The 109,012-nt window shown below is 65.9% G+C and carries 112 protein-coding genes (2 of these 112 only partly in view); 42 read left to right on the forward strand and 70 right to left on the reverse strand.

The features are described from left to right. From tenA to nhaA, 3 genes are all read right to left on the reverse strand, one after another. Positions 1-521: the 5' portion of a thiaminase II gene (gene tenA, locus ACZ5YA_RS23795; protein ID WP_118933250.1), read on the reverse strand. The gene continues 142 nt to the left of window position 1, outside the view; 521 of the gene's 663 nt are visible here — the first part of the coding sequence; its start codon is at positions 519-521; the stop codon falls past the left edge of the window. 82 nt (positions 522-603) lie between these two features. Next, positions 604-993: a DUF488 domain-containing protein gene (locus ACZ5YA_RS23800; protein WP_118933249.1), complete on the reverse strand. Its 390-nt coding sequence runs from the start codon at positions 991-993 to the stop codon at positions 604-606. Positions 994-1,059: 66 nt separating this feature from the next. Continuing rightward, a complete protein-coding gene (gene nhaA / locus ACZ5YA_RS23805; RefSeq protein WP_059374145.1) occupies positions 1,060-2,280 on the reverse strand; it encodes a Na+/H+ antiporter NhaA in 1,221 nt (406 codons plus the stop codon). Positions 2,281-2,510: 230 nt separating this feature from the next. Here nhaA and ACZ5YA_RS23810 point away from each other — a divergent pair, with 230 nt between their 5' ends. Together ACZ5YA_RS23810 and ACZ5YA_RS23815 are read left to right on the forward strand one after the other, a co-directional pair. Then, a complete protein-coding gene (locus tag ACZ5YA_RS23810) occupies positions 2,511-2,888 on the forward strand; it encodes a hydrogenase (RefSeq protein ID WP_251878242.1) in 378 nt (125 codons plus the stop codon). A 2-nt stretch (positions 2,889-2,890) separates the two neighbouring features. Further along, entirely contained in the window at positions 2,891-4,048 is a 1,158-nt protein-coding gene (locus ACZ5YA_RS23815) for a glycosyltransferase (RefSeq protein ID WP_059374147.1), read from the forward strand. 13 nt (positions 4,049-4,061) lie between these two features. Here the strand turns inward: ACZ5YA_RS23815 and ACZ5YA_RS23820 are convergent, their stop codons facing one another. From ACZ5YA_RS23820 to ACZ5YA_RS23835, 4 genes are all read right to left on the reverse strand, one after another. Further along, a complete protein-coding gene (locus tag ACZ5YA_RS23820) occupies positions 4,062-4,526 on the reverse strand; it encodes an HIT family protein (protein ID WP_280016606.1) in 465 nt (154 codons plus the stop codon). After that, positions 4,523-4,972, reverse strand: a complete 450-nt coding sequence (locus ACZ5YA_RS23825) for a GNAT family N-acetyltransferase (RefSeq protein ID WP_059374149.1) — start codon at positions 4,970-4,972, stop codon at positions 4,523-4,525. Before ACZ5YA_RS23825 ends, ACZ5YA_RS23820 begins: the two co-directional genes overlap by 4 nt. A 23-nt stretch (positions 4,973-4,995) precedes the next feature. Further along, the gene (gene pap / locus ACZ5YA_RS23830; RefSeq protein ID WP_059374150.1) at positions 4,996-6,462 is read right to left on the reverse strand and encodes a polyphosphate:AMP phosphotransferase; all 1,467 of its coding nucleotides are present in this window, start codon (positions 6,460-6,462) and stop codon (positions 4,996-4,998) included. Positions 6,463-6,547: 85 nt separating this feature from the next. Beyond that, positions 6,548-7,411, reverse strand: a complete 864-nt coding sequence (locus ACZ5YA_RS23835; RefSeq protein ID WP_280016605.1) for an MBL fold metallo-hydrolase — start codon at positions 7,409-7,411, stop codon at positions 6,548-6,550. A 123-nt stretch (positions 7,412-7,534) separates the two neighbouring features. Here ACZ5YA_RS23835 and ACZ5YA_RS23840 point away from each other — a divergent pair, with 123 nt between their 5' ends. Genes ACZ5YA_RS23840 through ACZ5YA_RS23860 form a run of 5 tightly spaced genes read left to right on the forward strand, consistent with a single transcriptional unit; the run spans position 7,535 to position 10,815 of the window. Next, positions 7,535-7,879 (forward strand): ArsR/SmtB family transcription factor, encoded by a 345-nt coding sequence (locus ACZ5YA_RS23840; protein WP_059374152.1) that lies wholly within the window; start codon positions 7,535-7,537, stop codon positions 7,877-7,879. Next, entirely contained in the window at positions 7,876-8,307 is a 432-nt protein-coding gene (locus tag ACZ5YA_RS23845) for a YeeE/YedE family protein (protein WP_059374153.1), read from the forward strand. The genes ACZ5YA_RS23840 and ACZ5YA_RS23845 overlap by 4 nt, the downstream gene beginning before the upstream one ends. A 1-nt stretch (position 8,308) precedes the next feature. Further along, positions 8,309-8,728, forward strand: coding sequence for a DUF6691 family protein (locus ACZ5YA_RS23850; RefSeq protein WP_059374154.1), 420 nt, complete (start codon positions 8,309-8,311; stop codon positions 8,726-8,728). A gap of 18 nt (positions 8,729-8,746) precedes the next feature. Continuing rightward, the gene (locus tag ACZ5YA_RS23855) at positions 8,747-9,982 is read left to right on the forward strand and encodes an NAD(P)/FAD-dependent oxidoreductase (RefSeq protein ID WP_059374155.1); all 1,236 of its coding nucleotides are present in this window, start codon (positions 8,747-8,749) and stop codon (positions 9,980-9,982) included. An 8-nt stretch (positions 9,983-9,990) separates the two neighbouring features. Next, a complete protein-coding gene (locus tag ACZ5YA_RS23860; protein ID WP_059374156.1) occupies positions 9,991-10,815 on the forward strand; it encodes a sulfite exporter TauE/SafE family protein in 825 nt (274 codons plus the stop codon). A 19-nt stretch (positions 10,816-10,834) separates the two neighbouring features. On the opposite strand, the gene ACZ5YA_RS23865 is transcribed toward ACZ5YA_RS23860, so the two are convergent. The 7 genes from ACZ5YA_RS23865 to ACZ5YA_RS23895 all read right to left on the reverse strand — a co-directional run bounded on the left by ACZ5YA_RS23865 (position 10,835) and on the right by ACZ5YA_RS23895 (position 19,313). Beyond that, positions 10,835-12,103, reverse strand: coding sequence for a phenylacetate--CoA ligase family protein (locus ACZ5YA_RS23865; protein ID WP_118933243.1), 1,269 nt, complete (start codon positions 12,101-12,103; stop codon positions 10,835-10,837). Between the two features lie 28 nt (positions 12,104-12,131). Then, positions 12,132-12,974, reverse strand: a complete 843-nt coding sequence (locus ACZ5YA_RS23870) for an ABC transporter ATP-binding protein (protein ID WP_088143324.1) — start codon at positions 12,972-12,974, stop codon at positions 12,132-12,134. Positions 12,975-13,034: 60 nt separating this feature from the next. Continuing rightward, positions 13,035-14,375, reverse strand: a complete 1,341-nt coding sequence (locus ACZ5YA_RS23875) for an ABC transporter substrate-binding protein (protein WP_118933242.1) — start codon at positions 14,373-14,375, stop codon at positions 13,035-13,037. Between the two features lie 126 nt (positions 14,376-14,501). Then, positions 14,502-15,566, reverse strand: a complete 1,065-nt coding sequence (locus tag ACZ5YA_RS23880; protein WP_059374159.1) for a branched-chain amino acid ABC transporter permease — start codon at positions 15,564-15,566, stop codon at positions 14,502-14,504. 26 nt (positions 15,567-15,592) lie between these two features. After that, on the reverse strand, positions 15,593-16,522 hold the full coding sequence (locus ACZ5YA_RS23885; protein WP_464091322.1) for a branched-chain amino acid ABC transporter permease: 930 nt from the start codon (positions 16,520-16,522) through the stop codon (positions 15,593-15,595). 11 nt (positions 16,523-16,533) lie between these two features. Next, positions 16,534-17,331, reverse strand: coding sequence for an ABC transporter ATP-binding protein (locus ACZ5YA_RS23890; protein ID WP_054456930.1), 798 nt, complete (start codon positions 17,329-17,331; stop codon positions 16,534-16,536). A gap of 5 nt (positions 17,332-17,336) precedes the next feature. Then, entirely contained in the window at positions 17,337-19,313 is a 1,977-nt protein-coding gene (locus tag ACZ5YA_RS23895; protein WP_059374160.1) for an AMP-dependent synthetase/ligase, read from the reverse strand. Positions 19,314-19,482: 169 nt separating this feature from the next. On the opposite strand from ACZ5YA_RS23895, the gene ACZ5YA_RS23900 reads away from it, so the two are divergent. The 3 genes from ACZ5YA_RS23900 to ACZ5YA_RS23910 all read left to right on the forward strand — a co-directional run bounded on the left by ACZ5YA_RS23900 (position 19,483) and on the right by ACZ5YA_RS23910 (position 21,281). Then, positions 19,483-20,187 (forward strand): Crp/Fnr family transcriptional regulator, encoded by a 705-nt coding sequence (locus ACZ5YA_RS23900; RefSeq protein ID WP_059374161.1) that lies wholly within the window; start codon positions 19,483-19,485, stop codon positions 20,185-20,187. 63 nt (positions 20,188-20,250) lie between these two features. Then, positions 20,251-20,712 carry a MarR family winged helix-turn-helix transcriptional regulator gene (locus ACZ5YA_RS23905; RefSeq protein WP_054456924.1) on the forward strand — a complete coding sequence of 154 codons (462 nt, stop codon included), beginning with the start codon at positions 20,251-20,253 and terminating at the stop codon, positions 20,710-20,712. Between the two features lie 143 nt (positions 20,713-20,855). Then, positions 20,856-21,281, forward strand: a complete 426-nt coding sequence (locus ACZ5YA_RS23910) for an organic hydroperoxide resistance protein (RefSeq protein WP_013396768.1) — start codon at positions 20,856-20,858, stop codon at positions 21,279-21,281. 887 nt (positions 21,282-22,168) lie between these two features. Here the strand turns inward: ACZ5YA_RS23910 and ACZ5YA_RS23915 are convergent. From ACZ5YA_RS23915 to ACZ5YA_RS23945, 7 genes are all read right to left on the reverse strand, one after another. Continuing rightward, positions 22,169-22,891: an ABC transporter ATP-binding protein gene (locus ACZ5YA_RS23915; RefSeq protein ID WP_013396767.1), complete on the reverse strand. Its 723-nt coding sequence runs from the start codon at positions 22,889-22,891 to the stop codon at positions 22,169-22,171. Positions 22,892-22,909: 18 nt separating this feature from the next. After that, on the reverse strand, positions 22,910-24,832 hold the full coding sequence (locus ACZ5YA_RS23920; protein ID WP_059379992.1) for a branched-chain amino acid ABC transporter ATP-binding protein/permease: 1,923 nt from the start codon (positions 24,830-24,832) through the stop codon (positions 22,910-22,912). 3 nt (positions 24,833-24,835) lie between these two features. Beyond that, positions 24,836-25,708, reverse strand: a complete 873-nt coding sequence (locus ACZ5YA_RS23925; RefSeq protein WP_013396765.1) for a branched-chain amino acid ABC transporter permease — start codon at positions 25,706-25,708, stop codon at positions 24,836-24,838. A 143-nt stretch (positions 25,709-25,851) separates the two neighbouring features. After that, the gene (locus ACZ5YA_RS23930; RefSeq protein ID WP_059379993.1) at positions 25,852-27,015 is read right to left on the reverse strand and encodes an ABC transporter substrate-binding protein; all 1,164 of its coding nucleotides are present in this window, start codon (positions 27,013-27,015) and stop codon (positions 25,852-25,854) included. A 327-nt stretch (positions 27,016-27,342) separates the two neighbouring features. Next, on the reverse strand, positions 27,343-28,284 hold the full coding sequence (locus tag ACZ5YA_RS23935) for a LysR substrate-binding domain-containing protein (protein ID WP_059379994.1): 942 nt from the start codon (positions 28,282-28,284) through the stop codon (positions 27,343-27,345). 52 nt (positions 28,285-28,336) lie between these two features. Next, positions 28,337-28,648 carry an antibiotic biosynthesis monooxygenase family protein gene (locus ACZ5YA_RS23940; protein WP_059379995.1) on the reverse strand — a complete coding sequence of 104 codons (312 nt, stop codon included), beginning with the start codon at positions 28,646-28,648 and terminating at the stop codon, positions 28,337-28,339. Between the two features lie 101 nt (positions 28,649-28,749). Then, a complete protein-coding gene (locus ACZ5YA_RS23945; RefSeq protein WP_054457287.1) occupies positions 28,750-29,382 on the reverse strand; it encodes a LysE/ArgO family amino acid transporter in 633 nt (210 codons plus the stop codon). Positions 29,383-29,528: 146 nt separating this feature from the next. On the opposite strand from ACZ5YA_RS23945, the gene ACZ5YA_RS23950 reads away from it, so the two are divergent. Both ACZ5YA_RS23950 and ACZ5YA_RS23955 read left to right on the forward strand, forming a co-directional pair. Further along, positions 29,529-30,428 carry a LysR family transcriptional regulator ArgP gene (locus ACZ5YA_RS23950; RefSeq protein WP_042796077.1) on the forward strand — a complete coding sequence of 300 codons (900 nt, stop codon included), beginning with the start codon at positions 29,529-29,531 and terminating at the stop codon, positions 30,426-30,428. A 19-nt stretch (positions 30,429-30,447) separates the two neighbouring features. Continuing rightward, a complete protein-coding gene (locus ACZ5YA_RS23955; protein ID WP_059379997.1) occupies positions 30,448-30,948 on the forward strand; it encodes a copper chaperone PCu(A)C in 501 nt (166 codons plus the stop codon). A 242-nt stretch (positions 30,949-31,190) separates the two neighbouring features. Here ACZ5YA_RS23955 and gdhA read toward each other — a convergent pair whose 3' ends face one another. Together gdhA and ACZ5YA_RS23965 are read right to left on the reverse strand one after the other, a co-directional pair. Further along, entirely contained in the window at positions 31,191-32,537 is a 1,347-nt protein-coding gene (gene gdhA / locus ACZ5YA_RS23960) for an NADP-specific glutamate dehydrogenase (RefSeq protein ID WP_464091323.1), read from the reverse strand. 429 nt (positions 32,538-32,966) lie between these two features. Then, entirely contained in the window at positions 32,967-33,578 is a 612-nt protein-coding gene (locus ACZ5YA_RS23965) for a LysE family translocator (protein ID WP_464091324.1), read from the reverse strand. Positions 33,579-33,688: 110 nt separating this feature from the next. Here ACZ5YA_RS23965 and ACZ5YA_RS23970 point away from each other — a divergent pair, with 110 nt between their 5' ends. Beyond that, positions 33,689-34,621 carry a LysR substrate-binding domain-containing protein gene (locus ACZ5YA_RS23970; protein ID WP_464091325.1) on the forward strand — a complete coding sequence of 311 codons (933 nt, stop codon included), beginning with the start codon at positions 33,689-33,691 and terminating at the stop codon, positions 34,619-34,621. Here ACZ5YA_RS23970 and ACZ5YA_RS23975 read toward each other — a convergent pair. Further along, complete coding sequence (locus tag ACZ5YA_RS23975; protein ID WP_054456902.1) at positions 34,603-35,391, reverse strand: exodeoxyribonuclease III; 789 nt, start codon at positions 35,389-35,391, stop codon at positions 34,603-34,605. The genes ACZ5YA_RS23970 and ACZ5YA_RS23975 overlap by 19 nt on opposite strands. A gap of 132 nt (positions 35,392-35,523) precedes the next feature. Between ACZ5YA_RS23975 and pyrE the strand changes: the two genes are divergently transcribed. Beyond that, a complete protein-coding gene (pyrE, locus tag ACZ5YA_RS23980) occupies positions 35,524-36,207 on the forward strand; it encodes an orotate phosphoribosyltransferase (RefSeq protein ID WP_118933236.1) in 684 nt (227 codons plus the stop codon). Positions 36,208-36,256: 49 nt separating this feature from the next. Here the strand turns inward: pyrE and ACZ5YA_RS23985 are convergent, their stop codons facing one another. The 5 genes from ACZ5YA_RS23985 to gatC form a co-directional block, all read right to left on the reverse strand. Continuing rightward, the gene (locus tag ACZ5YA_RS23985) at positions 36,257-36,724 is read right to left on the reverse strand and encodes a type II toxin-antitoxin system VapC family toxin (RefSeq protein WP_251878229.1); all 468 of its coding nucleotides are present in this window, start codon (positions 36,722-36,724) and stop codon (positions 36,257-36,259) included. Then, positions 36,721-36,966, reverse strand: a complete 246-nt coding sequence (locus ACZ5YA_RS23990) for a type II toxin-antitoxin system Phd/YefM family antitoxin (RefSeq protein WP_251878228.1) — start codon at positions 36,964-36,966, stop codon at positions 36,721-36,723. Before ACZ5YA_RS23990 ends, ACZ5YA_RS23985 begins: the two co-directional genes overlap by 4 nt. A 128-nt stretch (positions 36,967-37,094) precedes the next feature. Then, a complete protein-coding gene (gene gatB, locus ACZ5YA_RS23995; protein ID WP_059380003.1) occupies positions 37,095-38,552 on the reverse strand; it encodes an Asp-tRNA(Asn)/Glu-tRNA(Gln) amidotransferase subunit GatB in 1,458 nt (485 codons plus the stop codon). Positions 38,553-38,556: 4 nt separating this feature from the next. Next, the gene (gene gatA / locus ACZ5YA_RS24000) at positions 38,557-40,092 is read right to left on the reverse strand and encodes an Asp-tRNA(Asn)/Glu-tRNA(Gln) amidotransferase subunit GatA (protein WP_464091326.1); all 1,536 of its coding nucleotides are present in this window, start codon (positions 40,090-40,092) and stop codon (positions 38,557-38,559) included. Between the two features lie 3 nt (positions 40,093-40,095). Continuing rightward, the gene (gatC, locus tag ACZ5YA_RS24005) at positions 40,096-40,404 is read right to left on the reverse strand and encodes an Asp-tRNA(Asn)/Glu-tRNA(Gln) amidotransferase subunit GatC (protein WP_054456891.1); all 309 of its coding nucleotides are present in this window, start codon (positions 40,402-40,404) and stop codon (positions 40,096-40,098) included. Positions 40,405-40,631: 227 nt separating this feature from the next. Between gatC and ACZ5YA_RS24010 the strand changes: the two genes are divergently transcribed. The 5 genes from ACZ5YA_RS24010 (at position 40,632) to rodA (ending at position 46,274) form a co-directional block, all read left to right on the forward strand. Continuing rightward, positions 40,632-41,675, forward strand: coding sequence for a rod shape-determining protein (locus ACZ5YA_RS24010; RefSeq protein ID WP_006216320.1), 1,044 nt, complete (start codon positions 40,632-40,634; stop codon positions 41,673-41,675). Between the two features lie 84 nt (positions 41,676-41,759). Further along, positions 41,760-42,644, forward strand: a complete 885-nt coding sequence (gene mreC, locus ACZ5YA_RS24015; RefSeq protein ID WP_042796087.1) for a rod shape-determining protein MreC — start codon at positions 41,760-41,762, stop codon at positions 42,642-42,644. Next, positions 42,631-43,197, forward strand: a complete 567-nt coding sequence (gene mreD, locus ACZ5YA_RS24020; protein WP_059380005.1) for a rod shape-determining protein MreD — start codon at positions 42,631-42,633, stop codon at positions 43,195-43,197. The genes mreC and mreD overlap by 14 nt, the downstream gene beginning before the upstream one ends. 15 nt (positions 43,198-43,212) lie before the next feature. Next, positions 43,213-45,138 carry a penicillin-binding protein 2 gene (gene mrdA / locus ACZ5YA_RS24025; RefSeq protein ID WP_118933233.1) on the forward strand — a complete coding sequence of 642 codons (1,926 nt, stop codon included), beginning with the start codon at positions 43,213-43,215 and terminating at the stop codon, positions 45,136-45,138. Next, positions 45,138-46,274 (forward strand): rod shape-determining protein RodA, encoded by a 1,137-nt coding sequence (gene rodA, locus ACZ5YA_RS24030; protein WP_059380007.1) that lies wholly within the window; start codon positions 45,138-45,140, stop codon positions 46,272-46,274. The genes mrdA and rodA overlap by 1 nt, the downstream gene beginning before the upstream one ends. A 782-nt stretch (positions 46,275-47,056) precedes the next feature. Here the strand turns inward: rodA and ACZ5YA_RS24035 are convergent. The 5 genes from ACZ5YA_RS24035 to argB all read right to left on the reverse strand — a co-directional run bounded on the left by ACZ5YA_RS24035 (position 47,057) and on the right by argB (position 52,210). Then, on the reverse strand, positions 47,057-48,109 hold the full coding sequence (locus ACZ5YA_RS24035; RefSeq protein ID WP_059378320.1) for an Ldh family oxidoreductase: 1,053 nt from the start codon (positions 48,107-48,109) through the stop codon (positions 47,057-47,059). A 12-nt stretch (positions 48,110-48,121) separates the two neighbouring features. After that, entirely contained in the window at positions 48,122-49,615 is a 1,494-nt protein-coding gene (locus tag ACZ5YA_RS24040; RefSeq protein ID WP_059378318.1) for a DASS family sodium-coupled anion symporter, read from the reverse strand. A gap of 314 nt (positions 49,616-49,929) precedes the next feature. After that, complete coding sequence (gene slmA / locus ACZ5YA_RS24045) at positions 49,930-50,505, reverse strand: nucleoid occlusion factor SlmA (protein ID WP_059378316.1); 576 nt, start codon at positions 50,503-50,505, stop codon at positions 49,930-49,932. Between the two features lie 56 nt (positions 50,506-50,561). After that, positions 50,562-51,308 (reverse strand): pyrimidine 5'-nucleotidase, encoded by a 747-nt coding sequence (locus ACZ5YA_RS24050; RefSeq protein WP_059378314.1) that lies wholly within the window; start codon positions 51,306-51,308, stop codon positions 50,562-50,564. Then, positions 51,308-52,210: an acetylglutamate kinase gene (argB, locus tag ACZ5YA_RS24055; RefSeq protein WP_013396740.1), complete on the reverse strand. Its 903-nt coding sequence runs from the start codon at positions 52,208-52,210 to the stop codon at positions 51,308-51,310. The genes ACZ5YA_RS24050 and argB overlap by 1 nt, the downstream gene beginning before the upstream one ends. A gap of 264 nt (positions 52,211-52,474) precedes the next feature. Between argB and ACZ5YA_RS24060 the strand changes: the two genes are divergently transcribed. After that, positions 52,475-53,263: a MetQ/NlpA family ABC transporter substrate-binding protein gene (locus ACZ5YA_RS24060; protein WP_059378311.1), complete on the forward strand. Its 789-nt coding sequence runs from the start codon at positions 52,475-52,477 to the stop codon at positions 53,261-53,263. Between the two features lie 135 nt (positions 53,264-53,398). Here the strand turns inward: ACZ5YA_RS24060 and ACZ5YA_RS24065 are convergent, their stop codons facing one another. The 4 genes from ACZ5YA_RS24065 to ACZ5YA_RS24080 all read right to left on the reverse strand — a co-directional run bounded on the left by ACZ5YA_RS24065 (position 53,399) and on the right by ACZ5YA_RS24080 (position 55,789). Beyond that, complete coding sequence (locus tag ACZ5YA_RS24065; RefSeq protein WP_054457775.1) at positions 53,399-53,893, reverse strand: peroxiredoxin family protein; 495 nt, start codon at positions 53,891-53,893, stop codon at positions 53,399-53,401. Next, positions 53,890-54,630, reverse strand: coding sequence for a BON domain-containing protein (locus ACZ5YA_RS24070; protein WP_059378309.1), 741 nt, complete (start codon positions 54,628-54,630; stop codon positions 53,890-53,892). The genes ACZ5YA_RS24065 and ACZ5YA_RS24070 overlap by 4 nt, the downstream gene beginning before the upstream one ends. Next, complete coding sequence (locus ACZ5YA_RS24075; RefSeq protein WP_054457773.1) at positions 54,627-55,220, reverse strand: phosphoheptose isomerase; 594 nt, start codon at positions 55,218-55,220, stop codon at positions 54,627-54,629. Before ACZ5YA_RS24075 ends, ACZ5YA_RS24070 begins: the two co-directional genes overlap by 4 nt. Before the next feature lie 86 nt (positions 55,221-55,306). Next, on the reverse strand, positions 55,307-55,789 hold the full coding sequence (locus ACZ5YA_RS24080; RefSeq protein ID WP_059378308.1) for a YraN family protein: 483 nt from the start codon (positions 55,787-55,789) through the stop codon (positions 55,307-55,309). Between the two features lie 66 nt (positions 55,790-55,855). On the opposite strand from ACZ5YA_RS24080, the gene rsmI reads away from it, so the two are divergent. Beyond that, entirely contained in the window at positions 55,856-56,791 is a 936-nt protein-coding gene (gene rsmI / locus ACZ5YA_RS24085) for a 16S rRNA (cytidine(1402)-2'-O)-methyltransferase (RefSeq protein ID WP_059378306.1), read from the forward strand. 3 nt (positions 56,792-56,794) lie between these two features. Then, positions 56,795-57,379 (forward strand): methylated-DNA--[protein]-cysteine S-methyltransferase, encoded by a 585-nt coding sequence (locus ACZ5YA_RS24090; protein ID WP_059378304.1) that lies wholly within the window; start codon positions 56,795-56,797, stop codon positions 57,377-57,379. A 16-nt stretch (positions 57,380-57,395) separates the two neighbouring features. Here ACZ5YA_RS24090 and ACZ5YA_RS24095 read toward each other — a convergent pair whose 3' ends face one another. Together ACZ5YA_RS24095 and rapZ are read right to left on the reverse strand one after the other, a co-directional pair. Next, positions 57,396-58,358 (reverse strand): septal ring lytic transglycosylase RlpA family protein, encoded by a 963-nt coding sequence (locus ACZ5YA_RS24095; protein WP_059378302.1) that lies wholly within the window; start codon positions 58,356-58,358, stop codon positions 57,396-57,398. Continuing rightward, entirely contained in the window at positions 58,355-59,227 is an 873-nt protein-coding gene (gene rapZ, locus ACZ5YA_RS24100; protein WP_059378358.1) for an RNase adapter RapZ, read from the reverse strand. The genes ACZ5YA_RS24095 and rapZ overlap by 4 nt, the downstream gene beginning before the upstream one ends. Before the next feature lie 184 nt (positions 59,228-59,411). Between rapZ and ACZ5YA_RS24105 the strand changes: the two genes are divergently transcribed. Together ACZ5YA_RS24105 and ACZ5YA_RS24110 are read left to right on the forward strand one after the other, a co-directional pair. Continuing rightward, positions 59,412-60,164 carry a c-type cytochrome gene (locus tag ACZ5YA_RS24105; RefSeq protein ID WP_118933594.1) on the forward strand — a complete coding sequence of 251 codons (753 nt, stop codon included), beginning with the start codon at positions 59,412-59,414 and terminating at the stop codon, positions 60,162-60,164. Between the two features lie 12 nt (positions 60,165-60,176). After that, entirely contained in the window at positions 60,177-61,460 is a 1,284-nt protein-coding gene (locus tag ACZ5YA_RS24110) for a c-type cytochrome (protein ID WP_464091327.1), read from the forward strand. A 7-nt stretch (positions 61,461-61,467) separates the two neighbouring features. On the opposite strand, the gene ACZ5YA_RS24115 is transcribed toward ACZ5YA_RS24110, so the two are convergent. The 9 genes from ACZ5YA_RS24115 to ACZ5YA_RS24155 form a co-directional block, all read right to left on the reverse strand. Then, positions 61,468-62,901, reverse strand: coding sequence for an aminotransferase-like domain-containing protein (locus ACZ5YA_RS24115; RefSeq protein WP_464091328.1), 1,434 nt, complete (start codon positions 62,899-62,901; stop codon positions 61,468-61,470). A gap of 22 nt (positions 62,902-62,923) precedes the next feature. Continuing rightward, on the reverse strand, positions 62,924-63,850 hold the full coding sequence (hprK, locus tag ACZ5YA_RS24120) for an HPr(Ser) kinase/phosphatase (protein ID WP_013396727.1): 927 nt from the start codon (positions 63,848-63,850) through the stop codon (positions 62,924-62,926). Positions 63,851-63,871: 21 nt separating this feature from the next. Beyond that, positions 63,872-64,327, reverse strand: coding sequence for a PTS sugar transporter subunit IIA (locus ACZ5YA_RS24125; RefSeq protein WP_006389881.1), 456 nt, complete (start codon positions 64,325-64,327; stop codon positions 63,872-63,874). Between the two features lie 362 nt (positions 64,328-64,689). Beyond that, a complete protein-coding gene (gene hpf, locus ACZ5YA_RS24130) occupies positions 64,690-65,028 on the reverse strand; it encodes a ribosome hibernation-promoting factor, HPF/YfiA family (RefSeq protein ID WP_013396726.1) in 339 nt (112 codons plus the stop codon). A gap of 222 nt (positions 65,029-65,250) precedes the next feature. Further along, entirely contained in the window at positions 65,251-66,045 is a 795-nt protein-coding gene (lptB, locus tag ACZ5YA_RS24135; protein ID WP_054457765.1) for an LPS export ABC transporter ATP-binding protein, read from the reverse strand. Positions 66,046-66,077: 32 nt separating this feature from the next. Beyond that, positions 66,078-66,707: a lipopolysaccharide transport periplasmic protein LptA gene (gene lptA / locus ACZ5YA_RS24140; RefSeq protein ID WP_464091329.1), complete on the reverse strand. Its 630-nt coding sequence runs from the start codon at positions 66,705-66,707 to the stop codon at positions 66,078-66,080. Next, the gene (lptC, locus tag ACZ5YA_RS24145; protein ID WP_059378289.1) at positions 66,704-67,336 is read right to left on the reverse strand and encodes an LPS export ABC transporter periplasmic protein LptC; all 633 of its coding nucleotides are present in this window, start codon (positions 67,334-67,336) and stop codon (positions 66,704-66,706) included. Before lptC ends, lptA begins: the two co-directional genes overlap by 4 nt. A gap of 37 nt (positions 67,337-67,373) precedes the next feature. Then, positions 67,374-67,982 (reverse strand): KdsC family phosphatase, encoded by a 609-nt coding sequence (locus ACZ5YA_RS24150; RefSeq protein ID WP_118933591.1) that lies wholly within the window; start codon positions 67,980-67,982, stop codon positions 67,374-67,376. After that, positions 67,979-68,968 carry a KpsF/GutQ family sugar-phosphate isomerase gene (locus ACZ5YA_RS24155; protein WP_280016322.1) on the reverse strand — a complete coding sequence of 330 codons (990 nt, stop codon included), beginning with the start codon at positions 68,966-68,968 and terminating at the stop codon, positions 67,979-67,981. Before ACZ5YA_RS24155 ends, ACZ5YA_RS24150 begins: the two co-directional genes overlap by 4 nt. 103 nt (positions 68,969-69,071) lie before the next feature. Between ACZ5YA_RS24155 and purT the strand changes: the two genes are divergently transcribed. The 8 genes from purT to ACZ5YA_RS24195 all read left to right on the forward strand — a co-directional run bounded on the left by purT (position 69,072) and on the right by ACZ5YA_RS24195 (position 78,198). After that, complete coding sequence (purT, locus tag ACZ5YA_RS24160) at positions 69,072-70,289, forward strand: formate-dependent phosphoribosylglycinamide formyltransferase (protein ID WP_059378356.1); 1,218 nt, start codon at positions 69,072-69,074, stop codon at positions 70,287-70,289. A gap of 267 nt (positions 70,290-70,556) precedes the next feature. Next, entirely contained in the window at positions 70,557-71,102 is a 546-nt protein-coding gene (locus tag ACZ5YA_RS24165; protein ID WP_059378283.1) for a GbsR/MarR family transcriptional regulator, read from the forward strand. Positions 71,103-71,229: 127 nt separating this feature from the next. Continuing rightward, positions 71,230-72,804, forward strand: coding sequence for a cytochrome ubiquinol oxidase subunit I (locus tag ACZ5YA_RS24170; RefSeq protein ID WP_059378281.1), 1,575 nt, complete (start codon positions 71,230-71,232; stop codon positions 72,802-72,804). Between the two features lie 13 nt (positions 72,805-72,817). Beyond that, positions 72,818-73,972: a cytochrome d ubiquinol oxidase subunit II gene (gene cydB, locus ACZ5YA_RS24175; RefSeq protein WP_059378278.1), complete on the forward strand. Its 1,155-nt coding sequence runs from the start codon at positions 72,818-72,820 to the stop codon at positions 73,970-73,972. 16 nt (positions 73,973-73,988) lie between these two features. After that, a complete protein-coding gene (cydX, locus tag ACZ5YA_RS24180) occupies positions 73,989-74,114 on the forward strand; it encodes a cytochrome bd-I oxidase subunit CydX (protein ID WP_043546919.1) in 126 nt (41 codons plus the stop codon). Further along, positions 74,111-75,889, forward strand: coding sequence for a thiol reductant ABC exporter subunit CydD (gene cydD / locus ACZ5YA_RS24185; RefSeq protein ID WP_464091330.1), 1,779 nt, complete (start codon positions 74,111-74,113; stop codon positions 75,887-75,889). The genes cydX and cydD overlap by 4 nt, the downstream gene beginning before the upstream one ends. Further along, positions 75,886-77,589: a thiol reductant ABC exporter subunit CydC gene (gene cydC, locus ACZ5YA_RS24190; RefSeq protein WP_464091331.1), complete on the forward strand. Its 1,704-nt coding sequence runs from the start codon at positions 75,886-75,888 to the stop codon at positions 77,587-77,589. Before cydD ends, cydC begins: the two co-directional genes overlap by 4 nt. Before the next feature lie 54 nt (positions 77,590-77,643). After that, on the forward strand, positions 77,644-78,198 hold the full coding sequence (locus ACZ5YA_RS24195; protein WP_054457754.1) for an adenine phosphoribosyltransferase: 555 nt from the start codon (positions 77,644-77,646) through the stop codon (positions 78,196-78,198). Between the two features lie 18 nt (positions 78,199-78,216). Here ACZ5YA_RS24195 and ACZ5YA_RS24200 read toward each other — a convergent pair whose 3' ends face one another. Next, complete coding sequence (locus tag ACZ5YA_RS24200; protein WP_059378273.1) at positions 78,217-79,107, reverse strand: LysR family transcriptional regulator; 891 nt, start codon at positions 79,105-79,107, stop codon at positions 78,217-78,219. Between the two features lie 382 nt (positions 79,108-79,489). On the opposite strand from ACZ5YA_RS24200, the gene ACZ5YA_RS24205 reads away from it, so the two are divergent. Beyond that, positions 79,490-79,873 carry a DUF4148 domain-containing protein gene (locus ACZ5YA_RS24205; protein WP_059378272.1) on the forward strand — a complete coding sequence of 128 codons (384 nt, stop codon included), beginning with the start codon at positions 79,490-79,492 and terminating at the stop codon, positions 79,871-79,873. A 434-nt stretch (positions 79,874-80,307) separates the two neighbouring features. Beyond that, positions 80,308-81,420, forward strand: a complete 1,113-nt coding sequence (locus tag ACZ5YA_RS24210; RefSeq protein WP_059378270.1) for a porin — start codon at positions 80,308-80,310, stop codon at positions 81,418-81,420. A 172-nt stretch (positions 81,421-81,592) separates the two neighbouring features. Here ACZ5YA_RS24210 and ilvA read toward each other — a convergent pair whose 3' ends face one another. After that, a complete protein-coding gene (gene ilvA / locus ACZ5YA_RS24215) occupies positions 81,593-83,101 on the reverse strand; it encodes a threonine ammonia-lyase, biosynthetic (protein WP_054457791.1) in 1,509 nt (502 codons plus the stop codon). A gap of 73 nt (positions 83,102-83,174) precedes the next feature. On the opposite strand from ilvA, the gene ACZ5YA_RS24220 reads away from it, so the two are divergent. Then, positions 83,175-83,711 (forward strand): YqaA family protein, encoded by a 537-nt coding sequence (locus tag ACZ5YA_RS24220; protein WP_118933587.1) that lies wholly within the window; start codon positions 83,175-83,177, stop codon positions 83,709-83,711. A 133-nt stretch (positions 83,712-83,844) separates the two neighbouring features. Beyond that, positions 83,845-87,804, forward strand: a complete 3,960-nt coding sequence (locus tag ACZ5YA_RS24225; RefSeq protein WP_059378266.1) for a DUF3683 domain-containing protein — start codon at positions 83,845-83,847, stop codon at positions 87,802-87,804. Between the two features lie 90 nt (positions 87,805-87,894). Here ACZ5YA_RS24225 and ACZ5YA_RS24230 read toward each other — a convergent pair whose 3' ends face one another. Together ACZ5YA_RS24230 and ACZ5YA_RS24235 are read right to left on the reverse strand one after the other, a co-directional pair. Then, entirely contained in the window at positions 87,895-88,863 is a 969-nt protein-coding gene (locus tag ACZ5YA_RS24230; RefSeq protein ID WP_280016320.1) for a Bug family tripartite tricarboxylate transporter substrate binding protein, read from the reverse strand. A gap of 129 nt (positions 88,864-88,992) precedes the next feature. Next, on the reverse strand, positions 88,993-89,712 hold the full coding sequence (locus ACZ5YA_RS24235; protein WP_059378261.1) for a YggS family pyridoxal phosphate-dependent enzyme: 720 nt from the start codon (positions 89,710-89,712) through the stop codon (positions 88,993-88,995). A 199-nt stretch (positions 89,713-89,911) separates the two neighbouring features. Here ACZ5YA_RS24235 and ACZ5YA_RS24240 point away from each other — a divergent pair, with 199 nt between their 5' ends. Further along, the gene (locus tag ACZ5YA_RS24240; RefSeq protein ID WP_059378259.1) at positions 89,912-91,153 is read left to right on the forward strand and encodes an aminotransferase-like domain-containing protein; all 1,242 of its coding nucleotides are present in this window, start codon (positions 89,912-89,914) and stop codon (positions 91,151-91,153) included. Between the two features lie 200 nt (positions 91,154-91,353). Beyond that, on the forward strand, positions 91,354-92,370 hold the full coding sequence (locus ACZ5YA_RS24245) for an amino acid ABC transporter substrate-binding protein (RefSeq protein ID WP_059378256.1): 1,017 nt from the start codon (positions 91,354-91,356) through the stop codon (positions 92,368-92,370). A 58-nt stretch (positions 92,371-92,428) separates the two neighbouring features. Here the strand turns inward: ACZ5YA_RS24245 and ACZ5YA_RS24250 are convergent, their stop codons facing one another. The 3 genes from ACZ5YA_RS24250 to dprA form a co-directional block, all read right to left on the reverse strand. Continuing rightward, on the reverse strand, positions 92,429-92,902 hold the full coding sequence (locus tag ACZ5YA_RS24250; protein ID WP_059378355.1) for a hypothetical protein: 474 nt from the start codon (positions 92,900-92,902) through the stop codon (positions 92,429-92,431). Positions 92,903-92,910: 8 nt separating this feature from the next. Further along, on the reverse strand, positions 92,911-93,819 hold the full coding sequence (locus ACZ5YA_RS24255; RefSeq protein ID WP_059378254.1) for a hydroxymethylglutaryl-CoA lyase: 909 nt from the start codon (positions 93,817-93,819) through the stop codon (positions 92,911-92,913). A gap of 112 nt (positions 93,820-93,931) precedes the next feature. Next, complete coding sequence (dprA, locus tag ACZ5YA_RS24260) at positions 93,932-95,044, reverse strand: DNA-processing protein DprA (RefSeq protein ID WP_251878208.1); 1,113 nt, start codon at positions 95,042-95,044, stop codon at positions 93,932-93,934. Between the two features lie 217 nt (positions 95,045-95,261). On the opposite strand from dprA, the gene def reads away from it, so the two are divergent. Beyond that, positions 95,262-95,774, forward strand: coding sequence for a peptide deformylase (gene def, locus ACZ5YA_RS24265; RefSeq protein ID WP_059378250.1), 513 nt, complete (start codon positions 95,262-95,264; stop codon positions 95,772-95,774). A gap of 170 nt (positions 95,775-95,944) precedes the next feature. After that, on the forward strand, positions 95,945-96,886 hold the full coding sequence (gene fmt / locus ACZ5YA_RS24270; RefSeq protein ID WP_059378248.1) for a methionyl-tRNA formyltransferase: 942 nt from the start codon (positions 95,945-95,947) through the stop codon (positions 96,884-96,886). A 34-nt stretch (positions 96,887-96,920) separates the two neighbouring features. Here fmt and ACZ5YA_RS24275 read toward each other — a convergent pair whose 3' ends face one another. Genes ACZ5YA_RS24275 through ACZ5YA_RS24290 form a run of 4 tightly spaced genes read right to left on the reverse strand, consistent with a single transcriptional unit; the run spans position 96,921 to position 99,433 of the window. Next, positions 96,921-97,547 (reverse strand): pyridoxamine 5'-phosphate oxidase family protein, encoded by a 627-nt coding sequence (locus ACZ5YA_RS24275; protein WP_059378245.1) that lies wholly within the window; start codon positions 97,545-97,547, stop codon positions 96,921-96,923. Between the two features lie 18 nt (positions 97,548-97,565). After that, the gene (locus tag ACZ5YA_RS24280; RefSeq protein ID WP_059378241.1) at positions 97,566-98,192 is read right to left on the reverse strand and encodes an HAD hydrolase-like protein; all 627 of its coding nucleotides are present in this window, start codon (positions 98,190-98,192) and stop codon (positions 97,566-97,568) included. A gap of 49 nt (positions 98,193-98,241) precedes the next feature. Beyond that, a complete protein-coding gene (locus tag ACZ5YA_RS24285; protein WP_118933583.1) occupies positions 98,242-98,808 on the reverse strand; it encodes a hypothetical protein in 567 nt (188 codons plus the stop codon). Positions 98,809-98,845: 37 nt separating this feature from the next. Beyond that, positions 98,846-99,433: an LOG family protein gene (locus ACZ5YA_RS24290; RefSeq protein ID WP_059378237.1), complete on the reverse strand. Its 588-nt coding sequence runs from the start codon at positions 99,431-99,433 to the stop codon at positions 98,846-98,848. Positions 99,434-99,653: 220 nt separating this feature from the next. On the opposite strand from ACZ5YA_RS24290, the gene ACZ5YA_RS24295 reads away from it, so the two are divergent. Next, positions 99,654-100,214, forward strand: coding sequence for a ferritin-like domain-containing protein (locus ACZ5YA_RS24295; protein WP_059378234.1), 561 nt, complete (start codon positions 99,654-99,656; stop codon positions 100,212-100,214). Here ACZ5YA_RS24295 and ACZ5YA_RS24300 read toward each other — a convergent pair. Next, positions 100,211-100,606 (reverse strand): winged helix-turn-helix transcriptional regulator, encoded by a 396-nt coding sequence (locus ACZ5YA_RS24300; RefSeq protein WP_059378232.1) that lies wholly within the window; start codon positions 100,604-100,606, stop codon positions 100,211-100,213. The two genes, ACZ5YA_RS24295 and ACZ5YA_RS24300, sit on opposite strands and share 4 nt — an antisense overlap. Before the next feature lie 81 nt (positions 100,607-100,687). Between ACZ5YA_RS24300 and ACZ5YA_RS24305 the strand changes: the two genes are divergently transcribed. Further along, on the forward strand, positions 100,688-101,005 hold the full coding sequence (locus tag ACZ5YA_RS24305; RefSeq protein WP_059378230.1) for a DMT family transporter: 318 nt from the start codon (positions 100,688-100,690) through the stop codon (positions 101,003-101,005). Between the two features lie 37 nt (positions 101,006-101,042). Here the strand turns inward: ACZ5YA_RS24305 and rimO are convergent, their stop codons facing one another. The 9 genes from rimO to ACZ5YA_RS24350 all read right to left on the reverse strand — a co-directional run. Beyond that, entirely contained in the window at positions 101,043-102,380 is a 1,338-nt protein-coding gene (rimO, locus tag ACZ5YA_RS24310; protein WP_059378353.1) for a 30S ribosomal protein S12 methylthiotransferase RimO, read from the reverse strand. Positions 102,381-102,559: 179 nt separating this feature from the next. After that, the gene (locus ACZ5YA_RS24315) at positions 102,560-102,817 is read right to left on the reverse strand and encodes a helix-turn-helix domain-containing protein (protein ID WP_059378228.1); all 258 of its coding nucleotides are present in this window, start codon (positions 102,815-102,817) and stop codon (positions 102,560-102,562) included. Between the two features lie 187 nt (positions 102,818-103,004). Then, a complete protein-coding gene (locus ACZ5YA_RS24320) occupies positions 103,005-103,562 on the reverse strand; it encodes a cob(I)yrinic acid a,c-diamide adenosyltransferase (RefSeq protein ID WP_118933581.1) in 558 nt (185 codons plus the stop codon). Positions 103,563-103,628: 66 nt separating this feature from the next. Further along, complete coding sequence (locus ACZ5YA_RS24325) at positions 103,629-104,381, reverse strand: SDR family oxidoreductase (protein ID WP_118933580.1); 753 nt, start codon at positions 104,379-104,381, stop codon at positions 103,629-103,631. A gap of 11 nt (positions 104,382-104,392) precedes the next feature. After that, positions 104,393-105,826 (reverse strand): aldehyde dehydrogenase family protein, encoded by a 1,434-nt coding sequence (locus ACZ5YA_RS24330; RefSeq protein ID WP_251878202.1) that lies wholly within the window; start codon positions 105,824-105,826, stop codon positions 104,393-104,395. A gap of 68 nt (positions 105,827-105,894) precedes the next feature. Beyond that, positions 105,895-106,971, reverse strand: coding sequence for an isopenicillin N synthase family dioxygenase (locus ACZ5YA_RS24335; protein WP_464091332.1), 1,077 nt, complete (start codon positions 106,969-106,971; stop codon positions 105,895-105,897). A gap of 72 nt (positions 106,972-107,043) precedes the next feature. Then, positions 107,044-108,285, reverse strand: coding sequence for an ABC transporter substrate-binding protein (locus ACZ5YA_RS24340; RefSeq protein WP_464091333.1), 1,242 nt, complete (start codon positions 108,283-108,285; stop codon positions 107,044-107,046). Beyond that, positions 108,282-108,623 (reverse strand): hypothetical protein, encoded by a 342-nt coding sequence (locus tag ACZ5YA_RS24345; RefSeq protein ID WP_464091334.1) that lies wholly within the window; start codon positions 108,621-108,623, stop codon positions 108,282-108,284. The genes ACZ5YA_RS24340 and ACZ5YA_RS24345 overlap by 4 nt, the downstream gene beginning before the upstream one ends. A 3-nt stretch (positions 108,624-108,626) precedes the next feature. Continuing rightward, positions 108,627-109,012, reverse strand: partial view of a Bug family tripartite tricarboxylate transporter substrate binding protein gene (locus ACZ5YA_RS24350; protein WP_464091335.1) — the final stretch only. Its footprint extends 580 nt past the window's final position; only the last 386 of its 966 coding nucleotides appear in the window; its start codon lies beyond the right edge, outside the window — the gene reads right to left on this strand; the stop codon is at positions 108,627-108,629.

The following is a 109,012-nucleotide window of genomic DNA, read 5'->3' on the forward strand; positions in this document are numbered from 1 at the left end:
CGGCGCACCAGGGCGTGGAAGTCCTCGCAGGCATAGGCCTCGATCCAGGCCGAATAGGGATTGGGTTGGGCCGCGCGCGCATGGATTTCGCGGCCGATCTCGGCGTAGATCCAGAAGCACGGCAGCAGGGCCGCCAGCGCCACAGGGTACGGCGCGCTCCAGGCGGTGGCGATCAGGTAGCTGGTGTAGTGGTGGCAGGCCGGGGTCAGCGGCGTCGCTTCGAAGGTGGCGTCATCGATGCCGAACTGCTTCAGGAAGCCTGCGTGCAGCGTGCGTTCGGCCACCACCGCGCCCTTGGCGGCGTCGGCGAACTGCACCACGCCGTCAGCATCGTCGGCCTTGGCAGAGGCGATGGCCAGCGCGCGTCCGAAGGCCACCAGGTAGTGCGCGTCCTGGATCATGTAGTGCTTGAATGCGTTCTCGTCGAGCTGGCCGCTGGCCAGTTCGCGGTTGAACGGCATGTCGCGCGTGGTTTCGTAGAGTGCGGCGTTGCGCGCCCAGGCATCGGAGCTGAAAGACATGGGGTTCCTCAAGACAGACTGTCGGCGTGCGGCTGCGCGCCGGTCGATAAAAGCGGGCTAGGGTAGCAAAACGTGCGGGGCGTCAGGCCTTGCGCTTGCGGTGATGCCGGACATAGTCCTGCAGGACCTCGCGCAGCACCACGGCCTGGTTGTGTTCAGTATTGCGGGCGCCGTAGAGCAGGGTCAGCGGACGGTCGCCGGCCGCGTCCAGCAGGGCAGCCATGCGGGCCTGCTGTTCGGGTTCCGCCAGTTCGGCCTGGTAGCGCTGGCGGAATTCTTCCCAGCGGTCTTCGATGTGGCTGAACCATTTGCATAGTTCCAGGGTGGGCGCGATGTCGCGGGCCCATTCGTCCAGGTGCAGGTCCGCCTTGCGCAGTCCGCGCGGCCACATGCGGTCCACCAGCGCCCGGTAGCTGCCTTCCGGGCCCAAGCCCTCGTAGACGCGTTGCACAGCGATGGCGGACGGTTTCATGGCGGCTCCAGGGAAGGGTGGCGGACCTCGCTACTTTAGCGCCCGCCGTCCCTGCTCAACCGGCGTTCAGGGATTTTCCGCGGCGCCGGCGCGCGTGCCGCAGGTGCGCAGCACCAGGAAGCCGACCACGGCGGACGCCAGCGAGCCCGTCAGCACGCCGATCTTGGTGGCGTCGATGGCGGCCGGGTCGCTGAACGCCAGGGCGCCGATGAACAGGCTCATGGTGAAGCCGATGCCGCACAGCAGCGACACACCGTACAGCTGCATGTAGCTGGCGTGGCGCGGCAGGGTGGCAATGCCGCTCTTGATGGCCAGCCAGGCAAAGCCGAACACGCCCAGCTGCTTGCCCAGGAACAGGCCCAGCGCCACGCCCAGGGGCACGGGCGCCGCCAGGCTGCCCAGGCCCATGCCGGCGAACGACACGCCGGCATTGGCGAAGCCGAAAATCGGCACGATCAGCAGGGCGACCGGCTTATGCAGCGCATGTTCCAGCGCATGCAGGGGCGAATGCGCGCCCGGATGGCCCTGGTTCTGCGGGCGCAGCGGAATGGTCAGCGCCAGCGCCACGCCGGCCAGCGTGGCATGCACGCCGGACTTCAGGACGAAGTACCAGAGCACGGCGCCGATCAGCAGGTACGGCGTCAGGCGCAGCACGCCGGAGCGGTTCAGGCAGAACAGGCAGACCAGCAGGGCGCCCGCCATGCTCAGCGCGAACACGTTGAGTTCGGCGGTATAGAACAAGGCGATGATGACGATGGCGCCCAGGTCGTCCAGGATGGCCAGCGCCGTCAGGAAGATCTTCAGCGAGGTCGGCACGCGGCTGCCCAATAGCGCCAGGATGCCCAGCGCAAAGGCGATGTCGGTCGCGGCCGGAATGGCCCAGCCGCGCAAAGTGCCGGGGCTGCCAAAGTTGATCAGCACGTAGATCAGCGCGGGCAGCGCCATGCCGCCCAGGGCGGCGATGCCGGGCAGCACGATGCGGGCGGCGCCGCGCAACTGGCCGTCCAGGACTTCGCGCTTGATCTCAAGCCCGACCAACAGGAAGAACACCGCCATCAGGCCGTCGTTGATCCAGTGCAGCACGGTTTCCTTGAGCACGACCGGACCTGCCTGGAAGCCAAGCTTGGTCTCCAGCACGCTGAAATAGGCCGGCGCGGCCGGGCTGTTGGCCACCACCAGGGCGACCAGCGCGGCCAGCATCAGGACATAACCGCCCAGCGCTTCGGAGCGGAGAAACGATTGCAGGAACGAGACCGGCTTGTGGGGAGGGACGGTAGGGGCGCTCATGCAGTACCGCCCTTGCTTACGTTTTGATAAGATGCGCGTTTCATTCCTGAATTTTACCTGAATTCAACTTTCGGGATTCCTCTACTTCGTCGAACATCTTTCAATTATTCGAAAAAATAGCTCATCAGCGTCGAATATTTGGCGTTGCTTGTCCGGCGGCCAAACCCCTTTCCCTCGAATCCCGACCAGTCCGTGGCTCGCAACGCCGCCTGGCGACTCATGCTAGCCAAATGCCATTACGCCCTCTTACGGTATTGACCTACACGCCTGGCAAACCCGGCGCCGCGAGCCGTCTGGTGGATGTCGGCGACGCACTGGTCGTGCCTGCGGCGCCGACGCCGCACGGTGTCTATCAAACCCGTCAACTGATTCCCAGCGCGCGTCTGTTGGGCTGGGCCCGCTCGGGTGCGCGCTTTGAACTGTCCCGCACGGGCGCGGCCCGCGTCTGGTCCGAAGGCCGGATGCAGGCTTCGGAGTGCCCGCGCGATCGCGCCAGCGCAGGCGCGGCCGAGTTGAACCAGGAAGACATCGCCTACCTGGAGGCCTACCTGTTGTCGCAGGGCCGCCGCTGGAGCGACGCGCACACCACCCATAGCGGTCATCCCTGATCATGCGCGATCCCATCGAATCGTTCCAGCGCGTGGCCGCCACGGATACGCGCCTGCGCATCCTGCATACCGAAGCCGCCACCTCGTTCGGCGGCCAGGAGTTCTGCATCTACAAGGAAATGATCGCCATGCGCGAGCGCGGCCATCATCTGGAAGCGGTTTGCCAGCCGGATGCAGAGCTGGGCAGGCGTCTGCGCGAGGCCGGTTTCACGGTGCATCTCGTCCCCATGGACGGCCCGCTCAATTTCGTGCGCTGCGTTGCCTTCGTGCGCCGGTTATTGCGCAGCGGCCGTTTCGACGTGGTCAATACGCACAGCCGGCGCGACACCGTCCTGGGCGCCATCGCGGCGCGGCTGGCCGGCACGCCGCTCATCGTGCGTACCCGCCATCTGGCCAAGCCCATCAATTCCCTCTACGCCTACACCTGGCTGGCGCACCGCGTCATCGCCGTCAGCCGCTACGTGCGCGGGCAATTGCTGGACGGCGGCGCCCGCCCGGGCGCTGTCGCCACCATCCATTCGCCGGTGGTGCTGCCGCAGGTGCACCCTGGCGTCTGCGTCAGGCGCGAACTCGGCTTGCCCGAGGACGCGCTGGTGGTCGGTTGCGTGGCCGTCATGCGACCGGACAAGGGCCATTGCGACCTGATCGACGCCTTCCATCGCATCGCCGCCACGTTTCCGAATGCCCATCTGGTGCTGGTGGGCGAAGGCCAGCCCATGGCTGGGCAGCTGCAGGCGCAGGCGGCGCAACTGGGCCTGGCGCCGCGGGTGCATTTCACCGGCCGCCGCGACGATATCGGCAATGTGCTGACGGCCTTCGATGTGTTCGCGTTGCCGACGCGGCGCGAGGCCTTGGGCACCGTTTTCATCGAGGCCGCGGCCATGGGGGTGCCGGTGGTGGGCGCCAACGTGGGCGGGGTGCCGGAAACCATGGAGGCCGGTGTGACCGGATTGCTGGTGCCGCCGAGCGATCCGGCGGCATTGGCCAGCGCGCTGGAAAGTTTGCTGGCCGATCCGGCGCTGCGCCGCCGCATGGGTGATGCGGGCCGTGAGCTGATCCGGGGCCAGGGCCGATTTTCCGCCGAACGCGCGGCTGCGCTGGTGGAACAGGCGTACGCCGGCTGGCTGGCGGAACTGCGGGGGGCTGCGCGCGCCGCCTGAGGCGGGCGGCGGCTCAGTGCCAGAGCAGGGCGTTCATGGCCTCGACCAGCCGGTCCCGGTAGCGCGGCAGCAGCGCCTGCACGCGCGCCTGGCGCTCTTTCCATTCCAACGATTCGGCGCCGGCGGCGATGCGCGGCGGCGCCCAGATCGGGTCGGGAAAATGGCGGTCGCCGCGCCAGCGCGGGATCACGTGCCAGTGCAGGTGCGGCACCATGTTGCCCAGCGAGGCCAGGTTGATCTTGTCCGGTCCCAGGACCGATTGCTGGGCTTCTTCCACCACGTACACGGCCCGCATCAGCAGGTCGCGGCCGTGGGTGGACAGGCTGGTCATTTCGGCCAGATGGCCGTTCCAGATTACCCGCGTGAAGCCCGGATAATCGGCGTCGGCGACCTCGATGATGCGCAGGTGCGGACCGCGCCACAGCAGCGTGCCGCCGTCTTCCTGGCACAGCGGACAGTTGGGGTCGCGTGCGCTCACGGCATCACCTTGCGGTACTGGATGAAGCCCGAGCGGTCGGCGATGCGGTCGTAGAGCTGAATCGCGGTGGCGTTGGTTTCATGGGTCAGCCAGTAAACGCGCGCGCAATTGGCGGCGGCCGCCTGCGCGTACACGTGCTCGATCAGCTTGCGGCCGGCGCCGGTGCCGCGCACGTCCGGGTCCACGTACAGGTCCTGCAGATAGCAATAGTCGCCTGCGGTCCAGGTGGAGCGGTGGAAGATCCAGTGCACCATGCCGACGGCCCGGCCGCTTTCGTACGCCAGCGCCGCGTGCATGGGTTCGGCGGGGTCCAGGAAGCGCGCCCAGGTGTTGCGCGTGACCGCGTCGTCGATGTTGACGCGATAGAACTCCTGGTAGCCCTTCCATAGCGGCAGCCAGGCTTCGAAGTCGGCGGCGACGATGGGACGGATTTCTGCGGTACTCATGGCTTGCGGCCTCCAGGCGGGATTCAGAGTTGATCTTCCATGGCTTCGACGATGTGTCGCAGCACTTGCAATCGAGCGTAGCGCTTGTCGTTGGCCGAAACCAGATGCCACGGCGCGTGCGCGACGTCGGTGCGCGTCAGCATTTCGTTGGTGGCGGCCGCGTAGTCCTTCCATTTGTCGCGGTTGCGCCAGTCGTCGGGCGTGATCTTGAAGTTCTTGAAGGGCGAATTCTCGCGCTCCTTGAAGCGCTCCAGCTGCACGTCGGGCGTGACCGCCAGCCAGAACTTCAGCACCAGCGCGCCGCTGGCGGCCAGTTGGCCCTCGAAGTCGTTGATCTCGGCATAGGCGCGGCGCCAGTTGGCCGGCGCGGTCAGCTTCTCGACGCGCTCGACCAGCACGCGGCCGTACCAGGAGCGATCGAAAATGGCGATGCGTCCATGGCGCGGCACGTGGCGCCAGAAGCGCCACAGATAGGGCCGGGCCAGTTCCTCGGTGGTGGGCGCGGCGATCGGCGTGATGTCGAACTGGCGCGCATCCAGCGCATGCGTCACGCGCCGGATCGCGCCTCCCTTGCCGGCCGCGTCCTGGCCCTCGAACACCAGCACCAGCGAGCGTTCCTGGAATTTCCTGGAACGGGCCGCGCGCGCCAGCCGCCCTTGCAGCAGGCCCAGTTCGGATTCGTAGTCGTCCTTTTCGGTCTTGGCGTTGTAGTCCAGGTCGCCCAGGCGGTCGACGATGCGCGTGGGGCTGGCATGCGCCACGAAGGCGGGCGGGATGCGCGGCACGCCGCGCTGGCGCATGGCAGCCAGCACCGCTTCGGCCGTACGCGCCGCGCGCATGTCCTCGTCGGCGCTGGGGATCACGACCCAGGGGGCGTGGCCGCTGTCCGTATGGTTCAGCACCACCTGGCCGGCGTTGCGGATGCGGTCGTATTTCTTGTAGACCTTGAGATCGACCGGGCTGACCTGCCAGGAGGTTTCAGGGCTGGCCAATAATCGCTCGGCACGCGCTTTCTGGGCCTGGGCCGACAGATGGAACCAGAGCTTGACGATCTGGACGCCCTCGGCCGCAAGCATGGCCTCGAAGCGGCGGATCGCGGCGGCCTGGGCTTCTATGCTGTTCTGGTCAGGCTTCTTGCGCGTGGCTTCGAGCACCAGCGGCGTATACCAGGAACCGAAGACGATGCCGGTGCTGCCCTTGGGCGGCAGATCGTGCCAGTAGCGCCAGAAGGGCGGACGCTCCAGCGCGGGGCCTTCGCGCGGTCCGTAGGCCAGCGTCTTGATATGGCGCGGATCCATCCATTCGTTCAGCAGGTTGACGGTGGCGCCCTTGCCGGCGCCGTCGATGCCGGCGATGACCACCAGCAGCGTCTTGTCCGCGTTCTGCAGGCGCTGGTATTGCGCGTTCAGCAAGGCGACGCGCAGCTTCGCTTCCAGCGGCTTGAATTCTTCCTTGGACAGGCTGGGGTCGGCTTCGGCTTCTGCAAACATGGGGGGATCCATCTGATCGGCAATTCTGCGATCAGCCGATCTTGCGGGATAAGCCCCAGGCGCGCAAGCCCGGATCGCGGCGCGGTCAGAGCGCGTCGACGGGGATCTTCAGGTAGCGCACGCCGTTGTCCTCGGCCGGCGGGAAGTGGCCGGCGCGGATGTTGACCTGGATGGCGGGCAGGATGAGGGTGGGCATGGAGAGCGTGGCGTCGCGCCGGGTGCGCATGTCCACGAATGCGTCTTCGCCTATGCCGTCGCGCACGTGGATGTTGGCGCGGCGCTGTTCGGCCACCGTGGTCTGCCAGGAGGCTTCGCGCCCGGCGGGCGGGTAGTCGTGGCACATGTACAGCCGGGTTTCGGCGGGCAGGCTCAGCAGGCGCTGGATGGAATGGTAGAGCTGATGGGCGTCGCCGCCGGGGAAGTCGCAGCGCGCCGTGCCCACGTCCGGCATGAACAGCGTGTCGCCGACGAAGGCGGCATCGCCGATCAGATAGGCCATGTCGGCCGGCGTGTGGCCGGGCACGTGGATGGCCTGCGCCGTCAGCGCGCCGATGCGGAAGGTCTCGCCGTCCTTGAACAGATGGCCGAACTGCGAGCCGTCCAGCTGGAACTCCGGCTCCAGGTTGAAGATCTTCTTGAAGACGCCCTGCACGGTCTGGATGCTTTGGCCGATAGCGATGACTCCGCCAAGCTGGCGCTGCAGGTAGGGCGCGGCCGACAGGTGGTCGGCATGGGCATGGGTTTCCAGCAGCCATTCCGTCTTCAGGCCGTGCTGGCGCACGTAGTCGGCCACGCGGTCGGCGCTGGCGGTGCTGCTGCGGCCGGACTTGGGATCGTAGTCCAGCACCGAGTCGATGATGGCGCAGGCGCCGCCTGGCGCGGGCTCATGCACCACATAGGTGACGGTGGCGGTGACGGTGTCGAAGAAGGCCTGGATCTGGGGAGACATGGACGCTCGCGTCGCAGCGAGTGGCTGCATCAGGAAACAATATATGTATTTCAATAATATTGTTGAATATTATATTAGTCAATATAATGATCAAATCCTACCCAGCAGATTGATGCGCATCAAATGAATCATGTCCTGACCGAGTGCGAAGCCGCCGCCCTGCGCGAATCCGCCTCCCAAGCTTGCGCCTTGCTCAAGGCGCTGGCCAATGAAGACCGCCTGCTGCTGCTGTGCCAACTGGTCCAGAACGAGCGCAATGTGAGCGAGCTCGAATCGCTGACCGGCATCCGCCAGCCCACCTTGTCCCAGCAGCTGGGCGTACTGCGCGACGAAGGGCTGGTCGCGACCCGGCGCGAGGGCAAGTACGTCTATTACCAGATGGCCAGCTTCGAGGTCAGCCAGGTGATGAAGACCTTATCCAGTTTGTACTGCGGCCGGACCATGGAGTCACTGGAGTCACTGAAATGAGCATTGCCTGGACCTCCTTCACTCCTGTATCCGCCGGCGCGGGCGGCTTGCTCATCGGCGCCGCGGCCGTGCTGCTGATGGCGGGTGCGGGCCGCATCGCCGGCATCAGCGGCATCCTGGGCGGGCTGCTGCCTCCCGAGCGCGGCGGCATGTGGCGCGTGGCCTTCCTGATCGGCCTGTTCGCCGCGCCATGGCTGTACCGCCTGGGCAGCGCCTTGCCGCCCGTCGTGGTCGAAGCCAGCACGACGCGCCTGATCGTGGCGGGCCTGCTGGTGGGCATCGGCACCCGTTACGCCTCGGGCTGCACCAGCGGCCATGGGGTCTGCGGCGTGTCGCGCGGATCGCGCCGCTCGCTGACCGCCACCGCCCTGTTCATGGCTGCCGGCTTTGTCGTGGTCTATGCCACGCGCCATCTGGGAGGACTCTGACATGGTTGCGCTGATCGCTTTCGCGTCAGGCCTGGTATTCGGGCTGGGCCTGATCATTTCCGGCATGGCCAACCCGGCCAAGGTGCTGGGCTTTCTGGATATCGGCGGCGCCTGGGACCCGTCGCTGGCCTTCGTCATGGGCGGCGGCGTGCTGGTCACGGCGGTGGGCTTCGCTTTCCTGCGCCGCCGCCGCGCCAGCCTGTCGGGCGAACCCCTGCGCTGGCCCACGGCCACGCGCGTGGACCTGCGCCTGGCCGCGGGCAGCCTGGCGTTTGGCGCGGGCTGGGGGCTGGCCGGCTTCTGCCCGGGGCCGGCGCTGGTGGCGGCATCCGCCGGCGTGTCCGAGGCCCTGATCTTCGTGGCCGCCATGGTTGCCGGCATGGCAATATTTTCAGTCCTGGAAAAATTCAAAAGCCGGTAGACCGGCAAGGAGACAAGCATGCCGATAGCAGAGGCGCAGCGCGATTTCGATGTGGTGGTGGTGGGCGGCGGATCGGCGGGCATAGGCGTCACCGCCAGCCTGCTGCGCCGCCGCCCGGACCTGCGCATCGGCGTGATCGAACCCAGCGACAAGCACTACTACCAGCCGGCCTGGACGCTGGTAGGCGGAGGCGCCTTCGACGTCGCCAAGACCGTGCGCCCGACCCGCGAAGTCATGCCCAGGCGCGCCACCTGGCTGCAGGCGGCCGCGGCTGGCTTCGAACCCGAGGCCAACCGCGTGCTGCTGTCCGACGGCCGGGCGGTGAGCTACCAGCAGCTGATCGTCTGCCCCGGCCTGCGCCTGGCCTGGGACAAGATCGAGGGCCTGGCCGACACGCTGGGCAAGAATGGCGTCAGTTCCAACTACCGCTACGACCTGGCGCCCTATACCTGGGAACTGGTGCGCGGGTTGAAGGGCGGGCAGGCGCTGTTCACGCAGCCGGCCATGCCCATCAAATGCGCCGGCGCGCCGCAAAAGGCCATGTACCTGGCCTGCGACCACTGGAAGCGCACCGGCGTGCTGGACCGCATCGACGTGGAGTTCGACCTGGCCGGCGCGGCGCTGTTCGGCGTCCCCACGTTTGTTCCGCCGCTGATGCGCTATGTCGAAAGCTACGGCATCGCGCTGGCCTTCAACTCGGCGCTGGTGGCGGTGGACGGCGCGGCACGCAAGGCCTGGTTCGATCTCAAGGACGCCGACGGCGCGGTGACGCGCGTGGAAAAGTCCTTCGACATGCTGCACGCGGTGCCGCCGCAGGTGCCGCATGACTTCCTGAAGAACAGCCCGCTGGCTGACGCCGCCGGCTGGTGCGAAGTGGATCCGTCCACGCTGCTGCACGTGCGCCACGGCAACGTATTCGGACTGGGTGACGGCATCTGCACCAGCAATGCCAAGACCGCCGCGGCCGCGCGCAAGCAGATCGTCACGGTGGCCGAAAACTTGCTGGCGCTGCGCGAGGGCTACGCCATGCCCGTCAAGTACGACGGCTACGGCTCCTGCCCGCTGACGGTGGAGCGCGGCCGCATCGTGCTGGCCGAGTTCGGCTACGGCGGCAAGCTGCTGCCCACCTTCCCGCTGGACCCGACCGTGCCGCGCAAGAGCGCCTGGTTCCTCAAGGCCACGATGCTGCCCTGGATCTACTGGAACGGCATGCTCAAGGGCCGCGAATGGCTGGCCCGCCCGCTGGGTAACTGAGCGTCTCCATGATCGATACGGTGTTGGCCGCCAGCGCGGCGCTGGGGGCGTGCGTGGGCCTGATACTCGGGCTGACCGGCGCGGGCGGCGCCATCATGGCGGTGCCTCTGCTGGTCTTCGGCCTGCACCTGCAGGTGTCGCAGGCCGCGCCCATCGCCCTGTTGGCGGTGGGGCTGTCGGCCGCCCTGGGCGCGGTGCTTGGCCTGCGCAAAGGGCAGGTGCGCTATCGCGCGGCGGGCTTCATGGCCGTTACCGGCATCCTGGTGTCGCCGCTGGGTCTGTGGGCGGCGCGGCGTTTGCCCAATGCGCCGCTGGCCATCATCTTCGCCGGCGTGCTGGGCATGGTGGCTTGGCGCATGTGGAACCAAGGCAACAAGCCGGCGGCGCAGGCCGCGCCGCGCACGCCGCCCTGCCAGCTCAACGCCAGCACCGGCCGGCTGCGCTGGACCGCGCCCTGCGCGCGCGCCTTGACGGGTGCGGGGCTGATCGCGGGATTCCTGTCCGGCCTCTTGGGCGTGGGGGGCGGCTTCGTCATCGTGCCCGCGCTGCGGCGCGCTACCGACCTGACCATGCAGGCCATCGTCGGCACGTCGCTGGCCGTGATCGCGCTGGTGTCCGCCAGCGGCGTCGTGGCCGCGGCGGCGGGCGGGCATCTGGACTGGCGTATCGCCGCGCCTTTCACGGCGGCGGCGGTGCTGGGCATGCTGGGCGGGCGCAAGGTGGCCGACCGGTTTCCCCCGCGCCGCCTGCAGCAGAGCTTTGCGCTGTTCGCGGGCCTGGTGGCCGTGGCGATGCTGGTGAAGGGCGTGCTGGCGCTGCTCGCGGCCGCATGAGGCCGCGAGCCCGCGTCGCTTACTCGTAGGTGCGGATATCGTCGATGACCTTGCCGTCGTTCGGCAGGCCATCCGCATCCACCCATTCCACGTCGCTGCGCAGCTTGGTCACGTCGCGCACCGATTCGGCGATGCGCTTGCCCAGCTCTTCGCTGCGTACCCGCGATTCCACTTTGAGCACCATGCGGTCGGACCCCGTGCTGCCGCTGATCACCAGCCGCGCGCGCAGGATCTCGGGATGGCGGCGCGCCACGTCGGCCACCTGCGACGGATGCACGAACATGCCGCGCACCTTGGTGGTCTGGTCCGCGCGCCCCATCCAGCCCTTGATGCGGGTGTTGGTGCGCCCGCAGGGCGAAATACCGGGCATGACGGCGGACAGGTCGCCGGTGCCGAAGCGCACCAGCGGATAGTCCGGATTCAAGGTGGTGACCACGACCTCGCCGACTTCGCCGTCCGGCACGGGTTCGCCGGTGCCGGGGCGCACGATTTCGACAATGATGTCCTCGCCCAGAACCAGGCCTTCACGGGCCGGGGTTTCAAACGCGACCATGCCCAGGTCGGCGCTGCCGTAGGCCTGGTAGCCGTCGATGCCACGCGCGGCCAGCCAGTCGCGCAGCGACGGCGGAAAGGCTTCGCCGGACACCAGCGCGCGGCGCAGCGAATCCAGCTTCACGCCCAGCTCGTCGGCTTTTTCAAGGATGATCTTGAGGAAGCTGGGCGTGCCGGTATAGCCGGTGGGCGCCAGGTCCTGGATCGCGCGCACTTGCTGTTCTGTCTGGCCAGTGCCGCCGGGAAACACGGTGCAGCCCACGGCATGCGCCGCGGTTTCCATCATGGAGCCGGCGGGGGTGAAGTGATACGAAAAGCAGTTGTAGGCCAGCTCGCCGGCGCGGAATCCCGCGGCGTGCAGAGCCCGGGCGAAGCGCCAGTAATCGCTGCGCGCGCTTTCCGGCTCGTAGATGGGACCGGGGGACGCGAACACCCGCATCGCCTCGCCCCAGCCGATGGCGGAGAAGCCACCGAAGGCTTTCTGCGGTCCGGCAGGCGCGGCCGCGTCGGCGCGGCTGTGCTGCTGGCGTTCCAGCAGTTCGTGCTTGCGCAGCACCGGCAGGCCCGCGAGGGCCGCGCGCGACGTGATGGCGGCGGGGTCGATGCCGCGCAGCTGCTCGGCGATGGCGGGCGCGCGCGCAATGGCCCGCGCGATCGCGCCGGGCAGGGCGGCCATCAGCTCGCGCTCGCGTTGCTCGGGCGCTCTGGTTTCGAGAACATCAAAAAACTGGGACATGGGATCACACCCTCTCGTATGCCAGGGATCACGCCAGCCAGCGCTTGCGCCGGCGGTAGAACTTGTTGTCGCGGAAACTCTTGCGTTCGCCGCTGGAGATGCCCAGATAGAACTCCTTCACGTCCTCGTTCTGGGCCAGGTCGGCCGCCGCGCCGTCCATCATCACGCGGCCGTTTTCCAGGATGTAGCCGTAGTCGGCGTAGCGCAGCGCAATGTTGGTGTTCTGCTCGGCGAGCAAAAAGCTGACACGCTCGCGCTGGTTCAGGTCGCGCACGATCTCGAAGATTTCCTCGACGATCTGCGGCGCCAGGCCCATGGAGGGCTCGTCCAGCAAGATCATGTTCGGGTTGGCCATCAGTGCGCGGCCGATCGCGGTCATCTGCTGTTCGCCGCCCGAGGTGTAGCCGGATTGGCTGGCGCGGCGCTGCTTCAGGCGCGGAAAATACTGGTAGACGCGGTCCAGCGCCGCCGCGGTGTCGGCGCGGCTCATGCTGCGCGTATAGGCGCCGGTCAGCAGATTTTCCTCGATGGTCAGGTGGGCAAAACAATGCCGGCCCTCCATCACCTGCACCACACCGCGCTTGACCAATTCCGCCGGCGACAGCTTCTCGATGCGCTGGTCGCGGTATTGGATGTGGCCCTTGGTGACGTCGCCGCGCTCGCCCTTGAGCAAGTTTGAGATGGCGCGCAACGTGGTGGTCTTGCCCGCGCCGTTGGCGCCCAGCAAGGCCACGATCTTGCCTTCCGGCACTTGCAGGGAAACGCCCTTGAGCACCAGGATCACGTGGTTGTAGATCACCTCGATGCCGTTCACGTCGAGCAGCACCTTGGGGGTGTCTGCGGGTACTGCGGAAGTCGTTGCAGCGGTCATGGCTGTTCCTGCGGCTTGGTGGCCGCCGGCCCCTTATGCAGGACCGGCGGCCGGTTCACATCAGTTCTCGCAAGTGCGGGGCGTGATGTTCTTTTCTTTCGCGTACTTCGCTGCGCTTTCCTTGACCATCGGGTCCAGGATGGTCTTGTCGGCCTGGTACCAGTCGGAGGCGACCTTGAACTTCGCGCCGTCCCACTGCACGATGCGGGCCCAGTCGTCGCCCTTGTGGTTGCTGCAAGAGGTCTTGACCGGACGCATGATCTGGCCGAAGCCCAGCTTGTCCAGCTTCTCCTGCGTCAGGTCCAGGTTCTCGAAGCCCCAGCGCACCTGGTCCGGCGTCAGCGCCTTGCCCTTGCCGAACTTTTCCTGCGCGGTGCGGATCGCTTCCACCTGCAGCATCGAGATCATCATGCCGCGGGTATGGGCGATGGTGCCCAGCGTGGTCTTGCCGGTCTTGTCCGAACCCTGGCCCTTGTCGTAGACGAACTTCTTCAGGTCGTCGTAGACCTTGTCGTGTTCGGCGCCGCTGTTGTGGATGGTGATGGCGTTGTAGCCCTTGGCGACATCGCCCAGGTCCTTCACGTCGCCTTCCGAGCCGGCCCACCAGATGGCGTACATCTTGTCGCGCGGATAGCCGCTGGCCTGGGCTTCGCGGATGGCGGTCGGCGTCATGATGCCGGCGCTCCACAGCAGCACGTAGTTGGGGCGCGCCTGGCGGATCTGCAGCCAGGTGGACTTCTGTTCCACGCCGGGGGCGGTCACGGGATAGAGCACCAGCTCGAAGCCTTCCTTGGCCGCGCGCTTCTGCAACAGGGGGATCGGCTCCTTGCCGTACGGCGAGTCGTGGTAGACCAGGGCGATCTTCTTGCCCTTGAGCTTGTCCATGCCGCCTTCTTTCTTGGCGATGTCCTGGATCATCACGTCGGCCGCGGTCCAGTAGGTGCCCAGCAGCGGGAAGTTCCACTCGAACACGCTGCCGTCGACCGACTGCGACAGGCCGTAGCCCATCGTTTCGACCGGCACCTTGTCGACCATGGCCTTGTCGCTGACGGCGAAGGTGATGCCGGTGGACTGGGTGTCGAAGCCCGATGCCCCGGTTCCCTTGCCCTTCAGGCGCTCGTAGCATTCCACGCCGCGGTCGGTGGCGTAGGCGGTTTCGCACTCTTCGTACGTGATCTTGACGCCGTTGACGCCGCCATCGCGTTCGTTGACCAGCTTCAGGTAGTCCAGCTTGCCGTCGGCCCAGGGAATGCCCAGGGGCGCGAAGGACCCGGTGCGATACACCAGCAACGGAACGAACTGCTCTTCCGCCGCCATTGCCGGCGTGGCCACGGCGCCTGCGGCGCCGGCTGCGGCCATCAAAGCTGCCGCCAACTTCAGGTTAAGACGCTTCATCTCCATTTACCTCCTGCGTGGTGTTTGGGTCAGTAAACCCTGGGACACCGGGATTGGCCCGGTCTTGAGCCGGGTATTCAGGGCGGGTCCGCCGCGCTTGTGCCGCCGCGGACCGCGGAAATCAATGCGAAATCAATGCGGGAACGGCCAGATGCGCAGCTTTTCCTTGCCGATGCTCCACAGCCTGGCCAGTCCGTGCGGTTCGGCGATCAGGAAGAACACGATCAGCGCGCCGAACACCATGTGTTCGATGTGCGCCGCCGTGTCCACCGACAGCGGGATGCCCAGCGCGTGCGGGATGTTGGACAGCGCCACCGGCACCAGCACGATGAACGCCGCACCGAAGAAGCTGCCGATGATCGAACCCAGCCCGCCGATGATGACCATGAACAGCAGCTGGAACGAACGCGTCAGGTCGAACGCCAGCGGTTCCCATGAACCCAGGTGGATGTAGCCCCACAAGGCCCCGGCCACGCCGACGATGAACGAGCTGACCGCGAAGGCCGTGAGCTTGGCGTACATGGGGCGGATGCCGATGACGGAGGCCGCCACGTCCATGTCGCGGATCGCCATCCACTGGCGGCCGATGGCGCCGCGCACCAGGTTCTTGGCCAACAGGCTGAAGATGACGACCAGGATCAGCACGAACAGGTACTTTTCCAGCGCGCTCTGCACCGGCAGGCCGAAGGCCGTCAGCGGCGGCACCGAGACGTTGCCGGACGACGAGTAGTTGGTGAAGAAGGGAATGCGCAGGAACGCCCAGTCCACGAAGAACTGCGCGGCCAGCGTCGCCACCGCCAGGTACAGGCCGCGGATGCGCAGGCTGGGTATGCCGAAGATCACGCCCACGATGGTGGCGAAGAAGCCGCCCAGCAGGATCTGGACGACCAGCGGCATGCCGGGAAAGCGAACGCCGAAGTTCCAGGCCGCATAGGCGCCCACCGCCATGAAGGCGCCGGTGCCTAGCGAGATCTGGCCGCAATAGCCCACCAGGATGTTCAGGCCCACGGCGGCGAGCGCCAGGATCAGGAACGGGATCAGGATGGCGCGCAGCAGGTAGTCGCTGGCCATGGCCGGGATGGCGACGAACGCCACCGCCAGCAGCAGCCAGATGAAGATGCGGTCCTGGCGGATCGGGAAGATCTGCTGGTCAGCGCGATAGCTGGTCTTGAACTGGCCGTTTTCGCGATAGAACATGTTTTTATCCTAGAGGGCCTTTGGGCTCAGACACGGTCGATGATCTTCTCGCCGAACAGCCCTTGCGGACGGAACAGCAGGAACACCAGCGCCAGCACATAGGCGAACCAGGTTTCGATACCGCCGCCCACCAGCGACCCCAAATAGACCTCGGACAGCTTTTCGCCCACGCCGATGATCAGGCCGCCCAGGATGGCGCCCGGCACCGAGGTCAGGCCGCCCAGGATCACCACCGGCAGGGCCCGCAGCGCCGCGGTGGACAGCGTGAACTGCACGCCGAACTTCGAGCCCCAGATGATCCCGGCCACCAGCGCGACCAGCCCGGCCACGCTCCAGACGATCACCCAGATGCGGTTCAACGGAATGCCGATGGACTGCGCGGCCTGGTGATCGTCGGCCACCGCGCGCAGGGCGCGGCCGGTCGAGGTGTACTGGAAGAACAGCGCCAGCGCGGCCACCAGCAGGGCGGCGATCACCGCTGCGGTAAGGTCTTCCAGGTTGATCAGCAATCCGCCCTCGAAGACCGAGTCCAGGATCATCAGCGGATCCTTGGGCATGCCGACGTTGATGGAATACACCGAGCTGCCGAAAGTGATCTGGCCCAGGCCATCCAGGAAGTAGCTGATGCCCAGCGTGGCCATCAGCAGGGTGGTGGCTTCCTGGTTGACCAGGTGGCGCAGCACGAAGCGTTCGATGGCGACCGCCAGCAGGAACATCACGATGGCGCTGACGATGAATGCCAGCACGTTGGCCAGGATCATGTTGTCAAAGCCGAACCAGCGCGGCAGCCACTCCGAGAAGCGGGCCATGGACAGCGCGGCGACCAGCACCATCGCGCCCTGCGCGAAGTTGAAGACGCCGGACGCCTTGAAGATCAGCACAAAGCCCAGGCCGATCAGGGCATACAGCATGCCGCTCATCAGGCCGCCGAGTAAGGTCTCTAGAAAAAATCCCATGTCTGTCCGCCTTAGTGCGATACGCCGAGGTAAGCTCGGATGACGTCTTCGTTGGCACGGACCTCGTCCGGCTTGCCGTCGCCGATCTTCTTGCCGTAGTCCAGCACCACGACGCGGTCCGAGATATCCATGACCACGCCCATGTCGTGCTCGATCAGCACGATGGTGGTGCCGAACTCGTCGTTCACATCCAGGATGAAGCGGCTCATGTCCTGCTTCTCTTCGATGTTCATGCCGGCCATGGGCTCGTCCAGCAGCAGCAGGCGCGGCTCCATCGCCAGCGCGCGGCCCAGGTCCACGCGTTTTTGCAGGCCGTAGGGCAGCCGGCCCACGGGCGTCTTGCGGTAGGCCTGGATTTCCAGGAAGTCGACGATGTTCTCGACGAATTCGCGGTGCTTGATCTCTTCGCGCTCGGCCGGCCCCAGGCGGAAGGCCTGGGCCAGCAGCCCGCACTTCATGCGCAGGTTGCGGCCGGTCATGATGTTGTCCAGCACGCTCATGCCCTTGAACAGGGCCAGGTTCTGGAACGTGCGCGCGATGCCCATTTCAGCGGCGCGGCGCGGATTCATGCGCGAGAAGCGTTCGCCGCGGAATTCGATGCCGCCCTGCTGCGGCGTGTAGACGCCGTTGATGACGTTGAGCATCGAGCTCTTGCCGGCGCCGTTGGGGCCGATGATGGCGCGGATCTCGTGTTCGCGCACGTTGAAGGATATGTCCGTCAGCGCCTTCACGCCGCCGAAGGACAGCGAGATGTTCTGCATGTCCAGCATGACGTCGCCGATACGCTGGTCGCGGTCGTTGTTGCTCATGATCTCTACGCGGCCTTGGCAGTAATGGCGGGAAACGTCTTGACCGGGCGGATCTTCAGATCCGCCGAGATCTTGCCGGTGCGTCCGTCTTCGAATTTCACTTCGGTCTCGATGAACTGCGACTGCTTGCCACCAAAGAGCGCGTCGATCAGCACGCCGTACTTCTGCGCGATGAAGGCGCGGCGCACCTTGCGCGTGCGGGTCAGTTCGTCGTCGTCCGGATCCAGTTCCTTGTGCAGGATCAGGAAGCGGCTGATCTGCGAGGCCGACAGCTTGGGATCGGTGGCCAGGTCGGCGTTGACCTGTTCCACGCATTCGGCGATCAGCTGGTAGACCTCGTCCTTGGACGCCAGGTCGGTGTAGCCGGCATAGGGCATGCCGCGGCGTTCGGCCCAGTTGCCCACGGCTTCCAGGTCGATGTTGATGAAGGCGCACACGTCGTCGCGGTTGGCGCCGAAGGCGACCGCTTCCTTGATGTGCTGGAAGAACTTGAGCTTGTTCTCGATGTACTTGGGCGCGAACAGGGCGCCGTTGGCGAGCTTGCCCACGTCCTTGGCGCGGTCGATGATCTTCAACTGGCCGTCGGTGTCCAGATAGCCCGCGTCGCCCGTATGGAACCAGCCGTCGGCGCTGCGCGCTTCGGCGGTGGCTTCGGGGTTGCGGTAGTACTCCTTGAAGAGCCCGGGGCTCTTGACCAGGATCTCGCCGTTGTCGGCCACGCGGATCTCCACGCCTTCGACGGGCGGGCCCACGGTGTCGTCGCGTACCTGGCCGTCGGGCTGCACGCAGACGAAGACCGAGGTTTCGGTGGAGCCGTAGAGCTGCTTGAGGTTGATGCCGATGGAGCGGTAGAACACGAACAGGTCGGGGCCGATGGCCTCGCCCGCGGTATAGGCCACGCGCACCCGGCTCATGCCCAGCGCGTTGCGCAGCGGACCGTAGATCATCATGTTGCCCAGCGCGTAGCGCAGACGGTCCCAGGCGCCGACCTGCTCGCCGTCCAGGATCTTGGCGCCCACGCGGCGCGCGAGCTTCATGCAGGCCGCGAACAGCTTGCGTTTGATCAGTCCCGCGTCTTCCATGCGGATCATCACGTGTGTCAGCAGGCCTTCCAGCACGCGCGGCGGCGCGAAGTAATAGGTGGGGCCGATGTCGCGCATGTCGATCGACACGGTGTCGGGCGATTCAGGATGGTTCACGGTAAAGCCCGTTACCAGCAGCTGCGTGTACGAGAACATGTTCTGGCCGATCCAGGCGGGCGGCAGATAGGCCAGCACGTCTTCCTGGTCGGTCAGCTTTTCCATATCGGACACGGCGCGCGCGCGGTCGATCAGGGCATGGTGCGTGAGCACCACGCCCTTGGGCTTGCCGGTGGTGCCGGAGGTGTAGAACATGGCGGCCGGATCATGCGGCTGCACGGCTGCGACGGCCTGGTCGAAGAAGCCGGGATGCTGTTTGGCGTACTCGCGGCCCAGCTCTTCCAGCTGTTCATACGAGCGCAGCATCGGGTCGGTGTAATGGCGCAGGCCGCGCGGATCGTCATACACCACGTGCTTGAGCGCGGGACATTGCTCGTGGACTTCGAGCATCTTGTCGACCTGTTCCTGATCTTCGACGATGGCCACGCTGATCTCGGCGTCCTGCAGCACGTAGACCATTTCCTGCGCCACGGCATCCTGGTAGAGCGGAACCGGTATCGCACCGAGCGACTGCGCAGCCATCATGGCCATGTACAGGCGCGGGCGGTTTTCGCCGATCACGGCCACGTGCATGCCGGGTTTGATGCCCAATGCGGCCAAGCCATGCGCGACGTGCCGGACATGCTCCGCCACTTCGGACCACGTGAGGGTTTGCCAGATCCCCAGATCTTTTTCGCGTATGGCGGGCCGCGACCCACGAACGCTGGCATGCGTGAACAGCAGCGCCGGAAAGGTATCCAGCGCCGCCGGCATCTGTGCAGATGCGGGCGGTGTATGTGCCACGATGTCTCCTCCGGTTTGGGCGCATCGGGCCGGGAGTCCGCGAGAGCGGCGGCGGCGATGAGGCGCTTGACCAGTTGGTTTTAGATTTACGGCAGGAGTTAAGGTATAAGGTTGGGTTGCTACCAACTGTCACCATCGCGACATTCAAGGAACTTTTAGGGTATTCCCGATGCAGCTATCCGACTCCCTGCAACTCGCCGCCGCCTGGTTTCGCGTGCTCAGCCGCGATCAGCAAGAGCGCGTCGAGCGGGACCTTACCGTGCAGCAGGTGGTTGCCGGGTCGATCATAGAGCGCAAAGGTGAACTCGCCCAGGCTTGGATAGGAGTGCTGGCAGGGTTGGTCAAGGTTTCGGTGGGCAATGCGGAAGGCAAGGTGGCTTCGCTGACCGGCGTGCCTGCGGGCGGCTGGATCGGCGAGGGTTCGCTGCTCAAGCGCGAGATCCGCAAGTACGACATCGTTGCGCTGCGGGATTCGGTGGTGGCGCGTTTGCCGGCCACCACGTTCGACTGGCTGCTGGACAGCAGCATCCCATTCAACCGCTATCTGCTCCACCAATTGAACGAGCGCGTGGCGCAGTTCATCGGCAAGGCGGAGTACGACCGTTTGCTGGACCCGGATGCGCGCGTGGCCCGCTGCCTGGCCGAACTCTTCAACCCTTTGCTGTATCCCGGCATGGGCATGCGCCTGGCGATTACGCAGGAAGAAGTCGGCTATCTGGCCCGGGTGTCGCGCCAGCGCGCCAACCAGGCGCTGCGCAAGCTGGAAGAGGCGGGCCTGCTGAACGTGGAATACGGCGCTGTCCGGGTGCTGGACCTGGACGGTCTGAAACAATACGGGTCGGACCGTGCCGCGGCCGAGGGGGAGCCGGCATAGGCGCCGGCGGTTTTGCTAGAAATAGTTGTTGACGATAAATCGTGCGCTATTTAATATTGCACAATGAAATCTCGATCCAAAGCCAAGGCTGCATTCAATCCGCTGCTGCTGGACAGCCAGCTGTGCTTCGCCCTGTACTCGACTTCGCTGGCGATGAACAAGGTGTACCGCAAGCTGCTGCGCGGGCTGGATCTGACCTATCCGCAGTACCTGGTGATGCTCGTGCTGTGGGAAGGCGACGAGATTACGGTGACGGATATCGGCGAGCGCCTGTTCCTGGATTCGGCCACGCTGACGCCGCTGCTCAAGCGCCTGGAAGCGGCGGGCCTGGTGACGCGCAAGCGCGCCGTGGAAGACGAGCGCCAGGTGATCGTCGGGCTGACCCGCCAGGGCCGCGAACTGCGCGCGCAGGCCGAGGCCGTGCCGCACTCGATCGCGGGCGCCGCGCAGTGTTCGCTGGAAGAGGCGCAAGGTATGATGAAAACGCTGCATGCGCTGCGGGAGAAGCTGAGCGCAAGTCTTTGAAGTAGCGGGCCAGGCCCGCTACTGTTAGGTTAAATAAATAGTGCGCTATTTAATATTGCGCTATTTAAATAGTAAGGGTCGCAGCGGGATGTTCCCGCCAGGCCTGGCAGTTCAACCCCCACTTCCCTACAAGGAAACGCATCATGTCTATCGAAAAAGTGCTGTACCGCGCCCATGCGCACGTTACCGGCGGCCGTGAAGGAACGGGCGCGACGGACGACGGCAACCTGAACGTCAAGCTGACCACGCCGAAGGAACTGGGCGGCGCGGGCGCGGCCGGCACCAATCCGGAACAGCTGTTCGCCGTGGGCTATTCGGCCTGCTTCATGGGCGCCATGAAATTCGTCGCCGGCCGCGACAAGATCGCCATGCCGTCGAATGCGACGATCGACGGCGCTGTTGGCATCGGTCCTATTCCTACGGGGTTCGGGATCGAAGTCGAATTGAAGATTTCGTTGCCGGGGATGGAGCGGGCCGAGGCAGAGAAGCTGGTCGCCGCGGCGCATATCGTTTGCCCTTATTCGAATGCTACGCGGGGCAATATTGATGTGACGTTGACGATTGTTTGATCGTTGATGGGTTGTTGATGTTCTGGTGGCGGGCGGTCTTGTTCGTAGGCCGCCCGTCGTCGCGTGCGGCGTGGCGGCTCGCGCCCACGATTGCGGTCCGGAGCGTTCGCTCCGGACTGCCCCTTCGTCATCCTCGTCCAGGCCTTCGGCCTTCCCTTCGGATTCCCTCGGGCGCATCGAGGTTGCGAGCCGCCACGCCGCCCGCGCCGACGGGCTACGTGCGTCTTGGGTCGCTGCGCTGTTAGATCCGTGGTCAGTGCCGAGTCTTGTGCTGCCCGTACTTTACGGCCGCGCGGGCGGCCGTAAAGTACATACGCGATTATTTTAATTTCGATGGTAGTCGCTGGCGCGAATGCAGGCAGCGACTTTCTGATGGCATCACCGTCCTGGGGGTGGGGCGGTGATGGGCGGCGCGCGATGGGCCGTGGCTTGCGCATGCAGAGTGTCTCGCGCGCGCCGCCCATCCGGCATCGGAGTTGAAATGCAGATGCTGGGCTGGGCTGGGCTGAATAGACGTGATGCCGCAGCCACTGCGCGCAGCGCCATCACGCGACGCAAGAAACCGCGTAAGCCCCAAGAGGCCGCCCGCGCGGCCGGCCTGGGGCGGGCCCCGCAAGACCCGCCACCACACCCCGATGCGGAAAAAAACGCCAAGCACACAGCTCGCTCCAGCGTCCGTGAAGATTCAGACAGTGCAGCCTGCCGCGTCGGGGACTCGCGTAGCGCGGGGCGTCGATAAGCCCGAGGGAATCCGAAGGAACCGCCGCAGGCGGTGACGAGGATGAGGATGGGGTAGTCCGGAGCGAAGGCTCCGGACCGCAATCGTTGCCCCGCGCTACGCGAGTCCCCGACGTGGCAGGCGTCTCAAGAACTCAACACTGAAGCCCTCAATGCGACCCACCAAGATAAGCCGCCACAACAGCCGGATCATGCTTCAACTTATCCGCACTCCCATGCACCGAAATCCGCCCGTTCTCCAACACATACCCATAATCCGCCACATTCAATGCAGCAGCAGCAAACTGCTCCACCAGCAGCATCGTCACCCCTTCATCCTTGAGCCGCGCAATGATCCGGAACACTTCTTCCACCAGGATCGGCGCCAGCCCCATTGAAGGCTCGTCCAGCAGCACCAGTTCCGGATTCAGCATCACCGCGCGCGCCATGGCCAGCATCTGCTGCTCGCCTCCAGACAGCGTGCCGGCCAACTGATCGCGTCGCTCCTTCAGGCGCGGAAACAGATCCATGGCCCGGCCCAGGTCGGACTGCACGTCGCCCTTGGGACGGCTGCCCGTCAGGCGCGGGAAAGCGCCCAGCAGCAGGTTGTCGGTGACCGACAGCGTTGGGAACACGCGCCGGCCCTCGGGTGAGTGCGCCAGGCCCAGCCGCGCGATGCGGTGGGACTCCAGGCCGTCGATGCGCTTGCCGCTCAGCGTGACCTCGCCCGCGGTGGGGCGGATCATGCCGGACAGCGCCCGCATCGTGGTGGTCTTGCCGGCGCCGTTGGAGCCGATCAGCGTCACCACCTTGGCCTTCGGCACTTCCATGCTGATGCCGTGCAGCACCTTCACCTTGCCGTAGCCCGCTTCCAGATTCTTGATCGATAGCATCTTGTTGTCCCCTTGGCGTCAGGCGGGCGCGCCGCCCAGATACGCCTCGATGACCTTGGCGTTGCTTTGCACTTCGTTGGGCAGGCCCTCGGCGATCTTCTGGCCGAAGTCCAGCACCGACACGGTGTCGCAGACTCCCATCACCACGTCCATGTGGTGTTCGATGAGGATCAGCGTGATGCCGTGGTCGCGCACCTTGCGGATGATGGCCAGCAGTTCGACGATGTCGGGCGCGGTCAGGCCGGCCGCGGGTTCGTCCAGCAACAGCAGTTGCGGGTCCAGCGCCAGCGCGCGGGCGATTTCCAGGAGGCGCTGTTTGCCGTAGGGCAGATTGCGCGCCTCTTCGCTGGCCAGGGACTCCAGGCCCACGAATTCCAGCAGCGCCATGGCGCGGGCGCGGGCGCCCTGTTCCTCGCCTTTCCACTTGGACGTGCGCAGCGCGATGCCGGCCAGGCCCGTGGTGAAGGTGTGGTGCAGGCCGACCAGCACGTTTTCCAGCGCCGTCATTTCGCCGAACAGCTGCACGTTTTGGAAGGTGCGCGCGATACCGGTTTCGGCAATGTCGGCCGGTGTCATGCCGACCAGCGACTTGCCCGAGAACTCCACCGCGCCGGCGGTCGGCACGTAGATGCCCGTCAGCACGTTCATCATGGTGCTCTTGCCGGAGCCGTTGGGGCCGATCAGGCCATGGATGGTGCCGCGCTTGACGGTCAGGTCGACCTGGTTCAGCGCCTTCAGGCCGCCGAACTGCATCAGCACGCCCTTGGCCGCGAGCAGCGTGTCGCCCTTGCCCTTGGCCGCATCGGGCACGGCTTCCTGCGCCTTCACCAGATCCGATTTGACCGAGAGCGCGGCGCGGCGGTTGGAGAAGAACAGGTTGCGCACGAAGCCCACGATGCCGTCGGGCAGGTAGTACACGACGAACAGGATCATGGCGCCGAAGATCGTCAGGCGCCAGTCGGTGACCGCTTCCAGCCAGTATGAGAACACCGCCAGCAGGATGGTGCCGATCACCGGCACGGCGACGCGGCGCGGTTCGGTGCGGCCCTTGGAGATCGCGATGGCGCTGCCTACAGTGACCAGGATGGCCACGGCCAGCGCGATCAGCCGGAAGGTCGCGATGTCATCCAGCATCTTGGGCAGCAGCACGATGATGGACGCGCCCAGCAGCGCGCCCGTGCGGCTCTTGCGTCCGCCCATGATGATGGCCAGCAGGAACAGGATGGTCAGTTCGAAGTTGTAGGTGTTGGGCGAGATGTACTGTTCCGAATACGAGTACAGCGCGCCGGCCAGGCCGGCGAAGCCGGCGCTGATGACGAAGGCGAACACCTTGTGCCGGTAGACCGACACGCCCATGCAGTCGGACGCGATGGGGCTGTCGCGCAGGGCCTCGAACGAGCGGCCCAGGTGCGACTTCAGGATGCGGTGCACCACGATCAGCGACAGCACCAGCAGCGCCGCGACCAGCCAGAAGTATTCGCTCTTGGTCAGCACGTGTCCGGCGATGGCGGGCTTGGAGATCTTGATGCCCAAGGGTCCTTCGGTCATGAAGGTCATCTCGTTGATCAGGATCTGGATGATGGTGCCGAACGCCAGCGTCACCATCGCCAGGTACGGCCCTGTGACCCGCAGCGCCGGCAGCGCCAGCACCGCGCCGAAGGCCGCCGCGATCAGGATGGCGGCGGGCAGGATCACCCAGATGGGCATCTGCAGATGGAAGAACAGCACGCCGGCGACGTACGAGCCGATGCCGAACAGGCCGGCGTGGCCCAGCGACACCTGGCCGGTGTAGCCCACCACGATATCGAGCCCGAACAGCAGGATCGAATAGATCATGATGGTTTCGATCAGGTGCAGGTAGTACGTGTTGGTCACGCCCAGCGGCACGGCGGCCAGGCAGGCCACGGCCACGATGGATAGCAAAAGGTGCAAGGGTTTCATCGCTTACACCTTCTTGATCGCGGTCTTGCCGAACAGGCCGGCGGGCTTGAAGGTCAGTACGAGCAGCAGCAACACCAATCCCGGCACGTCTTTGTACCCCGTTGAAAGATAGAAACCGGTGGTCGTTTCGGCGATCCCCAGGATCAGTCCGCCCACCACCACGCCCATGCCGCTGGACAGGCCGCCGATGATGGCGACCGCGAAGGCCTTGAGCCCCAGCACCGCGCCCATGGTGGCGCCGGTCAGGGTCAGCGGCGCGACCAGCACGCCGGCGAACGCGGCCGTCAGCGAGGACAGCGCGTAGGAAAACGTGATCACCATGCCGGTGTTGATGCCCATCAGGCCGGCGGCGTCGCGGTCGTTGGACGTTGCGACGAAGGCCTTGCCGTAGATGGACTTGCGATTGAAGATTTCCACCAGCAGCATCATCGCCAGCGCGCCGAACACCACCAGTAGCTCCATGGGCAGCACGTTGGCGCCCAGCACCTGGATGGGCGCTTCCGGCAGCGGCGAAGGGAAGCGCAGGTCGTCGCGGCCCCAGATGTTCTCGGCGACGTTCTTGAAGATGATGCCCAGCGCGATGGTGGCCATGATCCAGCCGAACTCCGAGCGGGTCTTGATGGCGGGCCTGACGCCCACGCGTTCGACCAGCGCGCCTTGCGCGAATCCGAAGATGCAGACGATGGGTATCATCACCCAGTAGTTCACGCCCAGGCCGACCAGCGTCAGGCCGACCAGCGCGCCCAGCATCAGGGCTTCGCCCTGGCCGAAGTTCAGGGTGCCCGACGTGGCGAACGTGAGCTGGTATCCGAACGCGATGACGGCATAGATCATGCCCAGCGCGATACCGCTATAGATGAGCTGTAGAAGAATCATGGTGTGTGTCGTGTGGCGCTGTGGTTCCGTCCCAACCCCCTTGGGCAGAACGCGGTTTTCAGGCGGCGGCAAGCCCGCGCCCTGGGCGACAGGGCGCGGCTGGCGGCGGCCGGGCAGCCGCCGCCGGGATGCGCTGCGGGACCTTAGTTGGCCTTGATGACGCGGCCGCCCTTGACCTCGCCGATGACCACTTCCTTCGCGGTGATCGCGTCGTGGTTGTCTGCGCTGAAGGGCTTGTTGTAGGTCATCACCACGCCCTCGACGGGCGTCTGCAGGTTTTCGAGGGCCTCGCGGACCTTCGGGCCGTCGGTGGAGTTGGCCTGCTTGAAGGCCGCGGCCAGCAGATAGATCGAGTCATAGCCCTGGGCGGCCGACACCGGCGAGTCGATGCGGTTGTTCTTGGGCTTGAACTTGGCCAGGTAGGCGTCGATGAAGGCCTTGCGCTTGGGCGTGTCCGGGTCCTGGATGAAGGTCTGCGGCATGCGCGCGCCTTCGCCGTTGGCGCCGGAGTTGTCGATGTAGTTGGCCATGGACAGGGTCCAGCTGCCGATGATCGGCACCTTCCAGCCCAGCTTGGTCATGCCGTTGGCGACCTGGGCCAGTTCGGGGCCGATGCCGTAGGTCAGCACGGCTTCGGCGCCGGCGGCCTTGGCCTTCAGCAACTGGGCCGTCATGTCGACGTCCTTGATGTTGAACTTCTCCACGGCCACGGGCTTGATGCCCTTGGCGTCCAGGGCCTTTTCCAGGTCTTCGCGGCCGAGCTGGCCGTAGTTGGTGGAGTCGGCCAGGATCGCGACCTTCTTGAAGCCGCGGCGGGTCACCGCTTCTTCCACGATCATCGGGGCCTGGATGCTGTCGTGCGCGGCGTTGCGGAACACGTAGTTGTTCGGGTATTCCGGCGCCTTGAACTGGTGCGTGATCACGCTGCCCGTGGCCACGTTGTTGAACACGGGAATCTTGGCGTCCTGGTAGAAGCGCTGCGAGGCCAGCGCCACGCCGGTATTGATGTAGCCGACGGTGGCGGCGACCTGTTCCTTGTTGATAAGCTCTTGCGCGATCTGCACGCCGCGCTCGTTCTTGGCTTCGTCGTCGCGTTCGACGGCGATCAATTGGCGTCCCATGACGCCGCCGTTCTTGTTGATTTCTTCAATGGCCAGGCGCACGCCGTCGCGCATGCTGACGCCCATGGAGGACGAGCCGCCTGTATAGGGGCCGGCCACGCCGATCTTGATGGGGTCGGCGGCGTGGGACGCGGCCGTTGCGGCAAGTGCAAGGGTTCCTGCAAGCAGCTTCAAACGAAAATCCATGGATGTCTCCGTTGTAATTGGTAGAACTGCGTGGAAAACCGTGTGCCGGCGCCAGGCGGCGGAAATCGTTGCTGCGGCGCTCTCCTGTGTGGCGTGTCGTGACTGTCTGCCTAATCACTTACGCGAAACTGACCCGGCAGGGTTTTTCCGCGTAAATACCTAGTACAAACGTATAGGGTGTCCTGCCATGCGCGATGGCGCGGCCTGGGATTGGGAAGGGGGGCGGCTGCGTGCCGTTGAGGACATGGGCGGGACGTTGCATTGGCCGCATCCTAGCCAGCGCGGCGGCGGATTGCGCGGAATTTCATTCCGCCCCGGTCTGGAAATTTATTCCTTACCGGCCTGCGGGCCTTGCGGCCATTGGGAAACCTGTTTGCACACGCCTTCCAACCATAGGGAAAACGCTTGGACTGCCCTGCCCGGCGGGCGCGAGGTTTCGGTGCACAGGTAATACTGGCATTCGCCGGGAATTTCGATGTCCAGGACGCGCACCAGCTTGCCCTCGTCCAGCCATTCAGCCGCCAGCGCGCGTCGCGTGAGCGCCAGGCCCTGGCCGGCGCGCGCAGCCGCCAGCATGATGCCCAGGTCCACCAGCCACACGCCGCGCGCGGGCTCGGGCCAGTCCAGCCCGGCGGCGGCCAGCCAGGGCCGCCACGGCTCCATGGGGCAGCGCAGCAGTTGCGCCCGCGCCAGATCGGCGGGCCGCTCGAAGGGGCCATGCTGGTCGCGGTAGCCGGGCGCGCAGACCGCGAACACGGGATCGGCCGTCAGTTGGCGTGCGTTCAAGCCTGGATATTTGCCGCTGCCGAAGCGCACCCAGACGTCGGCATTGGGCGGCATGATGTCCAGGTAGGGAATGGACAGCATGATTTCCAGCTCCACCTCCGGATGCGCGGCGGTGAAGCCGGGCAGCGCGGGGATCAGCACCTGGCGGGCGAACGTGGGGGTAGAGACGACACGCAGGGGTTCGAGCTTGGGTTCGCCGCGCTTGTGCAGGGAGGCGTCCGACAGCAGGTCCAGCGCGGTACGTACCTGGTCCAGGTATTCGCGCCCGGCGGAGCTCAGCGTGGCGCCGCGGCTGCTGCGGATGAAGAGGGTGACGTCCAGCAAGGTCTCCAGAGCGGCGATGCGCTTGCCGATGGCGCTGGCGGTGACAAACAGCTCTTCGCTGGCGCGTTCGAAGGAACCCAGGCGGGCAGCGGCTTCGAAGGCCTGGATGGCGGCAAGGGGGGGCAGGCGCACATCTTTGGAAGGGGAGGGACCGCGCATGATCGTCTGGCGGGCCGGTGTTGCGCCCGACGAAAGAATGGCAACCGGCTGATTATAAGGACGGCGGGGCCAGCCCCTCGCCGTAGCGTCTGAGCACCTGGCAGATTTCCACGCGATAGCCGTCCAGCCAGCGCGCTTGCGCGGCCTTGGCCTGCAGGTGCGCGGGGTGGCGGATCAGTTGTTCCAGCGCCTCCAGCGATTCCCAGTAGTAGACGTTGGAGATCAGGCCGCGCGTGGCGTCAGCCCAGCTCTCTTCGCCCGCGTAGCCTGGAATGGCGCGGGCGGCGGCGGCGATGGCTTGATCCAGGCGGTGGAAATCATCGTCGAACTGCCTGGTGGCGAAGATGAAGGTGGAGCTGTACATGAGGGACTCCGGACGCGGCGGGTGCAGCAAGCAAGAAAACCGGCCGCTGGAGGATCCGGGCGGCCGTTCGGGGAACTGCTGGAGAGGTGGCTTGAATGCGCCTACACGCCCTTGAGGGCCAGGCTGACCGCCAGCGCGGCCATGACCACCGCGATGATGCCGTCCAGCACGCGCCAGGCCGATGCGCTGGCGAAGAACGGGGCGAACAGGCGCGAGCCGATGCCGAGCACGGCGAGCCACAGCAGGCTGGCGGTGAAGGCGCCGGCGGCGAATGCCATGCGTGCTTCCTCGAAGCCGTGCGCCAGCGAGCCGACCACCACCATGTCCAGCCAGAAATGCGGATTCAGCAGCGAAAAGCCCAGCGCGCCCAGCATGGCGGCGCGGCGCGAAGGCACCACGTCGCGGGCGGCGGCCAGGCCGCCGGTGGCGGTCCAGGCGCGGCGCGCCGACTGCAGCGCGTACCACGACAGGAAGGCCACGCCGAACCACAGCACGGCGGTCGTCAGCCAGGGGAACCAGGCGGTGAGCGCCTGCAGGCCGGAGACGCTGGCGAAGATGAAGACGGCGTCGATCAGCGCGCAGATGGCGACCACGCTCAGGAGGTGGGCGCGCATCAGCCCCTGTCGCAGGATGAACGCGCTTTGCGCGCCCACGACCGCGAACAGGCCCAGCCCGGTGGCCGTGCCGCTGGCCCAGGCAGTGAAAAAGAGGGGGGATGACAACGTGGCGAACATGACCTGCACCTGTGCTGCTACGCCTGTGGCGGCGCTTGGATGACAACGCCGGGCGCTATCGGCGCTCCGGTAATAAGGCATTTTCGCTTGCGGAAGATATGAAATAAAGCTAATTTTCCTTCACTATCTTAAGCAAAACTAATTTCATGAAAATCGATCACGGCAACCTGCGGGCCCTGGCCGCGGTGGTGCGGGAAGGCAGTTTCGAGCGGGCGGCGCTATCGCTCAGTGTCACGCCATCCGCGGTGTCGCAGCGGATCAAGGCGCTGGAGGACCGCATGGGCCGCTTGCTGGTCCAGCGCACCGTGCCGGCGGTGGCGACGGCGGACGGCCAGGTGCTGGTGCGGCTGGCCGAGCAGACGGCGCTGCTGGAGCATGACGCGCTCGACCGCCTGGGCGTGGCGGACGACGATGTGCCGTATGCCAGCATCCCGGTCGCGGTCAATCACGACAGCCTGGAGACTTGGTTCGTCGACGCGGCCGTACAGTTTTCGGCGCGCACCCGCGCCACGCTGGACATGCAGTCCGAAGACCAGGACCACACCGCGACGCTGCTGCGCAATGGATCGGTGCTGGGCGCGGTGACCGCGCTGGCCGAGCCGGTCCAGGGCTGCCGCATCCACGCGCTGGGCAGCATGCGCTACGTGGCCACCTGTACGCCGGAATTCCACAAGCGCTACTTCTCGCAGGGCGTCAACGCCCAGACGCTGGCGCAGGCGCCGGTGCTGGTGTTCAACCGCAAGGACGCGCTGCAGGCGCGCTTCGCGCACAAGATCGCCGATCCCGCGCCGTGGCAGCCGCCGGTCTGGTGGGTGCCTTCCACCCGCGCGTTCGTGCAGGCCACGTTGGGCGGCCTCGGCTGGACCATGAATCCGCTGCCCTTGGTGCAGGAGCACCTTGATGCAGGTCAGCTGATGCTGCTTCGAGGCCGCGCCTGGGAGGATGTGCCGCTGTATTGGCAGCATTGGCGGGTAAACTCCGAAGCGATGGAAGCCCTGACGGATTCGGTCCTGTCAGCTGCCCGCAGCCTGGTCAGGCGGCGTTAACCCACTAGGAGAACAACCCATGAACATCCGCAAGTTCGCTGTCATCGCCGCCCTGGGCCTGTGTACGGCCGGGTCGGCCTGGGCGAAGGACTACAAGGTTGGCCAGATCGAGGTCGACGACCTCTGGGTGCGCGCATCGGCGCCCGGCCAGTCCAATGGCGCGGGGTATATGGATATCGACAACGACGCCAAGACCGCGGACCGCCTGCTGTCGGTCTCGTCCGACGCGGCCGAGCGCGTCGAACTGCACACGGTCCAGACCGAGAACGGCGTCTCGAAGATGCGTCAGGTGGAAGGCGGCATTGCGTTGCCGGCCGACACGGAGGTCAAGCTCAGCCCGGGCGGCTACCACGTCATGTTCATCAAGCTGAAGGCTCCGTTCGCCGAAGGCGGCACGGTCCCGGCCACGCTGAAGTTCGAAAAGGCCGGCGAAGTTGCCGTGCAGTTCACGGTCAAGCCGGCCTCGCACAACCCCGGCATGAACCACGGCAGCATGAACCACGGCACGATGAAGCATTAAGCGCTACGCGCTGCCCGCGCCTGATGGCGCGGGGGTGTAGTCGCATGAAAGACTAAGCCGGCCCAGGGGCCGGCTCAGGCAGCTCCCCGCCGTCGCGGCAGGTCCGTCCAATCAGACAAGAAGAGGCAGACCCGCTCGCATTAGGCCGGTCTCCCCCCAATCGGGGCCGCGCGGAGCCGTGCTCTGCCGGTCCGCAGCGGCGCCCCCCTGGGGGGGAAGCGCGCAGCGCTTCGGGGGGGGGATTAATACAAGCCTTGCTGACGCATCGCGTCAGCCACCTTCACGAAGCCAGCGATGTTGGCGCCGTCCAGGTAGTTCACGTACTCGCGCTCGCTGTGGCCGTGGCGCACGCAGTTTTCATGGATGTCGCGCATGATGGCGTGCAGGCGCGCGTCGACTTCCTCGCGCGTCCAGGACAGGCGGGCCGAATTCTGGGCCATTTCCAGGCCGGACACGGCCACGCCGCCGGCGTTGCTGGCCTTGCCCGGGGCGTACAGCACGCGCGCCGCGATGAAGGCCTTGGCGGCTTCCAGCGTGGCGGGCATGTTGGCGCCTTCGGCGACGCACAGCACACCGTTCTTGATCAGCGTTTGCGCATCGGCCAGTTCCAGTTCGTTCTGGGTGGCGCAGGGCAGGGCCACGTCCACCGGCACGTGCCAGGGACGCTTGCCGGACTCATAGGTCAGGCCGAATTGGCGGGCGTAGGTGTCCAGGCGGCCGCGCAGGTCGTTCTTGATGTGCATCAGCGCAACCAGCTTCTCGTGCGTGAAGCCGGATTCGTCCACCACGGTGCCGTTGGAGTCGGAAACGGTCACGACCTTGGCGCCCAGCGCCATGGCTTTTTCGATCGCGTACTGGGCGACGTTGCCCGAGCCCGACACGGACACGCGCAGGCCGTCGAAGGACTTGCCCACGCGCTTGAGCATTTCTTCAGCGAAGTACACGGTGCCGTAGCCGGTGGCTTCGGGGCGGATCAGGCTGCCGCCGAAGGTCAGGCCCTTGCCGGTGAACACGCTGGCGGTCGAGTTGGACAGCTTTTTCATCATGCCGGCCATGAAGCCGACTTCGCGCGCGCCCACGCCGATGTCGCCGGCCGGCACGTCGGTGTCCGGACCCAGGTGGCGGTACAGCTCGATCATCAGGGCCTGGCAGAAGCGCATGACTTCTGCGTCGGACTTGCCCTTGGGATCGAAGTCGGAGCCGCCCTTGCCGCCGCCCATGGGCAGCGTGGTGAGCGAGTTCTTCAGGGTCTGTTCGAAGGCCAGGAACTTGAGGATGGACAGGTTCACCGAGGGGTGGAAGCGCATGCCGCCCTTGAAGGGGCCGATGGCCGAGCTGTGCTGGATGCGGAAAGCGCGGTTGACCTGGGCCTGGCCGCGGTCATCGGTCCAGCACACGCGGAACTGGATCACGCGTTCCGGCTCCACCAGGCGCTCGAGCACGGCATGCTCGGCGTAGTGGGGGTGCTTTTCGATGAAAGGCCAGAGACTCAGCATCACCTCCTGGACGGCTTGCATGAACTCAGGCTGCTGCGGGTCGCGCGCGGCGACGCCACGCAGGAAGTCGTCCAGACTCTGCACTTTCAACATGATCTCCTTGGGGGTGCTTCGAATAGGTGCGGACTGCGCCGGATTGGGGCGCGAAATTTCTTTTTTGGTGCACGGCTGCACCGGTATGGTGCGAGGATTGTAGGGGCAAAATGTTGCCCTGCGCAAAGCCGAAAAATAGTGCCATCACCTTGATATCAAAGCACTTTTTCTTTTAATTTAATAGGGACGTATTTATACCTGGAATCAAGGGGATGAGCCATTTCTATAAGGGTTTTGGGCGGAAATGCTTGAATTCCCAAGGGAAATATATGTGTCCCTATTTATTTCTCCCAAGAGGAATTGCGTTCTTCCGATTTCCGGCGAGGGAAGAAAGGTCGATTTCAGACATATTCAGGGAGGTATGAAGGCCATTGCCGCCGTTATATGTCCCCATTATTTATTTGAGCGAAATCAGACCCTGCGGCAGGATTACAACTGCACGGCGGCCAGCGCCGCGCCCAAGGCCATCAGGACCGCTCCCACCACCCGATCGGCCGCAAGCTGATGATCCAGCAGCATCCGCCGCAAGAATGGCGAGGACACCGACCACGCGACCGCGCCGAACCAGACCCAATGCGCCAGCGACATGAACAGGCCATACCCGAACTGCCGCGACAGCGGCGTGCCGGGCGACACGACCTGCGTATAGGTGCTGACCACGAATAGCGTGGTCTTGGGATTGAGCGCATTGGTCAGAAAGCCGTTGTATAAGGCCTGCCAGTCGGTGATCGGCGGGCGGGCCGACAGGTCGCGGCTGACCTGGGTGCGGTTGAAGAAAGTCTTCCAGCCCATGTAGACCAGATAGCAGGCGCCCGCGAGCTTGATGCCCTGCAGCACCGGCTGCGCGTAATGCGCCAGCAGACTGACGCCGAACATCGTATAGAACACGTGCACCTGCACGCCCAGCGCGATGCCCAGCGCGCAGATCAGGCCGGTGCGCCGGCCGAACAGATAGCTGTTGCGCGTGACCATGGCGAAGTCCGGTCCGGGACTGATGACGGCAAGAATGGTGATGAGGGCGACGGCGATCAGTTCGGTCATGGCGACAGGACGGCGGGTTTCGAAACGGAGCCGGCATTTTGGGATGCTGGCGCGCGCCTGAAAAACGATTTCTAATGCCGGATATTCGTGAAAAAAACTCACCTTTCACCATGAAACTGCCACCGCTCAATACGCTGCGGGTGTTCGATGCCGCCGCCCGCAATCAGGCCTTCGGCAAGGCCGCCGAAACGCTGCACGTGACGCATGGCGCCGTCAGCCGGCAGATCCGGCTGCTCGAGGATGCGTTGGGCGTGGCGTTGTTCGAACGCCGCAACCGGGCTGTTTTTCTGACCGATGCCGGCAGGCAGCTGTTCGAGGTGACTAGCGCCCTGTTCGAGCAGTTGGCAACGGGCCTGGCCAAGCTGCGCCAGCCGGCGGCAGATGCGCCCCTGGTGCTGTCCTGCGAACCCACCATCGCCATGATGTGGTTGATCCCGCGGCTGCCGGACTTCCAGCGCGCCCATCCCGGCGTGCAGGTGCATCTGTACGCGGCGGGCGGACCGGTGGATTTCGCCGCCCAGGGCGTGGACGTGGCGCTGCGCCGCAATGACTTCGATTGGGACGCGGCCCTGCATGCCGAGCGCGTTTGCGAGGAATGGACGGGACCGGTGTGCCGGCCGGGACTGCTCGGCGCCGCGGGCGCGGACCCGGCCGCAGCGGATTGGGGCGGGGCGTCTGCGCTCAGCAGCGCGACGCGTCCGCAAGCCTGGCGGCACTGGGCGCGGGCGGCGGGCGTGAAGCCCCCGCGCCGGGCCGGGCCGGCCTACGAGCATTTCTATTTGAGTTTGCAGGCCGCCGCCGCAGGCCTGGGGGTGGCCATAGGTTCCGCCTTGATGGCGTGCGACGCCTTGCGCGACCGCCGGCTGCAGGCGCCTTGCGGCTTTGCCCGCGACGGCTCGGCCTACGTGCTGCTGTCGCCGCGGCCTTGTTCGGAAGATCCGCGGGCGGCAGCCTTTCTGGAATGGTTGCGCCGGGAAGCCGCCGCAACGCTAAGGGAGGCGGCGGGGGATCCGGAGGATGCTGCTCAGAGCGTGGCGTCGTAGTCGATCGTGAGGGGCGCGTGGTCCGAGAAGCGCTCGTCCTTGTAGATGGCCACGTTGCGGGCGCGGGCGGCGATGCCCGGCGTCGCGATCTGGTAGTCGATGCGCCACCCCACGTTCTTGGCCCAGGCCTGGCCGCGATTGCTCCACCAGGTGTATTGGTCGGGGCGGTCGTCGATGGTGCGAAACACGTCGACGAAGCCGCGCTTGTCGAACACGTCGGTCAGCCAGGCGCGCTCTTCGGGCAGGAAGCCCGAGTTCTTCATGTTGCCCTTCCAGTTCTTCAGGTCGATTTCCTTGTGCGCGATGTTCCAGTCGCCGCAGATGATGAACTCGCGGCCGGTGGTCTTGTGCTCGTGCATCAGGGCGTCGATCCAGGGGCCGAAGCGGTCCAGGAAGCGGTACTTGGCCTGCTGGCGCTCGTCGCCGCTGGAGCCCGAGGGCAGGTAGGCGCTGATGACCGACAGGTTCTTCCAGTCGGCGCGGATGATGCGGCCTTCAGGATCGAATTCCTCGCATTCCAGGCCGGCGTTCACACGCTCGGCCGCGTCGCGCAAATAGATGCCCACGCCGCTATAGCCCTTCTTCACGGCATGGTGGAAGTGCCCGGTATAGCCGGGCGGGTGGCGCAGGTCGTCGGTCAGGTCTTCGTCGGATATCTTGATTTCCTGAAGGCACAGCACGTCGGCGGCGTGCTTTTCCATCCAGGGTTGCAGGCCCTTGCGGAAGGCGGACCGGATACCGTTGAGATTGATCGACGTGATGCGCAGCAAAGCGAAACTCCTGTTGAGCGGCCGCCAGGGCCGGGGCAATGGCAGCAATTTAACCGACTCCGCGCCGCCGCCCGGGAATAGCCCCGACAGCGGATAAAATGCTGGCGTTTGCCATCTACCGGACCTTTACGCATGCCCGCCGCCCAATCTTCCGCCACCGCCCTGGATTTCGTCCGCTTCGCCTTGAACGAGGGCGTGCTGCGCTTCGGCAGCTTCAAGGTCAAATCGGGCCGAATCAGTCCCTATTTCTTCAATGCGGGCCTGTTCAACAGCGGACGCTCGGTCGGCAAGCTGGCGCAGTTCTACGCCCAGGCGCTGCTGGATTCGGGCGTGGAATTCGACATGCTTTTCGGTCCGGCCTACAAGGGCATCCCCCTGTCCACGGCTACCGCCGTGGCGCTGGCCGGCCACCCGGACATGAAGGGCGGCGACGTGCCATTCGCGTACAACCGCAAGGAAGCCAAGGACCACGGCGAGGGCGGCACCCTGGTCGGCGCGCCGCTCAAGGGCAAGGTCGTCATCATTGACGACGTGATCACCGCGGGCACCTCGGTGCGCGAGTCGGTCGAGATCATCCGCGCCGCCGGCGCCGAGCCGGCCGCCGTGCTGATCGCCATGGACCGCATGGAGCGCGCGGGTCCCGACGACGCGCTGTCGGCGCATTCCGCCGTGCAGGACGTGGCCAAGACCTACGGCATTCCGGTGGTGTCGATTGCCTCGCTGTCGGACATCCTGGCGTTGCTGCAGGATGATGCGTCGTTCGCCGAACACCGCGAGGCGGTGTTGGCTTATCGGACGAAGTATGGGGTGAAGTAAACCCCGGACTCAGCGAGCGCAGGTAGAGGAGCGGTCAGGTGCCGCCCTTTCATCCGTAGCTCGCCGCAGGTTCGGCGACGCCGTGGGGTTGGCCAAAGACGGCAACGCCGCTCGCTCGGGCGGCATCCGCCAGCTTGCGGTCAAAGGTGGCCAGATATGCGTTGGTTCTTTGGGCCAATTCGAGATAACTGGCGTCATAGACGGTCAAACCGTGCGTCCGCGCCAGCAGATAACTGCGGGTTACGCTGGAAGACGAGGCGGCCGGATCCGGAAATATCGGCAGGCGTTCGAGCAGCCGGTTGAATGAGAACAACTGGTGCTCCGACACGCGTTGACTGCGTTCAGCGCGCAATATGCCGTTTGCGACCTCGACTCGCCAAATGGGCGGTACCGTGTTTTTGGATCCGTGGGCGACTTCCAGCAGATGTTGCGCAAGCCGTGATTCGAGGGCATCGGTGCGGCTGATCAGCCAGGCCAGCGCGAGTGATGCGTCGGGAATCAAGCGGGTCGGATTCATTCCCGGCCTTCCTCGATCCAGGAGCGGATGACTTCGTGCGGGACGGCCGGCGCGGGCGTGAAGCCTTTCATCGCTTCGAGCGCATCATGCGCGTCCAGCGAGGTCGTGGGCAGGGCGGGGGTCAGCCTGGCGCAGAACACGCCGTCCAGTGAAATGATGAAATGCTGGCCTTCGCGGACCGCTTGCAGGTAGTCCGAAAACCGATGCAGCAGGTCGCTGCTGCTGATTTCGAGGTAGTTCATGTCCAAGTCTCCGGTCAAGATCGACCAGATCATTCTTGGATAAACGAAGGGCCGCGGCAATACGCCGCGGCCCTTCGTTTTGTCTGATATTGCTTGGGCGCGGCCATTGCGCCGCACCCTGCCCAGGATCAGCTATCCAGCTTCTGCTTCAACAGATCATTCACCTGCTGCGGATTCGCCTTGCCGCGGGCGGCCTTCATGATCTGGCCGACCAGCGAATTGAACGCCTTCTGCTTGCCGGCCCGGTACTCTTCCACGATGGCCGGGTTGGCGGCCAGCACCTCGTCGATCATGGCGCCGATGGCGCCGGTGTCGCTGATCTGCTTGAGGCCGCGCGCCTCGATGATGGCGTCCGGCTGACCGCCGTTCTCGCCGGCCCACATGGCGCCGAAGACTTCGCGGGCGATCTTGTTGGAGATGGTGCCGTCGATGATGCGGCCGATCAGGGCGGCCAGCGCCGGCGCCTGAACCGGGGACTCGGCGATGCTCTTCTCGTCCTTGTTCAGGGCGGCGGAGACTTCACCCATGACCCAGTTGGCGGCCAGCTTGGCCTGGCCGGCCGGCAGCGCGTTCGCCACCGCCTGGAAGTAGGCGGCGAGGTCGCGGCTGACGGTCAGCTGGGCGGCATCGTAGGCGGGCAGGCCGTATTCGGATTCGAAGCGGGCGCGCTGGGCGGCCGGCAGTTCGGGCATGGCGGCGCGGACCTCGTCGACCCAGGCGCTGGAGATCACCAGCGTGGGCAGGTCGGGGTCGGGGAAGTAGCGGTAGTCGTGCGCGTCTTCCTTGCTGCGCATGCTGCGCGTTTCGTCGCGGTCGGCGTCGTACAGGCGGGTTTCCTGGACCACCGTGCCGCCGTCCTCGATCAGCTCGATCTGGCGCCGCGCCTCATAGACGATGGCGCGTTCCAGGAAGCGGAACGAGTTGACGTTCTTGATCTCGGTGCGGGTGCCGAATTCCTTCTGGCCCACAGGGCGGACCGACACGTTGGCGTCGCAGCGGAACGAGCCTTCCTGCATGTTGCCGTCGCAGATGCCCAGCCACACGACCAGGCTGTGCAGGGCGCGGGCGTAGGCCACGGCCTCGGCGGCCGAGCGCATTTCGGGTTCCGTCACGATTTCCAGGAGCGGCGTGCCGGCGCGGTTCAGGTCGATGCCGCTGCCGGGGGCGCCGTTGGCCAGGCTGAAGTCGTCGTGCAGGGACTTGCCCGCGTCTTCTTCCAGGTGAGCGCGCGTCAGGTTGACGGTTTTTTCTTCCTCGCCCACGAAGAACGACAGCGAACCGCCCACGACCACCGGCAGCTCGTACTGGCTGATCTGGTAGCCCTTGGGCAGGTCGGGGTAGAAGTAGTTCTTGCGCGCGAACACCGAACGCGGCGCGATGGTGGCGCCCACGGCCAGGCCGAAGCGGATGGCGCGTTCGGCGGCGCCGCGGTTCATGACCGGCAGGCTGCCCGGCAGCGCCAGGTCGACCACGTTGGCGTGGGTGTTGGGCGCGGCGCCGAATTCGGTGCTGCTACCCGAAAAAATCTTGGAGTCGGTGGAAAGCTGGGTGTGCGTTTCCAGGCCGATGACGATTTCCCAGTTCATGTTCTCAGCCTTGCTGGACCGGGGCACGCGTGTGCCAGTCCGTCACTTGTTGGTAGCGGTCGGCGACGGCCAGCAGGCGGCCTTCGTCGAAGTAGTTGCCGATGATCTGGAGACCGACGGGGCGTTGGTTGCCAGCGCCGCCGAAGCCGCAAGGGATCGACATCGCAGGCAGGCCGGCCAGGCTCACGCCCAGCGTGTAGACGTCGGCCAGCCAGTCGGCCGTGGGATCGTCGCGGTTGTCGCCGATGTTCTTGGCCACCGTGGGCGTCACCGGGCCCATGATCACGTCGCACTGGTCCGCATAGGCGCGCTGGAAGTCTTGCGCGATCATGCGGCGCAGGCGCTGCGCCTGCAGGTAGTAGGCGTCGTAGTAGCCGTGGGACAGCACGTAGGTGCCGATCAGGATGCGGCGCTTGACCTCGTCGCCGAAGCCTTCGGCGCGCGAACGGCTGATCATTTCGTTCAGGTCGCCGTACTGGGCGGCACGGTGGCCGTAGCGCACGCCGTCGTAGCGCGCCAGGTTGCTGGACGCTTCGGCGGGGGCGATGACGTAGTAGGCGGGAATGGCGAGTTCGGTGCGCGGCAGCGACACCGGCACGCGCACGGCGCCCAGCGCCTCGAACTGGACCAGCGCGGCTTCGACCGCGGCGGCCACGTCGGGGGCCAGGCCGGCGCCGAAGTACTCGGCGGGCACGCCGATGCGCAGGCCCTTCAGGGGCTGGCTGCCGGCGGCGTCGAAACGACCCTGGGCCGCCTCGAAGTCACGCCGGACGCGGCCGGGCGCGTTGGCGGCGGCGTCGCATTTTTCCAGGCTGGTGGCGTCGCGCGGGTCGAAGCCGCTGATGACGTCCAGCAATTCGAGCAGGTCGCGGGCGCTTTCGGCCAGCGGGCCGGCCTGGTCCAGGCTGGAGCCGAAGGCCACCATGCCGTAGCGGGACACGGTGCCGTAGGTGGGCTTGATGCCGCTGACGCCGCACAGGGCGGCGGGCTGGCGCACCGAGCCGCCGGTGTCGGTGCCGGTGGCGGCGGCCACCAGGCGGGCAGCCACGGCAGCGGCTGAGCCGCCCGAGGAGCCGCCGGGCACGGCGGCATGGTCCCAGGGGTTCTTCACGGCGCCGTAGGCGGAGTTCTCGTTGCCGGAACCCATGGCGAATTCGTCGCAGTTCAGCTTGCCTAGCGACACGGCGCCGGCCTCGCCCAGGCGTTCGACCACGGTAGCGTCGAACGGGCTGACATAGCCGTCGAGCATCTTGCTACCGGCGGTGGTGCGCCAGCCGCGGGTGACGAAGGCGTCCTTGTGGGCGATCGGGATGCCGGCCAGGGGGCCGGCCGAACCGGACGCCAGCGCGGCGTCGGCGGAGCGGGCCTGGGCCAGCGTCAATTCGGCGTCAATATGTAAAAAGCAATTCAGGCCGCTGGCCGCTTCGGCGGCCGCCAGGCCGCTTTGGGCGAGCTCGACGGCGCTGATCTGGCGTTGCGCAAGGGCCGCGCGCAGGGCGGCGATCCCCTTGAATTGGGTGTGCAGAGCGGGTTTCGTCATGACTTAATCCAGGACCTTGGGAACCAGGAACAGGCCTTCCTGGGCGTCGGGGGCGTTGGCCAGCAGCTCCTCGCGGCGGGCCTCTGAGCTGGGTTCGGTCACGACATCTTCACGCAGGCGCAGCACGATGTCCTCATGGGCGGACAGCGGGTGGGCCAGGGGTTCGACCCCCTGGGTATCGACGGACTGGAGCCGTTCGATCAGGTGGAGGATGCCGTTGAGTTCGGCCTGCGCGACGGTGCGCTGGTCGGGGGTCAGTTCGATTCTGGCCAGCCGGGCAATGCGGGCCACATCTGTGTCATTGAGCGCCATGGGGGATTGCAAATCGATAAGCGAAGGCCGAGGGGCGGGACAGGGCAGTATGCATATGCCGAACCCGTTACAAAGCTTGAATAGCCTGCATTTATGCGCTATTTCCGGGGAAATTATAAGTTATGATTCACGGTTTAATCGCCGTGATGACAGGCGGACCCGTTGTTTTACGGGCCCTACGCCCCGCGGCATGTACCTCATTCCCCCCAGAATTTAGCTGAGCTCCCATGTTCGGATTCCTGCGCAGTTATTTTTCCAGCGATATGGCGATCGACCTCGGTACCGCCAACACGCTGATCTACGTCCGCGGCAAGGGCATCGTGCTCGATGAACCGTCCGTGGTCGCAATCCGTCATGAAGGCGGTCCCCACGGCAAGAAGATCATTCAAGCCGTCGGCCATGAAGCCAAGCAGATGCTTGGCCGCGTTCCCGGCAATATAGAGGCCATCCGGCCCATGAAGGACGGCGTGATCGCCGACTTCACGGTCACCGAGCAGATGCTCAAGCAGTTCATCCGCATGGTGCACCCCCGCAACATGCTGGCGCCCAGCCCGCGCATCATTGTTTGCGTACCCTGCGGCTCCACCCAGGTCGAACGCCGCGCCATCCGTGAATCGGCCTTGGGCGCGGGCGCGTCCCACGTCTTCCTGATCGAAGAACCCATGGCCGCGGCCATCGGCGCCGGCCTGGCCGTGTCCGACGCCAGCGGCTCCATGGTGGTCGACATCGGCGGCGGCACCACGGAAGTGGCGGTCATCTCGCTGGGCGGCATGGTCTACAAGGGTTCGGTGCGCGTCGGCGGCGACAAGTTCGACGAAGCCATCGTCAACTATATCCGCCGCAACTACGGCATGCTGATCGGCGAGCCCACCGCCGAACTGATCAAGAAGGAAATCGGCTCGGCGTTCCCGGGATCCGAAGTCCGCGAAATCGAGGTCAAGGGCCGCAACCTGGCCGAAGGCGTGCCGCGCAGCTTCACGGTCTCGTCCAACGAGATCCTCGAGTCGCTCACCGACCCGCTGAACCAGATCGTTTCGGCCGTGAAGATCGCGCTGGAACAGACCCCGCCCGAACTGGGCGCCGACATCACCGACAAGGGCATCGCCCTGACCGGCGGCGGCGCGTTGCTGCGCGACCTGGACCGCCTGCTGCAGGAAGAAACCGGCCTGCCCGTCGTGGTCGCGGACGATCCGCTGACCTGCGTCGTGCGCGGTTGCGGCGAGGCGCTGGAACACCTTGAGAAACTGGGCGCCATCTTCATCAACGACTAATTTTGCCCGCCAGCCCGGAGCCCCGCTTTTTCACGGCTCCGGCCGCTGCCGGAGCGACGGACGCGGGCGTCCGGGCTGAGATTCATGCAACGACAAGGGACTCCTCCCCTATTCAGGCGCGGCCCACCTGCGGAGGTGCGGCTGGTCGTTCTGGTCGTCCTTGCGTTGGCCCTGATCGTCATGGATTCGCAATGGCGCATGCTGGAACCGGCGCGCCGGGCGATGTCCGTGGCGCTGTACCCCTTCCAGCGCGCCGTCATGGCGCCGCGCGACCTCGTCCAGCAAGTGAACGAATGGGTCAACGCGGCCAATCTCATCCGTAGCGAAAACGAAGCCTTGCAGCGCCAGCGCATCGAGCTGGCCCAGGTGACCACCCATGGCGCCCAGCTGGCTGCCGAGAATTCGCAGCTGCGCCGGCTGCTGGGCGTGACCGATACCGTGGCGCAATCCGCCGTGGTGGTCGAGGTCATGTACGAACCCACCAACGCGTTCACGCAGCGCCTGGTGTTCAACAAGGGCAGCAAGGCGGGCCTGGCCCCGGGCATGCCGGTCATCGACGAAGGCGGCGTGGTCGGGCAGATCGTGCGCGTCACGCCCATGACGGCCGAGGCGGCCCTGGTCACCGACGAGCAGGTCTCCATCCCCGTGCAGTTGCTGCGCAACGGCCTGCGCCTGATTGCGTTCGGCGGCAACTCGCCGGGCAAGATGGAAGTTCGTTACCTTGCCGCCAACGCCGACATCAAGGAAGGCGATACCATCGTCACCAGCGGCGTCGGCGGGCTGTTCCCGGCCGGCCTGCCGGTGGCCAAGGTGACCTCGGTCGAACGCGATACCGCTTCCGGCTTCGCGCGCGCCGTATGCGAACCGCTGGCCCATCCCGAACGCTACCGCCACTTCCTGGTCCTGCAGGTCGATGTGGAGCGCGCCGAGTCCAACCGTCAGGAGGTCGATTCCGGTGGATCGGACTAATCAATCCTCGGGGCAGGCCGCGCGCCGCCTCGGCACCCCCAGCAACGTGCAGCCCGACCGGCTTTCCGGCCCGGCGCACGGCGTGTTCGTCTGGGCCACGGTGCTGGTGGCGTGGCTGGTATCGCTGCTGCCCTGGCGCCTGTGGCAGGGCGCGCCCGACATCCTGCTGCTGATCATCGCCTTCTGGTGCGTGCACGAGCCGCGCCGCGTCGGCCTGTTCACCGCCTTCTTCTTCGGCCTGCTGATGGACGTGCACGACGCCGGCCTGCTGGGCGAACACGCGCTCTCGTACACGCTGGTCGCCTACGGCGCAGTGGTGCTGCACCGCCGGCTGCAGCGCTTCGACCTCTGGAGCCAGGCCATGCACATGCTGCCTGTGTTCTTCATCGCCCGCTTCGTGACCCAGATCATCCATGCATGGCTGGCCGGCAAATGGCCGGGCTGGGACTGGGGCATCAGCGTGCTCCTGACCACCGCCTTGTGGCCGCTGGCGGGCTGGGTTCTGCACTTGCCGCAGCGCGGTGTCGACGACGCTGAATCCTCCTCCGCCTGACGGCGGCGCCGCGTCATGTTCGAATTCAAGAAAACTGGCCAGCAGCAGAAGCAGCGTTTCCGCCTGCGCGCCTGGGTGGGCGGGCTATTCGCGCTGGCCTGCTTCGGCGTGCTGATCGGCCGGTTCTGGTACCTGCAGGTCGACCGCTACGAAGGCCTGTCGGAACGCGCCGACCGCAACCGCATCGCGGTCGTGCCCATCCCGCCGCGGCGCGGCGAGATCCTGGACCGCAACGGCGAGGTGCTGGCGCGCAACTACCGCACCTATACGCTGGAGGTCGTGCCGGCCCATGCCGGCAATCTGAGCCAGCTGTTCGAACGCCTGACCGAGGTCGTGTACATCAGTCCGGCCGACCAGCGCCGCTTCAAGCGCCGCGCCGCCGAGTCCAGCCGCTACGCCAGCCTGCAGCTGCGCAACAACCTCAACGAGACCGAAGCCGCCTGGTTCGCGGCGCATTCCTTCCAGTTCCCCGGGGTGGAGCTGCGCGCGCGCTGGGTGCGCGAGTATCCGCAGGGCGCGTCGGCGGGCCATGTGGTCGGCTATATCGGCCGCATCGCCGAAGGCGACAACGAAGAGCTGGAGCGCGCCGGCCAGTTGGGCAACTATCGCGGCACCGAGGTCATCGGCAAGAAGGGCATCGAGAAAACCTGGGAAGAGCAGCTGCACGGCCGCACCGGCCTGGAAGAGGTCGAAGTGACCGCGGGCGGACGGCCGATGCGCACGCTGCGCCGCATCGATCCGGTGCCGGGCTCCGACATCATGCTCTCGATCGACCTGGGCCTGCAGAAGGTGGCCGAAGCGGCTTTCGAGGGACAGCGCGGCGCGCTGGTCGCCATCGATCCCGACACCGGCGAGGTGCTGGCCTTCGTCTCCCAGCCTTCGTTCGATCCGAACCTGTTCGTGGACGGCATCGACGTGGACAACTGGCGCATGCTGAACGAGTCGCCGGATCATCCGCTGATCAACCGGCCGCTGTACGGCACCTATCCCATCGGTTCGACCTACAAGCCTTTCGTGGCCCTGGCGGCGCTCGAACTGGGCAAGCGCCGTGCCACCGACCGCATCTCCGACCCCGGTTACTACGAGTTCGGCGGCCAGAAATTCCGCAACGCCGGCGGCGCGGCCTATGGCATGACGGACATGCACAAGGCCATCGTCGTGTCGTCCGACACCTACTTCTATTCGCTGGGCCCCGAGATCGGCGTGAACGCACTGCACGATTTCACCAAGCAATTCGGTTTCGGCCAGATCACCGGCATCGACCTGGAAGGCGAAAAGCGCGGCGTGCTGCCCTCGACCGACTGGAAGCGCTCGGCCTACAAGGACAAGGACCGCCAGCGCTGGTACGCTGGCGAGACGATTTCCGTGGCGGTGGGGCAGGGTTACAACGCCTTTACGCTGCTGCAACTGGCGCAAGGCACGTCCACGCTGGCCAACAACGGCCTGTACCGCCGCCCGCACCTGGTGCACGCGGTGCGCGATCCGCGCACCGGCGAGGCCAAGCCCACCGAGTCCGCGCCCGACTATCGCATTCCCCTCAAGCAGGCCAACGTGGACGTGATCAAGAACGCCATGGCGGACGTGGTGCGGGCCGGCACGGCGCGGCGCGCGTTCGCCAACACCCCCTACCAGGCGGCCGGCAAGACCGGCACCGCGCAGGTGTTCAGCTTGCGCGGCGGCCATTACCGCGCCAGCGCCATTGACGAACGTCTGCGCGACCACGCCTTGTTCATGGGCTTCGCGCCGCTTGAGCATCCGCGCATTGCGGTGGCGCTGATCGTCGAGAACGCTGGCTGGGGCGCGAGCGTCGCCGCCCCGGTCGCGCGCAAGGTGTTCGACTATTGGCTGGCCAAGGACCGCCAGGACAAGATCGTGCGGCCCGACCGCGCCGACCCCCTGGCCTCGGTCGAGGAAATCGCTTCCGACGTGGTGCGCCGATAATGAAACGCCTGGGCCTTATCCTGCTACGTGTGTTCACGGCCTTCGATTGGCCGCTGCTGGCGATCCTGCTGATGTTCGCCGCGCTGGGCATGACGGTCATGCATTCCGCGGTGGGCGGCACCGACTGGCGCTTCGCCGAACAGTCGCGCAATTTCATCATCGCTTTTTTCGCCATGTGGACCATGGCCCTGATTCCGCCGAAGTGGCTGATGAAGCTGGCCTTGCCTTTCTACGTGGTGGGTGTGGTGCTGCTGCTGGGCGTGGAGTTCTTCGGCGAGACCAGCAAGGGCGCGACCCGCTGGCTGAACCTGGGCGTGACTCGCATCCAGCCCTCCGAGATGATGAAGATCGCCGTGCCCATGATGCTGGCCTGGTATTTCCAGCGTCACGAAGGCGCGGTGCGCATCCGCGACTTCCTGGCGGCCGCCGCCATGCTGGCCGCGCCCTTTGGCCTGATCGTGCTGCAGCCCGACCTGGGCACGGCCCTGCTGGTGTTCGGCGCCGGCTTCTTCGTGATCTATTTCGCGGGCCTGTCGTTCAAGCTGCTGGTGCCGGTCATGCTGGCGGGCATCATCGGCATAGGCACGCTGATCTACTACGAAGACCAGTTATGCGAGCCCGATGTGGACTGGGTGGTGCTGCACGACTACCAGAAGCACCGGGTGTGCACGCTGCTCAATCCCAGCTCCGATCCGCTGGGCAAGGGCTTCCATACGATCCAGTCGATGATCGCGGTGGGCTCGGGCGGGGTGTACGGCAAGGGTTACATGAAGGGCACGCAGACGCACCTGGACTTCATCCCTGAACGCACCACCGACTTCATCTTCGCGGTGTACGCGGAAGAATTCGGACTCTACGGCGGCATCGCCATGCTGGTGCTGTATGGCCTGATGATGGCGCGAGGACTGACGATCGCGTCACGGGCATCGTCGCAGTTCGGCAGGTTGCTGGTTGGGGCGCTGACGATGATGCTGTTCATCTATGTGTTCGTGAACGTGGGGATGGTGACGGGGATTCTGCCTGTGGTGGGGGTGCCGTTGCCGTTCATGAGCTATGGGGGGACGGCTTTGTTCACCATGGGGATTGCGTTTGGGATCATGATGAGTATTAGTCGGCATCGGTCGGTTAAGACTTGATCTTTTTGGCGGCTGCGCGTTCTTCGTAGGTCGCCCGTCGTCGCGTGCGGCGTGGCGGCTCGCGCCCACGATTGCGGTCCGGAGCGTTCGCTCCGGACTTCCCCTTCGTCATCGTCGTTGCCGCCTACGGCGGCTGCCTTCCGATTCCCTCGGGCGCATCGAGGTTGCGAGCCGCCACGCCGCCCGCGCCGACGGGCTACTGTCGCCTTGGTTCGCTGCGCTGTTAGAGCAGTGGTCGGTGGCGAGTCTTGCGGTGCCCGTTGCTGAAGGCCGCGCGGGCGGCCGTCAGCAACATACGTGTGTGTCGGCGTCGTGGAGGTGGTCGCTTGCGCGTTTGCGGAGCGTGGTTTGCTGGTGGCCGCTCATCATTGGGGTGGGGCGGTGATGGGTGGCGCGCGGCAGGCAGCGGCTTGCGCTTGAGGATTTTCTCGCGCGCGCCACCCATCCGGCACCGTGGCTTAGCGGCAGGTGATGATCAACGGCCTGGTGACGTTCGGTGATGAGCAGCCACCTGCGAGGCGTTAATGCTGACAGGTGTTTCATGTGCGCGCAGCGCCATCCTCAACCGCAAGACACCGCGGAAGCCTCGGAAGGCCGCCCGCGCGGCCGGCCCGAGGCGAGCCCCGCAAGACCCACCGCCATACCCCGCCCGTTGCCAGAACGCCAAGCACATCGCTCGCCGCACCTGACGCCAGATTGCCGCCGACGCGACGGGCGTCTTAAGAGCCCAAGACGCCCGAAAGCAAGCAAACAAACGTTACCCGCAAGAACAGCCTACAACCTCAAGCAGGCAACGCCTCAGGCACCCCAAGGTCGACGGCCAGCTTGGTAAGCCCATCCCAGATCCGGCTATCAAACGTCAGCGTGTCCTCGTTCAGCGCCCGGTTGCGGGCTTCGTACTCGCCCGGATACTGCACGCCTTCGACGCCCGGTTGCGGCTTGCAGGCGTGCAGGTAGTCGATGAACGCGCCCACCTCCATCGACCGCCAGTCCGTGTTGAAGTCCACCTGCGGATCCAGCAGCAGCGCGAACATGTTGTTCGTCGCCACGCCGGTGCGCGGATGCTGCGGCTGGATCGTGCCGCCGCCGGACAGCACGCCGGCCAGCAGTTCGGCTACCAGGCCCAGCGCGTAGCCCTTGTGGCCGCCGAACGGCAGCAGGGCGCCGGGCGGGTCGGTGAACAGCGCGTTGGGATCGGTGGTCGGATTGCCCTGGGCGTCGATCAGCGAGCCCGGGGGCGCCTGCTCGCCCTTGGCGGCCAACACGCGCGCCTTGTTGACGGCGATGGAGCTGGTGGCCATGTCCACGATGAACGGCGGACGGCCGCCGGGCAGCGGGCCGGCGAAACACAGCGGGTTGGTGGTCAGGCAGGCCTGCGCGCCGCCGAAAGGCGCCACGGTGGGCGAGCGGTTGATCACGTTGGTGAAGGCCAACAGGATCAGACCCTTGGCCGCCACCATTTCCCCGTAGTGGCCCATGCGACCCAGGTGATGGCTGTGGCGCAGGGTCAGGATGCACTGGCCGTGCTCTTGGGTGCGCTCGATGGCCTTCTCGATGACGACCTTGCCGACATATTGGCCCAGCCCGTGGTGGCCGTCATAGGCCAGCATCGCGCCGCGGTCGTTGACCAGTTCGGGCCGGCCGTCGGCCTGGGCCAGGCCCTCGGACAGCACGCGCCGGTAGTTGGTCAGGATGGACAGCCCGTGACTGGTGTAGCCGACCCGGTCGGACTCGACCAGGTGCTCGGCCACGTCGCGGGCGATGTCCTCGGGCACGCCCTGCGCCATCAGCACGCGGCGACCGTATTCATTGGCTTGGGCGATCGAAATCTTCATGATGCGACCTCCTTACAGCCAGCCCAGCCAGCGCCAGTAGGTCATGCCCATCAGCAGCATCAGCAGGTAGCCGACGATGGTGACGATGATGCCGACCTTGGCGAACTGCTTGGCGTTGAAGGTCTCGGTACCCAGGCACACCATGTTCTGCGGTGCGTTGATGGGCAGGATGAAGCCGTAGCTGACGACGAAGCCCAGCAGCATGGTCATGCCCAGGCGGCTGAATTCGCCCGGCAGCGTGGCCAGCACCGAGATCAGGATCGGCAGCATGGCCGAGGTCAGCGCGGTGGCGCTGGCGAAACCCAGGTGGATGACGATGAGGAAGGCGGCCAGGATCGCGAAGATCGCCAGCGGTCCGAGGTGGTCCAGTCCGGTGTGCGCCACGACCTGGTTGCCCAGCCATTGACCGGCCTGGGTCGTCAGCAGGGCGGTGCCCAGGCTGATGCCGACGCCGAACACGATCACGGTGCCCCATGGGATACGCGATTGCACGTCTTTCCAGGTCATCACGCCAAAGCGCGGCAGCAGCAGCAGGACCAGGCCGAAGTAGGTGGTCGAAGTGGTGTCGAACTTGTGCAGCTTGCCTTCGGTCGACCAGAACAGCAGCAGCATGAGCGACACGGCCATCAGGCGCTTTTGCGCGCCGGTCATGGGGCCCAGTTCAAGCAGCGACTTCTCGACGGCTTCCTTGCCTCCCGCGATGCTGTCGCTTTCCGGCGGCAGCAGCTTGAGCACGATGATGATCAGCACGGCCGACATGATCAGCGACCAGGGGGCGCCGGCGATCAGCCAGTCCGACCATGCCACGCGCTGGCCCAGCATCTTCTCCATGAAGCCCACGGTCAGCAGGTTCTGCGCCGCGGCGGTCTGGATGCCGACGTTCCAGATGCTGGTGGCCTGCGCCACGATGATCATGATGCCGGCGGCGATGTTGGAGCGCTTGTCCACGCCGAAGGCCGCGATGACGCCCATCATGATGGGCACCACGGCCGCGCTGCGCGCGGTGGCGCTGGGCACGACCAGGCTCAGCACGATGGTCACCGCGATACATCCGATCAGGATGCGGCGCGTGCTGGTGCCTACCTTGGACAGGGTCACCAGCGCGATGCGCCGGTCCAGCCCGGTGAATGTCATGGCCGCGGCAATGAACAAGGCGCCGGTGACCAGCGCCAGCGCCGAGTTCGAGAAGCCCGCCAGCGCCATGCTGATCGCGGCCGAGGTGCCGTAGATGACTTGCGGGTCTTTGATTGTCGGAGCCGTGCCCAGCAGGAAGGCCATCAGCGTCGTGATCATGATCGCGCTGGCTTCGTAGGACACGGCTTCGGTAATCCAGACCACCACTGCGAATGCCAGGATGGCGAGCATCCGGTGGCCCGCGACGGGCAGGTCGGCGGGCAAAGGCATCATCAGCACGCCGATCATCACAAGGACGCCGGCGACGAGTCCGATTGGAATTTTGGTTTTCTTTGGGGCTTGCGAGGCAGGGACGGCGGCTTGCGCGGTCATATCCATCTCCGGTTGAGGTCAAACTGCCGACACACCGCCCCGCGAGCAACGGGATAGGTCAAATCGGTGTGTCGACGCTACAGCATGATCGTGACGGCATTGCGGAAAACCCGTATTGATACTGATCAAGCCTGTGGAGATTTGGGCTTGTGGAAAACCTTTGACGGGCATTATGCTCGTCGCCCCGCGCCGCCGGCAAGCGGAGATTGTTGCATGGAACAATGCAAATAGGCGGAAATAGAGACGGAAAGGAAGTTAATTAGATCGTGCCACGATGCTAATCGGCGCCGAAGCCGGCAGGCGGCGCGGGTCGCTCAGCCCAGCGCCAGGCGCAGCTGTTCGTCCAGATGCAGCGTGGGCGCAATGCGCCAACCACTCTGCGCGTAACGCAGCCACCGGCCCAGCACCAGATGCGTCAGCAGGCTGGCATGCGCCGCGACATTGGCCTGCGGCGGCAGGCCGCCATCGGTGACGGCGATGCGCAGCGATTGCTTCAACGACGCCTCGATGCGGTCGTTGATGTGATTGATGCGTTCCTGCAGGCGGTTGTCTTCCGTGACCAGCGCATCGCCGGTCAGCACGCGCGTCATGCCCTTGTTGCGTTCCGAGAAGGTCAGCAGCATGGAAACGGTCTGGTGGGCCTGGGTCAGGCCATGGGGCTCGGCGATGGCGATCTGGTTCACCAGCGTGAAGATGCTGGTTTCGATGAATTCGATCAGCCCTTCGAACATCTGCGCCTTGCTGGCGAAGTGCCGGTACAACGCGGCTTCAGAGACTTCCAGGCGCGCGGCGAGGGCCGCCGTGGTGATGCGGGAGGCGTGCGGCTGCTCCAGCATCTCGGCCAGGGTTTGCAGAATCTGGGTCTTGCGCTCGCCGGGTTTGCTCGCCATGGAGGGGTCTGCTCTCGCGCAGGCTTGACGGTGGAGGGGAGGGGAGGAGCGCGCCGCTATCCCCGCAGGGGGCGTCGGCGTAACAGCAAATCACTGACGGAGTTTACCCGCAAGTCGACGTAGGCCGGCCGCTGCGAGCGGCCGCGGGCGAACGGCGTGCCCGGGTGATACACGTGAACGGTGCGCAGGCCGGCCTGGCGCGCGCCGCGCAGATTGGCCAGGGTGTCTTCCACCAGCACCGCGTTGCGTGCCTGCACGCCTTCGCGGGCCAGCACATGGCGCAACAAGGCGGGCGAAGGCTTGGGCCGGAACTCGCCATGCAGGCGCATGTGCTCGATGGCCCAGAGGCTGTCGAACTGCCGCAGGATCCCCAGGCGCGCGAGCACGGCGCGGGCGTAGTGCAGCGGCGCGTTGGTCAGCAGCACCTTGCGGCCCGGCAGCCGGCTCAGCTTGTAGGCCAGCGCCTTTTCCGCGCGCACCAGCGGACCGACATCGAAGTCGTGGCTGCGGTGCAGGAACTCATGGGGGTCCACGCCATGATGCCGGACCATGCCTATCATGGTGGCGCCGTAGCGTTTCCAGTACTGCGAGCGCAGGCGGTTGGCGGTGTCGATGTCGACGTTCAGCGCCTCGACCACGGCCATGGTCATGCCGTGGTCGATCTTCGGGAAGATGGCGTGCGAGGTGTCGTGGAGCGTGTTGTCCAGGTCGAACAGCCACAGGCGCTCGGAGTCGCCCGCGGCCGCGCGGCGCGAGCGGCGCATGCGCACCGCCGGCCGCAGCAGGTAACGCTGTGCCCGCATCAGTGCGAGCTGATCATCGTGCCCACGCCCTGGTCGGTCAGGATTTCCAGCAGCAGGCAGTGCGGCACGCGGCCGTCGACGATGTGCACGGAGTTCACGCCGTTCTTGGCGGCGTCCAGCGCGGACGAGATCTTGGGCAGCATGCCGCCGGAGATCGTGCCGTCGGCGAACAGCTCGTCGATGGTTTGCGCCGACAGGCTGCGCAACAGCTTGCCGCCCTTGTCCAGCACGCCCGGGGTGTTGGTCAGCATCAGCAGCTTTTCGGCGCCCAGCACTTCCGCCATCTTGCCGGCGACGACGTCGGCGTTGATGTTGTAGGCCGTGCCGTCCTCGCCATAGCCGATGGGCGAGATGACGGGGATGAACTGGTCGTCCTGCAGCGCCTTGACCACGGCCGGTTCGACCATGGTGATGTCGCCGACGAAACCGATGTCGATGGGTTCGGACGGATTGTCCTTGTTGGCCATCAGCTTCTTCTGGGCCTGGATCAGTCCGCCGTCCTTGCCGGTCAAGCCCACGGCCTTGCCGCCGACCTCGTTGATCATCATGACGATGTCTTGCTGGACCTGACCGCCCAGCACCCATTCGACCACTTCCATGGTCTCGGCGTCGGTGACGCGCATGCCCTGGATGAAGGTGCCTTGCTTGCCGATGCGGCGCAGCGCGTCGTCGATCTGCGGACCGCCGCCGTGCACCACCACCGGATTCAGACCCACCAGCTTCAGCAGCACGACATCGTGCGCGAAGCTGCGCTGCAGACGCTCTTCCGTCATGGCGTTGCCGCCGTACTTGACCACGATGGTCTTGCCGTGAAATCGTCGGATATACGGCAGTGCTTCAGACAGCACAGCGGCTTTGACAGCAGGAGACGAAACGGCAGCAGGGTCGGGGGTGTCGGTCATGGCAGCTAAGTCGGCAAATATACGTATGAGTGGTTAGAAAAAATGCCTGCACAAAAACGCGTTCGGGACGCGGTAGCGCAAGCATACGACGGATTGTAGTACCCACAGGTTTCTTATGCTTTAAACCCATGTTCATATGCCCGACAAATAACCGGCATTCAGGTAAATTGGGGGCGTTTTCGCAACGGCGACCCCCGCAAAAGGGGGCGAGGCCGCACCGGCAGGGCATCAGCCCCTAATTTTTACCCATAAAAGAGGCAACACATGCGTTTGAACTTTGTCCGGTCCGCTCTGGCGGCGTCGGTGTTCCTGGTGGCGGCGAACGCCGCCCATGCCGAAAAAATCGTGGTGGGCGCGACCCAGGTTCCCCATGCCGAGATCCTGGAAGTGGTGAAGCCGCAGCTGGCCAAGGAAGGCGTGGAACTCGACATCAAGGTGTTCAGCGACTACGTGCAGCCCAACCTGCAACTGGCCGACAAGCAGCTCGACGCCAACTTCTTCCAGCACAAGCCCTACCTGGATTCCTTCAACAGGGACCGCAAGGCCACGCTGGTGCCGGTGGCCCTGGTGCACGTCGAGCCCTTCGGCGGCTATTCCAAGAAGATCAAGAGCCTGTCCGAACTCAAGGACGGCGCAACCGTCGCGATCCCGAACGATCCCTCCAACGGCGGCCGCGCGCTGGTGCTGCTGCAGAAGCAGGGCGTGATCAAGCTGAAGGATCCGTCCAACATTCTGGCGACGGCCGCGGACGTGGTCGAGAACCCCAAGAAGCTGAAGTTCCGCGAACTGGAAGCCGCCATGCTGCCGCGCTCGCTGGATGACGTGGACCTGGCGCTGATCAACACCAACTACGCGCTGGAAGCCGGCCTGGTCCCGACGAAGGACGCCTTGTTCATCGAAGGCTCGGATTCGCCCTACGCCAACATCCTGGTGACCCGCGAGGACAACAAGGACGCGCCGGGCATCAAGAAGCTGGTGCAGGCCCTGCACACGCCCGAGGTGAAGAAGTTCATCCAGGACAAGTACAAGGGCGCCGTGGTTCCGGCGTTCTGATTCCGGCCCGTCGCGGCCTGATCTGGAAACCGCCCGCCGTGGGCGGTTTTTCTTTTGGGCGCCGCCGCGGCGGCGCCGGTCGCCGGACGAAAAAAAACCGCCCTGTCGGGGCGGTCATTTGCGGGGCTGCGGGGCTCAGCCTGCCGCCAGGGCCTTTTCCACGGTGGCGTGGAACTCCGCCACGTCGTATTCGCCCAGGTAGCGCTTGATGATGCGGCCTTGCTTGTCGATCAGGAAGGCCGTGGGCGTCAGGCGGATGTCGCCGAAGGCGCGGGCGATGTCGCCCTTGGTGTCCAGGGCCACCGGGAACGGCAGCTTGCGCGTTTCGGCGAAGTTCAGCACGAAGTTGGGCGGGTCGTAGTTCATGGCGACCGCGACCGCCTGGTAGCCCTTGGCGGCGTACTCGTTGTAGGCCGAGATGGTTTCCGGCATTTGCTTCACGCAGGTCACGCAGCTGGTGGCCCAGAACTTGACCAGCACGACCTTGCCGCGCAGATCCTGCATCGAGAAGGTCTTGCCTTCCAGCGTGGTGAAGGTGACGTCGGGCGCGGTCTGGGCGGGGCGCATGACGAACCAGGCGCCGATGCCGACCGCCACCAGGACGGCCAACGCGATGATGGCTTTCTTCATTTGATGGGCATGGCCTCTACGCCGCTGCTGGTGCCGGCCGCGTTGTCGCTCGCTGCGCCGGCGCCGCTTTCGATGGGCGCTTTGGTTTCCGTGGAAGTGTTGGACTTGGAACCGGTATTCGACAGCCGGATGGCTTCCTCGCGGCTGATCGTCTCGAACAGTTTAACCACCTTGGCCACGCCGCCGACGTCGGCGGTGGCGTTGGCGGCATATTCGCCTTCGGCCTGCGTCACCTTGCCCATCAGGTAGACCACGCTGTGGTCGGTCGTGACCGCGATGGTGCCGGACGGCACGTACTTGGTGTTGAGCAGGGCGGTCTTGACCTTGGAGGTCAGCCAGGTGTCGTTGGAGCGCGTGCTGAATGAGGCGATGGGGCCGACGTTCAGCTGGTTGATGACCTGTTTGACGTTTTCCACGCCTTGGGCGATGGCGGTGGCCTGGTTCTTGGCCTCTTCGGTGGGGACGTCGCCGGTCAGCAGCAGATGGCCGCCGTAGGCCATGGCATTCACGCGGGCGGTGTCGCCCAGCTTCTGCGAGATCTGGCTCTGCGCCTTGAACGCCATGTTCTGGTCTTCGAGCTGGATGCCGGAGGTGCGGCGGTCGGTCACGACGACCGCGGTGGTGGCGGCCGCGCCGCCCACGATCAGGGGCGCGCAGGCCGACAGCGAGAGCGCGGCGGTGGAGAGCGCCGCGGCGAGCATCAACGGGCGGACTGCGGTACGGACGTCAGAAATCATTCGGTGTCTCCAAGCAGAAGAGCGTCAATGCCGTCGCACAGCGCGTGCAGCAGCAGAATATGGACTTCCTGGATGCGCATCGTGCGATCGCTGGGAACACATAGATGGACGTCCATCGGCGTAATGAGTTCCCCCATGACGCCGCCGCCCTTGCCGGTCAGGGCAAGCACGTGCATCTCGCGGGCGCTGGCGGCTTCCATGGCGCGCACCACGTTGGGGGAGTTGCCGCTGGTGGATATGGCTACCAGCACGTCGCCAGCCTGGCCGAAGGCGTTGACCTGGCGTTCGAAGATTTCGTCGAAGCCGTAGTCGTTGCCCACCGCGGTGAGGATCGAGGTGTCGGTGTTGAGGGCGATGCCGGCCAGGGGCAGGCGTTCGCGTTCGAAGCGGCCCACCAGTTCGGCGATGAAATGCTGCGCATCGGCGGCCGAGCCGCCATTGCCGCAAGCCAGAATCTTGCCGTTGTTTGCCAGGGCGCCGAACAACACGTCCACCGCCACTGCCAGCGGCTCGGCCAGGACGTTCATGCTTTGTTCGCACGCAGCCATGGCGTCGCGAAAGTGCGACGTCATTCGAGAGGTCATATCCATGGGCGCGATTATCTCACGGGGCCGAGGCGTGGTTCTGTCCAGGCGTAACGACTGTTAGGCAGGTCGTTACCGGGGCCGTGCGGACTTCAGGCCTGCCAGAACGCGCCGCGCAGCCACTGGGGATCGCCGGCGTCGAAGACGACCGCGTCAAAGCGCGCCGCCGGCAGCCTGCCGCGCCAGTGGCGCCGGGCCAGCTCCGGCAGCCAGCAGGCCGCGGCGCTGGCCAGCCGTGCCTGCTTGTCCGGGCCGATGCTGGCTGCGGCGCCGCCGTAGCGGCTGGGGCCGCGCGATCGGACCTCGACGAACACCAGCGTGTCGCCTTCGCGCATGGCCAGGTCGATCTCGCCGGCGCGGGTCTGCAGATTGCGCGCCAGCAGGACCAGGCCGCGCGACTGCAGCAGGCGCAAGGCGGCGTCCTCGTGGTGGTCGCCCTTGCGTTGGGCGGGCGAGCGTCGCGGGGGCGGGCGATCCGCTGGCGCCGCGCGCGCGGCACGGCGCCGGCGTTTGGCGGCGCGGCCGCGGGCGGCCAGGGCCAGTTCGCAGGCCAGTCGCAAGGTGTCATCCGTCATGGGCGCTCCGGAAGTCGCGGGCATAGGCGGCTACACTGACATGGTTTCCCGTGTCTGTAGGCTGCAATGAATCAAAATGTCTCACCTCCCCCTGCCGGAGATGCCTGGTCTCGCGTTTCTGAACGCGTGGCGGGGCAGCATTGGCCCGCTGCGACGCTGTATGTCGTGGCCACGCCGATCGGCAATCTGGGCGACCTGGGGCTGCGCGCCTGGCACGCTTTGCAGCGGGCCGATGTAATCGCCGCGGAAGACACGCGCGCCAGCCGCGCCTTGCTGGACGCCTGGGGCGTGGGTACGCCGCTCATGGCCGCCCACCGCCACAATGAAGCTGCCGCGGCCCAGGCCATTTGCGAGCGTCTGGCCCAGGGCCAGCGCGTGGCGCTGGTGTCCGACGCCGGCGCGCCCGCCGTCAGCGATCCGGGCGCGCGCATCGTGCGCGCCGTGCGCGAAGCCGGCTTCGGCGTGGTGCCGGTGCCCGGTCCCAGCGCGGTCATCGCCGCGCTGATGGGTAGCGGCGTTACCACCGACGAAAACCCGGGCTATGCCTTTGCCGGATTTCCTCCGCCCAAGGCGGCTGCGCGCCAGCGCTGGCTGCGCACCTGGTGCGCCTTGCCCGCGCCGGTCGTCATGTTCGAATCGCCGCACCGGCTCGCGGCCACGCTGGCCGACCTGCTGGAAGTGTGCGGCCCCGACCGTCTTCTGACCGTGGCGCGCGAACTGACCAAGCGTTTCGAGGAGATCGCAACGTTCCCGATGGGCGAAGGCGCGGCCTGGCTGGCTGCGGACTCGCACCGCGAACAGGGCGAATTCGTGCTGATCGCGCACGCGCCCGCGGAACAGGAAGCGGATGAAGAAGCCGATCCGCGCACCGATGCGCTGCTGGACGCCTTGCTGGAGTCGCTGTCCTTGCGCGACGCCGCGCGCGTGGCCGCCAAGGTTTCCGGCCTGCCGCGCGACGTGCTGTACAACCGGGCCCTGGCCCGCAAGAAATCGGCGGAGTAAGACATGGTGTATTCGACTATCGTGTCCAACAAGCCCGCGGATCCCGACGAACGCCTGGTCTACCGCGACATTTCCACGCCGCTGGGCGACATGCGTCTGGTCGCCAGCGCCAAGGGCCTGCGCGGCGCCTGGTTCACCGATCAGGAACTGCTGCCCGCGGCGGATGGCTGGATCCTCACGGACTCCGATCCCATCCTGGAGCAGGCGCGCCGCGAACTGGAAGAATGGTTCGCCGGCAAGCGCCGCGTCTTCGACGTGGTGCTGGATCCCGTCGGCACCACTTTCCAACACCAGGTCTGGCATGCGCTGTGCGACCTGGAATTCGGCGTGCTGGCCAGCTACGGCGACCTGGCGCGCACCGTGGGGCGGCCCAAGGGTGCGCAGGCGGTCGGCGGCGCCGTCGGACGCAATCCGATCAGCATCATCATTCCCTGTCATCGCGTGATCGGGGCCGACACCTCGCTGACCGGCTTCGGCGGCGGGCTGCCGCGCAAGCAGGCCTTGCTGGCGCACGAAGGCAATCGCTACCGCAGCCGTAGCGCAAGCGCGCGCCGGGTGTGCGACGGTCAGGCCGAACTGCCCTGGTAGGCGGGCAGCGGGGCGTTTACTGCGAGGCGATGCTGGGCAGGATGCCGATGCGGTCCGACACCATCGGCACGGCGTCCAAGGCGCTCTGCCGGTCGGGGTAGGGGCCGATCTTGACCCGATACAGATTGTTTGACTGTTCGACCGATGCGGGCGGCGCGCCTTCGGCGCCCAGCTGCGTGTTGATGCGGCTGACCAGCGATTGCGCATTGGCCGGCTGGCTGAACGCGCCCACCTGCAGATAGACGCTGCCGATGCCGCCCGCTGCCGGCTGGCGCACCGGCGCGGAACCCGGAGCGGGCCCCGACAGGGGTTCGGCCGCCAGCGCCACCGGCACGGCGGCGATGGGCGCGGCCACGGGCGACGAACCCGTGGCCGATGCGGGTTCGGGTATGGCCGTGGCAGGCGCGCCCTGCGAGGCCAGCCGCCGGATCTCGTCCTGCGGGATGGCTTCCACGATCACCTGGCCGCTGCCGGGGCCGATGATGCCCAGCTTGTACGCGGCGACATAGGACAGGTCCATGATGCGGTCGCTGTGGAACGGGCCGCGGTCGTTCACCCGCACGATGATGGTCTTGCCGTTGACCATGCTGGTGACGCGGGCGTAGCTGGGCAGTGGCAGCGTGGTGTGGGCGGCCGTCATGGCGTACATGTCGTAGGACTCGCCGATGGACGTGGAATTGCCGTGGAACTTCTTGCCGTACCACGAGGCGGTGCCGCGCTTTTTATAGGGCTGGCCGCTGGTGTCCGGCACATAGCGCTGGCCGAACACCACATACGGCCGGTTCGCGCCGCTGGCATAGGGTTCGATCCTGGGCACCGCGTCGGGCACCTGGTCCAGGTTCGAGGGCGGATTCGCGTCTGGCCCGTCGTCCTTGTAATACCCGCCGCCCTTCTTGCGTCCGCCGGTGGAAGAGCAGCCAGCCACGGCAATGGCCAGCAGCAGCATCATGAACAGGCGGGTCGGGCGGGACAGGGTCATGCGGATTCGTCAGGCAGTTGGGTGCGATGGCGCACCAGCAGCGGGTCGTGGTCGGCAAAACGCAGCGCCAGCTGTTCGACCACGTACACCGAACGGTGCTGGCCGCCGGTGCAGCCGATGGCGACCGTAAGGTAATTGCGGGTGTCTTGCGTGTATTGCGGCAGCCAGCGGTTCAGGAAACCGGCGATGTCGTCGATCATCTGCCCCACCAGGTCGAAGCCCGCCAGCCAGGCGGCCACGGGTTCGTCACGGCCGGTCAGCGGCCGCAGGTCGCGGTCGTAGTAGGGGTTGGGCAGGCAGCGCACGTCGAACACCAGGTCCGCGTCGCGCGGCACGCCGCGCTTGTAGGCGAAGGACTCGAAAGTCAGCACCAGCGGCGCGCGGTCGGCCTTGATCAGGTCGCGGATCCAGACGCGCAGTTGGCCCGGCGTCAGGTCCGAGGTGTCGATGACGTGTTCCTGTTCGCGCAGCGGCGCGAGCAGTTCGCGCTCCACAGCGATGCACTCGGACAGCGTCGGGGTCTTGCCGCCGTGCTGCAGGCGGTCGGTCAGCGGGTGGCGGCGGCGCGATTCGGAATAGCGCTGCACCAGCGTTTCCGTGCTGGCGTCCAGGAAGACCACGCGCAGGCTGGTGCCCATGGCGCGCAGCGCGGTGACCACGTCGGGCAGTTCGGCCAGTTCGCCGGGGGAGCGGACGTCGATGGCGACCGCGACGCGCTCCATGCCGTCATCGCGGGCGTTGGCGATGAACTCGGTCAGGAACCGCACGGGCAGGTTGTCGACGCAGGTATAGCTTGCGTCCTCAAGCATGCGCAGGGCGACGGACTTGCCTGAGCCTGAGATGCCGGTGACGAGGACGACTTTCAACATGGACATGATTGTGGCACGCTTTTCGAGGACGATGCCGGCGGGATGACATCTGATATGGCCGTAAACTGCCAATCTGCGCCTGTACCGCTTTGGTCCCCCTGGCGTAAGCTGGGGGCCGGATACTCGACAGATTCACATACGCGCCCCGCCGTCATGCGTTTCGGGGGAATGGAATTCGACCTAGATGTTAGCCTTCATTTCCTTTCGTAGTGTTTCACTGCCGCGTTTTTGGGCAATTTCCCTATTTGGGGTGGCTGCCGCCTTCCTGGCAGCGCCCGCGCCGGCCCAGCCCGCGCCCCAGGAAATCCTGCGCCCGGACACCATGGACGCCCGCGTCGCCGCCTGTACGGCCTGTCATGGTGCGCAGGGCCGGGCCGGCAACGACGGCTACTATCCGCGCCTGGCGGGCAAGCCTCAGGAGTACCTGTACCACCAGCTGCTCAACTTCCGCGACGACCGGCGTCAGTACCGGCCCATGACGCATTTGTTGACCGGCCTGCCCGACGACTACCTGCGCGAGATCGCCGCGTATTTTTCCTCGCAGCATGTGCCGTATCCGCCGCCGACGCGCGCCGACGTCTCCGCCGCCACGCTGGAAGCCGGGCGCAAGCTGGCCCTGAACGGTGACGCCGCGCGCGGTCTGCCCGCCTGTGCCGCCTGTCACGGTGCCGCTCTGGGCGGCGTGTTGCCCGCCATTCCCGGCTTGCTTGGCCTGCCGCGTGACTACATCGGTTCGCAGATCGGCAGCTGGAAGAACGGCTTGCGCCGCGCTGCCGAGCCGGACTGCATGGCCGACATTTCCAACAAACTCACTCCCCAGGACATCGGCGCGCTGGCCGCGTGGCTGTCCTCGCAACCCGTCGTGGAACCCTACGCGCCAGAAGCCGCGGGTTCGATACGCCTGCCCGCGGAATGCGGCAGCCAGGCGCAACGGTAAGGGAGAGGCCGGATGTCGATCATGAAGAAAGTCCTGTCCGCCCTGTTGCTGCTCGCGATCGCAGCCGTGGGCGGCCTCTACTGGTTCGGTACGCGCGACGATGCCAGCACCGGTCCCGCCGCGGCCGCGGCGGATGCCGCGACGCTGGTGGAGCGCGGCCGCTACCTTGCGCTCGCTGGCAATTGCATGGCCTGCCACACCAGCCGGGGCGGCAAGGCGCTGGCGGGCGGCACGCCGATCCCTACGCCGTTCGGCACGGTGTACGGCCCGAACCTCACGCCCGACGACAAAACCGGCATAGGCGCCTGGACCGCGGACGATTTCTGGCAGGCGCTGCACAACGGCAAGTCGCGCGACGGCACGCTGCTGTATCCCGCTTTCCCTTATACGGAATACACGCGCGTGACCCGCGCCGATTCCGACGCGTTGTACGCCTATCTGCGCACCGTGGCGCCCGTGGACCAGCCCAACCGGCCGCCCGAGATGGAATTCCCCTACGACCAGCGGGCGCTGCTGGCCGCCTGGCGCGCGCTGTACTTCAAACCGGGCGTGCAGGAGGCGGACGCAGGGCAATCGGTGCAGTGGAATCGCGGCCGATATCTGGTCGAAGGCCTGGGGCATTGCGCCGCCTGCCATACGCCGCGCAACAACCTGGGGGGGCTGCGTTCGGCCGACCCATTGGCCGGCGGCGTGATCCCGGTGCTGGATTGGTACGCGCCGCCGCTCACCAACGATATGGAAACCGGCATGGGCAGATGGTCCGCCGAAGACATTGCAGCCTTGCTCAAGACTGGCATTTCGAAGCATTCCAGCGCCAGCGGGCCCATGGCCGAGGTGGTGCTGGGCAGTACGCAGCATCTGACCGATGCGGACGCACTGGCCATAGGCGTCTATATCAAATCCCTGCCCGCCACGGCGGCTTCAACTGAGCGTACGCGGACCGCTGTCGCGCCAGCCGCCATGGAACTGGGCGGCAAGATCTACCGCCAGCAATGCGTGCAATGCCACCAGTCAGCGGGCGAGGGCAGCGGCACGGCATGGCCCGCGCTGGCGGGCAATCCGACCGTGACGGCGCCGTCGCCTGTCAACGCGATCCGCATGGTGCTGGACGGCGGCTATGCCCCGGCCACGGCGGCGAACCCGCGGCCTCACGGCATGCCGCCCTTCGGGCAGCTGCTCAACGACGGCGACATCGCGATGCTGGTGACGTATATCCGCAATAGCTGGGGCAACGAGGCGGGCGGCGTGACCCCGCTGGAAGTCAAGCGCGCGCGCGCCGCATCGACGTTGAACTGACGCGGAATCAGCGCGCTCGCGCGGCCTGCGCGCAGGCCGCGCGCGCCAACTCGCCGAGTACGCGGATGGCAGCCTGCGAGGCCGCGTCCCAAGGGTGCCCGTAATTCAGGCGCAGCGCGCTGCCGAATTGGCCGCTGGCCGAAAAGATCGGCCCCGGCGCCACGCTGATGCCGCGCGCGAGCGCCTGGCGATGCAGCGTCAGCGCATCCACGGCGGCCGGCAGTTCCAGCCACAGGAAGAACCCGCCTTGCGGACGCGTCACGCGCGTGCCGGCCGGGAGTTCCTGGGCGATTGCCTCGGCCATGCGCTGCTGCTGTGTCTGCAGCGTTTCGCGCAGGCGGCGCAGGTGGCGGTCGTAGCCGCCTTGCTCCAGATATTCGGCGATGGCGCCCTGGGCGGGGCCGGAAGCCGATAGCGTCGACGACAGTTTCAGGCGCTGTACGCGTTGCGCGTAGCGTCCGGCCGAGGTCCAGCCGATGCGGTAACCCGGCGCCAGGCACTTGGAAAAAGACGAGCAATGCAGCACCAGCCCCTGGGTGTCATAGGCCTTGGCGGGTACCGGCCGCACCGATCCGAAATACAGCTCGCCGTACACATCGTCTTCGATCAGCGGAATATCGTGGCGCGCAAGCAGCTGGACCAGCTGGCGCTTTTTTTCATCGGGCATCAGGCTGCCCAGCGGGTTCTGGAACTGCGTCATCAGCCAGCAGGCGCGGGGCGCATGGCGCTCGATGGCGGCCTGCATTGCGTCCAGGTCGATGCCGGTGCGCGGATGCGTCGGTATTTCCAGCGCCTTCAGCCCGTGGCGCTCGAGCGCCTGCAAGGCGCCATAGAACGTGGGAGCCTCGACCATGACCGTGTCGCCAGGCTGCGTGACTGCTTGCAGGCAGAGGTTCAGCGCTTCCAGCGCGCCGTTGGTGACGACGATGTCGCCGGCTGGCACGTTGATGCCGCCGATCAGGTAACGCAGCGCGATCTGGCGGCGCAGGCCCGGATTGCCAGGCGCCAGGTCTTCCACCGTGTCCAGCGGATCCTGGCGCTTGAGGTGCGCGGCCATGGCCTGGGCCAGCCGCGGCAGCGGGAACAGCAACGGGGAAGGGAAGGCGGAGCCCAGCGGCGTCACCTCGCGGTTGCGCACTGAGCCGAGAATGTCGAAGATGCGCTCGCTGATCGCGAGCTCCGTTGAGTCGCCATCCGGAGTGGACGCGCCGGGTTCCGGTGGCAGGGATGCGGCAGGGGCGTTGACGTAGTAACCGGAGCGCGGCTGCGCCCGGATCAGGCCTTGTGCTTCCAGCAGGTAGTAGGCCTGGAACACCGTCGACGGGCTGAGGCCGCGCGCCGCGCACGCGTCCCGCACGGAGGGCAGCTTGTCGCCCGCGCGCAGCACGCCGTCGCGGATCGACTTGGCGATCTCGGCGGCCAGGTTTTCATACAGGTTCAAGCTGCCGCCGGACGACGCGCGCCTACTTGCTGCTTTGCAGGATCGCCATGGCCTGGCGTTCCATGAATTCGCCCAGCGTATCGATGCCGCGCAGCTTCAGGATGGTATTGCGCACGGCGGCCTCGACCAGCACCGCCAGATTGCGGCCCGCAGCCACTTGCAGCATGACCTTGCGCACCGGCAGGCCCAGCATGTCCTGCGTGATGTCTTGCAGCGGCAGGCGCTCGAACTTGTCTTGTGCGGTGGCGCGCACCAGGTGCACGATGAGCTTGAGGCGCATCTTGCGGCGTACGGAGGTCTCGCCGAAGATGGTGCGGATATCGAGCAGGCCCAGGCCGCGCACTTCCAGCAGGTTCTGCAGCAGCTGCGGACAGTGGCCTTCGATCATGTTGGGGGCGGTGCGCGAGAACTCCACGGCGTCGTCGGCCACCAGGCCGTGTCCGCGCGAAATCAGTTCCAGCGCCAGTTCGCTCTTGCCCAGGCCGGATTCACCGGTGATCAGCACGCCCAGTCCCAGCACGTCCAGGAACACGCCATGCACGGTGGTGGTGGGCGCCAGTTTCTTGCCCAGGTAGATGCGCAGCAGGTCGATCAGTTGCGCCGCCGCCACCGGCGTGGACAAGAGCGGCACCTGATGCTGGTCGCACTGGTCGATGAGGTCTTGCGGCGGGGTCAGGCCGTCGGCCAGCAGGATCGCGGGTACGCCGCCGATCAGCAGCTCGTCCATGTGGTGCATGCGGCGGCGCAGGTCGAAGCGGGTGTAGTACGCCAGCTCTTCCTGTCCGAACACCTGGATGCGGGACGGGTGGATCAGGTTCAAGTGGCCGACGAGGTCCGCGGCCGACATGCCGTCGTCGGGAATCGCGCGGTCCGCGGCGCCTTGGCCGGAAATCCAGTTAAAGGGGATTTTGTCGGCGTTGTCGTCGACGAGTTCCTGCACCGTGAGCATGGCTGCGCTTCCGCGTGGAGTTCAGAGTTGGCCGGTCGTGAGCATCTTATGGACGACAGCGGGATCGGGCTCTGTGGCCAGGGCCTCGCGCAAGGCCTTGTTCGACATGAGCTGCGCCAGTTCGGCCAGGATGTCCAAGTGCTGCTGCGTGGCCGTTTCCGGCACCAGCAGGCAAAGCAGCATCGACACGGGCTGCCCGTCGGGCGCATCGAAAGTGATGGGCTGGGCCAGGCGGATGAAGGCTGCCAGGGCCTGTTCCAGGCCCTTCACACGGCCATGCGGCACCGCCACGCCCTGTCCGAGCGCGGTGGAGCCCAGGCGCTCCCGGGCGAACAGGCTGTCGAAGACGAGCGCGCGCGCCAGGCCATGGTTGTTTTCAAAGAGAAGGCCGGCCTGTTCGAACGCACGTTTCTTGCTCGTTGCGAGCATATCGAGCACGACGTTGCCGGCGGGTAGGATGCGCGACAAATGATTCATCGGATCATTATATGGTTATATGACGCACTGCAATAATCGGCCTCTGAGATGCGTACTCGGCTCGGTCGCATCATGGGGCGGCAAGAGCGACAGCATAGACCGATAGCGGCGGATTGTGGGCATTCTTGCGCCCGGCGGCGAGGGTGGCCCTGGGGAAAGCGTCGGAAACGTGGAAAAACGGAATCGCCGGCGGGGCCGGGAATTGGGGGACAAGGAAGGGGGGTACTGCGGGAGGCACTACAAGGAGGGAAGTTTGCCGATGCCCCAGCCGGACGTTGCGTCTAGCGGGACACCGGGACTCAGGCAGGATTACTAGAATCGCTGTTTAGCTAGTCTCGCAGTGCGAGTGCTCATGAAGCGCGTTACTGCTGGGGTGGCGTTAGATTCGCCGCTTGCCGCTTCACGGACTCCGCCGTGTGACTTCGTACCTTGTCCTTGTGCTTGATGACCTGACGGTCGACTTTGTCAGCAAGAAGGTCTATGGCTGCATAGAGATTTTCATCGGTTGCTTCACAATGAATGTCCTTACCGCTTAGACGCATGGTGATTTCGGCTCTATGCCGCAGGGGCTCTACCGAGAGCATGACCTGGGTATCGATGACGTGATCGAAATGCCGCAGCACTCGCGCCAGTTTGTTCATGACATATTCCCGGATGGCCGGGGTGACGTCGAGGTGACGACCGCAGATGCTCAGGTTCATAGTGTGCTCTCCTTCTAAAAGAGGAAAAAAGGGTGCGCAAAAAGCGCGGCTGATTCGTTAGGCGTTCTCCTTGATTGAGCGGGTTCGTTTAGTACTAGTGTATAGACTCGGGCCGATAAAACAAGCTGACCTAGCGCAAGTTCATGGCATTTTTATGGCTGAGGCCCCAGGGTGCATGCGCCTTTGCGCAGGCGGCGCCTAGGGGTCTTCCCCAGGGCCGCATTACATGCGGAAATGCTCTCCCAGATACACCCGGCGCACGGCGGGATCGCCCACGATTTCGTCGGGGTGGCCGTCGGTCAGGACCTTGCCTTCGCTGATGATGTAGGCGCGGTCGCAGATGCCCAGGGTTTCGCGCACGTTGTGGTCGGTGATCAGCACGCCGATGCCGCGGCCCTTCAGGAAACGCACGATGCGCTGGATCTCGATCACCGCGATGGGATCCACGCCGGCGAAGGGTTCGTCCAGCAGGATGAAGCGCGGGCTGGTCGCCAGCGCGCGCGCGATTTCCACGCGGCGGCGTTCGCCGCCCGACAGGGAGATGGCGGCGTTGCTGCGGATGTGGCCGATCTGCAGTTCTTCCAGCAGCGATTCCATCTGCTCGTTGATCTTGGGCGTGGACAGCGGACGTCCATCCGGCCCCAATTGCAGTTCCAGCACGGCGCGGATGTTCTGTTCCACCGTCAGGCGGCGGAACACGGAGGCATCCTGGGGCAGGTACGACAGGCCCATGTGCGCGCGCTTGTGGATCGGCATCGAGGTGATGACGGAGCCGTCGATCTCGATGCGGCCCGCATCCGCGGGCACCAGGCCCACGATCATGTAGAAGCTGGTGGTCTTGCCGGCGCCGTTGGGGCCGAGCAGGCCGACCACTTCGCCGCTGACCACGGACAGGGACACGTCCTGCACCACGGTCCGGCCGTTATAGGTCTTGCGCAAGCCGGTTGCGCGCAGGCTGCCCTGCTTGACGCCCGAAGGCGCGGAGGTTACCGGAGTCGGCACTGAAGGTTGGTTCATCGTGGCTGCGAGTGGTGTTGCATGGGAGGCGTTCAACGCCCCTTCTTGGCTGCCTGCTGCTTGCGGCATTCGGCGATGGCCGCATCCGACTTGGCGCGCGGTTCAGCCACCGAACGGACCCGGCCGCCGGCCGCGGCGGAGTTGGGGCCGCCATGGGCTTCGTAGGTGCCGGTCTTCTCGTTGTAGCGTACCCGCTCGCCGCGAATGGTATCGAACGGTTTCCCACAGACGTAGCGGATCACGACCGCCTGGCCGATCAGGTCGAAGGTGCTCTTGGAGCCGTCGTATTCGGCGCGCAGGCCCGTGCCTTCGATGAGTTCGAAGGTTTCCGGGCGTTCCTGGCGGATGGTCACGATCTTGCCCTTGTTGGCGGTGGCCGTGCCGAACTGGTTGCCTTGCGCGCCTTCGTTCATTTCCAGCACGTCGGACGTCAGGGTCATGAGGCCGCGCGTCATGTTGACGTTGCCCGTGAAGACGCTCTTCTTCTTCACGTCGTCGTAGTGCAGGGTGTCCGACAGGATCAGCGTGCTGGGCTCTTCCGCCGGCGTCGCTGCCTTGGGCGCCGGATCCGCGGCATGGGCCGGGGCCAGCGCCGAGGCCGTCAGCAGGATGGCGCCGAGCAAGCGGGTCGTCGGGGCAAGGAGAATCCGGAGGTCGGTCATGGTTTTTTCTGGTCAGTGTTGTTGGCGGGAATTTCGGTCCGGCGTTGCTGCCTGCCTTCGGAACCGGCAATTTCCACATCGGTCGATGCCGAAACCTGCAGTTGGCGCGTTTTGTTGTTGTAGTGCATGCCCGTGCCGTTCATGCGCGAACGGCCCTTGATGACTTCCGCCGGCAGGTCGGTGTAGACCACGTCGTCGTCGGGCAAGATGATCAACTGCTGGCTGCGCACGTCCAGCAGGTCGTTATTGGCGTCCGGCTGGCGGCGCACGTGGGCGTCGCCGTTCATGACGATGCGCTTGCCGCCTTGCTCCATCACCGCGGTCTTGGAGACAGCCACGGTGATGGGGTTGTCCTCGCGCTGGCCCACGGCGCGCGGCGAGGTCACGTGATAGGAATCGTCATCCGGAAAATGTTCAGCGTAGTCGCCTTCCAGCCGGTTGATGGGCTTGCCGTTCGGGTCGGTGCGCAGCATGATGAAGTCGCGCGACCAGGCGTCCATTTCGTGGGTGACGCGGCGTGGCGGATCCGTCTGGATGGCCCGCTGCGCGTAATCCGCCGCCCACCACGAGCTGGCGACCAGCACCAGCAGCAGGAACAGCGCGATCAGGGATGGAAAACGTTCTTTCATCGGGTCTGCCGCAAGGGCGTATGGGTTGTCCTGGCGATCATTGGATGGCGCCCGGGCCGAGCAGGCCTGGCGCCGCCAGGAAGGCGCCAAGGCGTCCCTGGGCCGCCAGCAGCAGGTCGCAGCATTCGCGCACGGCGCCGTTGCCGCCGGCGTGCGTGGAGACCCAGTGGGCGGCCTGGCTGACGTAGCCCGGCGCGTTCGGCACGCTGGCGGCGAAGCCGGCGCGCTGCAGGGCCGGCAGGTCGATGACATCATCGCCCATGTAGCCGGTCTGGTTCAGTTGGACACCGGAGCGCTGCGCAAGTTCGGCCAGGGCGCCGCCCTTGTCCCGCACGCCCTGGATGACCTCGGCGATACCCAGCTCGGCCGCGCGGCGCGCCACGATGGGGCCGGAGCGTCCGGTCATCAGCGCAACCTTCAGGCCGCCTTCCATCAGCAGGCGCAGTCCGTGGCCGTCCAGCACGTTGAAGCGCTTTTGCAGTTCGCCGTTGTCGCCGTAATAGAGGCTGCCGTCGGTCAGCACGCCGTCCACGTCGAACACCATCAGACGCACCGCCGCGGCGCGTTCGCGCACGCCGGCGGGGATGCGGGCCAGGACCAGCGCTTCGGCCGGATGCGTCACGGGTACAGAAAGAGTCATAGTCATACCACTTTGGCGGCCATCAGATCATGCATGTGCAGGGCGCCGAGCAGAACGCCGTCGCTGTCCAGCACGAGCATGTGGTTGAGCCGTTGTTTGTCCATTTGCTGGGCCGCCTCGACGGCCAGCGCGTCGGGAGTGATGCTGCGCGGCGAGCGCGTCATGCCGGATTCGACGGTCAGGCTGCGGATGTCGCCCTGGCGGGCAATCAGTCGGCGCAGGTCGCCGTCGGTGAAGATGCCTAGGGGGCGGCGCTGCGCGTCGGTCACGACGGTCATGCCCATGCCTTTGGCGGACATGACCTCGAGCGCCTGCGATACCGGGGTGCCGGCCATGACGATGGGCAGGGCGTCGCCCTGGCGCATGACGTCGCGCACGTGGGTCAGCAGGCGGCGGCCGAGCGCGCCGCCCGGGTGCGAGCGCGCGAAATCCTGCGGGCCGAAGCCGCGGGCCTCCAGGCAGGCGACGGCCAGGGCATCGCCCAGGGCCAGCGCGGCGGTGGTGCTGGCGGTGGGCGCCAGATTCAGCGGGCAGGCTTCCTGGGCCACGCTGGCGTCCAGGTGGACGTCGGCCAGCCGGGCCAGTTCGGACTGCGGGTTGCCGGTAATGGCGATCAGCTTGGCGCCCATGCGGCGGGCGACGGGCAGGATCGTCAGCAGTTCCTGGCCGGAGCCGGAATAGGAAATCGCGATGAGGACGTCGTCCTGGGTGATCATGCCCAGATCGCCGTGGACGGCCTCGGCGGCGTGCACGAAAAAGGCCGGCGTGCCGGTGGAGGCCAGGGTCGCCGCGATCTTGCGGGCCACGTGGCCGGTCTTGCCGATGCCGCTGACGACCACCCGGCCGCGGCAGGCCAGCAGCATCGCGACGGTCTGCGCGAAGCTGTCGTCCAGCCGGGCCGACAGGTCCATCAGGCCCTGGCATTCGATCTGCAGCGTTCTGCGCGCAGATGCCAGCGCGGTCTCGGACGATGTTGTGGGATGGTCAGTCATACGTGGATTTTAATATCAGTATGCGGGTTTGCCCCCGGAAAGGGCGTATGGCATGCTGGCGGGTCATTTCAACGGCTTTCCAACTTTTTTCCAGGCCCGCTCCATGTCCAGCATTTCCAGCCCCGTTCTTGGCACGCCCCTGTCCCCCTTGGCCACCCGCGTCATGCTGCTCGGGTCCGGCGAATTGGGCAAAGAGGTCATCATTGCCCTGCAGCGGCTGGGCGTGGAAGTCATTGCCGTGGATCGGTACGCCGACGCTCCGGGCCACCAGGTGGCGCACCGGGCGCATGTGGTCTCGATGACGGACCCGCAGGCCCTGCGCAAGGTCATCGAACAGGAACGGCCCCACGTTATTGTCCCCGAAATCGAAGCCATTGCCACCAATTTGCTGGTGGAACTGGAAGCGGCGGGCGTGGCCCGGGTGACGCCGACCGCCCGCGCGGCCCAGTTGACCATGAACCGCGAGGGCATCCGCCGGCTTGCGGCCGAGACCCTGGGACTGCCGACCTCGCCCTACCGTTTTGTCGACACCGAAGAAGAATTGCGCGCGGCCATCGACGGCGGCATCGGCTATCCCTGCGTCATCAAGCCCGTCATGTCCTCCTCGGGCAAGGGCCAGTCCGTGATCAAGAGCGCCGACGACGTCGAGTCCGCCTGGCGCTATGCCCAGGAGGGCGGCCGGGTGGGCGGCGGGCGCGCCATCGTCGAGGGCTTCATCCGCTTCGACTACGAAATCACCCTGCTGACCGTGCGCGCCCGCGGCGCCGACGGCCAGGTCGAAACCCGCTACTGCGAACCCATCGGCCACAAGCAGGTCGACGGCGACTACGTGGAAAGCTGGCAGCCGCACCCGATGTCTCCCGCCGCGCTGCAGCGTTCGCGCGACATCGCGCTGGCGGTCACTTCCAACCTGGGCGGCCTGGGCATCTTCGGCGTGGAGCTGTTCGTGGCCGGCGACCAGGTCTGGTTCTCGGAAGTCAGCCCGCGTCCGCACGACACCGGCATGGTCACCATGATCACCCAGGTCCAGAACGAATTCGAACTCCACGCCCGGGCGCTGCTGGGGCTGCCGGTGGACACCAGTCTGCGCCAGCCCGGCGCCAGCAGCGTCATCTACGGCGGCGTCGAGGCCGCCGCGGTCTCGTTCCACAACGTGGCCGAAGCGCTGGCCGAACCCGGCACCGACATCCGCCTCTTCGGCAAGCCCGAATCCTTCGTCAAGCGCCGCATGGGCGTGGGCCTGGCCGTGGCCGAGGACGTGGCGGCGGCTCGCGCCAAGGCCAAGCGGGTGTCGGCGGCGGTGTCCGTCAAGGCCGGCTAAAGCCTTTTTTCCGTTTTCCCTAGCGGCCACCAGCTCACCGGCTGGTGGCCGCTTGCGTTTGTCGGCGGCTTTAGGCAAAGGCCGGAGAAGGCCGTCTGTCACTGCCGCGACATCATGTCTTGAGATCATCCCCCTGCCGCCAGTGTGGTTTGCGCTTTCGCATGGATTGTTTGATAATTTCGGAAATTCCAGAATTTTCTGAAATCGGTGTAACTGTTCTTATCGGCCAGGACGACGCGTCCTGGTCTTGCCGGCGTAGCGCGATCCATGGCCCTGTCCCCTCAAAACGAACGATTCGTCCTGCATTTCGGCGAAATGGGCAGCCGGTGGGGCGTGAACCGCACGGTCGGCCAGATCTACGCCCTCCTGTTTCTGTCGCCCAAGCCGCTGAACGCCGATGACATCGCCGAAACCCTCGGCTTCTCGCGCTCCAACGTCAGCCTGGGGCTGAAGGAGCTGCAGTCCTGGCGGCTGGTCAAGCTCATGCATCAAGTCGGCGACCGCCGCGACTACTTCGAAACTCCCAAGGACGTCTGGGAGATCTTCCGCATCCTGATGGAAGAAAAGCGCAAGCGCGAAATCGATCCCACGCTGACCCTGCTGCGGGACACCCTGTTGGAACCCCCGTCGGGTCCGGATGAGGCGTACGCGCAACAGCGCATGAACGACATGCTGGAGCTCATCGAACTGTCTACCGGATGGTTCGATGAGGTTCAACGACTGCCGCCAGAAACCCTGCAGAACCTGATGAAGCTCGGTTCGAAAGTGCAGAAGGTGCTGGGTTTCGCCGGCAAATTGCGGGGCAAGGGCTGAGCCTGATCCGCCCCGATTTTTCAGGAAACCTCTATGAAGTTGTATGCAACGCTCGTAACATGGCGCGAGAGACGGCCTGGGAACCATGCCGGTTGCCGCGGCACCTCAACTGCTTGGGAGCGACCCAATGATTGATCTCGACGTCGTAAATCTGTCGCGATTCCAGTTCGCCGCGACCGCGCTCTACCACTTCCTCTTCGTCCCGCTCACGCTAGGCCTGTCGTTCATTCTGGCCATCATGGAAAGCGTGTACGTCATGACTGGCCGCGCCATCTGGAAGCGGATGACGATGTTCTGGGGCACCCTCTTCGGCATCAACTTCGCATTGGGCGTTGCCACAGGCGTCGTGATGGAGTTCCAGTTCGGCATGAACTGGTCCTATTACAGCCATTACGTAGGCGACATCTTCGGCGCGCCGCTGGCGCTCGAAGGGCTGATGGCCTTCTTCCTGGAAGCGACCTTCGTCGGCCTGTTCTTCTTCGGCTGGAACCGCATGTCCAAGGTCAGCCACTTGATCGTGACCTGGCTGGTGGCGTTCGGCACCAACTTCTCGGCGCTGTGGATCCTGATCGCCAACGGCTGGATGCAGAATCCGGTCGGTTCGATCTTCAATCCCGACACCATGCGCATGGAGATGACCGACTTCGCCGCGGTGATCTTCAACCCGGTGGCGCAGGCCAAGTTCGTGCACACGGTCAGCGCAGGCTACGTCGCGGGCGCGATGTTCGTCATGTCGATCAGCGCCTGGTACCTGCTGAAGGGCCGCCACATCGACCTGGCCAAGCGCTCGATGGCGGTCGCCGCCAGCTTCGGCCTGGCCTCGGCGTTGTCGGTCGTGGTGCTGGGGGACGAAAGCGGCTATCTCACCACCGAACACCAGAAGATGAAGATCGCGGCCATCGAGTCCATGTGGCACACCGAGCCGGCCCCTGCGTCCTTCAACCTGATCGCCATCCCCAACCAGGCCGAGCGCAAGAACGACTTCGCCATCGAGATCCCCTACGTCATGGGCATCATCGGCACGCGTTCGCTCACCACGCCGCTGCTGGGCATCGACGACCTGATACGTCGCGCCGAGAATCGCATTCGCGACGGCATGGTGGCGTATGAAGCCTTGCAGAAGATCCGCGCCAATCCCAAGGACGTGGATGCGCGCATGGTCTTTGACAAGACCTGGCCCGACCTGGGCTATGCGCTGCTGGTCAAGCGCTATCAGCCCGACATGAGCAAGGTCACCGAAGACGACATCAAGAAGGCCGCCGTCGATACCGTGCCCAACGTGGCGCCGCTGTTCTGGGCGTTCCGCATCATGGTCGCGGTGGGCATGTATCTGATCCTGTTCTTCGGCGTGGCCTTCTGGCTGGCCTCGCGCGGGCGGCTGGACAGCCGGCGTGGCCTGCTCAAGGTGGCGTTGTGGAGCTTGCCGTTGCCCTGGGTGGCCATCGAAAGCGGCTGGTTCGTGGCCGAATACGGCCGCCAGCCCTGGGTGATCGAAGGCGTGCTGCCGACCTACTACGCGGCTTCCGGCCTGACCATCGTCGACCTGGCCATCAGCCTGACGATATTCCTGGTGCTGTACACGGTGTTGCTGATCATCGGCGTGAAGGTGATGCTGCACGCCGTGAGGAAGGGACCGAAATCCGATGGGCCGGCGCCCGGAGCTGCCGCCGCCGATCCTGTGCACGCTGCCGTGCGGGCCTGAAGGAGAGACAGCGATGGATACTCTTATTCCTTTCGACTACGGCACGCTGCGCGTGGTCTGGTGGGTGCTGCTGGGCGCATTGCTCATCGGCTTTGCCGTCATGGACGGCTTTGACCTGGGCGTGGCTGCGCTGCTGCCGGTCGTTGCCAAGACCGACGCCGAGCGCCGGGTGGTGATCAACGTGGTGGGACCGGTCTGGGAAGGCAACCAGGTCTGGCTCATCACCGCGGGCGGCGCCATTTTCGCGGCATGGCCCTTGCTGTACGCCGCGTCGTTCTCCGGGTTCTACCTGGCGATGATGCTGGTGCTGATCGCGCTGATCCTGCGGCCGGTCGGCTTCAAGTACCGCAGCAAGATGGAAGGCACCAGCTGGCGCAACCGCTGGGACGGCGTGCTCTGTTTCTCGGGCGTGGTGGCCTCGCTGGTGTTCGGCGTGGCCATGGGCAACATCATCCTGGGCGTGCCGTTCACGTTCGATCCGGTGACCCTGCGTCCGATCTACGAAGGCCACTTCTACCAGTTGTTCATGCCGTTCGCGCTGTTGGCCGGCGTGCTCAGCGTGGTGATGTTGGCCATGCATGGCGCCGTACTGCTGGCCTGGCGCACCGAAGATCCGATTTCGTCGCGTGCCCGCAACTGGGGCAGGCTGTGCGCCTTGCTGACCGCGGCGTTGTTCGCGGCGGGCGGGTTCTGGGTGGCGGGCGGCTTGCCTGGCCATGTGATCACCAGCGCGGTGGACATGGCCGGCCCGTCGGATCCGATGCTCAAGACCGTGGCGGTGCAGAACGGCGCCTGGATGGCCAACTACGCGAAATGGCCGCTGATGTGGATCGCGCCTGCGCTGGGCGTGGGTGGCGCCGTCCTGGTGGCGCTGCTGCTGAGCGTGCGCGCCAACGTGCTGGCGTTTCTGGCCTCGTCGGTGTCGATCGCCGGCGTGATTCTGACGGTGGGCTTTTCGCTCTTCCCGTTCATCATGCCCTCGTCGACCAAGCCGCAGGCCGGCCTGACCATTTGGGACGGCTCGTCCAGCCACTTGACGCTGTGGATCATGGTGATCGCGGTCGCCATCTTCCTGCCCATCGTGACCGTCTACACCGCCTGGGTCTACCGCGTCATGCGCGGCAAGGTCACCCATGAATCGGTCGGCGACACGCCCAACTCATACTGATAAAGGAGCCTCCACCATGTGGTATTTCTCGTGGATACTCGGTCTGGGCCTGGCGTGCGCCTTCGCCATCCTCAATGCAATGTGGTTCGAGCTGCGCGAGGGTCATACCCATGATCCGCGCGCCAGCCGCGACGACGAGTGAGCGGCGGCGCTAGCAGCCTCGAGCACGATCCCTCGGCAACCCTGAACAAGCCGCCGCGCGAACAGTCGCGGTGGTTGATGGCGCTCGCCAAGACGGCCAGGCTGCCGCTGATGCTGGCGGGCGCCGCGCCCCTGGTCAGCGGCGCCCTGCTGGTGGTGCAGGCCTGGCTGCTGGCCAGCGTGCTCGATGCGGCCATCGTCAGGCAGGCGCCCCGGCAGGAGCTGCTGGGCGACATCCTGGCCATCGCGGGACTCATGCTGGTGCGCGCCTGCATCACCTGGGCGGGCGAGCGCGCAGGCGCGGACGCGGCCGAGCGTATCAAGCGCCATGTGCGACTGTCGCTTTTCCGGCGTTTGGTGCAGAAGGGGCCGTACTGGAGCCGAGGGCAGGCGTCGGGAGAACTGGCGAGTGCGGTGGTGGACCAGGTCGAGGCCCTGGACGGGTTTTTCGCCAAGTACCTGCCCGCCATGGCGGCGGCCGCCATGCTGCCGGTTGCTTTCTCGGTGGTGCTGCTGCCGATGGACGTGATTGCCGGGCTGGTCCTGCTGATCACGGCGCCGCTGATTCCCTTGTTCATGGCCCTGGTGGGCTGGGGCGCCCAAGGCGCAAGCCGCCGCCACCTGCGCGCCTTTGCGCGCTTGTCGGGCTTCTTTGCCGATCGGCTGCGCGGTCTGTCCACCCTGAAACTCTATGGCCGCGCGGAGGCCGAAGCCGAGTCCGTCGTGGCGGCCAGCGACGCGTTGCGCCAACGCACGATGTCGGTGCTGCGCATCGCCTTTCTTTCATCGGCGGTGCTGGAGTTCTTTGCGGCGCTGGGCGTGGCCGGGGTGGCGGTCTATATCGGATTGACCTACCTGGGATTCCTGGACCTGCGCTGGTCGCCGCTGACCCTGCAGGCAGGGCTGTTCTGTTTGCTGATGGCGCCAGAGGTCTATGCGCCGTTGCGCCAGTTCGCGGCGCACTATCACGACCGTGCGGCGGCGCTCGCGGCAGTTTCGCAGATCTCCCTGCTGTTCGATGGCTTGCCGCAGGCCGGCGATGCTGCAACCGGTGGCGTGCCTGGCGCAGGCAAGGCCGCCGCAGATCCCGGACACGTTCGCGAACGCCGTGCTGCGGGCGCGGCCCTTGTCATTGCGGGCTTGAATCTGGACGCGCCCGGCCGCAGCCAGGCGGTGCTGACGGATGCCAGTCTGGCGCTGGCGCCGGGCGAGCATGCCGCGCTGATGGGCCCCAGCGGCATCGGCAAGTCCTCCCTGATCGAGGCGGTCGCACGCCTGCGTCCGTTCCAGGGCGACATCAGCGTCGACGGCGTGCCCTTGCCCGATTGGGGCGAGGCGGCGCTGCGCCAGCGCGTGGCGTTGATCGGGCAGAAGCCGCAGTTGCTGACAGGCTCCATCGCCGACAACATCCGTCTGGGCCGTCCCGACGCTTCCGATGCCGAGGTGCAGGCCGCCGCGCGCCGCGCCTGCGTGCTGGAGTTCGCCGAGGCCCTGCCGCGAGGGCTGGCGACGCAACTGGGCGGCCGCGGGCACGGCCTGTCCGGGGGCCAGGCGCAGCGCGTCGCGCTGGCGCGTCTGTTCCTGCGCGATCCGGGCTTGATCCTGCTGGACGAACCCACGGCGCATCTGGACGAAGCCACGCAGGCGCGCGTGCTGGACGAGATCCTGGCTTTCTCCGCCGGCCGCACCTTGCTGCTGGCGACGCACGCGCCCGCGGTGGCGGCCCGGCTGGGTCGGACGTTGCGAGTGGTTGGCGGAAAAGTGGAAGACGCATGAAGAACCTGTTGTTGCTCCTGCCGCTGTATGCGCGCCGTAAAAGCGGGCTTTTGCTCGCATTGTTCTGCGCGCTGGCGACCGTGGCCGCCGGCGTGGGCCTGCTGGGCGTGTCGGGCTGGTTCCTGACCGGCGCGGCGCTGGCGGGGGCGGGCGGCGCGTTCAATCTGTTTGCGCCATCGGCGCTGGTGCGCGGCCTGTCGTTCCTGCGCATCGTGGCGCGTTACGCCGACCGCGTGGTGGGCCATTCCGCCACGCTGCGCCTGCTGGCTGACCTGCGCGCGAAAGTGTTCTCGGCGTTGATCCGCCTAACGCCGCGGCAATTGGCGCGCTATCGCGACGGCGATCTGGTTGCACGCATGACGGGCGACGTAGATGCGCTCGATACGGTTTTCCTGTTTGTGGTGGCGCCCTTGGTTACCGCCATCCTGGCGGGTGCGGTGTTGACCGCGGTGTTGGGATCGTGGGTGCCCGCGGCCGCGCTGGCGCTGGCCCTGGCCTTGCTGGTCGCATGCGTGCTGGTGCCCTTGTGGCTGCTGCGCGCCGCGCGCAAGCCCGGCGCGGCGGCCCAGGAGAGCGCGGCGGGACTGCGCGCGGCGACGCTGGACGCGGTGGAAGGGCATGCCGACATGGTGGCCCTGCACGCGCAGGCGCAGACAGCCGCGCATTTCGAGCGTCTATGCGAAGCCAGCGCGCTCGCCCGCCGCAGCCAGGCGCGGGTGGCGGCGCGGGGACAGTTCTTCCTGCAGGCGGCCGCCGGCGCATCGGTGCTGGCTTTGCTCTGGTTCGGCCTGGACACGCTGGAGGGAGGGCGCATCGAAGGCCCCACGCTGGCCGGGTTGTTGCTGGCGGTCATCGGAATTTTCGAAGTGGCTGGCCCGATCATGCGGGGCGCATCGCGCATGGGCTCGGCCATTTCGGCGGCGGGACGCATCCGGGAAGTCACGCAAAGCGAGCCGGACATGCAGGATCCGGCAGCGCCCAGCGTCTTGCCCGACAGCGGCGTGCTGGAGCTGGACGGCGTGCGCTTTGCCTATTCCGCCCGAGGAACGTCCGCGAGTCCGCCCGTGCTCGACGGCGTCAGCCTGCGTGTGGCGCCCGGCGAGCGGATCGCCATCGTGGGGCCCAGCGGCGCGGGCAAGTCGACCCTGCTGCACCTGCTCCTGCGACTGGAGGATCCGCAGGCGGGGCAGGTGCGTTTCGGCGGCTGCGATGCGCGCGTCTGTACACAGGCGGATTGGCACCGGCGCATCGCGCTGCTGTCGCAGGATGCTCCGGTATTCCTGGGAACCCTGCGCACCAACCTGCTGATCGGCGATCCCAAGGCGGACGACGCCGCCCTGTGGCGCGCGCTGGACGCCGCGAGGCTGGGCGACTTCGTGCGCGGCCTGCCGGATGGCCTGGACACCTGGGCGGGGGAGACGGGTTCGCAGCTGTCGGCCGGGCAGGCGCGTCGCTTGTGCCTGGCGCGTGCGCTGTTGTCGCCGGCCGCGGTCATTGTGCTGGACGAGCCGACGGCTGGTCTGGACGCCGAGGCCGAAGCGGCATTCTTCAGCGATCTGGCGGGCGCCGTGCAGGGACGCGCCGTGGTGCTGGCCACCCACGCGGCGTTGCCCGCAGGGGCGGTCGATCGCCGCTACGCGCTGCAGGACGGCCGGCTACAGCAATGTGAATTGTCATCGGGGGCGGCAACCCTGGCTTAAGCGCGGTTGCGAGGTTATAGTTCGCCTTGCTTCAATTCTTCAGGGCCGTCTTCCATGCAGACCGACAACGCCGAGTACATCCGGCGCACCATCCGCAGCGTTCCAGACTGGCCCCAACCCGGTGTCATTTTTCGCGACATCACGCCCGTGCTGCAGGACCCGCGCGCGTTCCGGGTGCTTATTGATCTCTTCGTCTATCGCTACATGCGCCAGCGCCTGGACCTGGTGGCTGGCGTGGATGCGCGCGGCTTCATCGTGGGCAGCGTGCTGGCCTACGAACTCAATCTGGGCTTCGTGCCGGTGCGCAAGAAGGGCAAGCTGCCGTTCCGCACCGTGGCCGAGGAGTACTCGCTGGAGTATGGCAACGCGTCGGTCGAAATGCACACGGACTCCGTGCGCACCGGCCAGCGCGTCCTGCTGGTGGACGACCTGATTGCCACCGGCGGCACCATGCTGGCCGCCATCAAGCTGCTGCAGCGCCTTGGCGCCAATGTGGTCGAGGCGGCCGCCATCATCGACCTGCCCGACCTGGGCGGCTCCGCCAAGGTCGCCGCCACCGGCACGCCGCTCTACACCGTCTGTCAGTACAGCGCCGATACGCCCGCGTAACCCATCAACAATCGCCGCTCAAACGTCCGACAACCTCGGTTGGATGAAGTCCAGGAAGGCCTTGGTCTTTGCCGGCAGCATGCGCGAAGGCAGCAGCGCGAAGAGCGGCAGAGGCGTCAGGCTCCATTCCGGCAGCACCCGCACCAGGCCCGCTTGCTTGATGGCGCGTTCCATCGCGTCAAAGACCAGCAGCGGCGTGATGCCCAGGCCTTGTCCCGCCAACCGTCCGAGCATGCCGACGTTGTTGGCCGACAGGCGGCCCGACACCTGCACGCGTTCCACCTTGTCGCCCGAATGCAGCATCCAGAAGGATGACTCCTCGCGCATGGTGGGGCGCAGGCATTCGTGATGGCTGAGATCCGCGGGCACCCGCGGCTCGCCGTGGCGGGCCAGGTACTCGGGCGAGGCATATAGCTGATGGGCCATCAGCACGATCTTGCGCGAGATCAGGCTGGAGTCCGGCTGCTGGCCAAAGCGCAGGATCAGGTCGAACGGATTGCTGATGGGATCGATCGGACGCATGCTCAGATCGAAGTCGCATTCGATATCCGGATGCTGCTCACGGAATTCGCTGATGACGGCGGGCAGGAACAGTTGCGCCAGGCTGGTAGGCAGCGAGATGCGCAGGCGTCCCTTGGGCTGCACCGCCATGTCCAGCAACTGATCGTGAGCAATGCGCGCTTCTTCCACGATGTGGCGGCAGCGTTCGAAATAGATGGCGCCGGCCTCGGTCAGGTCGATCTTGCGCGTACTGCGGTTGAGCAGCCGCATGCCGATGCTGCGCTCCAGTTCACTGACGCGGCGCGAGAGCGTGGAGGTCGGAATATTCAAGGCTTCGGCTGCGTGGCTGAAGTTCTTGCGCTTGGCGACTTCGACAAACAGAGCGATGTCGTTAAGCTGGATATCCATGGGGGCCCTCGAGATTCAATTCCATTGCTGGTGGATTCGTATGATAAATGGAATCATTGTCCCGCCAGTAGAAATGTCTATTTCCCCACGCTGAACGGCGTATCCACCCGATCAGCTGCACATCTTCCCTTACCTAGCTTGCTTGCGGCTGAATGCCGGCAAGGCCTGCCGGTGCTGGATGGTACTCGGAAGTGTGCAGAAAATGCGCAGATTCTGGCGATCACTTCCCGTAATTGTCCCATCTGTGCAAATATGTTCCCCAAAATAAGGGTTTTTACTAGGCCGCAATCGCCAGATACTTCGTCCCAGCAATCAAATTGTCATATCGCACCTGCCAGCCTGGCAGAAGACGATGTGCAAGGTTTAGGATGGAGTCGTCTCAATGAAAGCCCTAGCTACCGCACTCATGGTTACCGCAACGTTGGTGGGTATGTCCGCCGCTCACGCCGATGGCAAGACGCGTGAACAGGTCCAGCAGGAACTGCAAGCCGCCAAGGCCGCCGGCCAGGTCACGTTTGGTGAACTGGACTATCCGCCTGCCGCCGTCGAGCGCACCAGCCTGTCGCGCGAGCAAGTCCAGCAGGAGCTGCAAAGCGCCAAGGCTGCTGGCCAGGTGACCTCTGCTGAACTGGACTACCCGCCCAAGGCCGCGGTGTCGCAAACCGCCGGCAAGAGCCGCGAACAAGTGCGTCAGGAATTGGCTGAAGCCAAGGCCCGCGGCGAGTACACGTTCGGTGAACTGGACTACCCGCCCCAAGGCCGGTAAGCCGTCCAGCTGGCAAGAAAAGAGCCCCTTCGAAGTGTCGAGGGGCTTTTTTTATATGCAGCGGATGGTCCGCCATCCGCCGATAGTGTGGCGTTTGCACATCAGAATTGTCCGGGCCAATCAACAACTCTTGTTGGTCTGTCGGGCCCGGCAGGAGAATATCCGAGGCCCGTCTGGTGTTTTGCGAGCCTTAATTCGCATTTGATATCAATGCGTTAACGCAGGTTTCCAAAGAGGGTGGTTAGTAAGAAGGCCGTCATTATCCCAACCATGGAAAGTAGTTCTTCGAAATCCGGGTTACTTCGAGTGGGCGCAGGCTGGACACTGACTCCAGTGCATGCGCCGCTAACTTGTTCGCAGCGGCACGCAGACTCCCAGCTCTGTGCGCGGTGGGTTTGCGGTTTGCCTTTCATCTCGCCATTTTGGGGACTTATATGAAGAAGACGCTATTGGCTGTCGCGCTGCTGGCTGGTTTCGCCAGCGCTGCGCAAGCCGCAGACTCCGTGACGCTGTACGGCTTGATCGATGCCGGTGTCGGCTACGAGAAGGTCAAGTTCGGCGGTAATTCGCAAAGCCGTTTCGGCGGAGTTCAGGGCGTGAGCAGCGGCTCGCGCTTCGGCCTGCGCGGCACCGAAGACCTGGGCGACGGCCTGCGCGCCGTGTTTACCCTGGAAGGCGGCTTCGGCCCCATGAACGGCAAGTCGCTGCAGAACGGCCGCCTGTTCGGCCGTCAGGCCACCGTGGGCCTGGACAGCGATTCCTGGGGCCGCCTCGAATTCGGCCGCCAGACCAACCTGGCTTCCAAGTACTTCGGCTCGATCGACCCGTTCTCGATCAGCTACAACACCGCCAACATGGGTACCACGTTCGGCAGCGCCAACACGATGCGCCTGGACAACATGGTCCTGTACCAGACCCCCAGCATGGGCGGCTTCAAGCTGGGCGTGGGTTACTCGTTCAGCGCCGATGACACGGTCAGCGACACCTCGCAGACCGGTTTCGCAACCGGCAACAACAACCGCGTGCTGACGGCGGGCGTGCAGTACGTCAACGGCCCGCTGAACCTGGCTGCGGCGTACGACCGCTTCAACCCGTCCAACGGCCAGACCGGCGGCAAGTCCGAAGCGCGCATCCAGGAATACATCCTGGGCGGTTCGTATGACTTCGAAGTCGTGAAGGTCGCGGCTGCGTTCGGCCAGACCCGCGACGGCTGGTTCGTCGGCCAGAACATGGGCACCACGCCCGACGGCATGCAGAACCTGGGCTCGTTCAAGCTGGCTGACGGCTTCCGCGCCAATTCGTACATGATCGGCGCCACCGTGCCGCTGGGCCGTCACGCTGTCTTCGGTTCGTGGCAGCGCGCCACCGCCAGCAACGACAAGCTGACGGGCGACGATGCAACGTTCAACGTCTACAGCCTGGGCTACACCTACGACTTTACCAAGCGCACCAACCTGTACGCGTACGCCTCCTACGGCGACAACTACGCGTTCCAGCGCGATGCGACCGACACGGCAGTCGCCGTGGGCGTGCGTCACCGTTTCTAAGCGCTAGGACGTCCGGCAAAACCTTGCTGAATGCGCGGCTCATCTCCGTGGGCCGCCGAGTGACAGCGAACCCCCCCTAGTGGTTGCCGCCGGACGTTTCTAGAGCAGGGAAGGGAAGGGCCTCCGTATGGAGGCCCTCTCGTTTTTGTGCGCCGGTGTGAAGGTCGCGGCCCTACAGGAATAGCTTGTAGGCCGGATTGTCGGTCTCGTTCCAGTGGGGATAGCCCAGTTCGGCGACGAAGCTGCGGAACTGCTTCTTGTCGGCGGGCGGCACCTGGATGCCGATCAGGATGCGGCCATAATCCGCGCCCTGGTTGCGGTAATGGAACAGGCTGATGTTCCAGTCCGGATTCATGGCGTTCAAAAAGCGCATCAGCGCGCCCGGACGTTCCGGGAATTCAAAGCGGTACAACAGTTCGTTGCGCGCCAGCGCCGAGCGCCCGCCCACCATGTGGCGCAGGTGGGTCTTGGCCATTTCGTCGTGGGTCAGGTCCAGCGTGTCAAAGCCGTGGCGGCGGAAGTTCGCGGCGATCTTGTCGGGCTCGGATGCCGAGGACACCTGGATGCCGACGAAGACGTGGGCGCGGTCCGCGTCGGAGATGCGGTAGTTGAACTCGGTCACGCTGCGCTCGCCCACCAATTCACAGAAGCGGCGGAAGCTGCCGCGCTGCTCCGGCATGGTGACGGCGAACACGGCTTCGCGCATTTCGCCGACTTCGGCGCGTTCGGACACGAAGCGCAGGCGGTCGAAATTCATGTTGGCGCCGCAGGCGATCGCCACCAGCGTCTTTCCCTTCAGGTTGTGTTCGGCCGCGTATTGCTTGGCGCCGGCCACGGCCATCGCGCCGGCCGGCTCCAGCACGCTGCGGGTGTCCTGGAACACGTCCTTGATGGCTGCGCAGATCGCATCGGTGTTGACCACCACGAAATCATCCACATACTGGCGCGTGAGCTTGAAGGTTTCCGCGCCGACCATCTTGACCGCCGTGCCGTCGGAGAACAGCCCCACGTCGTTCAACTGCACCCGGCGGCCCGCGCGCACGCTGCGCAGCATGGCGTCCGAGTCTTCCGTCTGCACGCCGATGATCTTGATTTCCGGGCGCAGCTGCTTGATGTAGGCGGCCACGCCCGCGATCAGCCCGCCGCCACCGATGGCCACGAAGATGGCGTCGATCGGGCCGGGGTGCTGGCGCAGGATCTCCATGCCCACCGTGCCCTGGCCGGCGATCACGTCGGGATCGTCGAAGGGGTGGACGAAGGTCAGCTTCTCTTTCTTTTCCAGGATCTGCGCGTGCGCGTAGGCGTCGGAAAAGCTCTCGCCCGCCAGCACGACTTCGCCGCCCAGGCGGCGCACCGCGTCGATCTTGACCTGCGGGCTGGTGGTGGGCATGACGATGACGGCGCGGCAGCCCAGCCGGCTGGCCGCCAGCGCCACGCCCTGGGCGTGGTTGCCTGCCGAGGCCGCGATGACGCCGCGGTTGCGCGCGGCCGGGCTCAGGTTGGCCATCTTGTTGTAGGCCCCGCGCAGCTTGAAGCTGAACACCGCTTGGGTATCTTCGCGCTTGAGCAGCACCGTGTTCGAGATCCGCTGCGACAGCAGCGGTGCCGTCTCCAGCGGCGATTCGACCGCAACGTCGTAAACCTTGGAGGTCAGGATGCGTTTCAGATAGTCAGTGGACATGGACAGCAGGCGGGGCAAGAAGTAGGGAGGTGGGGCAGATTATGCACCCGCGCGCGGCTACACTCGGCGCACTATGGAAGAAAGTCTGCTATCCGCTGTGCATTGGATGCTGGGGGTGCTGTCGCTGCCCTCGGTCGGCCTGTCCGCCATCTTCACGGTTTCGCTGGTGTCCGCGACCCTGCTGCCCTTGGGTTCGGAACCCGCTGTATTCGGCTACATCAAGCTGGCGCCGGACATGTTCTGGCCGGCCATCCTGGTGGCGACCCTGGGCAATACGGTGGGCGGCGCCATCAGCTACGCCATGGGCCTGGGCGCCGAACGCGCCGTGCAGCGCTGGAAGGAACACCACCCCCATCCGCATCCCGATGCGACCGAAGGCGGACGCATGCGCGGACGCTGGAACGAGCGTGCCCACGACTGGATCCATCGCATGGGACCGCCGGCGCTGCTGCTGTCCTGGCTGCCCGCCGTGGGCGATCCGCTATGCGCCGTGGCGGGGTGGCTGCGGCTGTCGTTCTGGCCCTGCGTGCTCTACATGGCCATCGGCAAATTCCTGCGCTATCTGGTCATGACGGCCGGACTGCTGTGGTTTTTTCCCGGGCAGGTCTAGCGCCAGGATTGCGTTTAATTGGGGACGCACCATCCCTATCATTTCCGAGTTTCGAGCGCTTCCCTAGGGGTATTAGGGGCCAGACTCGGCCTATGGCATAAAATAATTTTTTAAGGGCCCCCTTCTTGCAGCCATGAACGCCCCACTCGCTAGCCACATCTTGAACGGGGCGATGCCGCCCGCAGCACCCGCGCGCTTGCGCGAAATCCCGTACAACTACACGTCGTTTTCCGACCGCGAGATCGTCGGCCGCTTGCTGGGCGACGACGCCTGGAGCCTGCTGAGCGACCTGCGCGGCGAACGCCGCACCGGCCGTTCCGCGCGCATGCTGTACGAGGTCCTGGGCGACATCTGGGTGGTGCGCCGCAACCCCTATCTGCAGGACGACCTGCTCGACAATCCCAAGCGCCGCAAGCAGCTCATCGAAGCCCTGCATCACCGCCTGGGTGAAATCGACCGCCGCCGCGAACCGGACGTGCCCGCCGAGGCCGGCCACGATCCGCACCGCGACGAGAAGGTCGTCGGACTGCTGGCGCGGGCGCGCTCCGCCATCGCCGCGTTCGAGGGCGAGTTCGATCAGACCGCCATGATGCGCAAACAGGCGCAGAAGGTGCTGGGCCGCATCACCGCGCGCGACAACATCAAGTTCGACGGCCTGTCGCGCGTCTCGCACGTGACCGACGCCACCGACTGGCGCGTGGAATACCCCTTCGTGGTGCTGACGCCGGACACGGAAGACGAGATCGCCGCCCTGGTCACCGCCTGTATTGAACTCGGGCTGACCATCATCCCGCGAGGCGGCGGCACCGGCTATACCGGCGGCGCCATTCCGCTGACCTGGAAGTCGGCGGTGATCAACACTGAGAAATTCGACAAGCTCGGCAAGGTCGAGTCCTGTCTGCTGCCCGGGCTGACCGAACCCGTGGCGGTCATCCATGCCGGCGCCGGCGTCGTGACCAAGCGCGTTTCCGAGGCTGCCGAGGCGGCCGGCTTCGTGTTCGCCGTCGATCCGACCTCGGCCGAGGCCTCCTGTGTCGGCGGCAACATCGCCATGAACGCGGGCGGCAAGAAGGCCGTGCTGTGGGGCACCGCGCTGGACAACCTGGCCTGGTGGCGCATGGTTGACCCGAACGGCAACTGGCTGGAAGTCAGCCGCCTGGACCACAACATGGGCAAGATCCATGACGTGGACGTGGCGCGCTTCGAGCTCAAGTGGTTCGACGGCCGCGGCAAGCCGGGCGAACGCCTGCTGAAGACCGAAACCCTGGAAATCCAGGGCCGCGTGTTCCGCAAGGAAGGCCTGGGCAAGGACGTTACCGACAAGTTCCTGGCCGGCCTGCCCGGCATTCAGAAGGAAGGCTGCGACGGCCTGATCACATCGGCGCGCTGGGTGCTGCACCGCATGCCGCGCTACACGCGCACCGTCTGTATGGAGTTCTTCGGCCAGGCGCGCGACGCGATCCCGTCGATCGTCGAGGTCAAGGGCTACCTGGACGGCGAAGGCCGCGCCCGCGGCGCCATCCTGGCCGGTCTCGAGCATCTGGACGAACGCTATCTGCGCGCGGTGGGCTACGCCACCAAGAGCAAGCGCGGCGTGCTGCCCAAGATGGTCCTGATCGGCGACATCGTCGGCGACGACGAAGACGCCGTGGCCGCGGCTTCCAGCGAAGTCGTGCGCCTGGCCAACACGCGCCATGGCGAAGGCTTCGTGGCCGTCAGCCCCGAGGCGCGCAAGAAGTTCTGGCTGGACCGTTCGCGCACCGCCGCCATCGCTCGCCACACCAACGCCTTCAAGATCAACGAAGACGTGGTGATCCCGCTGCCCCGCATGGGCGAGTACACGGATCACATCGAGCGCATCAACATCGAACTCTCGACCAGCAACAAGCTCAAGCTGCTGGGCGAGCTGGACGCCTATCTGTGCACGCCGTTGCCGGTCGGCAAGATCGACGACACGGACGTCGAGACCACCCGCGCCGAAATGCTGGCCGAGCGCACGCGCCAGGCGCTGGAACTGCTGGCCGCCGTCAGGCAGCGCTGGCAGTGGTTGCTGGACAACCTCGACCTGCCGCTCCTGCAGGCGCTGCCCGAGCTGCATGGCCTGGGCCTGGGCGAGCTGCAGCCCGTGCTGTCGGACCGCCTCGCGGCGCAGCCCGGCGCGCGCGTCTTCGACGTGGTGCAGGATCGCACCATCCGCCTGTCCTGGAAGACGGAAGTGCTGGCGGGCCTGCAGCGCACTTTTTCGGGCGCGGCCTACAAGAAGATCGTCGACGAGATGATCGCCATCCATGGCCGCGTGTTGAAGAGCCGCGTCTTCGTGGCGCTGCACATGCACGCCGGCGACGGCAACGTGCATACCAACATCCCGGTCAACTCGGACGACTACGGCATGCTGCAGGAGGCCCACCAGGCCGTCGAACGCATCATGCAGATCGCCCGCGACCTGGACGGCGTGATTTCCGGCGAGCACGGCATCGGCCTGACCAAGTATGAATTCCTGACCGAGGCCGAGCTGGCGCCGTTCCAGGACTACAAGCGCCGCGTCGATCCCAACGGTCACTTCAACGCCGGCAAGCTGATGCCGGGTGCGGACCTGCGCCACGCCTGGACGCCCAGCTTCAACCTGATGGGCCACGAGTCGCTGATCATGCAGCAAAGCGACATCGGCGCCATCTCCGAATCCATCAAGGACTGCCTGCGCTGCGGCAAATGCAAACCGGTGTGCGCGACCCACGTGCCGCGCGCCAACCTGCTGTATTCGCCGCGCAACAAGATCCTGGCCACCTCGCTGCTGGTGGAAGCCTTCCTGTACGAAGAGCAGACCCGCCGCGGCGTCAGCCTCAAGCACTGGGAAGAGTTCGAGGACGTGGCCGACCATTGCACGGTCTGCCACAAGTGCTACAACCCCTGTCCGGTCGACATCGATTTCGGCGACGTGTCCATGAACATGCGCGCCGTGCTGCGCCGCATGGGCCGCAAGTCGTTCAATCCGGGCACGGCCAGCGCCATGTTCTTCCTGAACGCCAAGGATCCGGCCACCATCAACGCCACCCGCAAGGCAATGGTGGGCGTGGGCTACAAGGTCCAGCGCGCCGCGCACGACCTGCTGTCGGGCCTGGTGAAGAAGCAGACCGCCGCGCCTCCGGCGACGGTGGGCAAGCCGCCGCTGCGCGAGCAGGTGGTGCATTTCGTGAACAAGAAGATGCCTGGCGGGCTGCCCAAGCAGGCGGCGCGCAAGCTGCTGGACATCGAAGACGCGAACTACGTGCCGATCATCCGCGATCCCAAGGCCACCACGGCCGACACGGAAGCGGTGTTCTATTTCCCGGGCTGCGGCTCGGAGCGCCTGTTCTCCCAGGTGGGCCTGGCCACGCAAGCCATGCTGTGGCACGCGGGCGTGCAGACCGTGCTGCCGCCGGGCTACCTGTGTTGCGGCTATCCCCAGCGCGGCAACGGCATGACGGACAAGGCCGAGCAGATCATCACCGACAACCGGGTGCTGTTCCATCGCGTCGCCAACACGCTGAACTACCTGGATATCAAGACGGTGGTGGTCAGCTGCGGCACCTGCTACGACCAGTTGGCGGGCTACGAGTTCGACAAGATCTTCCCGGGCTGCCGCCTGATCGACATCCACGAATACCTGCTGGAAAAGGGCATCAAGCTGGAAGGGGCCAAGGGCGTGCGCTACATGTACCACGACCCCTGCCACACGCCCATGAAGCTGCAGGAACCCATGAAGACCGTGCGCGCCCTGGTCGGCGACGACGCCGTCAAGAGCGACCGCTGCTGCGGCGAATCGGGCACGCTGGCCGTCAGCCGCCCCGACATCTCCACGCAGGTGCGCTTCCGCAAACAGGAAGAGCTGCTCAAGGGCGATGCCGCCTTGCGCAGCGACGGCTTCACCGGCGACGTGAAGGTGCTGACCTCCTGCCCGTCGTGCCTGCAGGGCCTGTCGCGCTATGAAGGCGACACCGGCATGGACGCGGACTACATCGTGGTCGAGATGGCGCGTCACATCCTGGGCGAAGGCTGGATGGAAGAGTACGTGCGCCGCGCCAATGCGGGCGGCATCGAGCGGGTGCTGGTTTAGGCCGGCAGTCCACGCAAGAAGCGCACAAGAAAAAACCGCGACCATTGCTGGCCGCGGTTTTTTTTCAACTGTGGCAGTGAGCTGTGAGGATTACTCCAGCTTGATGCCGGCCTTCTTGATCACGTCCGCCCAGGCGCTGCGTTCTTGTTCGGCGTAGGCCTTGAAGTCTTGCGAGGACATTGGCATCGGGATGACGCCCATGTCCAGGATCTTCTGCGATACGGCGGGCGACTTCAGCGTGGCTTCCAGGTCGGCGGCCAGCTTCTTGACGACGGGCTCCGGCAGGCCGGCCGGGCCGACCAGGCCTTGCCAGGCATAGGCGGTGAAGTTGGGCACGCCTTGCTCGGCCATGGTGGGCACGTCCGGCAGCGCGGCGACGCGTTCCGGAGTGGCCGCGGCCAACACGCGCAGCTTGCCGGCCTTGACGTTGGGCAGGCCCGAGGCCAGATCGATGAACATCAGGTCCACCTGTCCGCCCAGCAGATCCTGGACGGCGGGCGCCGCGCCCTTGTAGGGCACGTGCAGCACGTTGGCGTTGGTGCGCTGCTTGAAGAGTTCCAGCGCCAGGTGATGCGGCGAGCCCGCGCCGGCGGATGCCGCCGACAGCTTGCCCGGCTCTTTCTTGGCGGCCTGGATCACGTCGTCCACGGTCTTGAACGGCGAATTGACATTTACGGCCAGCAGCAGCGGGAACTTGGCGATGCCGCCGATGTAGGTGAATTTGGACGGATCGTAGGACAGCTTGGCGTACAGCGACGGGTTGAACGCCAGCGTGCCCGAGTCGGCCGTGCCGACCATGTAGCCATTGGCCTCGGCCTGGGCGATGGCGGTAGCGCCGATGATGGTGGCGGCGCCGGGGCGGTTCTCGACCACGATGGTCTGGCCCAACGGCTTTTCCAGGCCGCTTGCCACCGTGCGCGCCACGACGTCGGTGCCGCCGCCGGCCGGGTAGGGCACGATCCAGCGGACTGGCTGGGTGGGCCAGGATTGGGCGGAGGCCGCGGCGGCGGCCAGGGACAGGGCGGCCAGCGCCAACAGGCGCTTCGCGTGCTTATGCATGGGGTGTCTCCAAGTGCGGAATTAAGTATGGGCCGCCGCCGCAGGGTGCGCGGGGGGCCTGTTATGCGCCGTTATTATGCCTTGCGTCCCCGGCAATCGGCAGATGTTTTGTGCCCTGTTTTCAGCGGCTTATTGCGGATCGGGGTAGCTGCGGGCGCCGAAGATCGCCGAGCCGATACGCACCTCGGTCGAGCCTTCCTCGATCGCCAGCTCGAAGTCTCCGCTCATGCCCATCGAGAGCCGGTCCAGCGATACGCCGGGCAGGTTTTCCTGGCGCAGGCGGTCGCGCAATTCGCGCAGGGTACGGAAGCAGGCGCGCACTTCGGCGGGATCCGGCGAATTCACGGCCAGCGTCATCAGGCCTTGCACGCGCAGCGTCGGAAAGTCAGCGGCGATGCGGCGCAGGAAGGCGGCCACGTCGGCGGGATCCATGCCGTACTTGGTGGGCTCGGACGAAGTCTTGACCTGCACCAGCACGTCCAGGGTCCGGCCTTCGTTGGCCAGGCGGCGGTGCAGGGCTTCGGCCAGCTCCACCCGGTCCAGCGACTGGACTTCGGCCGCGTCGCGCGCGGCGTCGCGGGCCTTGTTGGTCTGCAGGTGGCCGATCAGCACCCATTGCAGGCCCAGGCCGTCCAGGGCCGCGGCTTTCTGGCGGATTTCCTGCGTCTTGTTTTCGCCGTAGCGGGTCAGCCCCAGCGCCATGCCCTCGCGGATGGCGTCCACGCCGAAGGTCTTGCTGACGGGCAGCAGCGTCACGCTGTCCGGGCTACGGCCGGCGCGCGTGCAGGCGTCGGCGATGCGTTGCTGGATCTGGGCAAGGCGCCCGGCCATGGTGTCTACGGCGGTCATTCAGCTCTCTGGTAGGAACGGGATGTCCCATAGTGTAGGACTGCGCCGGATCGTTTCGCCACAACGCCCGCCGGCGTCGTTGACCCTGTCTGATTGGCAGGCTTAGAATTTGAAGATATTTGTTTATATTTCAATGTTCTATGCCTTCCGGCGCCGCCCCAGCGGGCGACACGGTATCCAACCTACACAGTCTCCCGCCATGTCCACCGCAGCGCCTGAATACGCTTTCGCCACGCCTTTCCTGAATCCTCCCGCTTCCCCCATCCGATCGCTCATGCCGTATGCCATGCGGCCGGGCACCATTTCGCTGGCGGGCGGCTATCCCGCGCAGGAACTGTTCGACGTGGAAGGCCTGTCGATCGCCTCGACCCAGGTCCTGGCCCGCCTGGGCGCCTGCCTGCAGTATTCCAACATCGACGGCCAGGCCAGCCTGCGTCACGAGTTGGCGCGCCTGTCGGCCGAACGCGGCCTCCATTGCAACGCCGATACCGAGCTGGTCGTGACCGGCGGCTCGCAACAGGCACTGGCGCTGCTGACCCGCGTCATGCTGCAGCCCGGCGACCACGCCATCATCGAATCGCCCGCGTTTCCCAATTCCGTACAGGCGCTGCGCTACACCGGCGCAACGGTGCATACGGTGCAGTCGGGTCCCGAAGGCATCGACGTGGACGCGCTGGACGAACTGGCCGGCCGCATCAAGCCCAAGATGGTCTGCGTGGTCGCCTCCTTCTCCAACCCTTGCGGCGCGACCCTGACGCGCGAGCGCCGCCTGCGGCTGCTGGAACTGGCGGTCAAGCACCGCTTCCTGATCGTCGAGGATGATCCTTACAGCGAACTGCGCTTTGCCGGCGAGGCGGTGCCGCCCATCGCCGCGCTGGCCGAGGGCGAAGCGCGCCACTGGGCCGTGTACCTGGCCAGCATGTCCAAGACCATGGCGCCGGCGCTGCGCATCGGTTGGCTGGTGGCGCCGCCGGAAGTCCGCCGCCGCTGCGTCAGCGCCAAGGCGGCCGACGATATGGCCTCGTCCGCCTGGATCCAGGAAGTCGTGGCCCAGTACCTGGCCAACGGCCGCTACGGCGAGCACGTGCCGCGCATCCGCGCGGCCTACGGCCAGCGCTGCGACGCGATGGCGGAATCCCTGGCCCGCGAACTCAACGGCCGCGTCACCTTCAGCAAGCCCGAGGGCGGCATGTTCTTCTGGGCCCGGCTGACCGGTGAGATCGACGCCACGCGGCTGTTGCCCTACGCCATCGAGCACGAGGTCGTCTACGTGCCGGGCAAGGCGTTCTACGCGGACGCGGCGCAGGCCGACCTGCACGCCATGCGCATGTCCTTCGCCACCATGAATGAAAGCCAGATCGCCCAGGGCATGGTGCGGCTGGGCCGCGCGCTGGACGCGTGCGAGGCCAACCAACCGGTGTCGATCTCGCTGGCCGCCTGATGCTCTGATGCCGGCTTGACGGCGCGCATGCGCCTCTGGCTGGCCTGTTGCTAAGCTCTTCAGACTGTCCGCCCCGGCGCTTGCGTGCGGGGTGCGCATACCTAAATAAGCGCTCGTTATTTGGTTTGGGCGCTTCATGTCTATAAGCTTCTTGCCTCGGCGCGTTCCCGCGCCCGCAAAGCAGAACAGGAAACGAGGTCATGAACATTGCAAAAGGGTTGATCGGCGCGGCGTTGCTGGCGGCAGCGGCACAGGGCGCGCAAGCGGCCACGCTGGACGTGGTGCGCCAGCGCGGCGCCGTGGCTTGCGGCACGACCACGGGCTTCGCGGGCTTCTCCGCGCCCGACGCGCAAGGCAAGTGGCAAGGCCTGGACGTGGACCTGTGCCGCGCAATTGCCGCGGCGGTCTTCGGCGACGCCAACAAGATCAAGGTGGTGCCGTTGAATTCGCAGCAGCGCTTCACCGCCCTGCAATCTGGCGAGGTGGACGTGCTGACGCGCAATACCACCGTGACGCAGCAGCGCGACACCGCACTGGGCATCATCCACGCCGGCATCAACTTCTATGACGGCCAGGGCTTCCTGGTGCCGAAGTCCTTGGGCGTGAAGAGCGCCAAGGAGATCAACGGCGCCACCATTTGCCTGCAGACCGGCACGTCCAACGAAAACACGCTGGCCGACTGGGCGCGCGCCAACAACGTGAGCTACAAGCCGGTCGTGATCGAGACCTTCAACGAAGTGGTCAACGCGTTCGCCGCCGGCCGCTGCGACGTCTTCAGCACCGATGCCTCGGGCCTGGCCTCGATCCGCATTTCCAAGCTGCAGAACCCCGACGACTACGTGGTGCTGCCCGAGATCATCTCCAAGGAACCGCTGGGGCCCTTCGTGCGCCAGGGCGATGATGCCTGGCTGAACATCGTGCGCTGGTCGCTGTCGGCCATGATCGAAGCCGAGGAGTACGGCGTGTCGTCCGCGAACGTGGACGAGCAGGCCAAGAGCGCCAACCCCAACATCAAGCGCATCCTGGGCGTCACGCCCGGCAGCGGCGCCAACCTGGGGCTGGACGAGAAATGGGCCTACAACATCGTCAAGCAGGTGGGCAACTACGGCGAGAGCTTCGAGCGCAACGTGGGCCAGGGCAGCCCCCTGAAGATCAAGCGCGGGCTGAATGCGCAGTGGACGCAGGGCGGCTTGATGTACGCGTTGCCGATACGGTGACGACGACGGGTTTCGCGCGTTGGGCAATCGATTGCCTCGTGCGCGAAGCCCAATGGCTTTATCCGCGCCGGTACAACTCCGCGATCTTCACGAACGCCGCCCGCAGTTCGCGCGTGCCGCCCTGGAAGATCATCGGCCGGCCGCGGTGCGTGAACACCACCAGCCGCTTGGAAAACAGCATCGGCACGAAGCGCGCGTAGCGCACGTCTTCCCAGGCGACTTCGCGGCGTGTGAACCAGGTCTGGCGCAGGCCGCGTTCGTCGATGGTGGTGATGGACGTCTGCATGTGCCAGGAAACGAACAGCAGCCCCAGAAAGCACAGCCCCACCACGACGGCCAGCAAGGTGTCGAAGGGCTGCGAGGGCGCGCGGATGGCGGTGGTGACCACCTGCACGCCCAGCACCGCCAGGATGACCCAGGTCAGGATGCGGACCCAGTCGGGCCAGGCTTGGCCGGACAAGGGCAGGGGACCGATGGTACGCAGCAGCGCCGCGTGTTCCTCGGCGGAGGGCGTGCTGGCCGAAGCGTTCATGCGGTCCGTCATGCCGCCCGTTTGGCGGCAATGGCGTTGCCCGCGCGGCTTGCGCCCTTGCGGTTCAGGTGGGCCGACATCCATTGGCCGATGTCGACCACGGCGTCGAAGTCCACGCCGGTGTCGATGTCCAGGCCGCGCAGCATGTACAGCACGTCTTCGGTGGCGACGTTGCCGGTGGCGCCCTTGGCGTAGGGGCAGCCGCCCAGGCCGGCCACTGAAGTGTGGAAAATCGAGATGCCGGTTTCCAGCGCCGCCAGGATGTTGGCCAAGGCCTGCCCGTAGGTGTCATGGAAGTGGCCGGAGATGCGGGCCGGGTCGGCCACGCGCGTCACTGCGCTCATCACTTCGCGCACGCGCTTGGGCGTGCCCACGCCGATGGTGTCTGCCACGTCGATCTCGTCGACCTGCATCGCCAGATAGCGCTGCGCCACATCCACGACCGCTTCCACCGGCACTTCGCCCTGGTAGGGACAGCCCAGCGCGCAGCTGATGCTGCCGCGCACGCGGATACCGGCGGCGCGTGCGGCCTGCACCACGGGTTCGAAGCGCGCGATCGATTCGGCGATGGAACAGTTGATGTTCTTTTGCGAGAAGGCTTCGCTGGCCGCGCCGAAGATCACGATTTCATCGGCGCCGGCGGCCAGCGCGCCCTCGAAGCCCTTCATGTTGGGCGTCAGCACGGAATAGATGGTGCCGGGACGGCGCTCGATGCGGGCCATCACTTCGGCGCCGTCGGCCATTTGCGGCACCCATTTGGGCGACACGAACGAGGCGGCTTCCACATTGGGGAAACCGGCGGCGGATAAGCGGTTGACCAATTCCACCTTGATGTCGGTGGGGACGAATTCTTTTTCGTTCTGCAGGCCATCGCGGGGCGACACCTCGACGATCTTCACGCGGGAGGGCAAAGCCATGTTTGTTCCTGTCTCGGGATGGGGTAAGCGGCGCGGCAGGGCGGCGCTATCTGCCCAATATTAGCGCCATAGCGCCGACCCTGTTTTGCAGGGAGGTCCAGGGGGAACAACCCTATTTCATGCGCTGGTAACGGCCATCGTCGAGCCGGACGATGCGGCCTTGCAGCTCCAGTTCGACCAACTGCGTCTGCAGGTCGGCGGTGTCCATTCCACTGCGGGCCTGGATCGCATCCAGGTGCAGCGGATCGTAGCCCAGCGCGTCCAGCACCGGGTGGTCGGGCAAGGCCTCCGCGGCGGCGGGCTGGGCGCGCGCGGCCGGCGTGGGGTCGCCGCCCAATTCGTCGGTGATGTCGCGGGCGGTTTCCACGAGCTTGGCGCCCTGGCGGATCAGCGCATGGCAGCCGCGCGAAAGCGGCGAATGGATGGATCCGGGAATGGCGAAGACCTCGCGCCCGCCTTCCGCGGCAAGCCTGGCCGTGATCAGCGATCCGCTCTGGCGGGCGGCTTCCACCACCAGCACGCCGCGCGCCAACCCGGCCACGATGCGGTTGCGCTTGGGGAAGTGCTGCGGCAGCGCGCCCGTGCCCAGCGGCAGTTCCGATACCAGCGCGCCGTGCGCCGCGATGCGGTGCGCCAGGTCGCGATGCTTGGCGGGGTAGATGCGGTCTATGCCGGTGCCCATGACGGCCACCGTGCCGGCGCCATCGGGGCCGGCGTCCAGCGCGCCTTCATGGGCGGCGCCGTCGATACCTAGCGCCAGCCCGCTGACGACGCGCCAGCCATGCCCGGCCAGATGCCGCGCAAAGGCGCGGGCGTTTTCCTGGCCGCCGGGCGTGGCGTTGCGCGCGCCCACCACGGCCAGCGACGGCCCCTGCAGGAAAGCGGGGTCGCCCGCCACATAGAGCAGGATGGGCGGGTCGGCGATGGTCAGCAGGCTTTGCGGATAGGTGGGATCGGCCAGCGTCAGGATGTGCCGGCCGGGCGCGGCCACCCATTCCAGCGCGCTTTCGACCTGCGCCGCCATCTCTGGCGGCATCGGGGCGGCCAGCTGCCGCGCCAGCGCTTCGGGCAGATGACGCGACAGAGCCGCGGCGCGCTGGGCGTAGATCTGTTCCGGCAGGCCGAGCGCGCCGAGCAGGGTGCAGGCGGTGGCGGAGCCGATGTTCGGTTCCAGGGACAGGCGCAGCCAGGCGGCCAGTTCGGAAGGGGATTGCGTAAGCGGCATCGTGCGGGGCGCGTAAGGGCGTCGGTGGTGCGAGAGTGTCGCATGCGGGGCGTTGGGCCGCGGGCCGGGGCGGATTGATTTGCGGCGTGGCGCGGCCAGGAAACTCCCGGGCACATGGCAATCCTGCCAATCCCGGGATTAGCCGAAAACTATTAGAAATCAAGAGTCTAATGAATTAAACTCTTATGTAAACCTGACTACTGGCATTTCCCCCGCAATGGCTTTACTTCCTATTCTTCGCTACCCGGACCCGCGCCTGCACAAAAAGGCCAAGCCGGTCGCCGAGGTCGACGACCGCATCCGCCAACTGGTGCGCGACATGGCCGAAACCATGTACGACGCGCCGGGCGTAGGCTTGGCCGCGACCCAGGTCGACGTGCATGAACGCGTCGTCGTGATCGATGTGTCCGAGGAAAGCAACCAGCTGCTGGTCCTGATCAATCCCGAGATCACGTGGCGCAGCGACGACTACAAGATCTACGAAGAGGGGTGCCTGTCCGTGCCCGGCGTCTATGACGACGTCGAGCGCGCCTCCCGCATCCGCTGCAAGGCGCTGGACGTGGATGGCAAGCCCTTCGAGTTCGAGGCCGACGGTCTGCTGGCCGTGTGCGTGCAGCACGAGCTCGATCATCTGGAAGGCAAGGTGTTCGTGGAATATCTGTCCAGCCTGAAGCAGAACCGCATCAAGACCAGGCTGAAAAAGGCCGAGCGCGAAGCGTTGCGAGCGTAGAGGGGCCCACCTCCTACCCGCTGCGCGGGCCCCCTAGGCGGGCCCCTCTCCAGGGGGCGGCGCAGGCGGACCGGCAAAGTCGGATCCGCGGCGCCCCGGATCGGTCAGGCCTCCTGGCTGCGGGCAACGCGATTCTTTGAACGTCCGTTCCATTCTTCTTTTCACGTCCCATGCGCCTAGTCTTTGCCGGCACGCCGGAATTCGCCCGTATCGCTTTTGACGCCCTGCGCGCCGCAGGCCATGAGATCCCGCTGGTCATGACCCAGCCCGACCGGCCTGCCGGGCGCGGGCTGAAGCTGACGCCCAGCCCCGTGAAGCAGGCGGCGCTGGACGCCGGCATCGAGGTCGCCCAGCCGCGCAGCCTGCGCCTGGACGGCCGCTATCCCGAAGAGGCCGGCGAGGCCCGGGCGCTGCTTGAGCGTGTGGCCCCCGATGTGATGGTGGTGGCCGCCTATGGCCTGATCCTGCCGCAATGGGTGCTGGACCTGCCGCGCCTGGGCTGCCTGAACATCCACGCCAGCCTGCTGCCGCGCTGGCGCGGCGCCGCGCCCATCCAGCGCGCCATCGAGGCAGGCGACGCGCAGACTGGCGTGACCATCATGCAAATGGATCAGGGCCTGGATACGGGTGACATGCTGCTTGAACGCGTCGTGCCCATCGGCGGCGACACCACGGCGGCCGAACTGCACGATGCGTTGGCGCTGGCGGGCGGCGAGGCGATCGTCGCGGCGCTGGATGCGCTGGCTCAAGGTGGACTGACGCCGCGCAAGCAGCCCGAGGCCGGCGTGACCTACGCCGCCAAGCTCGACAAGGCCGAGGGCGCGCTGGATTGCACGCAGCCGGCGGAACTGCTGGCGCGCCGCGTGCGCGCCTTCAATCCCGTGCCGGGCGCCAGCATCCGCCTGCCCGGCCTGGCAGACCCGGTGAAGGTGTGGCGCGCGCAGGCGCTGGATCAGGCCACGACGGCTGCGCCCGGCAGCGTGCTGCGGGCCGATGTCTCAGGCATCGACATCGCCACCGGCAACGGCGTGCTGCGCCTGCTGGAATTGCAGAAGGCGGGCGGCAAGCGCCAGCCCGTGGACGTGTTCGCGCGCGGCTGGCAGCCGGCCTGACAACACCGGGGCCGAGCCGCCCCGGAACTCGCTTTCAATACAAGGTGCTGGCCACGCGGGCGGGTAGATCGCGGTCGTAGGTGACGCCGTCGAACGTGCCTGCCGTCAGGTCCGACAGGATGCGGCCGGCGCTGGGCAAGGCGCTGCGCGGCACCTGGGTAGCGGGATCCCACAGCTTGGAGCGCAGCAGGGCGCGCGAACACTGGAAATACACGGTGTGCACGTCGACGACGAGCACCGAGCGCGGCAGCTTGCCGTCCATCTCGAAGCGGGCGAGCAGGGCGGGGTCCACGCTGATGCGCGCCGCGCCGTTGACGCGCAGGGTTTCGCCCACGCCAGGCACGAGGAACAGCAACGCGACCCGCGGGTCGGCCAGGATGTTGCGCAAGCTGTCGATGCGATTGTTGCCGCGGCGGTCCGGCAGCAGCAGCGTCTTTTCGTCCTCCACCACTACAAAGCCCGCGGGGTCGCCGCGCGGCGAGGCGTCCAGGCCATCGGGACCCGCGGTCGCCAGCATCGCGAACGGCGCGGCTTCGATGAAGGCGCGGTAGTGCGGATGCACATGGTCCACTTCCTTTTTGATCGAGGCTTCGCCAGGCGAGCCGTACAGCGCTTGCAGGGCGTCCGCGTCAATAACCAGGTGGGCGGGGTCGATATGCATGGCAGTGAGGTCCCAGGTTCAGGCCAGCGCGGCTGGCAGGTCGGCAACGGTCAAGAACAGCTCGTCGGGGCCGCGTTCGCGCAGCGCCTCGACATGGTTATAGCCCCAGGCGACGGAGCCCACGCGCACACCCGCCTTGCGGGCGGCGTCGATGTCGCGCATTTCGTCGCCCACCAGCAGAAAGCGCTCGGGGGCGGTGCCGTGCTGCTTGAGCAGGCGGTCGATCTTGGCGGACTTGCCGAACAGGTCGGTGCCGCATTCGTAGTTGTCGAACAGGGCGGCGGTTTCCGCGCCCAGCACGCGCTGCACGTTCTCGATGGAGTTCGAGCTGACCACCGCCAGCCGCAGCCCGCCCGCCTTCAGGCGCGCCAGCGCGTCGGGAATGCCGTCGAACAGGTGCACGCTGGGGTCGATTTCCTGCATCAGCGTGCGCACATGGGCCATGATGGCGGGCAGCTTCCACAGCGGGATGCCGAGAAACTTGAGGATCTCGGCGGCATCGCGATGGCGCAGCTGGTCGCGTTCGGAGGCGTCGATCTTGCGGAAGCCATATTTGTCGGCCACCGTATTCAGGATGGAGTTGAACCATGGCATGGTGTCCGCCAGGGTTCCATCAAAATCAAAAGCAGCGATGTCGTATTTCAAGTCGCGGATCTCTAGAGCCTGTTGATGCTGAAATGGCCGTGTACCGACCCTAGGCGCCGTTCGGATGCAGCAGATAGTGCACGACGGGAGCCAGACCTTCGAGCGGCGGCGCGCCGGCCACGACGCGGGCGGCGCTGGCCCAGGGATAGTCCAGGCCCAGCAGCCATCCGAACACCGCTTCGGTATCGTGCGCGGGCAGCGTCACCATGGTTTCGATGGTGATGACGAGGTTGCTGGCGCGATAGGGCTCGGGCTGGAATTCCCAGTCATAGCGGCCACAGCCCACGCGGACGTTACCCGTGGCCTTTTCCGTCATGCCCACGATCCAGTCGCACTGGTAGTCGGGCAGGCGCGCGCCCGCCTCGGGCCGCGCCAGGTAGAACGTGTAGACGTTGTCGTAGGTCTGGCCGAACTTGCGCACCAGCGTATCGGTGATGGCGGCCAGGCCGTGCGACTCGGGCGGAAAGGCGATGGCCTGCGTGCGCAAGGCCATCTTCAGCACGGCGTCCGGCGCGAACGCGCGCGCCATGTAGTGCGGGCGGTTCTCGTCCTTGGCGTGAAAGTAGTCGCGCAGGACGGATTCGGTACTGGCGGGAGTCAACGCATGGGTGGGCATTGCGGGGCTTCCGTTGTGGTCTGGTGAATGGATGGCCTCAGGCCTTGATCTGTTCGAACCACTTCGAGACATTGGGTGGTTCGTACATGGCGTAGCGGTCCAGCAGCAAAGCAGGGTCCTCTTCCACCACCAGCATGTCGCGATGCTGGGGGCGGATGAATTCTTCCTCGACCGCATGGTCCACGAACTGGACCAGCGCGTCGTAGTAGCCGGCAATGTTCAACAGGCCGCAGGGCTTCTGGTGCATGTTCAGCTGGGCCCAGGTCCAGACTTCAAAGAACTCTTCCAGCGTGCCCGCGCCGCCTGGCAGCGCGATGAAGCCGTCGGCCTTTTCCATCATCATGGCCTTGCGCTCGTGCATGCTCTGCACCAGGTGCAGTTCGGTCAGGCCGCGGTGCGCCTGTTCCTTCTTCATCAGCAGTTCCGGGATCACGCCGATCACGCGGCCGCCGGCGGCCAACACCTCATTGGCCACCACGCCCATGATGCCCACGACCGAGCCGCCGTACACCAGTCCCAGATCGCGCCGCACCAGTTCGCGGGCCAGCACGCGGGCCTGCTCGATGTAATCCGGCCGGGCGCCCGGGTTCGAGCCGCAATACACGCAAATGTTCTTCAGAGTCATAGATCTTCGGGTGATGCCTATCCCGTTACAGATTGCGTCACGGGTTTTCGGGAAGCCCATAGTTTACGCAAGGTTCGAAAACCGGTTTCGCCGGGCAATTTGGGGGGCGCAGGCAATGTTTGGACACAGCATGTTCCGCCACGATCGGTAGACTGGGTTGTACGGAGAGACTGGAAGCCCAGTGTGGCAGTGCTTTCACTTAACCAAGAGGAGCCACGATATGGAACAAGCAACCCGTACCCACGCGCAGGCGAGCCGCCCGTTCGACATGGACGTGAAGGCCATACGCGCCAAGGCGCGCAAGGACATCGAGTCTGGCGCCGTGACCGACACTTATCGCGCCGACCGCCAGACCGTGTTGAAGCTGCTGAATGAAGCGTTGGCTACCGAGATCGTCTGTGTGCTGCGCTACAAGCGCCATTACTTCATGGCCCGGGGACTGAACGCCGAGCCCGTGGCCGCGGAATTCGCCGAGCACGCCACGCAGGAACAGGACCATGCCGACCGGCTCTCGGAACGCATCGTGCAGCTGGGTGGCGAGCCCGACCTGTCGCCCAAGGGTCTGTTGGAGCGCAGCCATTCTGAGTACGTCGAAGGCACCTCGCTGGAGGACATGATCAAGGAGAACCTGATCGCCGAGCGCATCGCCATCGACAGCTACCGCCAGATGATCGAGTACATCGGCGAACAGGACACCACCACGCGCCGCCTGCTGGAGGAAATCCTGGCGGTGGAGGAAGAGCACGCCGACGACATGTCGGACTTCCTGGCCAAGCGCTAGCGGGCGCGGCGCGCCGCCCGGGCATCGTGGCGGCGCGCGGCCGCGTCCAGCGCCGCATGATGGGTCTCGGCCCACCGGTCCAGCGCGATCAGGGCCACGTTCAGGGACTGGCCCAGTTCGCTCAGCCGGTAGTTCACGTGAGGCGGCACGGTGCCCAGGTCCTCGCGCAGCACCAGGCCGTGGCGCTCCAGTTCCTTGAGCGTCTGCGTCATGACCTTTTGCGAAATCCCGTCCAGCCTGCGGAGCAGCTCGTTGTTGCGCATGGGGCCATGCTCCAGCGCAGGCAGGATCAGCGGCACCCATTTGCCGGCGATCAGTTCCAGGGCGCGGCGCGACGGACAGGCGGCGTCGAACACGTCGCCCGCGGGCGTGGAGGCGGATGGCTTTTTCATAGTTACCAAAAGGTGCGTACTTGTCGTACGGTAACTATAGTCTCTAAGCTAGCCGTTCCCTAGTCCTGGCAGGAGGCCGCAATGGCCTGGTTGATTCTGGTCGCCGCGAGCGCGGTGGAAATCGTGATGGCCCTGGCCTTGAAGTATGCCGATGGCTGGACGCGTTTGTGGCCCAGCGTGATCGGTATCGCGGCCGCGCTGGGTAGCGTGTTCTTGCTGACCTTGGCCATGAAGCAGCTGCCCGCAGGCACTGCCTATGCCATCTGGACCGGCATCGGGTCCGTGGGCATCACCGTGCTGGGGATCATGCTCTTCGGGGATTCGCCGTCCGCCGCCCGCCTGCTGTGCATTGCGATGATCGTGGGCGGGGTGGCTGGGCTCAAGCTGCTGGAAGCTTGAGCCCAGCACGCGGCGGGCGCCGCGCGCGGGACCGGGCTCAGATCGCGTCGGCCCAGAGGTCGTATTCGTCGGAATCGGTGACGCGCACGCGCACTAGGTCGCCCGCCTTCAGGGGCTTGTCCGAGCTGACGTAGACGCAGCCGTCGATCTCCGGCGCGTCGGCGCTGCTGCGGCCCACGGCGCCGTCTTCGTCCACTTCGTCGATCAGCACGTCGATCTCGCGGCCCACCTTCCTGGCCAGGCGGGCGCTGGAGATCGATTGCTGCAGCTCCATGAAGCGTTCCCAACGTTCCTGCTTGACCTCGTCCGGCACCGGATTGTCCAGCAGGTTCGCGGGTGCGCCTTCCACCGGCGAATACTGGAAACAGCCCACGCGGTCCAGCTGCGCTTCCTGCATCCAGTCCAGCAGGTACTGGAAGTCTTCCTCGGTTTCCCCGGGGAAGCCGACAATGAAGGTCGAGCGTATCGTCAGATCCGGGCAGATCTCGCGCCAGCGCTTGATGCGGGCCAGGGTCTTGTCCTCGAAGGCCGGGCGCTTCATGGCCTTCAGGATGCGCGGGCTGGCGTGCTGGAACGGAATGTCCAGGTAGGGCAGGATCTTGCCCTCGGCCATCAGCGGGATCACTTCGTCCACGTGCGGGTACGGATACACGTAGTGCAGGCGCGTCCACACGCCCATCTCGGACAAGGCCATACAGAGCTCGGTCATGCGGGTCTTTACCGGACGGCCGTTCCAGAAACCGCTGCGGTACTTCATGTCCACGCCATAGGCGCTGGTGTCTTGCGAGATCACCAGCAATTCCTTCACGCCCGCCTTGACCAGGCGCTCGGCTTCGCTCAGCACGTCACCCACCGGCCGGCTGACCAGGTCGCCGCGCATCGACGGGATGATGCAGAAGCTGCAGCGGTGATTACAGCCTTCCGAGATCTTCAGATAGGCGTAGTGGCGCGGCGTGAGCTTGATGCCTTGCGGCGGTACCAGGTCCAGATAGGGGTTGTGGTCCTTCTTGGGCGGCGCGGCCTGGTGCACCGCGCGCACCACCTCTTCGTATTGCTGCGGGCCGGTCACGGCCAGCACGCTGGGGTGCACGTCGCGGATCACCGATTCCTCGACGCCCATGCAGCCGGTCACGATGACCTTGCCGTTCTCGGCCAGGGCTTCGCCGATGGCCTCCAGCGATTCCGCCTTGGCGCTGTCGATGAAGCCGCAGGTATTGACCACGACCACGTCGGCATCGTTGTACTCGGGCGTGACGACGTACCCTTCGGTCCGCAGCTGGGTCAGGATGCGTTCGGAGTCGACCAGGGCTTTGGGGCAGCCCAGGGATACGAAGCCCACGCGCGGGGTTCGGCCGTCGGCGTTGGCCGCGGCGATAGTGTCGGCCAGGGCGGAGGTGGCGGACGCGTTCGCGTCAGCGCTGTTGGCCTTGCCGGGGCCCTTGCCAGGCCGGGAGGTTTCGAGGATTTCCAATGTCGTTCACCAAAAAAACGCGCGGCAAGCGTGTCGCGCGGCGGATGTGTTTTTCATGTCGGGCGAGGCCGGGGCGGCTGGCCTCAAGATTCAGCGTGTTCGTTGGCGGGCCACGGGGGCAGCTCTCGCAGGGTCTCGGGGTGCAGCATTGCTACCTGTAGCAGGGTCTTTGCCGCACCCGAGGGGGTGCGCCGTCCTTGCTCCCAATCTTGCAGCGTGCGCACGCTCACGCCCAGCAGCTCAGCGAAATCCGTTTGCGGCAGGCCCACGCGGTTGCGTGCTTCGCTGATATGCGACGCCTGCCACGGTGCGCTGCGCGCCGTCGGGGCAGCATTCTTCATGGCTCTTCAAAAGTCGGGTGGCGCCTGTGCGGCGTCCCAGGGGGTCATGCCGTCGCACCATGATGGGGGCGAAGGCGAATTTTTAATTATACGGCATTGCCGTAGGCCAGGTGCGGCAGGGCCGAGACTTGATGGACCATGGCGCACCTCCTTGCCCGGCGGTGGACACCTTCACTCTGCGAGAAGGTCAAGTCGATCGCGAATGCTGACTGCTCCAATACACATCTGACAAGCCCAGCCGCCGGTTCGCGTCGCGAGCCAGCACGAACATCAGATCCGAAAGCCGGTTGAGGTACTGGCGCACCGTCGGGTTGAGACTCCCGGTGCGCGCCAGCGCCACTACCGCGCGTTCGGCGCGGCGGCAGACGGTGCGGGCCATGTGGAATTGCGCCGATGCGCGCGAGCCGCCGGGCAGAATGAATTCCTTCAGGGGCGGCAGGGCGGCGTTATAGTGCGCCAGGCGGCGGTCCAGATGGGCGATCTGTGCCTCGTCCAGCGCGCGATGCCCGGGGATGCAGAGCTCGGCGCCCATGTCGAACAGGTCGTTCTGGATGACGTGCAGATCCGCCGCGACGTCGTCGGGCAGATTTTCGGCAAGCAATACGCCGATGACGCTATTCAGTTCGTCCACATCGCCCAAGGCGGCGATGCGAGGGGCGTCCTTGGGCGTGCGCGAGCCGTCGCCCAGTCCGGTGGTGCCGTCATCGCCGGTGCGGGTGGCGATGACGGATAAGCGGTTGGCCATGGTTTCCTTCCTGGGTCGGGCCGCGCGCGGCGCGCGCAAGCGTCTGACGGGGCCGCGCCCCTTGTCTTAGATGGAACGTCCGCCGTCGACCGGGACTTCGACGCCGGTCAGGAAGCGCGCTTCGGCGCTGGCCAGGAATACGGCCACGTTCGCCACGTCGTCGGGATCGCACATCCGGCCCAGCGGTATGGTCGACACGAAGCGGGCCCGGTTTTCGGCATTGTCGGCCACGCCCATGAAGTCGTTGAGCAGCCCAGTGGGCGCCATGACCGGCGAAATGAGATTGACGCGGATGCCGTCCGAGGCGAGTTCGGCGGCCATCGACTTGGTCATGACCCTGACCGCGCCCTTCGAACTGTTGTACCAAGTCAGGCCGGGACGCGGCCGGATGGCGCCCACCGAGCCTACATTGATGATCACGCCGTCCTTCTTCTCCCGCATCAGGGGAATGACCGCCTGTGCCATGAGATAGATCGACTTCACGTTGACCGCGAAAACGCGGTCGAAGGTCGCTTCGTCCACATCCAGCATGGGCTGGTTGCGGTGCGTGGTGCCGGCGTTGTTGATCACCACGTCGGGCGCGCCGAAACGTGCCACGCAATGGCGCACCATAGCCTGCACCTGGTCGCCGTTGCTGACGTCGCAGGCGACGGCGCTGCCGTTTTCGCCAAGCTCCTTGGCGACCCGCTGGGCGGCTTCGAGATTGAGGTCGGCGAGGACGACCTTGGCGTTTGCCTTTGCATAGGCGCGGGCGATGGCGGCACCGAAGCCGCTGCCCGCTCCCGTGACGATCGCGATCTTGTTGCTCAATCCGGACATGATGGCATTCCTTATGCGTAGTGTTGAACAATGGTCTTGGTCGTACTCATTTCTTCCAGGGCGACAAACCCCTTTTCGCGGCCGTAGCCGCTTTTCTTGACGCCGCCGAAGGGCAGTTCCACGCCGCCGCCCGCGCCGTAGCAATTGATGAATACCTGGCCGCTGGCGATACGCTGCGCCAAGCGGGACTGGCGGCTGCCGTTCTCCGTCCAGACGCCCGCGACCAGGCCGTAGTCCGTCGCATTGGCCAGCCGGACGGCGTCGTCCTCGTCGCTGAACGGCATGACTGAAAGCACCGGGCCAAAGACTTCCTGGCAGGCCAGGCGGTGTTCACGGGGGACCGGGCCGAACAAGGCCGGCTTGACGAAGTACCCGCCGGCGGGCAGGCCTGGCGCCAGGTTGCCTTGCGCAAGCATCGGCACGCCCATGGCGGTAGCCTCGGCGATGAAGGCCTGCACCTTGTCGCGTTGCCGCGCGTTGATCAGCGGACCGCAGTCCAGATCCATCTGCGGCGTGCCGGCCTTCAGCTCGGCGTAGCGGGTCGCGATGATATCGACGAAGCGGTCATGAATGCTCTGTTGCACCAACAGGCGGCTGCCGGCGGAGCAGGTCTGGCCCGCGTTCTGGACGATGGCCCGGACGATGATGGGCGCGGCCTTGGCCAGGTCCGCGTCGTCGAATACGATTTGCGGCGATTTTCCGCCCAGTTCCAACACGCAGGGCACATGGTTGCGCGCGGTGGCTTGCTGGACCTGGATGCCGACTTCCGGGGACCCGGTGAAGGTCGCGAAGTTGATGCCGGGGTGCGCGGTCAGCGCCGCGCCGGCTTCCGCGCCATAGCCCGTCACGATGTTGAGCGCGCCAGGCGGAAGGCCGGCTTGCAGCGCCAGCTCGCCCAGCTTCAGGACGGTCAGGCAGGCATCCTCGGAGGGTTTGACCACCGCCGCGTTGCCCATGGCCAAGGCCGGCGCCAGCGTGCGTCCCATCATTTGCGCGGGATAGTTCCAGGGAATGATGTGGGCCGTGACGCCATGCGGAATGCGGACCACGCTGACGTTGTAGCCGGACAGGTAAGGAATGGTCTGCCCGTGTACCTTGTCGGCCGCGCCGCCGTAGAACTCGAAGTAGCGGGCCACGGCCCCGGCGTCCGCGCGCGCCACGGACATGGGCTTGCCGGTGTCGCGCGCTTCCAGGTCGGCCAGTTCTTCGCCATGGTCCAGGATGAGTTGGCCCAGGCGTTGCAGGATCCGGCCGCGTTCGGTCGCCGTCATGCTGCCCCAGGCGCCTTCCACCGCCCGCCGCGCCGCCGCGACCGCCAGGTCCACGTCCGCCGCCCGGCCGCGCGCGATCCGCGTGAAGGCCTCCCCGCTGCAGGGATCGATGACATCTATTGTTTCGCCGTCGAGCGCATCGACCCACCGGCCGTCGATCAACAATTTGTTCACGCGCCGCTCCTTGATGTTGAGACGGCGGCAGCGGCCTCGAAGGCGCTGCCGCCCGCAGCCGCACGCCGTCAGGCTTGCGAACGGATGCCTTCGGGCTCGACTTCGCTCATGAACTTGGGATCGTTGTAGTGGTACAGATCGTCCAGGTAGGGCACGAAGAAGTCGTAGAAGGAGCGGGAGTCGTACTTGGCCTTTTCGCCCGGTTTGACACAGGCCGGGATGGGGCCGACGTTGGCGTCGTCGTCGGGGTAGAAGAAGAACGTGAGCGCGTAGCGCTTCATCGGCGGATTGACCACGCGGTGCGGGGTGGCGATGAAGCGGTCATTGGACAGGCGGTTGAGGACCTGGCCGGTGTTCACGATCAGCGCGTCCTTGACGTAGGTCACGTTGAGCCATTCCTTGGAAGGCGTCATGACCTGCAGGCCCGGCACCGGCGTCATCGGCAGCAGCGTCAGGAAGCTGCCGTCGGAGTGCGGGGCCAGGGCGTACTGGCCTTCCTCCATTCGTTCTTCCGGATGGTAGTAAGCGCAGCGCTGGTAGTACTCGGGTGCCTTGAACATGTCGTTGAAATACTCGGCCGGGAGATCCAGCGCCCGCGCATAGATCGGCAGCAGCTTGGTCGCGAGCGCCTCCATGGAGGTCTGGTAGGTGAACAGCGTCTTGCGGAATTCCGGCAGGCTTTCGGGCCATTGGTTCAGGCCGCGGTGCCGCACATTGGCGACGACCTTGGGATCGTCGGCCGTGCGGTTGCGCATGAAGAGCCACGCGGCATTGGTGTCCTTCTTGGTATTGAGCGCGATCTTCTCTTTGATGGCGGTCGATTGCAGGATCGATGCCTTGGGCGGCAGATAGCCCTGGTGGTGGAAGCCGACCCGGTGCCTGAGCTTTTCTTCCATCGGGATCTCGAAGAGCTGGGCGGTCTGGCGGAATGATTCGTCGATGAGTTCCTGCGGAATGCCATGGTTGACGATGGCGAAGAAGCCCAGGTTTTCCTGGATCCAACGCACGTCGGCCGCCAACTGTTCGAGCGCGCCGGGTTCGCCGGCCAGATAGGGGCCGACGTCGAGAATTGGCAGGCCCTTACCGCTTTCGATGGCTTGCTTGACGTTTTCCGAAGCGCTTACCTGATTCACTGAAGTAGTCATGATCCATGTCTCCTTGATGTATTGGTAGTTACCAAACCACTCTGGTCTTCAAACACTCGGACGGCGTTTTCATCAGTTCCAGAACTTGCACTTGGATTCCGCCTTGGAGGCAAACGCCTGCTCTCCGGGAATCATCTGCACCTGCTTGTAATAGTCCCAAGGCCCCTTGGATTCGGCCGGGCTCTTGATTTCCATGAGCCGCAGATCGTGGACCATGCGGCCGTCCTCCCGGATGTAGCCGTTTTGCGTGTACATGTCGTTGATTTTCTCTTTCCGCATCTGCGCCATCACGTCCTCGGCCTGGCTGGTCGCCGCGTGCTGGACAGCCTGCAGATAGTGCAGCGTGGCCGAGTAGCTGGCTGCCTGCATGCTGGTGGGCATCTTGTTCATCTTCTGCTGGAAGCGGGCGGCCCAGGCGCGCGATTTGTCGTCCGAGTCCCAGTACCAGGCTTCGGTCAGGTTGATGCCGCGGGTCTGCTCCAGCCCCAGCGCATGCACGTCGGTGATGAACAGCATCAAACCCGCCAGTTTCATCGACGAAGAGAGGCCGAACTCGCTCGCGGCCTTGACGGAGTTGATGGTGTCGGCGCCGCCGTTGGCCAGTCCCAGGACTTGCGCGCCCGAGGCTTTGGCCTGCAACAGGAAGGACGAGAAATCGGGGGTGGACAGGGGATGGCGCACGCTGCCCAGCACGCTGCCGCCATTGGCCTTGACGACCTCCGTGGTCTCTTTCTCCAGCGACTTGCCGAAGGCGTAGTCGACGGTCAGGAAGTACCAGGTCTTGCCGCCTTGCCGCGTCATGGCGGTGCCGGTGCCGCGGGCCAGGGCCACCGTGTCATAGAGGTAGTGGACCGTGTACGGCGAGCATTCCTCGTTGGTCAGCTGGGCGGCGACGCCGCCCGTGACGATGACGATCTTCCTTTTCTCCGCCGCGACCGTGGCGATGGCCAGGCTGGTGCCCGAGCTGGGGCCGCTGATGATCATGTCCACCCCTTGGGTGTCGAACCAGCCGCGCGCCGCGGTCGCCGCGACGTCGGGCTTGGCCGAATGATTGGACGTGACGACCTCGATCTTCTTGCCGTGGACCTGGCCGCCGAAATCGGCAATGGCCATCCTGACCGCCTCGGTGATGCCGGCGCCGCCCATGTCCGAATAGATGCCCGACATGTCGGCCAGCACGCCGATCTTGATGACGTCGCCGCTTGCCAGGGCCCAGGCGGGGGCACAGGACGCGAGGCAGAACAGGGACGCCATGACGCGGCGGCCTGGCGACGGAAGCTTGCGCAACGAACAGCGATAGGAAGAAGTTCTCATGCCTGTCTCCTGGGGTTCGGTTCCGCCGGCGTTGTGCCGCCGGTCGGCTGGTCCGTCGCGCCGCGGCGCAGCGTCAGGACCTTCTGCAACTGCGTCGGGTCCGCCAAATTGCTTGCTACCGCAAGGCAGTAATCCCACAGCGTCTCGTCGACGTTGGCGCCCAGCTGTACCGCGTTCGCCAGCCGCAGGACGGCCAGGCGGTCATGCTTGAATCTCACACTGCGTTGCAACAGCGATAGCGCGGCCGAACGCGCGTCCTGCCGCTGCGCGGTCGATGCCTGGGCATGCGCTCCCAGGCGCTGCGTCTTCTTCAACGACCGGATCAGCGCGCGCGACATGGATCAATCCACTTGCGCGCCGGAGGCGTGCACCACTTCGCCCCACTTCAGGGCATCGACCCGCAGGATCTCCGCGAACTCATCCGGCTGCGTGATGTAGGGTTCGGCGCCCTGCGCTGCGAAGCTGGCCGCGACTTCCGGCGTGCGCAGGATGTCGTTCACGTCGCTATTGATCTTTTGGATCAACGCGGGGGGCGTGCGTCCGGGGGCCATGAGGCCGAACCACGGATTGACGTCGAAGTCCTTGAACCCGGCCTGCGCGATGGTTGGAATGCTGTCGAATGCGGCGGCGGGGCGCGCGCTGGTGACGGCAATCGGATAAAGGGTGGCACTCTTGAGGGCGCCGATGACGGAGGGCAGGCTGGTGAACACCACCTGGATCCGTCCTC

This window comes from Achromobacter sp. JCM 18799 (assembly GCF_055395645.1).

Excerpts from the sequence above, each read along its gene's own strand:
- ACZ5YA_RS23800 (WP_118933249.1), bottom strand. The coding sequence starts at position 993 with ATGAAACCGTCCGCCATCGCTGTGCAACGCGTCTACGAGGGCTTGGGC.
- nhaA (WP_059374145.1), bottom strand. The coding sequence starts at position 2,280 with ATGAGCGCCCCTACCGTCCCTCCCCACAAGCCGGTCTCGTTCCTGCAA.
- ACZ5YA_RS23810 (WP_251878242.1), top strand. The coding sequence starts at position 2,511 with ATGCCATTACGCCCTCTTACGGTATTGACCTACACGCCTGGCAAACCC.
- ACZ5YA_RS23815 (WP_059374147.1), top strand. The coding sequence starts at position 2,891 with ATGCGCGATCCCATCGAATCGTTCCAGCGCGTGGCCGCCACGGATACG.
- ACZ5YA_RS23825 (WP_059374149.1), bottom strand. The coding sequence starts at position 4,972 with ATGAGTACCGCAGAAATCCGTCCCATCGTCGCCGCCGACTTCGAAGCC.
- pap (WP_059374150.1), bottom strand. The coding sequence starts at position 6,462 with ATGTTTGCAGAAGCCGAAGCCGACCCCAGCCTGTCCAAGGAAGAATTC.
- ACZ5YA_RS23835 (WP_280016605.1), bottom strand. The coding sequence starts at position 7,411 with ATGTCTCCCCAGATCCAGGCCTTCTTCGACACCGTCACCGCCACCGTC.
- ACZ5YA_RS23840 (WP_059374152.1), top strand. The coding sequence starts at position 7,535 with ATGAATCATGTCCTGACCGAGTGCGAAGCCGCCGCCCTGCGCGAATCC.
- ACZ5YA_RS23845 (WP_059374153.1), top strand. The coding sequence starts at position 7,876 with ATGAGCATTGCCTGGACCTCCTTCACTCCTGTATCCGCCGGCGCGGGC.
- ACZ5YA_RS23850 (WP_059374154.1), top strand. The coding sequence starts at position 8,309 with ATGGTTGCGCTGATCGCTTTCGCGTCAGGCCTGGTATTCGGGCTGGGC.
- ACZ5YA_RS23855 (WP_059374155.1), top strand. The coding sequence starts at position 8,747 with ATGCCGATAGCAGAGGCGCAGCGCGATTTCGATGTGGTGGTGGTGGGC.
- ACZ5YA_RS23860 (WP_059374156.1), top strand. The coding sequence starts at position 9,991 with ATGATCGATACGGTGTTGGCCGCCAGCGCGGCGCTGGGGGCGTGCGTG.
- ACZ5YA_RS23865 (WP_118933243.1), bottom strand. The coding sequence starts at position 12,103 with ATGTCCCAGTTTTTTGATGTTCTCGAAACCAGAGCGCCCGAGCAACGC.
- ACZ5YA_RS23870 (WP_088143324.1), bottom strand. The coding sequence starts at position 12,974 with ATGACCGCTGCAACGACTTCCGCAGTACCCGCAGACACCCCCAAGGTG.
- ACZ5YA_RS23875 (WP_118933242.1), bottom strand. The coding sequence starts at position 14,375 with ATGGAGATGAAGCGTCTTAACCTGAAGTTGGCGGCAGCTTTGATGGCC.
- ACZ5YA_RS23880 (WP_059374159.1), bottom strand. The coding sequence starts at position 15,566 with ATGTTCTATCGCGAAAACGGCCAGTTCAAGACCAGCTATCGCGCTGAC.
- ACZ5YA_RS23885 (WP_464091322.1), bottom strand. The coding sequence starts at position 16,522 with ATGGGATTTTTTCTAGAGACCTTACTCGGCGGCCTGATGAGCGGCATG.
- ACZ5YA_RS23890 (WP_054456930.1), bottom strand. The coding sequence starts at position 17,331 with ATGAGCAACAACGACCGCGACCAGCGTATCGGCGACGTCATGCTGGAC.
- ACZ5YA_RS23900 (WP_059374161.1), top strand. The coding sequence starts at position 19,483 with ATGCAGCTATCCGACTCCCTGCAACTCGCCGCCGCCTGGTTTCGCGTG.
- ACZ5YA_RS23905 (WP_054456924.1), top strand. The coding sequence starts at position 20,251 with ATGAAATCTCGATCCAAAGCCAAGGCTGCATTCAATCCGCTGCTGCTG.
- ACZ5YA_RS23910 (WP_013396768.1), top strand. The coding sequence starts at position 20,856 with ATGTCTATCGAAAAAGTGCTGTACCGCGCCCATGCGCACGTTACCGGC.
- ACZ5YA_RS23915 (WP_013396767.1), bottom strand. The coding sequence starts at position 22,891 with ATGCTATCGATCAAGAATCTGGAAGCGGGCTACGGCAAGGTGAAGGTG.
- ACZ5YA_RS23920 (WP_059379992.1), bottom strand. The coding sequence starts at position 24,832 with ATGAAACCCTTGCACCTTTTGCTATCCATCGTGGCCGTGGCCTGCCTG.
- ACZ5YA_RS23925 (WP_013396765.1), bottom strand. The coding sequence starts at position 25,708 with ATGATTCTTCTACAGCTCATCTATAGCGGTATCGCGCTGGGCATGATC.
- ACZ5YA_RS23930 (WP_059379993.1), bottom strand. The coding sequence starts at position 27,015 with ATGGATTTTCGTTTGAAGCTGCTTGCAGGAACCCTTGCACTTGCCGCA.
- ACZ5YA_RS23935 (WP_059379994.1), bottom strand. The coding sequence starts at position 28,284 with ATGCGCGGTCCCTCCCCTTCCAAAGATGTGCGCCTGCCCCCCCTTGCC.
- ACZ5YA_RS23940 (WP_059379995.1), bottom strand. The coding sequence starts at position 28,648 with ATGTACAGCTCCACCTTCATCTTCGCCACCAGGCAGTTCGACGATGAT.
- ACZ5YA_RS23945 (WP_054457287.1), bottom strand. The coding sequence starts at position 29,382 with ATGTTCGCCACGTTGTCATCCCCCCTCTTTTTCACTGCCTGGGCCAGC.
- ACZ5YA_RS23950 (WP_042796077.1), top strand. The coding sequence starts at position 29,529 with ATGAAAATCGATCACGGCAACCTGCGGGCCCTGGCCGCGGTGGTGCGG.
- ACZ5YA_RS23955 (WP_059379997.1), top strand. The coding sequence starts at position 30,448 with ATGAACATCCGCAAGTTCGCTGTCATCGCCGCCCTGGGCCTGTGTACG.
- gdhA (WP_464091323.1), bottom strand. The coding sequence starts at position 32,537 with ATGTTGAAAGTGCAGAGTCTGGACGACTTCCTGCGTGGCGTCGCCGCG.
- ACZ5YA_RS23965 (WP_464091324.1), bottom strand. The coding sequence starts at position 33,578 with ATGACCGAACTGATCGCCGTCGCCCTCATCACCATTCTTGCCGTCATC.
- ACZ5YA_RS23970 (WP_464091325.1), top strand. The coding sequence starts at position 33,689 with ATGAAACTGCCACCGCTCAATACGCTGCGGGTGTTCGATGCCGCCGCC.
- pyrE (WP_118933236.1), top strand. The coding sequence starts at position 35,524 with ATGCCCGCCGCCCAATCTTCCGCCACCGCCCTGGATTTCGTCCGCTTC.
- ACZ5YA_RS23985 (WP_251878229.1), bottom strand. The coding sequence starts at position 36,724 with ATGAATCCGACCCGCTTGATTCCCGACGCATCACTCGCGCTGGCCTGG.
- ACZ5YA_RS23990 (WP_251878228.1), bottom strand. The coding sequence starts at position 36,966 with ATGAACTACCTCGAAATCAGCAGCAGCGACCTGCTGCATCGGTTTTCG.
- gatB (WP_059380003.1), bottom strand. The coding sequence starts at position 38,552 with ATGAACTGGGAAATCGTCATCGGCCTGGAAACGCACACCCAGCTTTCC.
- gatA (WP_464091326.1), bottom strand. The coding sequence starts at position 40,092 with ATGACGAAACCCGCTCTGCACACCCAATTCAAGGGGATCGCCGCCCTG.
- gatC (WP_054456891.1), bottom strand. The coding sequence starts at position 40,404 with ATGGCGCTCAATGACACAGATGTGGCCCGCATTGCCCGGCTGGCCAGA.
- ACZ5YA_RS24010 (WP_006216320.1), top strand. The coding sequence starts at position 40,632 with ATGTTCGGATTCCTGCGCAGTTATTTTTCCAGCGATATGGCGATCGAC.
- mreC (WP_042796087.1), top strand. The coding sequence starts at position 41,760 with ATGCAACGACAAGGGACTCCTCCCCTATTCAGGCGCGGCCCACCTGCG.
- mrdA (WP_118933233.1), top strand. The coding sequence starts at position 43,213 with ATGTTCGAATTCAAGAAAACTGGCCAGCAGCAGAAGCAGCGTTTCCGC.
- rodA (WP_059380007.1), top strand. The coding sequence starts at position 45,138 with ATGAAACGCCTGGGCCTTATCCTGCTACGTGTGTTCACGGCCTTCGAT.
- ACZ5YA_RS24035 (WP_059378320.1), bottom strand. The coding sequence starts at position 48,109 with ATGAAGATTTCGATCGCCCAAGCCAATGAATACGGTCGCCGCGTGCTG.
- ACZ5YA_RS24040 (WP_059378318.1), bottom strand. The coding sequence starts at position 49,615 with ATGACCGCGCAAGCCGCCGTCCCTGCCTCGCAAGCCCCAAAGAAAACC.
- slmA (WP_059378316.1), bottom strand. The coding sequence starts at position 50,505 with ATGGCGAGCAAACCCGGCGAGCGCAAGACCCAGATTCTGCAAACCCTG.
- ACZ5YA_RS24050 (WP_059378314.1), bottom strand. The coding sequence starts at position 51,308 with ATGCGGGCACAGCGTTACCTGCTGCGGCCGGCGGTGCGCATGCGCCGC.
- argB (WP_013396740.1), bottom strand. The coding sequence starts at position 52,210 with ATGACCGACACCCCCGACCCTGCTGCCGTTTCGTCTCCTGCTGTCAAA.
- ACZ5YA_RS24060 (WP_059378311.1), top strand. The coding sequence starts at position 52,475 with ATGCGTTTGAACTTTGTCCGGTCCGCTCTGGCGGCGTCGGTGTTCCTG.
- ACZ5YA_RS24065 (WP_054457775.1), bottom strand. The coding sequence starts at position 53,893 with ATGAAGAAAGCCATCATCGCGTTGGCCGTCCTGGTGGCGGTCGGCATC.
- ACZ5YA_RS24070 (WP_059378309.1), bottom strand. The coding sequence starts at position 54,630 with ATGATTTCTGACGTCCGTACCGCAGTCCGCCCGTTGATGCTCGCCGCG.
- ACZ5YA_RS24075 (WP_054457773.1), bottom strand. The coding sequence starts at position 55,220 with ATGGATATGACCTCTCGAATGACGTCGCACTTTCGCGACGCCATGGCT.
- ACZ5YA_RS24080 (WP_059378308.1), bottom strand. The coding sequence starts at position 55,789 with ATGACGGATGACACCTTGCGACTGGCCTGCGAACTGGCCCTGGCCGCC.
- rsmI (WP_059378306.1), top strand. The coding sequence starts at position 55,856 with ATGAATCAAAATGTCTCACCTCCCCCTGCCGGAGATGCCTGGTCTCGC.
- ACZ5YA_RS24090 (WP_059378304.1), top strand. The coding sequence starts at position 56,795 with ATGGTGTATTCGACTATCGTGTCCAACAAGCCCGCGGATCCCGACGAA.
- ACZ5YA_RS24095 (WP_059378302.1), bottom strand. The coding sequence starts at position 58,358 with ATGACCCTGTCCCGCCCGACCCGCCTGTTCATGATGCTGCTGCTGGCC.
- rapZ (WP_059378358.1), bottom strand. The coding sequence starts at position 59,227 with ATGTTGAAAGTCGTCCTCGTCACCGGCATCTCAGGCTCAGGCAAGTCC.
- ACZ5YA_RS24105 (WP_118933594.1), top strand. The coding sequence starts at position 59,412 with ATGTTAGCCTTCATTTCCTTTCGTAGTGTTTCACTGCCGCGTTTTTGG.
- ACZ5YA_RS24110 (WP_464091327.1), top strand. The coding sequence starts at position 60,177 with ATGTCGATCATGAAGAAAGTCCTGTCCGCCCTGTTGCTGCTCGCGATC.
- hprK (WP_013396727.1), bottom strand. The coding sequence starts at position 63,850 with ATGCTCACGGTGCAGGAACTCGTCGACGACAACGCCGACAAAATCCCC.
- ACZ5YA_RS24125 (WP_006389881.1), bottom strand. The coding sequence starts at position 64,327 with ATGAATCATTTGTCGCGCATCCTACCCGCCGGCAACGTCGTGCTCGAT.
- hpf (WP_013396726.1), bottom strand. The coding sequence starts at position 65,028 with ATGAACCTGAGCATCTGCGGTCGTCACCTCGACGTCACCCCGGCCATC.
- lptB (WP_054457765.1), bottom strand. The coding sequence starts at position 66,045 with ATGAACCAACCTTCAGTGCCGACTCCGGTAACCTCCGCGCCTTCGGGC.
- lptA (WP_464091329.1), bottom strand. The coding sequence starts at position 66,707 with ATGACCGACCTCCGGATTCTCCTTGCCCCGACGACCCGCTTGCTCGGC.
- lptC (WP_059378289.1), bottom strand. The coding sequence starts at position 67,336 with ATGAAAGAACGTTTTCCATCCCTGATCGCGCTGTTCCTGCTGCTGGTG.
- ACZ5YA_RS24150 (WP_118933591.1), bottom strand. The coding sequence starts at position 67,982 with ATGACTATGACTCTTTCTGTACCCGTGACGCATCCGGCCGAAGCGCTG.
- ACZ5YA_RS24155 (WP_280016322.1), bottom strand. The coding sequence starts at position 68,968 with ATGACTGACCATCCCACAACATCGTCCGAGACCGCGCTGGCATCTGCG.
- purT (WP_059378356.1), top strand. The coding sequence starts at position 69,072 with ATGTCCAGCATTTCCAGCCCCGTTCTTGGCACGCCCCTGTCCCCCTTG.
- ACZ5YA_RS24165 (WP_059378283.1), top strand. The coding sequence starts at position 70,557 with ATGGCCCTGTCCCCTCAAAACGAACGATTCGTCCTGCATTTCGGCGAA.
- ACZ5YA_RS24170 (WP_059378281.1), top strand. The coding sequence starts at position 71,230 with ATGATTGATCTCGACGTCGTAAATCTGTCGCGATTCCAGTTCGCCGCG.
- cydB (WP_059378278.1), top strand. The coding sequence starts at position 72,818 with ATGGATACTCTTATTCCTTTCGACTACGGCACGCTGCGCGTGGTCTGG.
- cydX (WP_043546919.1), top strand. The coding sequence starts at position 73,989 with ATGTGGTATTTCTCGTGGATACTCGGTCTGGGCCTGGCGTGCGCCTTC.
- cydC (WP_464091331.1), top strand. The coding sequence starts at position 75,886 with ATGAAGAACCTGTTGTTGCTCCTGCCGCTGTATGCGCGCCGTAAAAGC.
- ACZ5YA_RS24195 (WP_054457754.1), top strand. The coding sequence starts at position 77,644 with ATGCAGACCGACAACGCCGAGTACATCCGGCGCACCATCCGCAGCGTT.
- ACZ5YA_RS24200 (WP_059378273.1), bottom strand. The coding sequence starts at position 79,107 with ATGGATATCCAGCTTAACGACATCGCTCTGTTTGTCGAAGTCGCCAAG.
- ACZ5YA_RS24205 (WP_059378272.1), top strand. The coding sequence starts at position 79,490 with ATGAAAGCCCTAGCTACCGCACTCATGGTTACCGCAACGTTGGTGGGT.
- ACZ5YA_RS24210 (WP_059378270.1), top strand. The coding sequence starts at position 80,308 with ATGAAGAAGACGCTATTGGCTGTCGCGCTGCTGGCTGGTTTCGCCAGC.
- ilvA (WP_054457791.1), bottom strand. The coding sequence starts at position 83,101 with ATGTCCACTGACTATCTGAAACGCATCCTGACCTCCAAGGTTTACGAC.
- ACZ5YA_RS24220 (WP_118933587.1), top strand. The coding sequence starts at position 83,175 with ATGGAAGAAAGTCTGCTATCCGCTGTGCATTGGATGCTGGGGGTGCTG.
- ACZ5YA_RS24225 (WP_059378266.1), top strand. The coding sequence starts at position 83,845 with ATGAACGCCCCACTCGCTAGCCACATCTTGAACGGGGCGATGCCGCCC.
- ACZ5YA_RS24230 (WP_280016320.1), bottom strand. The coding sequence starts at position 88,863 with ATGCATAAGCACGCGAAGCGCCTGTTGGCGCTGGCCGCCCTGTCCCTG.
- ACZ5YA_RS24235 (WP_059378261.1), bottom strand. The coding sequence starts at position 89,712 with ATGACCGCCGTAGACACCATGGCCGGGCGCCTTGCCCAGATCCAGCAA.
- ACZ5YA_RS24240 (WP_059378259.1), top strand. The coding sequence starts at position 89,912 with ATGTCCACCGCAGCGCCTGAATACGCTTTCGCCACGCCTTTCCTGAAT.
- ACZ5YA_RS24245 (WP_059378256.1), top strand. The coding sequence starts at position 91,354 with ATGAACATTGCAAAAGGGTTGATCGGCGCGGCGTTGCTGGCGGCAGCG.
- ACZ5YA_RS24250 (WP_059378355.1), bottom strand. The coding sequence starts at position 92,902 with ATGAACGCTTCGGCCAGCACGCCCTCCGCCGAGGAACACGCGGCGCTG.
- ACZ5YA_RS24255 (WP_059378254.1), bottom strand. The coding sequence starts at position 93,819 with ATGGCTTTGCCCTCCCGCGTGAAGATCGTCGAGGTGTCGCCCCGCGAT.
- dprA (WP_251878208.1), bottom strand. The coding sequence starts at position 95,044 with ATGCCGCTTACGCAATCCCCTTCCGAACTGGCCGCCTGGCTGCGCCTG.
- def (WP_059378250.1), top strand. The coding sequence starts at position 95,262 with ATGGCTTTACTTCCTATTCTTCGCTACCCGGACCCGCGCCTGCACAAA.
- fmt (WP_059378248.1), top strand. The coding sequence starts at position 95,945 with ATGCGCCTAGTCTTTGCCGGCACGCCGGAATTCGCCCGTATCGCTTTT.
- ACZ5YA_RS24275 (WP_059378245.1), bottom strand. The coding sequence starts at position 97,547 with ATGCATATCGACCCCGCCCACCTGGTTATTGACGCGGACGCCCTGCAA.
- ACZ5YA_RS24285 (WP_118933583.1), bottom strand. The coding sequence starts at position 98,808 with ATGCCCACCCATGCGTTGACTCCCGCCAGTACCGAATCCGTCCTGCGC.
- ACZ5YA_RS24290 (WP_059378237.1), bottom strand. The coding sequence starts at position 99,433 with ATGACTCTGAAGAACATTTGCGTGTATTGCGGCTCGAACCCGGGCGCC.
- ACZ5YA_RS24295 (WP_059378234.1), top strand. The coding sequence starts at position 99,654 with ATGGAACAAGCAACCCGTACCCACGCGCAGGCGAGCCGCCCGTTCGAC.
- ACZ5YA_RS24300 (WP_059378232.1), bottom strand. The coding sequence starts at position 100,606 with ATGAAAAAGCCATCCGCCTCCACGCCCGCGGGCGACGTGTTCGACGCC.
- ACZ5YA_RS24305 (WP_059378230.1), top strand. The coding sequence starts at position 100,688 with ATGGCCTGGTTGATTCTGGTCGCCGCGAGCGCGGTGGAAATCGTGATG.
- ACZ5YA_RS24315 (WP_059378228.1), bottom strand. The coding sequence starts at position 102,817 with ATGAAGAATGCTGCCCCGACGGCGCGCAGCGCACCGTGGCAGGCGTCG.
- ACZ5YA_RS24320 (WP_118933581.1), bottom strand. The coding sequence starts at position 103,562 with ATGGCCAACCGCTTATCCGTCATCGCCACCCGCACCGGCGATGACGGC.
- ACZ5YA_RS24325 (WP_118933580.1), bottom strand. The coding sequence starts at position 104,381 with ATGTCCGGATTGAGCAACAAGATCGCGATCGTCACGGGAGCGGGCAGC.
- ACZ5YA_RS24335 (WP_464091332.1), bottom strand. The coding sequence starts at position 106,971 with ATGACTACTTCAGTGAATCAGGTAAGCGCTTCGGAAAACGTCAAGCAA.
- ACZ5YA_RS24340 (WP_464091333.1), bottom strand. The coding sequence starts at position 108,285 with ATGAGAACTTCTTCCTATCGCTGTTCGTTGCGCAAGCTTCCGTCGCCA.
- ACZ5YA_RS24345 (WP_464091334.1), bottom strand. The coding sequence starts at position 108,623 with ATGTCGCGCGCGCTGATCCGGTCGTTGAAGAAGACGCAGCGCCTGGGA.